This is a genomic window from Streptomyces sp. NPDC090045 (genome assembly GCF_044747975.1).
In the GTDB taxonomy this organism is placed as follows: domain Bacteria; phylum Actinomycetota; class Actinomycetes; order Streptomycetales; family Streptomycetaceae; genus Streptomyces.
On sequence record NZ_JBIVFA010000003.1, the window covers coordinates 168,121 to 280,560 of the forward strand.

The window sequence follows — 112,440 nt, forward strand, 5'->3', positions numbered from 1 at the left end:
GCCAGGGGGAGCCACATGGCGGTGAACACCGTCTGGAACAGCACGGGGAACCCGGTCCACATGAGGACGAGGACGAAGATCAGCCAGACGTTGTTGACCTCCCACACGGGCGCCATCGCGTGGTCGATCAGCCAGCGGGGGCGCTTGCCGCGCTCGGCTCCGCCGGCCGTCAGGTCCCAGAAGCCCGCGCCGTAGTCGGTCCCGCCGCCGCAGGCGTACGCGGCCACGGCCAGCAGCAGCACGAAGGCGACGAGGTCGGCCATCACGCTCCACCTCCCCCGGACGCGGTGGAGCCGCCGTCTCCCGAGGACGGGGCGTCGCCGGCCGGGACCGGCGGGCGCGGACCGTAGGGGGTGATCGCCTCCGGTGCCTCCGCCGTCCCTCCGTCCGCCTGTTCGTCGGCCAGGCGCCATCGGTCGCGCATCTTCAGCAGGATGGTGAGGAACGCCCCGAAGATGAACACGTACACCACGATCACCAGACCGAACATGATCCAGAGGGTGGTGGAGCGGGTCGAGGTCACGGCCTCCGCGACGCGCATGTTCTGGTAGACGATCCAGGGCTGGCGGCCCACCTCGGTCGCGATCCAGCCGCATTCGACGGTGACGACGGCGGCGACGCCGGCGCAGGCGGCGCTGCGGAAGAACCACTTGGAGGCGGGCAGCCGGCGGCGGCGCCACCAGATCAGGCCGTACCAGAGGGCGAGGAGCAGGAGCAGGCTGCCGAGCACGACCATGGTGTCGAAGGCCCAGTGGGCGATCGTGGCCTGAGTGGCGTTCGGCCGGTCGTCCGCCGGTACGGAGGACAGCCCCGTCACCACGGTGTCCGGGCTGAACCCGGCCAGGATGGAGTCCAGCTGGGGGAACTTGATGCCGCCGGAGATCGATCCGTCCGGGTGGAGCCGGCCGTAGAGGTACTCCGGAACGTGGCTGTCGGTGTCCCAGACGATCTCCAGGGCGGCGAACTTCACGGGCTGCTTCTGGAACACCTGCCGGGTGATCGAGTCTCCCAGGACGAACTGCACCGGAGTGGCCACCGCGGCGAGGGTGAAGGGGACGGTGAAGCCGAGCCGGTGGTAGCGGTCCCGGCGGCCGCGCAGCCATCCGACGGCGTAGACGCCCGCCACGACGTAGCCCGCCGTCAGCAGCATCGCCACCACGAAGTGCCAGTACTGCGGCCCGAACATCGGGGTGAAGATGGCCTTCCAGACGTCCACGTCGACCGGCTTGCCCTGGGAGTCGAGGGTGAACCCCTGCGGGGTGTTCATCCACGCGTTGGCCGCCAGGATGCCGAAGGCCCCCAGCAGCGCGACGGCCGGCAGCGGCAGCCCGAGCAGGAAGTGGGTGCGCGGCTTCAGCCTGCGCCAGCCGTACAGGTAGATGGCGATGAGCACGGCTTCGAGGAAGAACGCCCAGGCCTCGACACCGAAACCGACCCCGAAGACATCGCCCCACTTGCCCATCAGCCCCGGCCAGAGCAGACCGAACTCGAACGACAGTACGGTGCCGGTGACGACGCCGATCGCGAACTGCACGGCCATCACCGCCGACCAGCGCCGGGCCAGCAGCAGGGCCGTCGCGTCGTTCTTGCGCAGGCCGATGTAGTGCATGATCAGGGTGATGAGCGGCAGCGCCACACCCATCGGCACGAGGATGATGTGGGAGGCGAGGGTGAAGGCCATGAGCTCCCGGGCCGGGAGCAGTTGGGCGGGGGCGTCTGCCGCCAGCAGGTGGAGCGTGGTGTGCATGCGTTCCTTTGCCGCTCGGGATGACGGGCCGGACGAGGGTCAGCCGCCGGTGGCGAAGCCGGGGAAGAGGGTCATGCCGCCGTCCACGTAGAGCGTGGTGCCCACGACGTAGTCCATGAGGTCGGAGGCGAGGGCCACGGCCGAGTAGGCGATGTCCTCGGGGTCGCCGATGCGCACGTACGGGATCAGCCGGAGCAGGTCCTCCAGGGCCTCGGGCGTCTCCCACGCGTCCCGGTTGATCGGCGTCTTGATGGCTCCGGGAGCGATCGCGTTCACGCGGATCTTCTTGGGCGCGAGTTCCTGGGCCAGGGTCGTCATCAGCATGTGCACGCCGCCCTTGGAGGAGGCGTAGTTCGCGTGCCCCGCCCAGGGGATGATCTGGTGGACGGAGCTCATGCAGATGATCTTTCCGGCCGAGCGGGACACCTCGGGGACGACGCCGCGCCGCAGGAACTCCTTCGTCGCTTCCCGCGCGCAGAGGAACTGGCCCGTCAGGTTGACGTCCAGGACCTTCTGCCACTGGGCGAGCGTCATCTCCTCGAACGGGGCGTCGCGCTGCAGTCCGGCGTTGGCGACCAGGATGTCGATCGTGCCGAACTCCCGGACCATCCGGTCCATCATGGCCACGACCTGGTCCTCCTGGGACACGTCCGCCTCGTACGCGGCGGCGCGTACGCCGAACGAGGCGATCTCCTCGACCACCTTCTCGGCCTCTTCCGCGCCGGCCACGTAGTTGACGACGACGTCGGCGCCGGCCCGGCCCAGGCCGATGGCCGTGGCCTTGCCGATTCCGCTGTTGGCGCCGGTGACCAGGGCCTTCTGGCCCTTGAGCAGGTGGGCGGGGAACACTCCCCGCGGTACTCCCTCGGTGGAACTCACGATCGACTGCCTCCTCGACTGCCCGATCCGGTCCGCCGGACCGCGGCCCGACAGGGTCCGAACGCCACCGAATCACCCTGTTCGGAGATCGGCGGCCCGGGCGAGGTGCTCTTGGGCCACGCGGCCGAGCATCACCCCCCGGTCGGAGGAGGCTCCGGGGTCATCCCAGCCGTTCCACGAGGTGGTCGCCCACCCGCAGGGCGTTCGCGATCGCCGTGAGGGACGGATTGACCGCCCCGATGCTCGGGAAGAAGCTCGTGTCGACCACGTACAGGTTGTCGAGATCGTGGGCCTTGCAGTTGACGTCCAGGGCGGACGAGGCCGGGTCGTCGCCGAACCGCACGGTGCCGGCCTGGTGCGCCGTGGCGCCGATCGGCATGCCCTTGTGGAGGTAGATGCTCCGCGACAGGAGCTGGTGCTCGTGCATCCCCAGATGGCTGAGCATGCCCTGGAGCTTGTGCCGCAGGCGCTTCAGCCCCTCGATGTTGTTCTTCTCGTCGAGCACGAGACGGATGGTGCCGTCGCCTTCGAGGGTGACCCGGTTGTCGGGGAGGGGAAGGTCCTCGCCGCACAGCCAGAAGTCGACGGCGTGGTGGGCCATGACCTCGAAGGGCATGTCGGGGGTCACGGCACCCGCCCAGCGGGGCGCCTCGCCGTGGATCTGGTCGGCGTCCGACTTGCCGAGCATCTGGATGCCGCCCAGCGGGTAGTCCCAGTCGTCGGCGCCGAGGTACCAGTCGTGCAGGGCCAGGGTCTTCTGGAACTTGGTGTCGTTGGGTTCCTTCGAAATAGCCATCAGCGCAAGGTTGTTGTGGCGCATGTAGTGGCGGCCGACCACGTCGGAGCTGTTCGCCAGCCCGCGGGGGTGGCGGTCGTCGGCCGAGGCCAGGAGGAGCGCCGCCGAGTTGACCGCCCCGCAGGCGACGACCACGATGTCCGCGGAGTAGGAGGCCTCGGCCCCGTCCTCGCCCCGGGTCACGACCGCGCTGACGCTCCGTCCGGTCGGGTCGGTCTCCAGCCGGACCACCCGCGCACGGGTGATCATTTCGACGTTCGGGTGCCGCAGGGCCGGCTCCACGCAGATCACCTGGGCGTCCGACTTGCCGCGCACCAGGCAGGGGAATCCGTCCACGCGGTCGCAGCGGATGCAGACGCTGGAACCGGTCGCCCGCCCGTGCTCGTCCTGCACCAGGTTGACGCCGATGGGCAGGTGGAAGGGGTGCAGCCCCCGCTTCTCCAGGTCGTCGCTCAACTGCTGGATCCGCGGCTCGTGTTCGACCGGCGGATAGGCGTACTGGGCACTGTACGGGCCCTCCCACGGGTCCTCCCCGTGGCGTCCGTGCACCAGGTACAGGTGCTCGGCCTGCGTGTAGTAGGGCTCCAGGTCCTCGTACCGGATCGGCCAGGCCGGCGACAGGCCGTCGTGGTGGCGGAGCTCCCCGAAGTCCTCGGGCCGCAGCCGGAAGAGGGCGGCGCCGTAGAACTTGGTGTTCCCCCCGACGTAGTAGTTGACCTCGGGCGGGAACTGGTCGCCGTGCTTGTCCAGCCAGAACTCCGGGGCACGGTACTTGCCCTTCACGAACACGGCGGTGGAGTCCCAGTTGTCGCGCTCGCGGGGGAGGTAGTCACCGCGTTCGAGGATGAGGACCCGTTTGCCGGACGGGGCGAGCCGGTGGGCGAGGGTGCCGCCGCCGGCGCCCGAACCGATGATGACGACGTCGTAGTGCGGGGATTCGCCCACGGCGACCACCGTCCTTGCGCTCGCGGGCCCGCCCTGTCACCGGCCCTCTCTCTGCGCGCTGCCGGGACGCGGCAGCCAGCCCACCTCTTCGAACGTATCCCTCCTTCCCGGGTGCGGCGACCGGACGACCCGGCCGTCACAGCACGGCGATCGGGTTCACGGGCGAGCCAGTGGCCGAAGGAAGCCTGAGCGGCGCGACCACGCACAGGAAGGACCACCGGTCCTCGCGGGCGCACGCCCGGGTCAGCTCCTCGAACTGCAGGTAGTCCATCAGGTGCAGCCCCATGGCGTGCACCGCCAGCACGTGCACGGGAAAGCCGACCCCGTCCACCGCGCTGGGGGCGGTGTCGTTGTTGCCGTCCGAGCCCAGCGCGGCGACCTGCCGGTCGGCCAGGAACCGTACGGCCGCGGGATGCAGGCCGGCCCGGGCCCGCGCCGCGTCCCACGCCCCGCGCTCCTGGCGCCGGGGCCGATGCCCCACCCGTACGAACAGCAGGTCGCCCGGCAGGACCCGGACCCCTTGGGCCGCCTCCGCCGCCGTCAGGTCGGCGGCGGTCACGTGGTCCCCGGGCTCCAGCCAGGGCACGCCCCGCAGCCGCGGAACGTCCAGGAGCACGCCACGGCCGACGATGCCGTCCCGTACGAGCTCGACGGAGAGCGCCCCGGCCCCCTGGGACGTCACACTGCTCGCCGGCACGCCGTTGTAGAGCTCTCCGTCGAACAGCACGTGGCACAGCGCGTCGAGATGACTGTCCGCGTCCCCGTGCACGTTCATCGCGAAGCGGTCGCGCGCGAAGTGCAGCCCGTCGCCGCCGGTCTCACCGGTCTCACCGTCGGCGGGCGCGATCATCCGGTGGCGTGCCGGTTCGGGGTTGTCCGGGCCGGGCAGGGTTTCGATGGGCGCGGCGAGGGACACCGTACGTCCGGAGCGGACCTCGGCGGCGGCGGCCACGACGCGCTCGTGCGTCAAGTGGCCCAGCGCGCCGCGCCGGTCGTCCGGGGCACGCGGGCTCCGGTCGCGCAGCTCCTCGTACAACGCGCGAAAGGCGTCACCGGTCATGGGCCGCGGCGCCGACGGTCCGGTGTCCGGGGTCACCAGGACCCCCACGGGGCCAGTCCCCACCGGAAGACGTGGCTGTCGCCCGGCTGCAGGACGGTGAGCGCCGTGCCACTGCGGAAGGCGTCGGCCGGGCAGGACATCGGCTCGATGGCGACGCCGCGCCGGCGCCGCCCATGCTCCGACAGCGTGTCCCCGGTGTAGACCTGCACGTACCGGATGCCCTCGACGAGCCGTACGTCGATGCCGTGCCGCCCCGAGGGGTGGGCCAGCCGTACCGTGCAGTGGCCGGCGGGGTCCCGGTCGAGTCCCGTGTACGCGGTGTCCAGGTGCTCCTCGCCGATGGGCCGGGCGGTGCGGAAGTCGTACGCCGTGCCCTCGACCGGCTCCTCACCGGTCGGCAGGCCGTGTTCGTCGGTACGGAGCCGGTGGCGCGCCGGCACGGTCAGCAGCGCGGTGTCCACCAGGTCGGTGCCCACGGTCAGATAGGGGTGCTGGCCCACGCCGTAGGGCGCGGCGGCGTCCCCCACGTTGGTGGTGGTGACCGTGGTGTCGAGCCCCTCCGGGCCCAGCCGGTACGCGGCCGCGACCTCCAGCCGGTACGGGTACCCCGGCTGCGGGAAGAGGGTGGTGCCCACCGTGACCGCGTCCTCGCCGCGGGCCTGCAGCCGCCACGGCACCCACCTCAGGAGCCCGTGGATCGCGTTGCCGTTCTCCGGTTCGGTCAGCGGGAGTCGCAGCTCCTCGCCGCCGAAGCGGTAGCTCCCGCCGGCCACCCGGTTCGGCCAGGGCACGAGGAGCTGCCCGCGACCGCCGGTGATCCGCTCGCCGGCGGCGAACCCGTCGAGGAGCGGCCGTCCGTCCACCGCGTAGTGGCGCAGGGCGCCGCCCAGCTCGACCACCACCGCCTCGTGGGCGCCGTGGCGCAGCCGCCACTGTTCTCCTGATGCCGTGGGGGGCATGTGCGGCTCCTCGGTCGGTACGGCGCTGAGCTGGGCGACGATGGCCGCGACAACGGCCTCCGGGGGCCGGTCGACGTCCACCACGCAGGCGCGCTCGTCGGGTTCCGGCTCCTGGAGGTCGGCGAACTGGCTGTCCAGCAGCTGCGCGGGGAAGAAGTGGCCGTGCCTGGCCACCAGCCGGGACCGGATGAGTTGCCGCGAACCGTGCAGGTGGACCAGCCGCACCTCAGGCCGCCCTCCGGCCAGTTGGTCGCGGTAGGCGCGCTTGAGCGCGGAGCAGGCGATGACCACGGGTTCCCGCGCCGCGATCCGCCGGCCGATCCAGGCCGCGACGGCAGCCAGCCACGGGCGTCTGTCCTCGTCGGTCAGGGCCTCGCCGGCCGCCATCCTGGCCCGGTTCACCGGCGTGTGGAAGTCGTCGGCGTCCTGGTAGGCCCAGCCGAGCCGGTGGGCCAGCAGCAGGGCCACCGTGGACTTTCCCGCCCCCGCCACGCCCGTCACGACCACCACGGTCGCGGGAATCCCACCGGTCCGGACTCCGCGCGGCGGTGCCCGCGTGGGCCCGTGCACGTGGCCCCGCACGTGGTCACGCGCCATGCGGCCTCCTTCGCGCAGTACGGCCGGCCCCGTCCGGCCGCCGGAGGGGTACTTCCACTCTCGGCGCACGCGGGCCGCAGTGCACTTCGGCGGGGCGACCGTGCGACGCAAGTACGGCGGAGAGCTCAGACGGAGCCGCGCGGCAGCAACTGGGTCGTCACGAAGGCCACGACGGCGGCGAGGACCACCACCGGGGTCATGGCGACGCTGTCGAGCACCAGGACGACGAGCACGATGCTGCTGACCGGCAGCCGCAGGGCACTGGCGGTCGCGGCCGCCATGCCCGCGGCCATGGCCGGTACGACACCCAGGCCCGGCAGCGGCGCGAGCAGCACACCCGCCGCAGCGCCCAGGAACAGCGACGGGAACACGGGGCCGCCCCGCAGACTGCCCAGGCACAGGGAGTACGCGACGCTGGTGCACAGCAGCACGGCGATCAGGGCCCCGACCCCCCAGGCGTGCGGATCGGCGGCCAACTGGCCCAGTGTCCCCTGGCCGGAGGACGCGACGTTCGCGGGCGACCGGCCGGTCGTGAGCGCGTACACGGCGGCGCAGACGCCGGCCGCCAGGGCGCACAGGGTGGTGTGGACGACGGGACGCTTGGCGACGAACCGTGCGGTCAGCCGCCCCCCTCGCATGATCGTGTGCACGAGGGCGCCGATGGCCACGGCCATCACCACCGCCCAGATGACGTCCCCGGCGTCGAGGTGCGGAACGGGCACGCCCACCTTCACGGAGAGGCTGGGCGCATCGAAACCGGTCCAGCGGCCGAAGCCGGTGAACACGAGTGCGCCCACCCCGCTCGACAGCAGCGCGGGCAGCATGACCGCGAACAGCTGCGGCCCGCCCACTCCGGCCACCTCGATGAGGATCACCGCCGCGATCAGCGGGCTCCCGAAGATCACCGCGACCGCCGCGGCCGATCCCGCGGCGCCCAGGAGCGCCGTGCTCTGGGGGGTCGCCGGCGCCCGCGCCAGATCCCTGAAGAGCAGGGCCAGACCGCCGCCCAGGGCGATCAACGGGGCCTCCGGTCCGAGCGTGGCGCCGAGGGGAAGGCTGAGCAGGGCGGCGAGGACCACGCCGGGCAGGGCGCCGGGTGAGATGCCGCCCGTATGGAGTCCCGCGGCGGGGATGTGGCCGCCCCCGCCCGGGAGGCGGGTGACGACGAGCCCGACGGTCGTGCCGGCCACGAGCAGCAGCGGCAACGGCCACCACCACGGCGGGAGGTCCCACCCCAGAGCCTCCGGCAGGTCCTCCCACATCAGGTGTTCCAGCTCGTGGAGTGCGACCAGGAACCAGAACGCGATGAGCGACACCGGGACGCCGATGAGGGCGCAGAACACGAGCGCCTTGAGATAGCCGGGACTGCGGAGCAGTTCACCCAGCCGGTCCGCCTCTTCGGGCTGTGTCACTTCGGGCGGTGTCACTGCGGAAGGCCCTGCAGGGCGTGGATCCGACGCCGTCATGGGGTGTGTCCCGTCTCGGTTCCGGACGTCCGTTTCAAGCGAGGGGTGTGGCCTTCTCGGCCGTGAACTCCTCCTCGGTCAGCAGACCTTGGGTCTGCGAGCCGCCCAACTGCTCGAGCTGCTCGGTCTTGGTGGCGACGGACAGTCCGCCACAGCCATTGCAACATCCACCCGTCGGCTTCGCACGTTCGAGGGCGGGCCCGCATCTCCGCTATTCCGTCTTGCTAAGTACTGGTAGTCAGCGTTACGGTGTACCGGTACTCAACAGCACTGAATAGCTCAGGGAGGAGGTGTTCCATGGCCAAGCTGGTGACGGAGATGCTCAAGGGCACGCTGGAGGGCATCGTCCTCGCGATCCTGTCCGGCCGGCCCGCGTACGGCTACGAGATCACGGCGTGGCTGAGGGAGCAGGGTTTCTCCGACATCGCCGAAGGGACCATCTACGCGCTGCTCATCAGGATCGAGAAGCGCGGTCTCGTCGACGTGGAGAAGGTCCCGTCCGAGAAGGGGCCGCCGCGCAAGGTGTACTCCCTCAACGCGCGGGGACGGGAGTACCTCGATGAGTTCTGGGGGACGTGGAGCTTCCTCGCGGAACGACTGGAACAGCTCCGTGAAGGGGGTAGGTAATCATGTCCGATGTCGAAAAGGGCGGCTTCATCTCGAAGGTGATCGGGCCCAAGAAGCGCTGGAGGGCGTACAAGGCGCGCGTCAAGGAGCTTCCCGAGAACCAGCGCACGGCGGTCGAGGCGATCGAGCGGTACCTGATGCACTTCGTGCCGACCGACGCCGACAGCAATGCGTCGATGTTCGAGGACCTCGCCGACCTGTTCGAGCAGGCGGCGGTGAACGGAACGCCGATCCGCGAGATCGTCGGGGAGGACCCGGTGGAGTTCGCCGAGGCGTTCGTCCAGAACTACGCGGAGGGCGGCTACGTCCCCGCCCGTGCGCGGAAGCAGCTGACCGACGCCATCGCGCACGTCGAGGAAGCCGAAGGCGACGTGCAGGGCTGAGCGCGTCCGCGCTCAAGCGGTAGTTCGACGAGTCGACGTCCGTGTCGACGATCCCGGCGCCGCGTGCAGATGTTCTGCGAGGGACATCGCCGCGGCGCCGGGCCTGGTGCGTCGGCCTGATCGCGCTCGGCCACCGCTGGTCGACGGCGCGGTTCAACCGCGACGCGGAATGAGCGAGCGGGTCACTGCAGACCGGAGACCTTGAAGACCGTGTGGGCCGTCTCGCGGTCGATGCGCTGCGCCAGCTCGTGCAGGGCGGTCGCGCCGTGCACGAGAGTGCCGCGCTGGATCGACGTCCGGGTGTCGGCGTCGAGGCGGCCCCACAGGGCGGGAGTGCGGATCAGGACGGTCGGGTCGATCTCGACCCGGCTGCCCTCCGTGTCACGGAGGACCAACCGCTGGGCGACCCCGTCGGACCACCGGACCGAGGCGAGGGAGTCGGTGCGGACCGTGTCGGTCATGAGCAGTCCGCGGGTGCTCAGCAGACCGGGACCCACGCAGACCAGCGTCGGGTGCAGGATCACGAAGACGAGGCCGGCCCGACCGGTCCAGATGACGCCCCGGGCCATGTCGAGGCCGCCGAAGCCGGCATCCATCGCGAAGAGGGCCGTGAACAGGAGGAACGCGACACCGATCGCCGAGCGTCGCTCACCGGCCCAGTGGATGTCCTGCGCGCAGGATCCGGGAGGCGCCGCTTCGTCGCCGTGGGTGCCGGTCGCGGCCCGAGTGAAACGTCGTTCCATGGGGACGACGTTAGGGCGAAGAGGGGACTTGGTGCCGAACCCTGATGCACCGCTGATGTGATGGCTACGCGATGTTGACGGGGTTCCCGCGCGGCGGGAACCCCGTCGGCTTCAGCGGCTCGGCGGGCTGGTGCTCGGCGGCAGCGGGGGCCACGGTGTGGGGCTGCCCGACGGGGACGGCCGGGAGTATTCGTACGCCGGCGGGTTCCACGGAGTGGGGGCGGGCGCGGGCTTGAAGGGCCCGGCCCGGTTGGCCATGAGGATCATCATCGTGCCTCCGAAGAGCAGGGTGATGACGATGAGGGCGAGCCCGACGGGGTTCCTGGGGTTGTAGTAGTAGCGGTTGGTTCCCCACTTGCTCCGCTTGAAGACCGGTTCGTCGTCGTGCTGCACAGGCTGCGTCCTAGGTCGGAAGTGGTCGGAACTGGTCGGGGACCCGCATCGCCCCACCGGGCCGGGGCTTCCGGTCACGAGGTGCACCCTGCCGCCTCCTGGGCGGCCGGGAGGTACGCCGCGATGAACCGGGCGAGGTCCTCGCGGCGTTCGTCGACGTCGGTCGGCGGGGTCCGCACCCACACCTCCACCACGTACCGGCGCGGCTCGCCCTTGTACGTGCACGCGCCGTACGCCATGGCCGCGCTGTCCGCGATCCGGGCGTCGCTGCCGATGTCGGCCCTGCGGGGGTTTCCGGCGCGCAGCAGACTGTCGCTCTTGACCTGGAGCGGGTCCACATCGGCGGTCACCAGACTTGCCTGGAAGGTCAGTTCGCGGCGCTTGTCGACCTCCATCCCGCAGCCGGTGATGTCTCCGCCGGCTTCCCGGGTCTCGCCCTGCTCGAAGGATTCGCCGGGCGGCAGCAGGGGCTTGAGCAGAGCGGGCCGCACCGTGACGCCGCAGACGTCGCCGGGTGCCGCGTACTCCCGGCCCTGCGCGCACCCTGCCGTACCGGCCAGGAGGAGTGCGGCCAGGACGGTGGCGCGGCGGCGGCTCACTGGGCGCCCGCCAGGCCCTGGGCGTTCTGCGTGTAGTCCAGGTGGTTGGAGATGTGGGCGCAGGCGTCCAGCAGCGTGCCCAGCTGGTCGTGCCACTTGTCCGCGACCGTGGAGAGGGCCGCACCCAGGGCGAAGTCCTTCTTCATCGAGCCTGCCGCCTCCTGCGTACTGGCCTTGGCGTGGTCCCCGTCGGTGCCCAGCCTCTGCCGGAGCTTGCGGCCCCGGTCCGCCGCCCCCTCCGGGTTCGAGCTGATTGAGCCGCATGGCGGTCTGCTTCTCGGCGGCGGCCGTCCTGAGCCGTGCCAAAATGACTTTCATACTGACCAGGACATGCAGGTCAGAGCTGTCCTGTGGCCGCATCGGCGGCTACGGGCAGGGACAGGACCATGGTCAGGCCGCCGCCGGGGGTGTCCTCCGGGGTGAGCGTGCCGTCCATCGCCTCGGTGAGCCCCCGGGCCAGCGCCAGGCCGAGGCCGAGGCCGGCGGTGTTGCCGCGGTCTCCGAGGCGCTGGAAGGGCTCGAAGGCACGCTCGCGGTCGTCGGCGGCGATCCCGGGACCTCTGTCGGCGATCCTGACCTCGACCCGGCCGGCCAGGGCGCTGGCCGTCACCAGCACCGGACGGTCACCGGGAGCGTGGCGGACCGCGTTGCCGACCAGGTTCGCCAGGACCCGTTCGAGCAGCGGCGGGTCGGCCCGCAGCGCCGGTACCGTCTCCAGGTTCTGTACCTCGATGCCGGGCCCGTCCGTCGACAGCAGTTCCAGTGACTCCACGGCGGCCGGCAGGACTTCCTCGAGGGCGGTGGCCCGCAGTTCGAGGGTGAGGGCGCCGGCTTGCAGGCGGCTGAGGTCGAGCAGGTTCTCCACCAGCCGGTTCAGCCGGTTCAGGGACATCTCGGCGGATTCCAGGAGCTCCGCCCGGTCCTCCGGCGAGAAGTCCACGTCCGGAGTGCGCAGCGAGCTGACCGCGGCCAGCGCCCCGGCCAACGGGGTCCGCAGGTCGTGGCTGACGGCCCGGAGCAGGGCGGTGCGCAGGCGGTCGGCTGCCTTGATGGGTTCGATTTCGGCGGCGGCCTCGGCCAGGCGGGCCCGCTCGACCGCGGCGCCGACGTGCGCGGCGAAGGCGGCCAGCACGCGGCGCTCGGAGGAGGGCAGCGTACGGCCGCGCAGGACGAGGTAGGCCCCGGGTCCGGCCGCGACCACCTGGGCGGAGTCCGGACCGCCGTGGAGGCGGCGACCGCGCTCGGTCCCCGTCCCGGTGACGGAACCGGCGTCGGGGGCTTTCGGAGCCAGCTCGACGGTGTCCATGCCGAAGGTCTCCCGGGTGCGTTCCAGGAGCGCCGGGATCGTCTGGTCGCCGCGGACGATGCTGCCGGCGAGGGAGGACATCGTCTCCGCCTCGGCCGTGGCCCGGGCGGCGCGGCGCGAGAGCCGCAGGGACCTGTCCGCCGCGGCGGCCACCGTGGCGGCGACGACGGCGAAGACCACCAGGGCCAGCACGCTGTCCGGGTCGCTCATGGTGAACTCGCCTATGGGCGGCATGAACCAGTAGTTCAGGAGCAGGGCGGCGGTCAGTGCCGCGATCAGTGCGGAGGCGACCCCGCCGATGCAGGCCACGCCCACGACCGCCACCAGGAACAGCAGTGCCTCGCTCGTGAGGTTCAGCGTGCCGCGCGTCCGGTCGAGGGCGAGGGTGAGCAGGACCGGGATCACCACACCGGCCACGGGACCGGCGATGAGCCGGGAGGTGGGGAGGGTGCGGCGGCGGGACGGCAGCAGCCGTCCGTGGCCCGCCCGCTCGTGCGTGACCATGTGGACGTCGATCTCCTCGGAGAGCCCCACGACGGTCTCGCCGATTCCCCTGCCGGTGAGGAAACGTTCCAGCCTGCGGCGGCGGCTCGTACCGAGGACGAGCTGGGTGGCGTTCTCCGCCATGGCGAAGTCCACCAGCGCGGTGGGTACTTCGTCACCCACGACGGAGTGGTAGCTGCCGCCCAGGTCCTCGACGAGGGCGCGCTGCGCGGCGAGCGCCGCGTGCGAGACCCCGGCGGCGAGTCCGTCGCTGCGCGCGATGTGCACGGCGAGCAGCTCGCCGCCGGCGGACCGGCCTGCGATGCGGGCGGCGCGCCGGATCAGGGTCTCGCCCTCGGGTCCGCCGGTGAGCGCCACCACCACCCGCTCCCGGGTCTCCCAGACGCCCCCGATGCCGTGCTCGATCCGGTACTTGTGGAGGGCCTCGTCCACCCGTCCGGCCAGCCACAGGAGGGCGAGTTCCCGCAGCGCGATGAGGTTGCCGGGGCGGAAGTAGTTGGCGAGGGAGGCGTCGATCCGTTCCGGAGGGTAGATGTTGCCGTGCGCCATCCGGCGTCGAAGTCCCTCGGGGGGAATGTCGACCAGCTCGATCTCGTCGGCGCGGCGTACGAAGTCGTCGGGGACCGTCTCGTGCTGCGGTACTCCGGTGATCTTCTCCACGACGTCGCTCAGCGACTCCAGGTGCTGGATGTTGAGCGTCGTGACGACGTCGATTCCGGCGGCGAGGATGTCCTCCACGTCCTGCCAGCGCTTCGGGTGCGGGCCGCTCCCCGGCACGTTGGTGTGGGCGAGCTCGTCGATCAGCACCAGCTGCGGGCGCCGGGACAGCAGCGCTTCCCGGTCCAGCTCGGCGTACCGGCCGCCACGGTAGTCGTGGGCGGCCAGGGGAAGGGTCTCCAGGCCGTCGAGCTTCGCCTCGGTGTGCCGGCGCCGGTGGCACTCCACGAAACCGGCCACCACGTCCGTGCCGCGCGCCGTCCGGCGGTGTGCCTCGTCGAGCATCCGGTACGTCTTGCCGACGCCGGGAGCCGCGCCCAGGAAGACCTTGAGCCGTCCGGGCCGGGCGGCCGGCCGCCGCGCCCCTGCGTCCGGGCCGGCCCCGTCTGTGGTCGTCACGCTCAGAACTTCTCGGGGAAGAAGAACGCGAGGATCAGATACCCGGCCAGACAGACCGCGATGATGATGCCGACGACACTCTCCGTACTCACGCGTACCCGACTCCTCCGCACGTCCTGAACCTCACCAGCGAACATCAGCGAGGTTGCGAACGAAACGGCCCTGACAGACTCCTAACGGGTCTCGGGTGGGACTTTGACGGTGTATTGACGGCCGTCGCGTCGATCGGGTCACGGGCGTACGTCTCCCGGCGGGTCCCGGCAGGTCGCGGTAGGTCGCGGCGGGTCCCGGCGCGACCCGGCCGTCCGGTGTCAGCCGGCCCCGTGCCGTCTGGCGGCGAGACGGATCTCCTGCACCGCGCCCGGCTGCTCCAGCAGCATGGCGCCGACCTCGTCGCCCTGATGGTGGACGCGCAGCCGCGGGCCGTCGGCGATGACGCGCAGCTCCGGCCACGGGTGCCGCCACAGCAGGACGGAACGCTCCCACATCTGTATCCCGTGGGTGGTCAGCAGGAGTTGGTACTGCGGGCCCTCGTGCGCCGCAGGCGGGGTGTGCGCGGCGTACGGGGGCCGGACGGTGTAGGTGCCGAGCACCTTCTCGCCGGGCTCCAAGGCCTCATTGCGGACCCCCTGCCGGCGGCCGATCTGCGCCCCGGCCCAGCCGGCGAGCGCCGCCGTCACCAGGGCCACGGCCACCACCGCCCACCACGGCAGGCCGGCCTCCACCCCCAGGCCGACGACCGCCACCACCGCGAGCAGCGCCGTCACCGCGGCGCCGGCCAGCCCCGCGCGCCGAACGCGCCCGTTCCGGCCGCCTTCGCCGGCTTCCCGTCCCTCGTCCACGTCCCGGATCCCCCTCGTCATGCTCCCGGCTCCACCTCGTGAGGCGGCCTTCTCCGTGCCGGCGCGATGCCTCCGGCCAACATACGCGGGGCCCGGTCGGGTACCGGTTCAGGCCACGGGCCGGCGAGGCCGGGGGAAGGGGATCGGGGTCGCCGGGGCCTTGCGCTCCAGGGCCCGGCCGGTGACGTGGTGGACGTACTCGCGGGTCAGCCGGAAGCCGGCCGTCCAGGCGAGGAGCCGGTCGGGCCTGTTGTCGCGCGAGCAGCACCAGCTCGCGGTGCGTCCCCGCGCCCGGACGTCGGCCGTCAGGCCGGCCACGCAGGCCAGAGTGAGACGTTCGCCGCGGCGATCGGGCACGGCGGCGACCGCGATGTCCTCGTAGGCGCTGCCGAGGAAGTAGGTGCAGGCGACGGAGAGGAGCCGGCCCCTGGCGAACGCCCCCCAGGCGTGGCCGGAGCCGGCGAGCCCGGCGGGCCCGCCCCAACTGGCTTGGATCCAGGCGTACTCGGCAGGCAGATCGGCCAGCGCCGCAACGTCCTCGGCCGTCAGCCGCCGTACCGTCACGCCGCGCGGCGTACGGGGGAGGAAGACCGGAGCCTGAGGCTGGTGGACGTACGTCATCCGCTCCCAGGGGACGATCCGCTCGAAGGCGGAGCCGAGGGCGGGCCAGAACCGCGCGGGCGTCTCGACGTACTGGTCGGCGAACCGGGTCACGGCATCCGGGGCGAGCGCGCCGGGGTCGCCGCGCAGCAGCACGTGATCCGCGCAGGTGACGGCGAGGACGCGGGGCCGGTCGGGACGGTCGGCCCACCAGTGACCGGCGCCCGTGGTCAGCACGTGTTCGGCGAGCGCGCCGAGACCGGGGGAGCCGGTGGGAAACCACCGGCTCAGGGCGGGGAGCTGCTGCGGGGTGATCTCGATCATGAATGGCCTCCAGGTCCCGGTGGTCCGGTCGCAGAGCCGTACGGCAGGGGCCGCGCCGTTCGCGGGCGAGTGGGGTCCGGTGCCGGCCCGGGGCGGGGCAGGCACCGGACGGAAGCGGCCGCCCGCGAATGGGCGGGAGGAGCGGGCGGCCGCGGAATCGGACGGTGCGTCAGCGCACCGGCGGGTGAGCAGCGCGCGGGGCCGGGCGCACCGTATGCGGTGGCCGGTCTTCGTGGCGCAGACCGCTGTTCACATCGGCCATCCAACTGCCTGGCGGGGCAGGGCTCAAGGAGGTGGGCCAGTCCTTGACACAGCTCTGATACGGGCGTGACGGCGGTCCTGCCGCCCTGCGCTCCGGGCGGCCCGGTCCTACCGCTCGGCGCTCCGGGTGGCCCGGTTCTGCCGCCACTGTTCCATGACGTTGTGGAGCGCTTCGTTCAGGAGGAGCAGGAAGGCTCCGGAGGACTCGAAGCGGGCGCCGGCCGGGGTGGCGGCCCCGAGCACCTCGGTCGCGCGCTGCGACGCGGCCGCCAGGACGTCGTTCATCTGCAGGGCAGCAAGGGTGGACCGGATCCAGACCTCGTCGTCGACGGCGTAGCGGACGCGGCGCCCGCCCGGAACCCGTTCCCGTCCGATCATTCCCTGCTGTTCGAGGAAGGTGACGGCGTGCGAGACGGACGCCGGGCTGACGCGAAGCCGCTGGACCAGGTCGGCGGCGGTGAGGGTGCCGGAGTCGGTGACGAGCAGGCAGGCCAGCACCCGCGCCATCATCCGGGGCAGCCCCTGGTGTTCGAGCAGCTCGGTGAAGGACTCCGTGAAGTCCCGGACCGCTTCGGGGTCACGTCCATGGCCGGTGTCGGGGACCGGCGGCGCCGGCGGCCGAGCCTGCTTGGGGCGGCGCGCCCGGTGCCGAGCGGCCTCATGGGCGCGGTCCGCCCCGTAACCGTCCGGTCCGCCGTTGCGGGCGACCTCGCGCATGACGGTCGAGGCGGGCCGCCCCAGGCGCAGGCCGATCTCCGTGTATCCGAGCCCCTCGGCCAGACCCGCGGCGATGTGCTGACGATCCTCACTGGTGAGCCTGCCTCCGGGCATCGCTGCTCGTCTCCCGTCCGTCGACCTGTGCGGAGTCCGGCGCCCGCACACCCGCTGCGCAGTATGCGTTCACTCCGGGCCCATTGCAATGCAGGCCCTGATCGTCCCTTGCGTTCGGTGTCACAGTCATTGCAATTACGGGCCGCATATCGCTGCTGAAAGGGGGAGTTGATGGTCCATCGACGTTGACTGGATCGTGAACGCAATGTAGCTTCGCAAGCGTTCAGTGATTTCCGAACGAACACTCACGCAAGGAGATTCATGATGGGAACGGGCGACGGAGGCTTCCCCAAGGCGGGGCTGCACCGCGTGCGCGACGTGCTGGCACGGCACGTCGAGTCCGGGAGGATTCCCGGACTCGTCGCGCTCATCAGCCGGGGTGATCAGACGCACGTCGAAGCGGTCGGGACGATGCGCCACGAGGGCGGCGCGCCGATGCGCCGGGACACGATCTTCCGGATGGCGTCCACGTCCAAGCCGGTCGCGATGGCGCCGGTGATGGTCCTGCTCGACGAGTGCAGGCTCCGGCTCGACGACCCGGTCCAGCAGTGGCTGCCCGAACTCGCCGACCGCCGGGTGCTGAAGCGGATCGACGGCCCGCTGGACGACACCGTCCCCGCACGGCGGCCGATCACCGTACGGGACCTGCTGACCTCCACGTTCGGGCTCGGCATCGACCTGACGGCGCTGGGTTCTCCGATCATGAACGCGGTCTTCGAGAGCGGCGTCTTCAGCCAGGGCGCGGTGCCGCTGCCCGAGCCGGACGAGTGGATGCGCCGCCTCGGCACGCTGCCGCTGATGCGCCAGCCCGGCGAGCACTGGCAGTACCACCTCAGCCACGACGTCCTCGGCGTGCTCGTCGCGAGGGTCACGGGCCGGCCGTTCGAGACGTTCCTGCGCGAGCGCGTCCTCGATCCGCTGGGGATGAAGGACACCGGTTTCCACGTGCCCGCCGACAAGATCGACCGGCTGCCGCCCAGCTACGCCCCCAACCCGCAGACCGGCGAGTTCACCGTGTGGGACGAGGCGGTGGGCGGCCAGTACAGCGCCCCTCCGCCGTTCCAGGCGGGCGGCGGCGGGCTGGTCTCCACCGCCGACGACTACCACGCCTACTTCCGGATGCTGCTGAACCAGGGGATGCACGGGACCGAACGGATCCTGTCCCGGCCCGCCGTCCAGCTGATGACGACCAACTGCCTCACGCCCGAGCAGGAGAGCACCCGATCCGCTCTGGCGCGCAACGCCGTCCACGTGTCGTTCGGCCAAGGGCAGCAGGGCGGCTGGGGCTTCGGGATGGCGGTGCGCACGTACCGCGGCGACTACGCGCCCCTCGGCCAGTTCGGCTGGGACGGCGGCACCGGCACCTCGACGTACGCCGACCCGGAGAACCGGCTCACCGGAATCCTGCTCACCCAGGTCGGACTGACCACACCGGACCCCGCGCGGCTCATCCACGACTTCTGGACCACGCTCTACCAGGCGATCGACGACTGATCCCGATCCGCCGGGGCCGGGCCGTATGAAGGGCGTGAAGGTCCGGTCCGCAACCGTATGGACGTCGTCAACGCCCGCCGAGCCGGTCGAAAACCGCTGTTTCCTCTAGTCAGCCGTCCCGTATCACAGGACGTACGACAGGAAGGCGGCACACCGATGACCCGGGTGCTGGTGGTGGACGACGAACCGCGGATCGCGCGGTTGCTGGTCATCAATCTGAAGGCGCGGAAGTACGAAGTGGACTGCGCGCAGGACGGGGGCACGGCCCTGGAGGCGGTGGCGGCCCGCAGTCCGGACGTGGTCCTGCTGGACCTGGGGCTGCCCGACATGGACGGGACCGACGTGATCAGGCAGCTGCGCGGCTGGTCGCAGGCGCCCGTCCTCGTGGTCTCCGCCCGGCACGGCTCGGAAGAGAAGATCCGGGCCCTGGACGCGGGCGCCGACGACTACATCACCAAGCCCTTCAGCATGGACGAATTGCTGGCCAGGCTGGGAGCCGTCGCCCGCCGGGCGCTGCCGCACGGCCCGTCCGCCGCGGACGAAGCCGTCGTGGAGACCGAGGAGTTCACCGTCGACCTGCTCGCCAAGAAGGCCAGGCGCGGCGGGAAGAGCGTCCGGCTGACGCCGACGGAATGGCATCTGCTGGAGGTCCTGATCCGCAACCGGGGCCGGCTCGTCAGCCAGCGGCGTCTCCTCCAGGAGGTGTGGGGGTCCTCCTACGGAACGCAGACCAACTACCTGCGGGTGTACATGGCCCACCTGCGGCGCAAGCTGGAAGCGGATCCGTCGCACCCGCGCCACCTGATCACCGCCCCCGGCATGGGATACCGCTTCGAGGCGTGAGCGGGGCGAAGCCGGCAAGAGAAGTGGGGCGGACCTGTAGGAGGTCCGCCCCACGGGATGGGCTGACGGCTAGCAGCAGGGCTTGCTGCCGTGGTTGGAGCCCTTCTTGCGGCGGGCCCTCTTCTTGCGTGCGCGCTTGGACATGTCGTGTGATCCCTTCAGGCGGTGTGGCCGACGAGGAGGTCGGCGAGCTTGTTGAGGCGCTTGATGGTGCGGTCCTCGGTGGCGGCGGCAGCCGGGGCGACGCGCTCGTCGCGGTCGTAGTAGGCGCCGTTGACGACCTCCGTGGCCGGGTCGCAGAGCCGTACGACGTGCTGGGCGCCCTCGGCGGCCGGCGCGCCCTCGTGCCCGTACAGCGGCAGGAGACCGGTCCGGCACACGCCGGGGTTGACGGAGACGGCGGTGGCGCGCGGGTCGGCGGCGAAGACGGTCAGCGCGAGCTGCGACTGGGCGTACGCGGCGAGCCGGGAGTAGCGCCGCACGCGCTGCGGGTCGTTCCACTGGATGGCGCCGGAGCGGTGGAGGGCGGAGGAGACGTTGACGACCCGGCCCCCGGGGTCGCTGGTGAGGGCCGCCTCCAGGAGGTTGGTGAGCAGGTAGTGGGCCAGGAAGTTGACCTGGAAGGCGATCTCGTTGCCGTCGGCGGTGAGGGTGTGGCGCTCGGGTGCGGCGATGGCCGCGTTGTTGACGAGCACGTCGAGGCGCGGGTGGTCGCGGACGACGGCGTGGGCCAGGTTCTCGACCTCCTCCAGGCGGGCGAAGTCGGCCGCGAGCGGGCGCAGGAGGGCGCCGTCGATGCCGGCGGAGGCGATCAGCCCGTCGGTGGCGGCCTGGGCCTCTTCGGCAGTGCGGCCGTGGACGAGGACGGTCGCGCCGCGTTCGGCGAGCTGGCGGGCGGTCTCGTAGCCGATGCCGGAGGTGGCGCCGGTGACGAGGACGGTACGTCCGGACAGGGATGAGGACATGTGAGCTTCCTGGAAGAAGGCATGCCGACGCCCCGGCGCCCCGGCAGGAAGCAGGGGCGTGGGCTCAGGTCATGCGGTGATGGTGGTGAACACGTGGATGCGTACGGAGCCCCGGTCAGCGCCCTTCAGGGGCTGGCGGCAGGTACGCGGAGGACGCGCGGCCGTGGTCAGAGGGCCGGGCGGACAGCAGGCGCCGTCGGCTGCACCGGATTCGGTGGCCGATCGTCGTAGCGCGGACCGCTGTTCATGCCGATATCCCAGCGCATCGGGGATGCGGAGGCAAGTCCGGAACGGCTCCTTGACGGCCTTCTGACGTCCGCCATCAGGGCCGCGTCAAAGATCGACTTCCGCACGGAAGGAACCCGTCAAGGAGTGCTGACGGGCCCGTCGGCCGGGCGCAGACTGATGGGGCGACGGAGCCGGACGACGGGCCGGCGGCACGCGACTGCGGTGGGCGGTGACCTGAAAACCGCCCGGCGCAGCGCACGGTCCCACCGTGGGGGTACGGGCCGATGCGACCGGGTGCCGGTCACCCGTCGCACAACACATGAGCCGTCCGGCTCTCCGGGGTGGGGATTCCGGGGCCCGACGGCTCGCGTGTTTCGTGGTTGACGGTGGTTCGGAACTCGGAACCCCGAACGCGGAATCAGAACCCGGAACTCAGAACTTCTCGGGCCTGATCAGTGCGGTCACGAGATAGCCCAGCAGAGCGAGGGCGACGAGCAGTCCGACCACGTTCTCAGCATCCATCCGGAACTCCCTTTTGCCGCTGTCGGGTGCCGGTGGCACCCCGCACAAGCCTGCCCGCCATCGGGCGCGGAGCCATGCATTTGACGAGGCCCTGACGCACCTCGTACGGCTCCGCCGACACACATTGACGCGTCTTTGACGACGGCTTGACGCGACTCGTGCGCCGCCGTCAAGAAGGTGGCAATTCCCCGGCCCGGATGGCGGTTACCTCCGGAACGGGCAGTAGTTTCCTGCCTGTTGCGCCGCCGGGGACATCGAATCCACATGACGGCCGAGGGGGTCGAAGGAGACAGTCCCCGGCGGCGACACCCCTCCATCGCACCGCTCAGCCCACCCGCTCTTCGGCCGACCTCGCCGGCACGGGGGTGTCCAGCCGAACTCACCAGAAGGTCGCTTCATGTCTCCCGCCGCCGCGCAGCACGTCCCCCCGGGTCTCGGGACCCCTCCGCGGGCCCCGGTCAACCGACCCTCCCGGAAACGCTCCGGACAGGTGAACGTGCTGGAGCCGGAGCTCCTCGCGGCCTCGGCCCGGGAGGCCGTGGCCAAGCTCCACCCGCGTGAGCTGGTGAAGAAGCCGGTGCTGTTCGTCGTCGCCGTCGGCTCCGTGCTGACCACGCTGTCGGCGCTCATCCACCCGTCCGTCTTCACCTGGGTGATCAGCGGCTGGCTCTGGCTGACGGTCCTGTTCGCCAACCTCGCCGAGGCGGTCGCCGAGGGCCGGGGCCGCGCCCAGGCGGCGTCGCTGCGCAAGGCGCGGACCGACACGGTCGCCGTCCGCCTCAACCACTGGACGTACGGGGCGAACCTGCGCCGCGCCGAGACCGAAATGGTGACGCCGGCCGACCTGCAGCCCTTCGACTTCGTACTCGTCGAGGCGGGGGAACTGGTCCCGGCCGACGGCGACGTGGTCGACGGGGCGGCGATGGTCGACGAGTCCGCCGTCACCGGTGAATCGGCGCCCGTGCTGCGCGAGTCGGGAGGCGACCGGTCCGGGGTCACGGGCGGTACGACCGTCCTGTCCGACTCGATCGTCGTACGGGTCACCTCGCGCCCCGGCAACAGCTTCATCGACCGGATGATCGCCCTGGTCGAAGGGGCGTCCCGGCAGAAGACACCGAACGAGATCGCCCTGAACATCCTGCTGGCCGCCCTCACCGCGATCTTCATCCTGATCGTGGTCAGTCTGCAGCCGATGGCGGCGTACGCCGGAGCCGCCCAGTCGACGACCGTCCTCGTGGCCCTCCTCGTCACGCTCATTCCGACCACCATCGGCGCCCTGCTCTCGGCGATCGGCATCGCCGGCATGGACCGCCTCGTCCAGCGCAACGTCATCGCGATGAGCGGACGCGCCGTCGAGGCGGCCGGAGACGTCAACACGCTGCTCCTCGACAAGACCGGAACCATCACCCACGGCAACCGGGAGGCCGCGGCCTTCATCCCACTCCCCGCCATCGACCACATCAAGCTCGCGGACGCCGCCCAGCTGTCGTCGCTGGCCGACGAGACCCCGGAAGGCCGGTCCGTGGTCGCCCTGGCCCAGCAGTACGGGCTTCAGCCGGTCGACCGGGAGGACCTCAGCAACCCCCACTTCACGGAGTTCAGCGCCCGCACCCGCATGAGCGGCATCAACCTGAGCTGGGAGAACGGCGCCGGCTGCGCCATCCGCAAGGGCGCGGTGACGCAGGTCTGCGACTGGGTGGTGGCCCGCGGCGGGACGGTACCGGCCGAGACCGCCGACTGGTCGGCCGCCGTGTCCCAGTCCGGCGGCACCCCTCTGCTGGTCGCGGTGCACGACTGGGACGGGCCCCGGGTGCTCGGGATCATCCACCTGAAGGACGTCGTCAAGGAGGGCATCCGGGAGCGGTTCGAGGAGCTGCGCCGGATGGGGATCCGTACGGTCATGGTGACCGGCGACAACGAGTTGACGGCCCGGGCCATCGCCCAGGAGGCCGGCGTCGACGAGTACCTCGCCGAGGCCACCCCCGAGGACAAGATGGCCCTCATCAAGCGGGAGCAGGCCGGCGGCAAGCTCGTCGCGATGACGGGAGACGGCACCAACGACGCCCCGGCGCTGGCCCAGGCCGACGTCGGCGTCGCGATGAACACGGGCACCTCGGCCGCCAAGGAGGCCGGGAACATGGTGGACCTGGACTCCAACCCCACCAAGCTCATCGACATCGTCGAGATCGGCAAGCAACTCCTCATCACCCGAGGCGCCCTGACCACCTTCTCGATCACGAACGACGTCGCCAAGTACTTCGCGATCATCCCGGCCATGTTCGCCGCGGCCTACCCGGGCCTGGAAGCGCTCAACATCATGGGGCTGAGCAGCCCGACCTCCGCCATCACCTCGGCGATCATCTTCAACGCCCTGATCATCATCGCGCTGATCCCGCTCGCCCTGCGCGGCGTCCGCTACAAGCCGGCCTCCGCACACGACCTCCTGCGCCGCAACCTCGGCGTCTACGGCCTCGGCGGCCTGATCCTGCCCTTCGTCGGCATCAAGCTCATCGACCTGGTGGTGTCCACCATCCCCGGCCTCGGGTGAGGTCCGCGGTCATCGGACGACACGGACCACCGGTGCGGCCGCCGGTGGTCCGCCGGCCGGTCCGCTCCTCACTCCCGACGCCCGTCGGACGGTGCCCTCAGCAGCCGGTCCAGCTCGTTCCCGGCCTCGTCGTACCCGGCGTCCGAGATCCGCTGCAGCTCGCGCAGGTCGCCGGCGGCGACCGCGCGGCGGGTCAGCAGGAACCCGGCGTGCAAGGACCCCTCGTCCAGGAGCTCGCTCAGCAGGTCGACCTCGTCCTCCGCGTCGGCCAGGTCGGCCAGCCGGTCCAGGGCGGCCTCGTTGCCCGCATCGGCCAGCTCGCGCAGGGTCTCACGATCACCATTCATGTGTGTCATGGCTCCATGCTGCAACCCTGCCCCAGGGGCAGGGTCAAGTGGGACGATGGTGGGATGATCACCATCGGGCAGCTGGCCGGCTACGTCGGCGTGTCGGTCAAGACCATCCGCGTCTATCACGACAAGGGGCTGCTTCCCGAGCCCGAACGTGACGCGTCCGGCTACCGGCGGTACGGCGCGCAGGACGCCATCGACCTCATCAAGATCCGGACGCTCGCCGAATCCGGCGTCCCCCTGGCCCGCATCCGGGACCTGCGCACCGCGACGACCGAAGAGTTCCAGCAGGCGCTGCGCGAGATCGACGACGAGCTGACCGTACGCATCCGCGGCCTGCGGGCCACGCAGGGGCGCCTGCGCCGGCTCGCCACCGGGGATCTCGCCCCCCTGCCCTCCGGCGTCGCCACCCATCTGGAGCACCTGGCCTCGTGGGGTTTCACTCCTCGCTGGGTGGACCTGCAACGCGACCTGTGGATCCTGGTGTTCGCCACCCATCCGGAGCGCGCGGACGCACTCTTCCGCGACCAGGCCGAAACCCTGGCCGATCCGGCGCTACGGAAACTCCACCTCGACTACGACCGTGCGTACGACCTGGCCGCCGACGATCCCCGGATCGGGGACCTCGCCCACCGAATCGTCTCGGCCACCCGGGAACGCTACGGACCCGGCGAACTGCCCGGGCTGGACACGGCGTCCGACATCCCCGCCCTCGTCCAGGGCACGGTCAACGACTCCTCCCCGGCATGGCAGCGGCTCGACGCGCTCATCCGCGTCGAACTGGGCGTGTGACGCCAGGTCCGGGGCGGCGCGGTACCGGCATCCGCGTTAAGGACACGTCAGGATTCGTTCAACCACAGGCATAACGGATCGGCCTGCGTACGCTTGCTCAGCCATCGACGTCGATGGCTGATTCTTTGCCGTACGACAGGAGCTTCCCACGATGGCCACCCCTGCCCGCTCCTCGCGCCTGCGCGCGTGGATGCTGGAAGGCTTGACCGCCCAGACGAGTTCGCCGGCCGCCAAGGAGGCGGCGGCCCAGCCCCACGGCCGCCCGTGGTGGCGGGTCATGTGCCTGACCGGTCTGGACTACTTCTCGACCCTCGGCTACCAGCCCGGCATCGCATTCCTCGCGGCCGGCCTGCTGTCGCCGCTGGCGACCATCGTGCTCGTGCTGCTGACCCTGTTCGGCGCGCTGCCCGTCTACCGGCGGGTGGCCGAGGAGAGCCCGCACGGCGAGGGTTCCATCGCCATGCTGGAACGTCTGCTCACGTTCTGGAAGGGGAAGCTGTTCGTCCTGACCCTGCTCGGGTTCGCGGCGACCGACTTCCTCATCACCATCACCCTTTCGGCCGCGGACGCCACCGCGCACCTGGTGGAGAACCCGCACCTCACCAGCACCCTGCACGGCCACGAGGTGCTGATCACCCTCATCATGATCGCGCTCCTCGGGGGCGTCTTCCTCAAGGGGTTCAGCGAGGCCATCGGTGTGGCAGTGGTCCTGGTCTTCACGTATCTCGGCCTGAACGTGGTCGTGGTGGTGGTCGGGTTGTGGCACGTGTTCACCGCACCACAGGTCATCACCGACTGGACGACTGCGCTGACCACCGAGCACGGCAACTTCTTCATGATGATCGCCATCGCGCTCGTCGTGTTCCCGAAGCTCGCGCTGGGTCTGTCGGGATTCGAGACGGGCGTGGCGGTCATGCCGCACGTCAAGGGCGATCCCGACGACACCGACGAGAAGCCCGCCGGCCGGATCCGCGGCGCCAAGAAGCTGCTGACCACGGCCGCCGTGATCATGAGCATCTTCCTGATCTGCTCCAGCCTGATCACGACCCTGCTGATTCCGGCCGCCCAGTTCGAGCCGGGCGGCGAGGCCAACGGCCGCGCGCTCGCCTACCTCGCCCACGAGTACCTCGGCTCCGCCTTCGGCACGGTCTACGACATCTCCACGATCCTGATCCTGTGGTTCGCCGGCTCCTCCGCGATGGCGGGCCTGCTGAACCTGATGCCGCGTTACCTGCCCCGCTACGGCATGGCCCCGCACTGGGCCCGCGCCTTGCGCCCCATGGTCATCGTGTTCACCCTGATCGCGTTCCTCGTCACCTGGATCTTCGACGCCGACGTCGACGCCCAGGGCGGCGCGTACGCCACCGGTGTCCTCGTCCTGATCACCTCGGCCGCGGTCGCCGTGACCATCGCCGCCCGCCGGGCGGGGGAACGCGGCTGGACCGTCGGCTTCGGCATCATCTCCGCCGTCTTCATCTACACGACCGCCGTCAACATCGTCGAACGCCCCGACGGCGTGAAGATCGGCGCCTGCTTCATCGCCGGCATCATTGCCCTCTCCCTCCTCTCCCGCCTCGCCCGCGTCTTCGAGCTGCGCGTCACGCACATCGAGTTCGACGACATGGCCCAGCGATTCATCCGCGACACCGCCAACCGCACGATCCGCTTCATCGCCAACGAACCCGACAACCGTGACCGCGAGGAATACCGGCAGAAGAAGGAACAGATCCGCGCGGACAACGACATCCCCGCCGGGGACGACGTCATGTTCGTCGAGGTCACCGTCCTGGACGCCTCCGAGTTCGAATCCGGCATGCGCGTGCGCGGCGAAGTCCTCCACGACCGCTACCGCGTCCTGACCCTGGAGAGCTCCAGCATCCCCAACGCCCTCGCGGCCCTGCTGCTCCACGTCCGTGACGAGACCGGCCAGCGCCCGCACATCTACTTCGAATGGACCGAGGGCAACCCGATGGCCAACTTCCTGCGGTTCTTCCTCTTCGGCCAGGGCGAGGTCGCCCCGGTCACCCGCGAGGTCATCCGCGAGGCCGAGCCGGACCGGAACCGCCGTCCCCACGTCCACGCCGGCTGACCCAGCCGCGTCAAGACACCGACAGGAATCCCGCCGGACCCTCGCCAAGGAAAGGGTCCGGCGGGATTCTCACCATGTGACCAGTGACTGGCTTCCCGACCGGGGCATCCGCCGGACCGTTCTCGCCCTCGGGGCGGCCGGCCTGACCGTCATCGCCACCGGCGCCGTCCTCGAAGCCCTGTGGCTGCTCGGCATCGGCGTCTGGGTCGTCATGGCCGCAATGGGGATCGAGCTCGTCTACCGGCCCTGACGCTCCGAGGAGACCGAGACACGCCCTACGCGCCGATGTCCCGGCTGCGGAAGTCCTCCAGGGTCTCGCGCCGGACCAGCACCCGGGCCGAGCCCTCGTGGACCGCGATGACCGCGGGCCGGCCGACCAGGTTGTATCCGGAGGACATGGACAGCTGGTAGGCGCCGGCCACCGGTACGGCGAGCAGGTCGCCGGGGTGGATGTCGCCGGGCAGTTCCACATCGGCCGCGAGGATGTCGCCGGCCTCGCAGTGCCGGCCGACGACCGTGGCCGTACGGGGGTCCGCGGTGGAGCGGCGGCCGATCAGGCGGGGCGCGTAGCGCACCCCGTACAGGGCGGGCCGCGGGTTGTCGCTCATGCCGCCGTCCACGGCGACGAACACCTTCTCGCCGGTGTGCTTGACGGCGAGCACCCGGTAGAGGGCGACTCCGGCCGGCCCGACCACGGCCCGTCCGGGCTCGATGGTGAGCCGCGGGACGGTCAGCCGGGCGGCGGCGCAGCCCTCGATGAGCTCGGCGCGCAACCGCCGGGCGAGGGCGGTGAGGTCGAGGGCGGGCTCGCCGGGCCGGTAGGCGATGCCGTGGCCGCCGCCCATGTCCAGCTCGGGCAGGACGACGCCGTGCGCGTCGCGGATGCGGGCCATCAGCCCGACCATGCGGCGCAGGGCCACCAGATAGGGCTTCACGTCGGTGATCTGGGAGCCGATGTGGCAGTGCAGGCCGGTCAGTTCGAGCTGCGGCTGGCTGAGGATGCGCGTGATGGCGTGCTGCGCGCCCCCGTCGGCGAGGGACAGGCCGAACTTCTGGTCGTCCGTACCGGTACGGATCTTGTCGTGACCGCCGGCCGACACGCCCGGCACCACCCGCACCATGACCTTCTGGTGCCCGTGGGGGCCGACGGCGGCCGCGATCCGGGCGATCTCCGAGGGACCGTCGATGACGATCCGCCCCACGCCGAGCCGCAGCGCCGCCTCCAGGTCGCGCGGCGACTTCGCGTTGCCGTGCAGCACGATCCGCTCGGGCGGGAACCCGGCGGTGACGGCGAGCTCCAGCTCCCCGGCCGAGCACACGTCCAGGCCCAGCCCCTCCTCCTGTACCCAGCGCACCATGGCCCGCGACAGGAACGCCTTGGCGGCGTACAGCACATCGGCTTCGGGGAAGGCGTCCTGGTACGTCCGGCAGCGCCCGCGCACCTCCCCTTCGTCCAGGACGTAGGCCGGTGTGTCGAACCGGTCGGCCACCTCCGCCAGCGACACCCCGCCGACGGCCAGGCCGCCGTGCGGGAGCGGCTGCGTCGACGCGGGCCAGATGGACAGGTCCTCCGCGCCGGCGGCGACCTCGGAGAGAACGGCAATGGCCATCGGGACTTCCCTCTCAGAGAGCGCGGACCGCTACCCGGGCCGGCCGCGCCGGCACCGGGGTGACGGACGGGGCGGTGAAGGTCGGATCGATCGTCAGCAGGCGCGCGCCGAGCGGCGAGGCCAGCGCGCGCAGCGCGGACTCGGACAGCCGGATCCACGGCTGCCGTGGGCCGAGCGTCGTGGCCAGCAGGTCGGCGCGGGTGAATGCGACGGCGGTGCGGTCGCCCAGAGGGGTGCGGAACATCCGGAGCACCACCTCCGCGGTTCCCGGCCGGACGGGCACGTAGAAAGGTCCGGCCGGGATCGGTTCTTCAGGCTCGGGGTCGTCGTCGTACTGGAACAAACACATGGGGCCCTCCCAGAGGAACCACGAGTGGCAGGTGGGGCCCCGGATGCGGGGAGGCAGCCCGGGGCGCGACAACGAAGCTATCCCCGCCCTCCCCCTCCCGGGGCGGCTCCGTAACGGGGCTCTTACGGATACCGGCCAAGTCCATACGGATCGCTGACGGCGGTTCCCGGGCGGCGTCAGGAATCCGTCATGGTCGTGGACCCCGGCGTGAGAGAACCGTCAACAGCCGTACCGAATCCCCGCGCGGAGCCCTTTCATGGGGAACCGGCGGACGAGGAAGAAGGGGAGAGCAGCCGTGCGGAAAGTCGTGGTCGGTGTGACGGGTAGCCCGGGGAGTCTGACGGCGCTGCACCGAGCGGCGGCGGAAGCCCGTGTGCGCGGTGCGGAACTGCGGGTCGTCCTCGCCTGGCAGGCGCCGGGCGGTGAACTCGGCAGCCGCAACGGCCTCGGGCCCTGCGCCCTGGCGGAATGCCGCGCCGCGGCCGTCGAACGGCTGCGGGACGCCCTCGACACGGCCTTCGGGGCGGGCGTGCCCGGAGTCACCCTCGCGGGCTTCACGGTGCGCGGCACCGCGGGCGCGGCCCTCGTGGACACCGCACGCGATCCGGAAGACCTCCTGGTGGTCGGCACCGGATCCCGCACCGCGCTGCGCCGCCTCGTGCGCCCCTCGGTGGCCCGCTACTGCCTCGCGCACGCGGCCTGCCCCGTGCTGGTGGTGCCCCCGTCCCCGCTCCAGGCCGAACTCGACGCGGCGCACCGCCGCAACTTCTGGCGCATCCCGCTGGACCCCCGCGAGCTCGCCCGCTGAGCCCGGCCGGCCCGGGCTCCGCTCGGACGGCGCCGGTCCGGCCGGGTTTTTGAGTTCAGGATTTCCTGGATTCAGGAATCAATGTACTCTCGAAGAGTGCTGACCGTTGCCTCCGACATCGAGGTGCTGGCCCGTTTCGGCCGCGCGCTCGCCGACCCCATCCGCTGCCGGGTCCTTCTCGCCCTGCGCCGCGCGCCCGCCTTCCCGGCCGACCTGGCGGACGCCCTCGACATCTCCCGGACCCGGCTGTCGAACCACCTCGCCTGCCTGCGCGACTGCGGCTTCGTCGTCACCGTGCCCGACGGCCGCCGCACGCGGTACGAGCTCGCCGACGAACGTCTGGGGCACGCGCTCGACCACCTGCTCGCGACCGTCCTCGCGGTCGAGACGGACCCGACCTGCACCGAAGCCGCCACGAAGGGTTGCTGCTGACGTGACCGCGATATCCCTCGGGCCCTCCCCGGCCCGCCGCGACGCACTCACCCGCCGCATACGCCTCCTGGTCGCCGCGACCATCACGTACAACGTCATAGAGGCGATCGTCGCCCTCATCGCCGGCACCCTGGCCTCCTCCACCGCCCTGATCGGCTTCGGCCTCGACTCCGTCATCGAGGTCTCCTCCGCCGCCGCGGTCGCCTGGCAGTTCTCCGCCCGGGACCACGCCGGGCGGGAAGCGCGCGAGAAGACCACCCTGCGGATCATCGCCGTCTCCTTCTTCGTCCTCGCCGCGTACGTCTCCATCGACGCCGTCCGCGCGCTGACCGGCACCGGCGAGGCCGACCGCTCGATCCCCGGCATCGTCATCGCGGCCCTCTCCCTCGCGATCATGCCGTTCCTCTCCGCCGCCCAGCGCAGGGCCGGGAAGGAACTCGGCTCCGCCTCCGCGGTCGCGGACTCCAAGCAGACCCTCCTCTGCACCTACCTCTCCGCCGTCCTCCTCGCCGGCCTCGTCCTCAACGCCACCCTCGGCTGGTCCTGGGCCGACCCGATCGCCGCCCTCGTCATCGCCGCCGTTGCCGTCAAGGAGGGCCGCGACGCCTGGCGCAGCGAGGGCTGCTGCGCCGCCCCGCCCGCGGCGTCGGCGCCGGACGCGGACGGTCACGCGAGGGGCAGGTGCTGTTCGGACCAGACGGTCTTGCCCCCCGCGGTGTAGCGGCTGCCCCAGCGGTGTGAGAGCTGGGCGACGATGTACAGGCCGCGACCCCCTTCCTCGGAGCTCCTCGCCCGCCGCATCCTCGGCTGCGTGTTGCTGGAGTCCGACACCTCGCACGTCAGGGTGTCCGCCCGGATCAGCCGGAGCCGGACCGGGCCGCCCGCGTGGCGAATGGCGTTGGTGACCAGCTCACTGACGATGAGCTCGGTGCTGAAGGCGAGCTCATCGAGGTCCCAGGTGGTCAGCTGATCGAGGACGAGATGGCGCGCGTCGCCGACGATCGCCGGGTCGGGATCGAGCTGCCATGTCGCGAGCGAGCCGGCGTCCACGGCCCGGGTACGGGCCAGCAGGAGGGTGACGTCGTCCCGCAGCCTGCCCGGCGGCAGCCCTTCCACGATGTCGTGCCGGGCCTGACGCAGCGGTCGGCCGAGTACGTCCGCGCGCAGCAGCCGGTCGGCCAGGTTGCGCATGCCCTCGTCGACGTCCCCCTCGCCGCGTTCGATCAGGCCGTCGCTGTAGAGGGCGAGGACGCTGCCCGGCAGCAGATCGCGTTCGACCGGCTCGAAGGGCCAGCCCCCGACGCCCAGGGGCGGGCCGGGGCTCAGGTCCACGTACTCCACGGTCCCGTCCGGGCCGACCACCGCCGGGGGCGGGTGTCCGGCGCTCGCCATGACGCAGCTCCGGGTGACCGGGTCGTACACGGCGTACAGGCAGGTGGCCCCCGCCGGTCCGCTGGGCGCCAGCGCGCCCGCGTCGGCGTCTTCCGGATCCTCGATCTCGGCCTCGGCGACGACCTGCAGGACCATGTCGTCCACGTGCGCCAGCAGTTCCTCCGGCTCCAGTTCCAAGTCAGCCATCGCGCGTACGGCGCTGCGCAGGCGGCCCATCATGGCCGTGGCGTACAGCCCGTGACCGGCGACGTCCCCGACCACCAGGGCGACACGGGCCGACGACAGGGGGATGACGTCGAACCAGTCGCCGCCCACACCGCTGTCGGAGTCGGCCGGCAGGTAGACGCTGGCGGCTTCCAGCGCGGGCGTTTCCGCGGTGGCCGGCGGCAGAAGGCTGCGCTGCAGGCCCACGGCGGTACGGCGTTCCTTGGTGTACCGCCGCGCGTTGTCCACGGCGACGGCCGCACGGGCGGCGATCTCCTCCAGAAGCGCCAGGTCGTCCTCCTCCAGCGGGGGAGCGTCCCCCGTGCGCCAGAGCGTGAGCCTTCCGAAGGCGATGCCCCGGGCGCACAGCGGCGCCGTCATCGCCGAATGCGCACCCGGGACGGACGTGGCCCACTCCGGGGCCGCGTCGTTCCCGGGCGCCGCTGGCCGGGCTCCCAGGCCGGTGACCAGCTCTCCCCGGCCCTCCCGCGCCCCGGAGGCAGCCGCTTCGGGGACGGCCGCGGGCAGCGGAGCCGTGAACCGGGCCGTACCCGTACGCAGCACGTCCGCTTCCGCTCCGGCGACGGCCATCCGGATCAGGGGCAGCGTGAGATGCCCGTCGGCGGGTGGTTCACCGCCGGTCAGCACCGTCTCCGCCAGGTCCGCCGCGGCGCAGTCGCCGAACGCCGGCGCCAGGACCTTGACCAGGTCCTCCACGGTGCGCAGGACGGACAGCGAACCGCCCAGCGCTCCGGTCGCCCGGTACAGCAGGTCCAGGCGCCCGCGCGAGCGCTCGTGGTCGGTGACGTCGGTGAACACCGTCGCCACGCCCATCGGATGTCCGTCGGATTCCTGCAGCCGGAACGCCTGGACCGTCACGACCCGGCCGCCCCTCGGGTCGTCCAAGGTGCGCACGGTCGTGTTGAAACCGATCAGGGGGATCCCGCTGCGCATGACCTCCCGCAGCCGGTCGTCGATGATCCGCGCGTCCTCGGCCCACAGGAAGTCGGCCAGGCGCCGGCCGTTCAGGTCGACCGGCACCCCGGTGTACGGCAACAGGTGCGAGTTCGTCCGCAGCAGGCGCAGCTCCGCGTCGAAGACGGCCAGGCCCACCCGGCCCTGCAGGAACAGTTCCTGCGTGAAGGCGTGGTCCTGCCGCCACCGGGCGACCAGCTCCATGGGTGCGCCCAGGACGAGGCAGCGGGCCGCGTCCCCCCGCGCGCCGTCGTCCAGGGGGATGACGCGGAAGCCGATCTCCAGCTCGCGTCCCGAACCGTGCCGCAGCGTGGCCCGGCCCTCCCAGCCCTGCTGCGCCCCCTGCCCGCCCCGGGACAGAACCGCCTCCCAGCTGCCCGCGTCCGCGAGCAGGTCCCGTGCCGGCCGGCCGCACACGTCCGCGGACCGCCGCTCCAGCAGGGCCTCGGCCGCCGGTGTCCAGGAGACGACCGTCCCGGCGCCGTCCAGCAGTGCCGCGGCCGTGTTCGTGACAGCGAAGGGATAGTCCTGGTTGCTCTCTGTGGCGCGCATGCGTGCCCATCTCGTCCGCGGGTCCCGCTGTCCCCATGCTGGTCGATGTCCGGAACGAGAGCCAGGGGCGTTGCGCCATCCGGACCGCTTCAGGCGCCGGTCACGGGGCCCGGTGGTCTTCCTGTTCGAAGGTCCGGAGCAGGTCCGCCGCCACGCTCACCGCGATCGTGGCGGGTTCCTTGCCGGTGATCCCGGCCACCCCGATCGGGGTCTTGATCCGGTCGATGGCGGCGTCGTCGTGTCCGCCCTCGGTGGCCAGGCGCCGGCGGAACCGCGCCCATTTGGCGGCCGAGCCGATCAGTCCGATCGAGCCGAGACCGGCCGTGCGCAGGGCGGTGTCGCACAGCGCGGCGTCCTCGGCGTGATCGTGGGTCATGATCAGGACGTGGGCGCCGGGCGGCAGCTCCCCGAGCACTTCCTCCGGCAGCAGCGGGGTGTGGTGCACGTGGACGTGCGCCACCGCATCCGCGAGCACGCCGAGCCGTTCGTCGGTGAGCATGTCGGGGCGGGTGTCGATCAGGTGCAGATCGAGCTCGTGGCGGGCCAGGATGCGCGCCAGTTCCAGTCCGACGTGACCGACCCCGAAGACCGCCACCGCCTGGACCACCGGGAGCGGTTCGAGCAGCACCGTGACGGCTCCGCCGCAGCACTGCACCCCGTGCCGGCCGGTGACCTTGTCGTTGAGGGCGAACTCCATCAGCTCCGGCTCCGGATCGGCCGCGCCGTTCAGCTCGCGCGCCCGGTCGATGGCGACGGCCTCGATGTTGCCGCCGCCGATCGAACCCCACGTCTCGGTCCGTCCCACGACGAGTTTGGCACCGGCCCGGCGGGGCGCGTGGCCGCGCACGGTCGCGACGGTCACGAGCACGCCGGGTTCCCGGCGTGCCCGCAACCGTGCGACCGCGGCCACCCAGCTCATGTCAGGCATGGCTCAAAGCGCTTGCGTCGGCGGGGACCTCGCTGCCGCCCGGGGCGTGACCGCCCTGCCGCACCCCGCCCGCGCGAGCCGCCTCGACCGCCCAGTACACCGCCTCGGGTGTCGCCGGGGAGGCGAGCTCCACGCTCACTCCGGCGGGCCCGAACTCCCCGGCCGCCTGCCTCAGCGCTTCCCGCACCGAGAACGCCAGCATCAGCGGAGGCTCGCCCACCGCCTTGGACCCGTAGACCGCGCCCTCCTCGGTGGCGTTCTCCAGCAGCCTGACGTGGAACTCCTCGGGCATCTCCGAGAAGCTCGGCAGCTTGTAGGTGCTCGCCGCCTGGGTCAGCAGCCGACCGCGGTTCGGTCCGTCGCCGGCGTCCCAGCGCAGGTCCTCGAGCGTCAGCCAGCCCGCGCCCTGCACGAAACCGCCCTCGACCTGACCGATGTCGATCATCGGGGAGAGGCTGTCGCCGACGTCGTGCACGATGTCCACCCGCCGGATCCGGTACGCGCCGGTGAAGCCGTCCACCTCCACCTCGGCCGCGGCGGCGCCGTAGGAGAAGTACTTGAACGGGGAGCCGTGGAAGGCCTTCGCGTCCCAGTGCAGCCCCTCGGTCCGGTAGAAGCCCGCCGCCGACAGCTGGACCCGCTGGAAGTACGCGGTGCGCACCAGGTCGTCCCAGGCGAGCTCCTTGTCGTTGCCGAGGACGCGCGCGACGCCCTCGACGATGCGCACGTCCGAGGCGTTCGCACCCAGCTGGGTGCCGGCCACCTGCAGCAGCCGCTCGCGGATCTGCTCGCAGGCGTTCTTCACCGCCGCGCCGTTGAGGTCCGCCCCGGCGCTGGCGGCGGTGGCGGAGGTGTTGGGCACCTTGTCCGTGCGGGTCGGGGCGAGCCGCACCTTGTGCAGCGGAATGCCCAGCGTGGTCGCGGCCACCTGCAGCATCTTGGTGTGCAGGCCCTGACCCATCTCGGTGCCGCCGTGGTTGATCAGGACCGAGCCGTCCTTGTAGACCAGCACCAGCGCGCCGGCCTGGTTGAAGGCGGTGAGGTTGAACGAGATGCCGAACTTGATGCCGGTGATCGCGAGCGCCCGCTTGGTGTGCGGGTGCGCGGCGTTGAAGGCCGCGATCTCGCGCTTGCGCTCGGCGACGGCGGCGTCGTCCCGGACCTGCTGCCAGACGACGGAGATCCGTTCGGGGTGGGCGACCGGCTGTCCGTACGGCGTCGCATGGCCCCGCCGGTAGAAATTGCGCTCGCGCAGCTCCATCGGGTCCAGGCCGAGCAACGGAGCGCACCGGCCCATGATGTCCTCGATCACCAGCATGCCCTGCGGTCCGCCGAAGCCGCGGAAGGCGGTGTTGGAGACCTTGTTGGTCTTGGCGATGCGACCGGTGACACGGGCGTTGGGGAGCCAGTAGGTGTTGTCGATGTGGCACAGTGCGCGCGCCACCACCGGCTCGGACAGGTCCAGGCTCCAGCCGCCGTCCGCGGTCAGGGTGGCGTCCAGGGCCTGGATGCGGCCCTCGGCGTCGAAGCCGATCTTCCACGCGGCATGGAAGCCGTGGCGCTTGCCGGACATGGTGAGGTCCTGGGTCCGGTTGAGCCGCACCCGCACCGGCCGGCCGGTCAGCCTGGCGCCGAGCGCGGCGATGGCCGCGAACCCGTGCGGCTGCATCTCCTTGCCGCCGAAGCCGCCCCCCATCCGCAGGCACTGCACGGTCACCTCGTGGCTGTGCAGGCCGAGCACGTGCGCGACGATCTCCTGCGTCTCCGAGGGGTGCTGGGTGCTGCTCTGGACGAACATCTGCCCGTTCTCGTCGACGTGGGCCAGCGCCGCGTGCGTCTCGAGGTAGAAGTGTTCCTGATCGGAGAACTGGAACTCGCCGGTGAACACGTGCGCGGAGTCGTCGAAACCGGCGTCCACGTCGCCGGTCAGCATCACGGGCCGGGCGCCGTGAAAACTCTCCGCCGCGATGGCCTCCTGCAGCGTGATCACGGAGGGCCGCTCGTCGAGTTCCACCTCGACGGCCGCCGCACCGAGCCGGGCCGCCTCCAGGGTCTCGGCGAGCACCCAGGCGACGGCGTGGCCGTGGAACATGACCTCGTCGGGGAAGAGCGGTTCGTCGTGCTTCATTCCGGCGTCGTTGACGCCGGGCACGTCGGCGACGGTCAGCACGCGGACCACGCCGGGCACGGCGAGCGCGGGCCCGGTGCGCAGCGCGGTGATCCTGCCGTGGGCCTTCATGACCTGGACCGGGTAGGCGTGCAGGACGTCCTTGGTGCGGTGGACCAGGTCGTCGGTGTAGAGCGCGGCACCGGTGACGTGCAGGTTGGCGCTCTCGTGCGGCATGGAAACCCCGACGACGGGCTTCTCGGGACGCTCGGACAAATGGCTCATGACGACACCGCCTCGGTGGTTCGCGCGTACAGCTTCAGCAGGCTCTGGCCGAGCATCGCGGTGCGGTAGCCGGCACTGGCGCGGTGATCGTCCATCGGCGTGCCCTGGGACCGCAGCACCCGGGCCGCGGCCGCGACGGTCTCGGCCGTCCACGGCTTGCCCTCCAGGGCCGCCTCGGTGGCGTGGGCGCGGATCGGGGTGGCGGCCACGCCGCCCAGGCCTATGCGTGCCTTGCGTACGGTCCCGCCCTCGATGTCGAGCGCGAAGGCGACCGCCACGCTGGAGATGTCGTCGAACCGCCGTTTGGCGATCTTGTGGAAGGCCGTGACGGGCGACAGCGGCAGCGGGATGCGCACCGCGCGGATCAGCTCCCCGGGACGGCGCACGCTCTGCCGGTAGCCGGTGAAGTAGTCGCAGAGGGGGACCTCGCGCTCGCCGTCGGCGTCGGCGAGCACCACCGACGCCTCCAGTGCGAGCAGCACCGGCGGGCTGTCACCGATGGGGGACCCGGTACCGAGGTTGCCGCCGAGGGTGGCGCTGTTGCGGATGAGCCGGGACGCGAACTGCGGGAAGAGCTCCGCCAGCAGCGGGACGCTGCCGTCGAGGCGGCGTTCGATCTCCGTGAGCGTCTGCGCCGCCCCGATCGTGATGCTGTCCGACTCGACGCGCAGTTCGCGCAGTTCGGGCAGCCGGTCGACCGCGACCACGCAATTCGCCCGGCGGGAGCGGATGTTCACCTCCACACCCCAGTCGGTGCTGCCGGCGACGACCACCGCGTCGGGCCGCTCGCGCAGCAGCCGCAGCGCGTCGGCGAGGCTGCTCGGCCGCAGGAACGCGCTGTCGTCCTGGGTGTATTCGGTGGCGACCGGTTCCGGCGGGGACTGCTCGCGGCGCTGCGCCAGGGGGTCGTCCTCGGTGGGCGTGCCGACGGCGAACGCGGCGTCGCGGATCGGGCGGTAGCCGGTGCAGCGGCACAGGTTGCCGCTCAGCGCGTGCAGATCGAATCCGTTCGGACCGTGCTCGGAGTCGGAGTCGGAGTCGGAGCGGGAGTCCGATCCGTCGGCCGGGCCCGGGTGCGCGCAGCGGTCGGGCCGGTAGTACTCGGAGGCCATGCTGCAGATGAATCCCGGTGTGCAGTAACCGCATTGGGAGCCGCCGCGGACGGCCATCTCCTCCTGTACGGGGTGCAGCACGGCCTGCGTGCCGGGTTCGCCGGCGGTGGCGAGGCCCTCGGAGGTGATGACCTCCTGACCGTCGAGCGCCGCGACCGGGACCAGGCAGGCGTTGACCGCCACCCAGTCCGTGGGCTTGTTCACCCCGGGACGGGCCACCAGGACCGAACAGGCGCCGCATTCCCCTTCGGCACAGCCCTCCTTGGTACCGGTGAGGCCGCGCTCGCGAAGATAATCCAGCACCGTGGTGTGGGGTGCGGCCGGGGAAATCGGTGCTTCTTTTCCGTTGACCGTGATCCGCGCCGCTACCATGGCACGTCCTCATTTCGGCGTGCGGTGGTTCTGACTGTCCTAATCGCCATTTCAGGAGCTTTCTCTTTCAGTGGCGCAGCTCGAAACCCGGAGCGCGGCACATCGGCACGCGACGGCGTGCCGTAAACGGTGAGAGAGAGGGAAAGGTGTCGGGGCCGCGAACGGGCACGCCGACAAGGGGCTGCTCAGCAGCCGTGTGCTACACGACCCGGAGCCCAGGCGATCTGGTGAGCGAGGCGAAGCAGTTCGGAGATGGTCGACATCCGGCTTCGCCTCCTTCCAGCAGCTCATGGGTGGGTGCGGTCGAAGTTACGTGGCCGCACGTTGATCGGTCAAGCGGATGTCGGTGGATTCCACGAAAGCCCGCCACTTCCTGCGGCGGGTATTCGTATGCGGAACCAGGCCGGCGCTATCGGTCGGGGAGCGGGGCCCGGGCGGTGAGGGCGAGGCCGGGCAGGGCCCGGGTGAGGGCGCCGAGGGCCTGGCCGGCGACCAGGCGGGTGTACTGGGCGCCGGGGCAGCGGACGCCGTGGGCTTCGTCGCGGGCGGCGGAGTGCATGAGGAGCAGCAGGCGGGCGCCTGCGGGAGGTCGGTGCCGGCGAGGGTGTTCGCGCCGCAGGTGCGCGTAGGTGTCGTGGAGGTCTCCGGCGGCGTGGCGGGCGATCGCGCCGGGGGAGTGGGCCGGCCATCCGGCGTGTGTGGTCGGGGTCGTCGTGGTCACGGGTTCCTCGGTGGTGGGGGAGAGCGGGCGGCCGGGTTGACCGGGTCAGGGCCGGCCGGCGGCGGGGTCGCGCAGCAGGCAGGCGAGGTAGTGGTGTCCTTCGCGTCGGCGTAAGCGGCGCCGAACTTCTCCGCGATCAGGCCGCGGTTGTCCTGGTAGATCCGGCCGTACGCAGCGCAGGTGGGGGCGATGTGCCCGGTCAGGTCGTGCACCTGCTCGAGGTCCAGCCCCGCGGCCCGGATCTGGTCCGGGACCTGCTCGTACGTCGGCAGGGGACAGAAGGCGAACGCCTCCCGGCACATGGCCAGCTCGGCGTCACCCTCGGCCAGCTCCCGGCCCTGCTGGCCCTCTACGAGCAGGACGGACTGACCCAGAGCGAGCTGGCCCGCCGTACCGGCGTCGAACAGCCGACCATGGCGGTCAACCTGCGCCGGATGGAACGCGACGGGCTCATCGCCCGCACTCCCGACCCCGGCGACGCCCGACGTGCCCTGGTCGGCCTCACACCCAAGGCGAAGTCGATCCGCGAACCCGTCCGGCAGCTGCGCGCGGGCATCGACGAGGACTCCCTGACCGGCTTCACCCCAGCCGAGCACGTCCAACTCCGCGACTTCCTCGCCCGCATCACCGGCAACCTCGACACCATGCTCAACGCCCGGCCGAAGGCCGACCCCACGGGAGGCTGACGCGTCCGAGGGCTTACGCGCTGCGGAACAGCGGCTTGCCCTCATGCAGTCGGCGGCAGACGCGCCGGTAGCTCGGTCGGCGGAGCTTGGGCGGCAGGCCCTTCCGGGCGCGCTTCGCGCCGCCGTCGTACACCTGCGGTACGAAGACGTCGCGGGCGGCCCGGAGCTGCGCCTTCGGCGGCTGGTAGGACTCCACCTCCACCTCCAGCTCACCCGTCGTGTAGGAGGCGGACGTGTCGTACAGCACCAGCGCCCGGGCGTGTACCGCGCCCTCCACCTCGAAGGTGTAGTCGTTGTAGTAGCCGTAGACGATGCCCTCCGCGCGCAGATCGCCCCCGACGTACACCGAACCCCAGGACACCAGGTCGCGCACCACCAGGTCGCCGAGCACCACCAGCATGCCGATGTCGTGGACGTAGTCGTCCACGAATCCGTGCACGATCAGGTCGCCGTCGACGACCAGGGCGATGTCGAGGGCCACGTCCTCCGGGACCACCAGGTCGCCCGCGTGGTACTGCCACGCGATGCCGGTGTCCCGGAGGTAGTCGGCCATGTTCGCCTGGGAGCCCAGCCGTTCGACCACCGCGGAGGTGTCGGCGAGCCGGTCGAACCGGGCCCGCCAAGAGGACATGATCAGCACGGGGTCTCCGTTCCGGCCCGGAGCGCCCGGACCTCCAGCAGCCAGCGGGCCTGCGCGGCGTCCGAGGGGTCCGCGCCCGCCGCGATGGCGGCGAGCACGGGCTCGGGAAGGGCGGGGTTCTTCAGCATGTCGTAGTGGCGCACGCCCGCCTCGGCCCAGGCCAGCAGGATCTCGACCGGGGTCGCCGGGTTCTTGGCGATGTCGTCGAGGAGGCCGCTGTCCTCGGCGCTGGCGGGGTCGAGGGCGAATGCGGCGAGCGCCTCCGGCGGGGTGTGCCGGTTGGCGACGGCGCGGCGCAGGTAGTAGATCGGGCTGCGGACCATGGCGGCGAGCACGTCTTCCGGGGGCTCGGTCTCCCGGGCCTCGTCGATCGCCGCGAAGCTCTCGATTTCCGCCGTGCCCGACACGGTGCCCGCGCAGTACGTCAGCCCGAACTCGACCATCAGGTCCGCCGGCCAGTTCGGCTGGTGCATCGCGTTCCCGTGGTGGAAGTACGGCCACAGTTCCCGTGCGTGCAGTGCGCGCAGTGACTCGGGCGGGGTGGCGGGGTGTTCCAGTGCCGCGTACGCGAGGCGCTGGACTTCCTCCTCCTGCCCGGGGGCGAGGCTCCGGCCGTCACCGAACGAGTGCGTGAGCGTGTCGACGAGCCGGGCCAGCGTCTCGGGCGGCGCCGTCTCGTTCTGGCTGATCGCGACGAGCACGGGCAGGCTCGGGTCGCCGGCCAGTTCGTTGAGCTGCGGGACGGGGGTGAAGGGGTTGCCCGCGGCTGCGGCCCGGACGCCCGGTTCGGGATCGGCCGCGAGCCGGGCCAGTACGGCCGGGGTGTGGTTGTGGTACTGCTGGGCGGTCAGCTCCCGGACGCGGGTGTCCGGGTCCCGCGCCAAGGCGTCGAGCCACGGCGCGAGTTCCTGTGCCGCGCGCTTGCCGACGGCGGTACGGCGCACCGCCGGGTCCGGATCGGTGAGGTCCGCGTCGCCGGCGTGGCCGAGCACGGCCACCACCCGGCGCACGCGCGCGTCAGGGTCGGTGGCCAGGGCCCGCAGGTGTTCCGGCCGGGCGTCGACCCGCCGGACCAGGGCCAGGCGGACCTCGTCGGAGGGGTCGGCGACCAGCGATGCGGCCAGCTTGCGCGGAAGACGCTCGCGTCCGGCCAGGGCCCGGCGCACCGCCGGCGATCCGTCCCGGGCCAGCGCCTTCAGCGCCGCCTTGGGCGTGGCACGGTGCACCGCCGCCACCCGGCGCACGGACTCCTCCGGGTGGGCGGCGAACCAGGCCAGCCGCTCGGCCGAGGTGGCCGGATGGGCGGCGAGCGCACGCAGCACCCCGAACCAGTCCGGTCCGCCCGCGACCGCCCGGACGGCCACCTCCTCGGCCAGCTCGGCCGGCAGTCCTCTGCGGGACGCCACGATCCGGGCGGTCCCGGGACCCTGCGCCGCCAGCTCCCGCAGCCGCGACGGCGGTGTGGCCGGGCGCCACGCCTCGGCGACGTCGTCGATGTCCATGCGCACCCCTCCTCGACGCGCCGCCCCGGGTGGGGCGGCCGGGCCGGGCACCGTACTGCCCCGGGCGCGACCGGGAGCCGCATCCGGGGACGGTGACGAGGTGACCGGCCTGGGGTGATCCTGGCACGGGGCTCTGACAGTGCCCCGCCCGGCGGTACTGCCGCTGCTGCCGGCCCGGCAGCAGCGGCGCAGCGCCGTGTCAGCCCTCGGTGTCGGGGATCCAGGAGCCGTGGAGTCCGGCGGTCACCCGGTGGGGCAGGTGGACGGTGGCGACCCGTTCCAGGCCCGAGGCGTCGAGGACCAGCAGCTGCGAGGCGTCCTGCTTGAGGTCGGACACCACGGTCAGGAGGTAGCCGTCGTCCTCGTTGGCGGCCCCGGCCGCGGGGACGAAGACCGCTTCGCCGGGCATCCGGGCGTCGCCGACCTTGTGGATGCGGCGGGCCCCGGTGGTGCGGTCGTACTTGACGACGCCGTAGCCTCCGAAGCCGTTCTCGTCGGGGAAGGCGATGGCGTACTGGTAGCGGTTCTCGGCGCCCAGGTACTCCTCGTTGAGGGTGGGGAACTCCACCGCGAGGTCGTCGATGATCTGCTCGTCGACGGTACCGGAGACCATGTCGACCACCCAGCGGCGCGTGTAGGAGCGGGAGACGGGCTCGGTACCCCGCCCGGGAGCGCCGATCCACCAGTTCCAGGACAGCCGGAAGCCCTCGCGGTCCACGGTGGGGCCCTCCAGGACGATGCGGCCCTGGCTGTCCTCGTAGGCGTTGGAGACGTGGAGCATGTTGCCCGGCTCGATGGAGAACCAGCGGACGCGGCCGGCGCCGTCGTTGCCGCGCGGCATCACGCCGATGCGCGAGAGCTGCTGGTCGCTCCAGCTGTACGGGATGCCGGAGTGCTCGGCCGGGTCGAAGGTGACGTTGCCCTCGACGAAGACCACGTGGTTCCGGGTGAGGGCGAAGTCGTGCTTGAGGGAGGCGGTCGCTCCCGGGACCTCGGCGCTGTCGACGATCTCGCCCTTGGCGTCGGCGACGTAGTACGTCAGGAACGGCGGGAACGGCGAGGACCCGAAGAAGTGCAGCTCCCCCGTGACCGGGTCCTCCTTGGGGTGCGCGGTCATCGCGGTGCGCAGCTTGCCGCGGAAGTCGTGGGCTCCGATCGTCTCCAGCTCCGGGGTGAGTTCGAAGGGGAGGTTCGCCTCGCACAGGGCGAGGAGCCGTCCGGCGTGCTCGATGATGTGGGTGCCGGCGGCGCTGGCCGTCAGGTCGGGGCCCTTCTCCGTCATGTACGGGGCCCCGTCCAGAGCGGGGGTCCGCACCCAGCGGTTGCGGTACCACTCGGCGCGGCCGTCACGCAGCTGGATGCCGTGGACCATGCCACTGCCCTTGAACCAGTGGGTCGGGGTGACGCCGGGCTTGGGGTTGTGGCTGTTGCGGAGCAGCCGGCCGGTCAGCTCGGCGGGCAGGGTGCCCTCCACGGTGAGGTCGGTCGCGGTGACCTCCTCGGCGATGGGCGTGAAGTGGCCGCTCAGGTAGGGCTTGTCTGCAGTCATGGCTGGAAACCTCTTTCGGTGGATGTGATGAAGGGTCAGGCGGGGTGTTCGGCACGCGACTTGAGGTGGGAGAGCCAGTTCTCCAGGGAGTCGTGGAGTGCCTTCGTGAGCTGGTCGGCTGCGGCCTCCACGGGGGCGCCGCTCCAGGACTCCTCGGTGCGGACGGTGACGTGGTCGCCGCTCTGCTCGAAGGTCCATACGTGGATGCCGGTGATGCCGTCGGCCGGGCCGCCCCACACGATCCGCTCGCCGGGCACCAGTTCGTGCACGGTGGAGGTGATGTCCAGGCCGTGGGTCCGCCAGCCGAAGGAACGGCCGGGCAGCAGCGGGCCGTCGAGCTCGGCCTGGTCGATGTCCGGGTTCCAGGTGGGCCAGGCCGCGATGTCGGTGTGCAGGGCCCACACCGTGGTGAGCGGAGCGTCGATCGTGGTGCTCAAACGGACGATGGCGGGGGCGGTTTCGTCGATGGTGACCATGGCTGTGCTTCCTGTCGTGATGCGGAGGTGGCGGTGCTGCGGCCGATCCGTCGGATCAGCCGACGTGAGAGGGACGGGCGGAGGTCTGCGGGTCCGGGGCCGGGCGGGTGGAGGGGGTCGCGGTGTCCGGGCCGGCGCGGCGGGCGAGGAAGAGGGCGAGCAGCGCGGTGGCGGCCATGACCGAGGCCGAGACCGCGAAGGCGGTGCGGTAGCCGGCGGTGAGCGCCTCCAGTCGCGGCTGGTGGACGGCGGCGTGTGCGGTGACGGAACCGGCCAGGGTCGCCAGGGCGGCGAGGCCGATCGCACCTCCGACCTGCCGGGTGGTGTTCACCAGGCCGCCCGCCAGCCCCGCGTCCTGGGGCGGGACACCCTCCACGGAGAGCGAAGTGAGCTGGACGAAGGCGATGCTCAGGCCCAGGCCGACCAGGATGCTCGGACCGAGCACGTCCGTGGCGTAGCCGCCGTGGGCGCTGATCCGGGACAGCCACAGCAGGCCGGCGGCCTCGGTGAACAGGGCCGCGGTCAGTGTCGTGGTGGCGCCGATGCGCCGGGAGATCCGGGGTGCCAGCGCCGCGCCGAGCATGTTGGCCGCGGCGAGGGGGAGCTGGCCGGCTCCGGTGGCCAGCGGGCTGGAGCCGAGGACCTGTTGCTGGTAGAGCGGCAGGAAGAAGAACAGCGCGATCCACACGGATCCCAGCAGTGCCATCAGCAGGTTGCCGGCGGCGACCCGGCCGGTCGTGAACAGGCGCGGCGGCAGCAGTGCGTCCGGCCGCCGGAGCTCGATCACGGCGAAGGCCGCGAGCAGTACGGCGGCGCCGGCGAGCGAGCCGAGCACCCGGGCGTCCGTCCAGCCGGCGCCGCGTGCCGTGGTCAGTCCCCAGACCAGGCAGGTCAGGGCCACGGTGACGACGACGGTACCCAGCAGGTCGAACCGTCCGGCCACCCGCCCGGCCGTCCGAGGCACGAGCACCACCACGGCGAGCGCGACCAGTGCCGTCCCGAGCGCCACGGAATGGAAGATCCAGGGCCAGCCCCACGCCTGGGTCAGCACACCGCCCAGCAGGACGCCGCCCGCCCCTCCCGCACCGGAGACCGCGCCCCACACGCCCAGGACCCTGCCCCGCCCGGGGCCGGGCGGGAACAGGCCCATCGCCAGGGCGAGCGCGGCCGGGGCGATGGCCGCGGCCCCCAGGCCCTGAACGGCACGCGCCGCGATCAGCACGCTCGCGGAGCCGGCCAGTCCCGCCGTCAGCGAGGCCGCGGCGAACACCGCGAGACCGAGGACCAGCACCCTGCGGCGCCCGAGGAGATCGGCCGCCCGGCCGCCCGCCAGGAGCAGAGCCCCGAACGCCAGGCCGTAGGCGTTGACCACCCAGGTGGTGCCGCCGTCCGACAGACCCACACCGGCGCCGATCTGCGGAAGCGCCACGTTCACGATCGACGTGGCGAGCATGACCGTGAACTGGGCTGCGGCGAGGGCCGCGAGCGCGGCTCCCGCCCGAGGTGCGGGAGGCGCCGGGGCCGTCCGTGTGCGGGGGAGGTTCATGCCGCACAGACTCGTGCGGGCCGGTGTCCACTTTCCAGGCCGGGAGCAGGCGGGGACTGTCCAGTCCTGTCCGCACCTGCCCAACTGCCCGAGCAGCCGTGCGGGTTCCGGCTACGGAGCCTTGCCCGGGCCGTCGAGTTCCCACTGCCACAGGGCCTCGCACAGCAGGTCGAGGCCCTGGCGCAGGTGGCGCCGGTAGGTGCCGTACGGAAGCCCGAGACGGCGGGCCGCGGCTTCCTGCGTGGGCGCACCGGAGAAGTAGCCCGCCGTCAGGGCGTCGCGGGCCCGCACTCCGCGCGGGTCCTGGGCGAGGTCGTCGACGGCCCCGCGTACGAGGGTGCGCAACTCCTCGACGGGTTCGGCGAGGTCGGCCGCGAGGCGGGAGCGCATCAGCGCACCGGCGGCGAAGGAACCCGGGTCGCGCCAGTGCGTCAGAGCCTCCCGCACGGCCTGGTCGAACGCGGCGCGCGACACGGGCGGCGGCCCCGCCCGGACCGGCACCTCGGTGGCCGATATGAAGCGGCGGAGCCAGGCCTCCACGGACTCCTGGCGCCAGTCGACGCAGAACAGCCCGTAGGTGTGCGCACCGACCCGCGGTCGCGCCCCCGTGTCGCCGAGCGTGCCCTGGACGCGCTCGGCCCAGGTCTCGGCGTCCTGGAAGACGGCGAAGCCGTAGGCGCGGCCGCGGGCACGGGCCGATTCCGCCTGGGCGCGGGAACTGCTCAGGTCGATGACGCGCGAGGGGACCTGGTAGCGCTCCGGGTAGATCGAGAAGCGGCTGATGCCGATGTGTTCGCCGGGGCTCACCGGAGCGGTGCCGTCGGTGTGCGCCCACGCCGCGGCGACGACGGGATCGGTGGCCAGGTCCTCGGGATCGGGAGGGGCCGGCAGGGCGAGCCGGGCCGTGAAAGCCACGATGCGGCCCGTGCTCACGAGGCGGTAGACACTGAAGGCCTGCGGCTGGCGCTGCGCCCAGTAGCGGACCAGTTCCGCGGAGGCCGCCCCCTCGGTCTCCGCCGCCATGCGCAGGACGACGGCCATGTCGCCCGGGTGCAGCGGGCGGTCGTGCACCTCCTCCTCGCGGGACCAGGTGCGCAGCCGCGCCAGGGTCTCGCCCTCCCGGAAGAGGTAGAAGAGCTCGTCGGTGACGGTCCACACCCGCTCCTCGGGTGCCTCGCGCAGGACGCGCAGGTACTCCTCCGCCATGCGCCGGCGCATCGTCGCGAAGGCGGTGGGTGCCCGCCAGCGCAGGTCGGCGGCCAGGGTCTCGCGCGCTGCGTCGTGGGGGTGGAGCCCACGGTGCGTGGACTCCATGAACGGCAGGTCCCGCAGCCAGGAGAAGAGGAGGTGGGCGTCCTCCTCGGGCAGCACCGCGGAGAGGAGCTCCTCGGAGGTCGCGTACGCCTGTGCCGCCACCTCCAGGGCGCGGCGGTGAGCGGCCGTGGGCACCTCGCCGATCAGCCCCGCCAGCAGGGTGCGCAGAACGTCCGCCGAGGGGGCCCAGATCGCCTCCCCTCCGAAGCCCGTCGATCCTGCGGCCGCCGCCAGCGACAGGGCCAGGGGGTTGCCTCCGGCGAAGCGGAGCACCCGGTCGGCCAGCTCCGGCCGCAGCTGCGCCGCGGTCAGCAGGTTCCGTGCCTGGTCCTCGGAGAACGGTTCCAGCTCGGTCACGTGCAGGAGGCCGGCCCAGGCGGGGTCGGCGGTCCACTGCGGCTGCGGGGCGAGCCGACCGGCCAGGACGACCAGGGTGCTGTCCGCGGCGCGGGGCAGGAAGTGGTGCCACAGCCAGCTCTCCAGCCACTGGCAGTGCTCGAAGGAGTCCACGACCAGGACCGTGCCCGGAACGTCGAGGAAGGGGCCGGCCGCGCGCTCGAAATCGGCCGGGTCCCGGCTGACGAAGCGGCCGTCGAGCTCGACGAGCAGCCGGCCCGCCGTCCGGGCGTGGTCCGCCAGGCGACGCAGCAGCGTCGACTTCCCGATGCCGCCCGGCCCGTACACGTAGAACGCGAACGGCGCCTGCGGATCACCGGCCAAAGCCTCCCCGAATCGTACGAGTTGCTCGTCCCGGCCGATGAAGGCCCGGACGCGGGCGGTGCTCAGTCTCTCTCCCACGGACACCATGACGGCTCCCTCTCCTCCTTGTCCCCGAGCCGGCCCGTTCCGGCCGGTCTGTCTCACGCCGCCCGGTGTCACCGGACGAGTCCCAGGTCCTCGTCCTCGGAGTGGCCGGTGATCAGGAGAGTGGTCTCCTCCACGCACTGGAAGCGGCCGTCGGCGGCGAATCGGGCGAAGAGGTACACCTCGGTGCGGGAAGTACGGCCGTTGTGCTGGGTGAGGGTGACGGTGTGGCGATCGGCGTAGCGCAGGCCGTCGCGGAGTTCGTCGTGGACCTCGACGTGCCCGCTGCGGATCAGGGAGCGGAGCCGCGTCATGTGCTGGACGAAGCCGTCCCGGTCGCTCCAGACACCGTTGGTGCGCTGGCGGTAGTCGGGGGCGAAGTGCCGGTCGACGGCTTCGTCGAGGCCGAGGCCCGGGGTGAACAGCAGGTCGTTGATGGCTCGGGTGATGTCGGTCGGTGTCATCGCTGTCTTCTTCGTGTGAGGGGTGGGGGATCCTGACGGGGGCGCGAGTCAGCCGCGGCCGGTGCCGCCTTCGCGGACGGGGGTGAAGTCCAGGGACAGGGCCGCGGGACCGCGGGTGTACAGGCCCGTTTCCCGGTAGTGGAAGCCGGGGCTGTAGCGGACCTGGTCCAGCAGGGGCAGCAGCATCGCCGCGACCGTTTCGAGCTCGGCGCGCGCGAAGGCGGCGCCGACGCACTGGTGCAGGCCGGTGCCGAAGGCGAGGTGCTGGGCGGCGGCGGTGAAGGAGCGGGCGGTGCCCAGGTCGGGGCGGTCGATGTCGAAGGTGTCGGGTGCGGTGAAGGCCTCGGGATCGCGGTTGGCCGGGCCGATCATGCAGAAGACGGTGGCGCCGGCCGGGACGGTGGTACCGGCGAACACGGCTTCCCGCTGCGCGAGTCGGGGGATGAGCTGGACGGGCGGGGTGTAGCGCAGGGTCTCGGCGATCGCGGCGGGCAGCAGCGCCGGGTCCCGGCGCACCCGGGCCATCTGCTCCGGGTGGTCGATCAGGTGCTTGAAGAGGAGGGCGAGCGTCTTGTCCGCGGGCTCGGTCGCGGCGACGAGAACGTTGACGATGAGCGCGGTGACCTCGCCGTTGCTCATGGTGGTGCCGTCGAACTCGGCCGTGCACAGCTTCGACACCAGGTCCTCGCCCGGGTGGCGGCGCCGATGCTCGATGACCGGGACGAGGTAGGCCTCCAACTGCTCGGCGCAGTCCAGGCAGTGCCGGCGGCGCTCGGGAGTGAGGGCGATGCCGGTGATGAACTCGGCGACCCCGCTGTGCCATTCGGCCACCTGCCGCCAGTCCTCCTTGTCCAGACCGAGGACGTCGAGCGTCATCTGTACGGCGAAGGGCTTGCCGAAGTCGTTGACGAGGTCCACCCGCCCCCGGGCGAGGAAGGGGGCGATGAGGTCGGCGGCGTTGGCGTGGACGGCGCGCGTGTGGTCCTGCAGGGCCGCTCCCGTGAAGGCGCGGACGAAGGTCTTGCGCTTGGCGGTGTGCTCGGCGCCGGTCATCTGGGCGAGGACCGGACCGCGCATCACCGGCTGGGCGCGCACCTGGAGCGTCTCGGTGGTGAACGCCTCGTGGTTGGTGAGCACCCGCTTCACGTCCTGGAAGCGGGAGAGGAAGTAGCTGTCGATCGACGGCTCGTAGTGCACCGGGGCGTGCTCCCTCAGCCATGCGAAGGAGCGGTGGGGGGCGGCGGCGAAGTCCTCGGACAGGATGCTGAAGCCGGAGCCGACCATGGGCATGACACAGAACCTCTCGAACTGGGGGAAAGGGCCAGCGACGGGGAGCAGGGGGCGGGTGTGACGTCAGTGGCGAACGGGAGCTGGCCCATCAGAAGTTCAAGACGAGAGAGCGCTCTCATCGGTTGTCTCGGAAGGAGCGCGACTCGGACCGGATTCAGGACACCGGCCTACGGGGTCTGCGCCGGGGCGAGCTGCGTGAGGACCAGCAGGGTGTCGACGAGGTCCTCGGCGGGGGCGCCGGTGGCCAGGCGGCGCAGCTGCTGGCCGAAGACCAGGGCGACGGCCGCGCCCGCCAGGCGGGCGGGGTCCGGTACGCCGAGGTGGGTGAGGACCCGCGTGGCCAGCAGGTCGTAGGCGGCGAAGCACTCGGCCGCCGCGGCGCGCAGCCGTTCGTCGCGGCCCGCCTGGACGTACAGCTCGAAGGGTGCGATGTGGCGGCTGTCGAAGGCGTTGCCGCCCGCGACCTGCGCCACCACCTCGGCCGCCTGACCGATGTCGAAGCGCTCGTCGGAGCACGCGTCGGCGAGCTCCGTGAAGTGCCGGGTCTCCTCGGCCACGAAGTGCAGCAGGCTCTCGCGCAGCAACGCGTGCTGGGTGGCGAAGTGGTAGGTGACGGAACCGAGGGAGACCCCGGCCTCCTTGGCGATCCGCCGGTTGGTGACGGCGGCGATGCCGTCCTGCCCGATGATCCGCAGTACGGCGTCGATGATGCTCTGGCGGGTGTCGGAGGCATGGGGCATGTCGACATTCTGCCCCATCGGGCGGCACGACGGCCCGGCCGGGCAAGGGGAGTTGGGGCATCCGGGGTGTGGACAGGGCGCGGGCCGATCCCTACTGTTCGTTCGAACGAACAGTCAAAGGTCGCCGTACGGGAGTCGTCGTGGACATATCCGGATCGAACGTTCTGCTCACCGGGGCCAACGGAGGCATCGGCTCCGCCCTGGCCGGGCGCCTGACCGCACAGGGGGCCCGGCTCACGGTCACCGGCCGGCGGGAGGAAGCCCTCAAGGCCACCGCGGACGCCTGCGGCGCCCGTACCGTGGTCGCCGATCTGGCCGTCCGCTCCGACGTGGTCCGGCTCGCCGAGACCTGCGCCGAGGCGGACATCCTCGTCGCGAACGCCGCACTCCCCGCCAGCGGCGACCTCCTGGACTACACCGAGGACCAGCTCGACCGCGCCCTCGACGTCAACCTCCGCGCGCCCGTCCTGCTGTCCCGCCTGCTCGCGGAGCGCATGGTGGCCCGCCGCCGCGGCCACATCGTGCTGGTCGGCTCCATTTCCGGCAAGGCCGCGACCAAGTCGACCTCCCTCTACAACGCGACGAAGTTCGGACTGCGCGGATTCGCCCTCGCCCTGCGCCAGGAACTCCGGGGTACGGGGGTGGGCGTCTCCCTCGTCCAGCCCGGCTTCGTCCGCGACGCCGGGATGTTCGCGGCCACCGGCGCCACCCCGCCGAACGGCATCAGGACCGTGACGCCCGGCCAGGTCGCCGACGGCGTCGTACGAGCCGTACGCCGCGACCGGTGCGAGGTCAACGTGGCGCCGCTGGAGCTGCGGCTGCTGAGCGCCATCGCCGGGCAGTTCCCCGGATTCGCCGAACGGGTCCAGGCCCGGGCGGACGTCGACGGCTCCGTACGCCAGATCGTCGACGCCCAGCGCTCGCGCCGCTAGCAACGCCCCGACCAGGAGCGCTCAGCTGTCGGGCAGCGCGTACAAGTCGCTCACGAGGGCGCCGCGCAGGCGCTTCGCGCGGATCGCCCTCATCCCCGCGTGCAAGGCCGACGTGCCCTCCCGGTAGCCGTCCTCGATCGGCAGGTAGTAGGCGACGTTGAAGTACGCGAAGGGGGCCGGGCACGACGGGTCGGTGCCCACGGCCCGCAGCCAGGTGGTGGCGCCGAAGTGGTAGTACAGCCCGAACGCGACCATCCGGTGGCCGTCGTAGGCGGCGGTCACCCGGGCCCGGTCGCCCATGGCCCCGGCCTGGCGTTCCAGCAGGCCGGTCATCAGGGCCGCGCTGTCGGACGCGTGCCCGTGGGACTGCTGGAGGCCGGCCAGCAGCCGTCCCGCGTCCCGGAAGCAGTCGCCCAGCGGCAGCTGCCGCACGCGCAGGCCGGCGGAGTGGAACTCCAGGCGTTCGCGGCGGACCGCGAGCCGCCGCTTCTTCGGCAGAGAGGCCAGGTAGTCGTCGAATCCCGTACCCGGCAGCGGGATCAGCGCGTCCTCCTCCACCGGCCGGGGCGCCGCGGCGTACAGCGGTGCGAGCAGCGCGGCGGCCGGCTCCGTCAGGTACGGCCACCAGTGGGTGGTGCCGTGTTCCGCCGCGTACCCACGGGCCGCGTCGCGCAGCAGGGCCAGGCAGGCGGCCCGGCGGTCCGCGGGCAGGGACGGGTCCTATCCGCCGCGCTCCACCTACCGCCCCCTGGAGGAAGGCGTCTGGAACACGCGGGACATCTGGGCCAGGGACCTCGAGGCGTACCAGGTCCCCGAACTCAATCTCTACCTCCACGTGCCCTTCTGTCGCTACAAATGCGGCTTCTGCAACCTCTACACCGTCATCTCCACCGACGAGGACCTCTACGACGCCTACACCGCGGCCCTCTGCACCCAGATCCGCGACCACGCCGAGGTCATCCAGGCGCGCCGGCTGCGCACCATCTACATCGGCGGCGGCACCCCGGCCCTGCTGTCGACGCGTCACTTCGAGCAGATCTTCCGGACCATCGGCGAGGTCTACCCCAACTGGCGGTCCACGGTCGAGGAGGTCGCCGTCGAGGCCACCCCCGACTCGATCGTCGCCGACCCCGACGGCTTCAGCAGGCTCCTCGACCTCGGCCTGACCCGCGCCAACATCGGCATCCAGTCGCTGGAGCCCAAGGAGATCCGCGAGGCCGGCCGCGGACAGGCCGGCGAGGACGTCATCAGGCAGGCCATCGCCATCGTCCAGGAACGCGGACTGCCCGACCTCTCCACCGACCTGATCATGGGCTTCGCCGGGCAGACCCCGGAGACCTGGCGCCGCTCCGTCGACGAACTGGCCCGCCTCGGCCCCACCACCATCTCCACCTACTTCCTGACCGTCCGCCCCGACGCCTGGTTCTCCCGGACCGGCGCCTACCAGTACATGTGGAAGCCGGAGCTGTACGAGCGCTACGACTACGCCCGGCAGGTGTTCACCGACCACGGCTACGTCCAGGAAGGATCCGTCCGCTACAAGAAGCCCGGCCGCGGCGGCTACGTCCAGAAGGTCCTCACCTTTCACGGCGTGCCCCTGCTCGGCCTCGGCGTCGGTGCCCGTTCCTACACCTCCGTACTCGACTACATGACCGGCAGCGTCAAGCCGTCCCTGTCCGAGGTCTCCGACTACATCACCAAGGCCCGGGAGCACCGGCTGACGCCCACCACGGGCTTCGTGCTCACCCCGGAGGAGATCGTCCGCAAGCGGCTGGTCCTCGACACCTTCGACCTGGACCTCTCCGAGCTGGACCGCTTCGGCCTCGACGCCATCGCCGGCGAGGTGGACGCGGTGCTCGACGCCGCCGAGTCCAACGGACTGATCCACCGGGTCGGGCCGCGCCGCGTCCAGCTCACCCCCAAGGGCTTCAAGTACCGCGACGTCCTCTCCTGGATGTTCTACTCCGACCACGTCAAGGGGCTGGACCGCGAGTACTACGAAGGCCTCCACCACGCCAACGCGCGCGCCCGCAAGAACATGGGCACCCCGGTCCGCATCACCGGCGTCACGACCGCCCGGGAGAGCGCGTGACGGACCGCACCGCGGACCCGAACGACGGCGTTGATCTGTACCTCGCGGCGGGCGGCGGCGGAGACCCGGTCGGCACGACGATCACGGCATCGGCCCTCACCGGGGCCGCCGCCGGCGCCCCCGGTACGGCCGGCGCCCGCCCCCTGGTCGCCACCTACGCCTGGGAGCGCCCGGAGGTCGACCCGACCCCCGGCCCCCTGGGCGCGGCCGACTTCACCGGCCCGGCCCCGCAGGGCCCACCGTACGGCGGCACCCTCCTGCTGACCCCGGCGTCGCGGCCCGTCCCGCCCGCCGGATCCACCCTGCCGCGCCTGGCCGGGGACCTCCCCGCCCGGCTGCTGCTGCTGGACCCCTGCCGGGGCCTGGCGGCGATGGCCGCGCAGATCCGCCGGCTGGCCGACACCGTCGGCGCACGGCACGTCCGGATCGTCGACATGGGCGGTGACGTCCTCGCGCACGGAGACGAGGAGACCCTGTGCAGCCCCCTGGTGGACGCGCTGGCGGTGGCCGCGTGCACGATGGCCGGCGTCGACGCCTCGGTGTACGTCGCCGGCCCGGGCACCGACGGGGAGATCCCCCAGCAGGTGCTCCTGGACCGGCTCGCGGGCGCCCACCACCTCACCCCGACCGCGGAGGACGCCGACACCGCCGCCAGGGCGCTGGCCTGGCACCCCTCGGAGGCGTCGGCGCTCTTCGCCGCCGCCGTGCACGGCGTACGCGGCACGGTGCGCACGGTGGGACGGCTGATCCCGCTCACCGACGCCTCCGCCCGCGTCTACCGGCTGGGCCTGGACGAGGCACTGGCCCTCAACACGGTGGCCCGCCACCTCCTCGACGCCCGCCCGGACACCCTGGACGAGGCGGCCGACCTGGCGGCCCGGCTGACCGGCATCCACGAACTGGAACGCGAGCGCAACCCACCCGCCGAGCCCCCGCGGCCCCCCGTCGCGGCGCCCGGCCCGCACCGCACCGCCGGCGAGACGATGGCCCTGATCCGCGAGCGGGCCCCGGAGGCCACCCACGCCACGTACCGGTTCGCCGCCCGCGCCCTGGGCCTCGACTGGCACCACATCCCCGCCCTGCGCACCCTGCTCGGTGCGGACACCCCGCTGCTCACCCTCCGCTGACCGGGCGGCCGAGGGGCACCTCGCCTTCCGGGGGTGTCCCTTCGGCCGCGGGTGTGCGGGGTGCGAAGCGGACCGGGGCCTGGAAGCGGGCCTTTCGGGCGGCGCGGCGGAAGACCGTGAGGACGGCCGGGCCGGCCAGGCAGATGCAGACGAAGTTGGTGACGGCCCGGCCGGTGTCCCAGCCGAGGGAGGTGGCCAGGTCGAAGGCGAGGTAGCGCTGGAACTGCTCGGTGAAGGGGAGGCCGGGCAGGTAGGCGAGGGAACTGTTCGGGTCGAGGGAGAACGGCCAGAAGGAGAGGTTGAGGAGGAAGCCGAAGAGGTAGCCGGAGACCGAGCCGTAGACGGCGAGGAGGGCGACCTCGCGGCGGCCCGCGGCCTTCGGGAGGAAACCGGCGAGCATGCCGACGAAGGCGCAGCCGAACATCTGGTACGGCATCCAGGGGCCGACTCCGCCCGTGATGAGGGCGGAGGCGAAGAGCGAGGTGCAGCCGAGAGTGAAGCCGAAGCCCGGGCCGTAGACCCGGCCGGCCAGGACGAGGATGAAGAAGACCGTCTCGATGCCGGCGGTGCCCGCGCCCAGCGGGCGGATGGCGGCGTTGACGGCCGACAGGACGCCCAGCATCGCCAGGGCCTTGGAGTTGATGCCGCCTTCCGCGATCTCGGAGATCACCACGCACAGGACGATGACGAGGAGGACGCCGAAGATCAGCGGTGGCGCGTAGTTCGAGCCGAACTTGCCGGGAGCGACGAGGAACGGCCAGAAGAACGCGACGACCCCGAGGAACGCGGCCATGCCGATGACGATCCCGGCCCGGGCGCGGATCCGGATGGCCGTGGTGGTGTACGTGCTCACGCGTCCGGGTCCGTTCCGTCGGCGGGCAGTACGGCGGCCAGCTGGTCCACGGTGAGGAAGGGCAGCGGGGCGAGGATCTTCGCCGTCTGGGGGGCGAAGACGGGAGAGGCGACGATGACCTCGGCGGTGGGGCCGTCGGCGACGACGTCGCCCTCGGCCATGACCACGACGCGGTCGGCGGCCCGCGCGACGAACTCCACGTCGTGCGTGGAGATCACCACGGCGCGGCCCTCTGCGGCCAGGCCGTCGACGATGCGGATCAGTTCGCCCTTGGCGCGGTAGTCGAGCCCGCGGGTGGGCTCGTCCAGCAGCAGCACCCGGGGGGCGGCGGTCAGCTGGATCGCGAGGACGAGGGCGAGCTTCTGGCCCTCGGACAGGTCGCGGGGGTGGGTGGTGCCGGGGATGCCGGGCGCCAGCCGGTCCAGGATGGTACGGGCCCGGATCCCGTCCGCACCGACACCGGACTCGGCGTCGGCCTGGTCGAGTTCCTGCTTGACGGATTCGAGGTAGAGCAGGTCGGTGGGGGTCTGCGGGACGAGGCCGACCAGCTGCCGGGCCTCGGAGGCGGAGAGCTTCTGCGGATCCCGCGGCTTCGGGGCGCCGGGGGCCCCGACCGCCACGGAGCCGGCCTTGCGCGGGCCGGAGCCCTGCAGCGCCCACAGGAGGGAGGACTTGCCGGACCCGTTGCGGCCCATCAGCGCGGTGATCTCGCCGCCGTGCAGGGAGAGGCCGACCTCGCGGACGGCCGGCACGCCGTGGTAGGTGACGGTGACGCCGCGCGCGGTGAGGAGCTCCGTACGGTCGGCGGCGGGAGCGGGCCGTACCGGCGGGGGAGTGGTGCCCGCCAGCCGGGTGCGGAGGGGGGCTGCGGCCCGGCGGGCGTCGCGGATCGAGAGGGGCAGCGGGGTCCAGCCCGCGGCCCGGCCCAGTTCCACGATGGGCGGCGCGATGGACGAGGTACGGAAGATCTCGGCGGGCGTACCGGAGACGACGCGGCCGTCGCCCGGGAGGTGGATGACGCGGTCGGCGTACTGGACCACGCGCTCCAGGCGGTGTTCGGCGAGCAGGACCGTGACGCCGAGGTCGTGGACCAGGCGGGTGACGGCGGCCAGGACCTCCTCGGCGGCCGTCGGGTCCAGGGCCGAGGTCGGCTCGTCCAGGACGAGCACCCGCGGATGCGCGGTGAGCACGGAGCCGATGGCGACGCGCTGCTGCTGGCCGCCGGAGAGCTCGTGCAGGGCGCGGTGGCGCAGGTCGGCCAGACCGAGCAGGTCGAGGGTCTCCTCCACCCGCTTGCGCATGGTGGCCGGCGGAACCGCCAACTGCTCCATCGCGTAGGCGAGTTCCTCCTCGACGGTGTCGGTGACGAACCCGTCGAGCGGGTCCTGGCCCACCACGCCCACCACGTCGGCGAGTTCACGGGGCGGATGGGCGGCCGTGTCACGGCCGTCCACGAGGACATGACCGGAGAGGGTGCCGCCGGTGAAGTGCGGCACCAGGCCGTTCACCGCACCGAGCAAGGTGGACTTGCCGACGCCGGTGTGGCCGACCACCAGGCAGAGCTCGCCCTCCTCCACGGTCAGGTCCACGTCGCTCAGGACCGGTTCGGCCGTGTCCTCGTACTGGACGGTGACCTGGTCGAAGGTGATCACTTGGGTTCCTCGGTGCGCTGGGCGGGGACGGCCGGCTTGACGGGTGGGGCGGGGGGCGGGGCCAGGAAGCCGGCCGCGCCCGCCAGCAGGATCGCGGCGGCGGGAACGAGCGGCAGCGTCGGCCAACTGAGCGGATAGATCGAGGGGTTGAGCTCGGCCGCGTTGAAGCCGACATGGGTGAAGAGCAGGACGGCGGACAGGACGCCGCAGCCGGCGACGGCCCATTCGGCGAACTGCCAGGGGTCGGGCCGGTAGGTGGTCCGGGTGATGCGGCGGCCGCCGAGCCGCAGGCCCGCGAAGCACAGCAGGGCGCCCGCGCCCATGGCCGGCAGCCCGAGCAGCTTCGGCGCGGTGGCGTCGAGGAGCCCGTACGCCCCGGCGCACAGCCCGCACATGCCGAGCAGCATCAGGGCGCCGGTCAGGCGGCGGGAGCGGCGGGTGGCGGTGCCGGCCCGGCCGTAGCCGCGCGAGTCCATGGCGGCGGCCAGCCGCAGTGAGCGCTCGAGGGCGTCCTCGAGCACGGGGACGACGATCCCGCGCAGGGCACGGAGCCCCTTCGAGCGGCCGGCCCGCAGCCGCCTGGCCCGGTGCACGCGCTGCACGCTCTGGACGAGCTGCGGGGCCACGCTGATGGAGACGGTGACGGCGACGCCCAGTTCGTAGAGGGCGCCGGGCAGGACCCGCAGGGCCCGTTTGGGGTTGGCCAGGGTGTTGGCCGCGCCGATGCAGCACAGCATGCAGGCCAGCCGCAGCCCGTCGGTGGCGGCGGACAGCAGCGCCTCCAGGGAGACGGGACCGCCGAGCTGGATGCCCGCGTACCAGTCGGGGGTGGGGATGTGGGGGAGGGAGAAGAGGAAGTGGTCCCGCGGGGTGATGCCCGTGGCGAAGACGGCGCGGAAGACCACGCGGATCGCCACCACGCTCAACGCCAGGTACAGGTAGTACTTGAAGCCCCGCGCCCAGGGCGCCTCGGTGCGCCGCATGGTGATCACGTAGCCGAGCACGGCCAGGACGAGGAACAGCAGCAGCGGGTTGTTGGTGCGGCTCACCGCCGTGGCCAGGGCCAGGGCCCAGATCCACCAGGCGACCGGGTGCAGGGTGCGGGGCAGACGGCGGCCGCCCGCGTCAGGCGCGAGGCCGGACGCGGGCGGCCTGGCCGCGGCCGTGGTGGTGCGTGACACGCCGCTACTCCGTACGGCGGCGGCGCTTGGCCGCGAACACGGCGGCGGTGCCGATCAGCAGCACCAGCGCTCCGGTGACGACGGCGGGCAGGTACGAGCCCGCGTCGTGGGCGGCGTCGGCGGCGGGCGCCGCCTCGACCACCTCGGGACCGGGGGCGGGCGCGGCCACCGGACCGCCGGACGACGCCGACGCGGAAGGCGTCGGGGAGGCGCTCTCGGTGGGGCTCGCCGACGCCGAGGCCGAGGGGCTGGGCGGCGGCGCCGTCGTCGCGGGAGGCGTCGAGCCGGCCGGGGCCGGATTCTCCGGCCTGGGACCGGTGTTGACGTTCGGCGGCAGCGGCGCCGCCGTACGGGTGTCCTTGGGCGCGGGCCCGCCCGTCGGCTGCGCGTTCTTGGCGCGCAGCTGGTCCGGGGTGACGCTCGGCTTGCCCTCGGTGCCCTCGATGTTCGTGCCGCCGAAGATCCACAGGTCGACGCTGCCCGGCTTGGGCTTGTAGAGCATGGCGCCGAGCTGGCTGTACTCCCACGTGTTCTGGCCCGGATTGGCATGCCAGTACGACCAGTACGCGGAGGCCGGCGGGGTCAGGACGCAGTCGTCCTGCTGCGGCGTCGGGAACTGCTTGCCGCCCTGGAAACCGCTGTAGCCGATGCGGCAGATGAACGCCGGGCCGTCGTGGCCGGTGCCGGTCGTGGCCCAGCCGCCCTGGTTGAGCAGCTCGTAGCCGGTGGTGGGGGTCGTACCGCAGGAGCGGTAGACCGGACCGCCCCAGCGGCTGAAGTCCACGGCGAGGACGACGCCCGAGGAGGTGGTGCACTGGCCCATGGGCTGCGGGGCGGCCCCGGCCGGGGCCGCCGTGGCGGCGAACGCCGCCACCGTCAGCCCCAGCGCGGCAGCGGTACGGGCGAGGGCCCGCAGTGCGCGGTTGAAGCTCATGCTCCACTTCCCGTCCGGCGACGGCGCTTCGCGGCGCGGGTGATGCCCCAGCCGCCGACGGTCAACACCAGTGCGGCGGCGGCGAGCGTGCCGACTTGGGCGCCCGTGGAGGCGAGGGGACCGCTGCCCGCGCCGGAGCCGCCGGCAGAACCCGTGCCGCCGGCGGAACCCGCGCCGCCGTCGCTCTCGCCCGGCGTCACGATGACGGGCGAGCCGTTGCCGCCGGAGGTCCCTCCGGAGGTACCTCCGGACGTGCTGGGGACGGGCTCGGGGGTGGTGCCGCTGAGGTCGCGGGCCAGGAGGCCGAAGGAGATGCCGGTGGCGCCGCCGACCGCCTGGGTGGACGCGCGGAGGTCGGAACCGGGCTGGCCGCCCTTGGCGACGTTGAAGCCGCCGTCGCCGTTCTGCTGGCTCGCCAGGAACTTACGGGCCTTGGCGATCTGGGCGCCGTACTTGGGCGCGTCCAGCGAGAGCCCCTGGACGGCGAGGGCGGCGGAGTTGACGGAGTTCCCGGAGGCGCCCTGGAATCCGCCGTCCTCCTTCTGCTGCGCCGCGAGCCAGGCCAGCGCCTTGTCCACGGAAGCCTGCGAGGCGGCGTCGGGCAGCAGGTCGATGGTCATGGCCGCCATGGCGGTGGAGTCGACCTCGGTCGTGCTGGGCTCGCCGATCAGGCTGACCCAGCCGCCGGAGGGGTCCTGGAGGCTCTTGAGGTACGCGATCGGCTCGGCTGCGGCGGCCGTCTCGCCGGCGCGGACCTGCGCCATGACGCCGAGCGACTGCTTGAAGACGGAGGTGGCGTAGGCGTAGTTGCCCTTGGCCGCGCACTCCTGGCGGGTCGAGGTCTTGGCCTGACAGGTGATCTTGGCGAGTGCGGCGATCAGGTCCTGTCCCCCGAAGTTGCGGGGGTCGCGGCCCACGGCCTCGGCGAGCACGGCGGTCTTGCCGATGGAGCCGCCGCTCGCGTACTTCGTGCCGATGAGGGTCCAGTCGTGGATGCCGCGCTTCTGGCCGTCCTTGCCGCCCTTGTCCATGAAGTCGACGATGTTGCGCAGGGCGGTGTTGTTCCCGCCGGTGGCGGCGAGGGCGTACGCGCCGTCGATGGTCAGGCCGTAGTCGGCGAAGCCCGAGCCGGGCTGGCTCTCGTAGAAACGGCCCTGGACCAGCCGGGACGGGGCGGTCAGGTACGCGATGCCCTTCTTCGTGTCGGGCCCCTCACCGGCCGGCGGCGTGGTCGGGGTCGGGGGTTCGGCCGGCTTGGCGGTCAGGGTGACGAGATCGCTGCCGGCGCCCGCGATCGCGGCGGTCGCGGTGGGGTACAGCCTTGGTTCGGTGTCGTCCTCCGCGAAGCCGAATCCGCCCTTCGGGAGCTGGCGCTTGGAGAGCCAGGAGACGCCGGCGTCGGCGAACGCCTCGTCGCCGAGGGCACGCAGTGCCTGCGCGGCCCAGGCGGTGGCAGCCGGGTTGCCGGTGGTCTCGTAGGAGACGGCGGGCCACGCACCGGCCGCCAGCTGGGACCTCTTCAGGTAGCCGCGCGCCTTCTGGAGCACCGGTTCGTGTCCGCCGGCCCGTTCCAGGGCCAGGGCGATCAGGCCGGTGGCGCCGGCCTCGCTCTCGCACCCACCCTCGGTTCCGGGCCGGATGAGGACGCTGGTGAATCCGCCGTCCTCGCACTGGAGGACGGTCAGCCGGGCCACGGAGCCGGCCGGGGGCGTCACACCGGCATTGACCAGGGCGATGACGGCCATGGCCTGGGCGTCGGCCTGTCCCGTCGTACGGAAGTCGCCCTTGGTGAGGCAGCCTTCGATCGTCTCGCCGTCGCCGATGTCGCGCGGGCAGGCGTACTTGACGAGGTCGCCGAGCAGGTCGTGCCCACCGAACGCGCGCGGGTCCTTGCCGGTGGCCTCGGCGACCAGCGCGAGCCGGGCCGCGGCGGTGGCGTCCGGGATGCCGTCCTTGCCGGCCGGGTAGGCGTAGGCGTCGGTCTGTGCGGGCGTGGCGAGGAAGTCGGCGATCTTCTTCGCCACCGGGCTCTTGCGGTCGGCCGCCGTGAGGGCGAACACGGCCTCCGTGCTGAGGAAATGGTTCGGGGTGGTGGAGCCTTCGTCGACGACGCGGTCCCCCTCCGCCAGTATCCCGGTGACCCAGCGGGTGGCCGCGGGTACGTCGACCGAACCGGCGGGCACCTTGGGCGGGGCCGTCGGCACGGTCGGGTCGGGGGTGGTGAACCCCCGGACGTCGTCGGGGGTGAAGGACGGCTTGCCCTTGGTGCCGGCGATGTCGGTACCGCCGTAGACCCAGGCCTCCACATCGCCGGCCTTCGGCGTCCGGGCCATGGCACCCAGCTCGCTGTAGGACCACTTCCGCTGCCCGGGCGAAGCGGTCCAGTACGACCAGTAGGCCGTGGCCTGCGGCGTGAGGACGCAGTTCTCCTTGTCCGGCGTGGGGTACTGCGTACCGGTGCCCTTGCCTATGCGGCAGATGAAGGCCGGGCCGTCGTGGACGGTGCCCTCCGTCGTGAAGCCGCCGGTCTGCAGCAGCTCGTAGCCGGTCGTCGGCGTGGTGTCGCAGCCGCGTTCGACCTTGCCGCCGAAGGGACCGAAGTCGACCACGACGATGGCACCCTTGGTGGCCGTGCACTGCTCGATCGGGTCGGCATGGGCGGACGGGGGAACCGTGAGGAAGGCCGCTCCCGCACCGAGCGTCAGGAAGGCCGCGGTCACGAGGGAAAGCGAGCGCCGCCTCGTCCCCGACTGCCGTTTCGCCTGTTGTTCGGTCCCCACCGCGGCCCCTCGTCTCTGCCGGGCGGCTGCGTACGTGGCGATGCACCCCCGCACGGCCCTGTGGCCATGGAGAGGCTGCGACGACCACACCGCAATCCGCGACGGCGCTCTTCGTACTGTGACCCAGCCCCAGGCATTCCGGCTCACCCGGACGAACCGGGCCTACGGTTGCGGGTCAGCGCCGGAATTCGACCGGCTTCCCCTGGTACTGAGCAGTTATCAGCCGGAGTGCAACACGGATCCCGACGACGCGTCAAGGTGGCATGGGTCTCAGCGGACCGACCCGGACGGATGCGGTCGGCATCACGCACCGGGTGGCTGGCGGTCCCTTGATCACTCGGGTAGCGTCCAGGGCTGCCACATGGGGGAATCCGGTGCGATGCCGGAGCTGACGCGCAGCGGTGTGGGGGCGGCGGGGGCCGTTTCCGAGCCCGAATGCCCAAACGGCGATGCAGCACAGCAGCCGTACCACGCGTTCCGGACGGCGGCCCCCGGCATGCCCGGCCGTGCGTCCGTACGGCGATCGCGTGGTGCCCGGGACGGCCGGCGTCCGCCGATTCCAGGAGCAGGCCATGTCCCGTCCCCGTACGTCCCGCCGCCTCGCGCTCGCGGTGCCCGCCGCGCTCGGCGCCTTCGCCCTCACCGCGCTGCCCGCCTTCGCGACCTCGTCGCCGGCGCAGATCGCCACGTCCAAGACGAACGGCGTCGCCTACCTCAAGTCGCTGCAGGCGGCCGACGGTTCGTACGCCGGCGCCGGCCTGTCCAACGAGTGGGCGTTCAGCACCTTCGCCGCCGCCGGCACCGCGGTCGTCGACGTCGCCCCGGGCGGGGACACGACGAAGAACGCCCGCACCGTCTACCGGAACCTGCTGTCCACGGCGGGCTGGCCCTCGGCCTCCCCGGTGGTCACCGACTTCGAGCGCGGCACCCTCAACGCGTACGCCGCCGGCATCGACCCGGCCCGCGTGTCGGCCTCGCGCAACCTCATCGCGCACGTCTACTCCTACTGGCAGACCGCCGAGGCGGGCTACTTCGGCCCCTCCGGAAACTTCAACGGCACCGTCTTCGCGGCCCTTTCGCTGGGCGGCGCCAAGACCCAGGCCGGCGGCGCCCGCGTTCCGCAGGCGCTCACGGACGCGATGGTCACCCGCATCCGCGCCAACCAGCACGTCGACGGCGGCTGGACCTACAACAAGGCCGAGGGCAACCCCACCGTCCTCAACTCCGCGAGCGACGTCGACATGACCGGCGCCGCGATGGCCGCCCTGTGCGTCTCCGGCGTCCCCAACACCGACGCCGACGTCGTCCAGGCCAAGAACTTCCTCAAGAGCAAGCTCGTCGCCAACACCGGGGCCTTCAACTCCCTGTACGGGGTCAACACCAGCTCCAACGGCTGGGGCGTCGCCGGCCTCAACGCCTGTGGCATCAACCCGCAGACGGGCGACTTCCTCACCGCCAACGGCAAGACCCCGATCGACTTCCTGATCGCCAACCAGTACAACCCGGCGGGCGGTTTCAAGTACAAGCCGGCCGACACCGCCCCGACCGCGTACGCCTCCATCGACGCGCTGCGCGCCGTGGCCGGCGGCGGCTTCACCACGGCCCCGCCCGTCCCGGTCACCCCCGGCGCCCCGCAGTGGGTCGCCCAGTCCACCTTCACCGCCGGCACCGCCACCAGGCTGGCCCTGACCGTCGACGACGGCGCGGGCAGCCTCAAGGTCTGCTCGGTGGCCTTCACGCCGACCGGTACGACCACCACCCTCGGCGACGTCCTGAACGCGGCCACCAGCGGTGCCACCCCGGCGGGCTGCGTCACGAGCGTCACCCCGTCGTCCGGCACCGGCACCCTCACGAACGTCAACGGCAAGGCCAACAGCGGTGGCAACACCTGGAAGGTCAGCGTCGACGGCTCCGCCTTCGCCGGCGCCCTCCGCGAGAAGGTGATCAACGTGGGCGACACGATCGCCCTGCGCTGGGGCGCCTGATCCCCTCCGGGGGCGGGGACCCGCGTACGGGCCCCGGCCCCCGGAGGTCCGCGTACGGGCCCCCGCACCCGGAGGTCCGCGTACGGGCCCCCGCACCCGGAGGTCCGCGTACGGGCCCCCGCGCCCGGTGTCAGAACGCCCGGGACAGCGGCCGCTGCGGCGGACCGGTGTAGACGCCGAGCGGGCGGATCAGCGCGTTGTGCGCACCGGGCCGAATTCGCCGTCGCCCTGGGCTGCGAGCTGCGTCATGCCGGCCGTCTCGTCTACGCCGAGGGGCTCGCCGTGGCGGATCCGGGGGCCGCGACCACGATCGGGCTCGGGTGCCGGATCTGTGAGCGCCGTGACTGCGTCCAACGGGCCCGGCCGCCGGCCGGAGGGCGCCTCGCGGTGGACCCCGACCGGCAGACGTACGTCCCGTACCCGGTGTTCGGGAGCGGGTGACCGACCGTGTCCGGCCTCGCGGTGCGGGGCGGCACCCCGAGGCCGGGGCCGGTGCTATCCGAGCGCCTCGAAGGAGGCGACGAGGTCGGTGGGGGAGGGGAGCGCGGTGATGTCGGCCTGGATGGCGGCGGCGCCCTTGCGGAGGTCCTCGTCGGTGAGGAGGCGGCCGAGCAGGGCGGCGTCCACGCCCTCGCCGCTCGCGCGGACGGCGAAGCCCAGGCCCGTCGCGGCATCCACGTTGATGAAGTGGTCGGCGCCCTGCGGGAGGATCAGCTGGGGAACACCGCGGGCCGCGGCGGTGAGCATGGTGCCGGAGCCGCCGTGGTGCACGACCGCGTCGGCGGTGTCCAGCAGCTGGGCCAGGGGCACCCAGGGCAGGGGGCGGACATTGGGGGGAAGGGTGCCGAGCGGGCTCAGGTCGGTGTCGCCGACGGCGAGCAGGAACTCGGCGTCGACGGAGGCGGCCTCGGCGATCACCCGGGCGACGGGGTTGACGCCCGCGAAAGCGGTCACCACCGTTCCGAGCGTGACGGCGATCCGGGGCCGGGAGCCGCGGGCTATGAGATCGCCGGGGACCGTACCGCCGCCGTTGTACGGCACGTAGCGGACCCGCAAGCCGGTGCCGTCCCCGCCGAGGGAGGCGGGGACGACGTCGAGGACGGTACGGGTGGCCGGGCCTTCGACCCCGCGGGTCCGGTACTCCTCCGCCAGGACGTCGGCGAGCACGCGGACCATGCCGGCCCCGGACATCACGCCGAAGTTGTGGACGACGGCGGGTATGCCGAGTGCCGCCGAGACCAGGGGCGCGGCGGCCTGGAACGCGGCGTGGACGATGAGGTCCGGCCGCCAGGCGGTGGCGACCGCGAGCAGGCCGTCTATGGTGACCCGGCTGTGCTCGGCGAAACCGGCCGCGGCCAGCCGCTGGGTCTCCTCCTCGCTCTTGTCGTTCGTGACGAACTGCGGTTCGGTGCCCTCCGAGGCGCGCCGGAAGGCATCCATCAGCGTCGAGCCGTCGCCGATCTCGACGGTGGGCACGCCGGCCTGCCGCATCTGGTCGAGGGGGGCCGAGCCGGCGAACAACACCTTGTGCCCGGCGGCCTGGAGTGCCTGGGCGGTCGGGACCATCGGGAACAGGTGGCCTGCCGCGGCGGGGCCGGTGAACAGTACGCGCACTGCGTTACTCCTCGGGTGGAGCTCCTTCATTCCTCTGACGGATTGTTGAACGTATGTACCGCTGCGTCAGTTTCCTTCGAAGTGGTCGAATTCCGGCCGTTCCTGACGAGCGGTCGAGTCGCCGTCCTGGCAGGATGGCGGCATGGAACGCGTGGTGGGAGTCGGTGGGTACTTCATGCGGGCGGCCGATCCGGCGGCCCTGGGCGTGTGGTACCGCGACTGCCTGGGCCTGGACACCGACAAGTACGGCCTGTGGCGTCAGGAGGCCGGGCCGACGGTGTTCGCGACGTTCGAGTCAGAGACCGACTACTTCGGGTCCCGCGCCCAGCAGACCATGCTCAACTTCCGGGTCCGCGATCTGGACGCGATGCTCGCGCAGCTGCGCGCCAAGGGCGCGGACGTGGCCGGGGAAACGCAGGACATGGACGGGGTCGGCCGCTTCGGCTGGGTCACCGACCCCGAGGGCAACCGGATCGAGCTGTGGCAGCCTGCCTGACCGCGCACCGCACACCGTCTGGCCGAGCCGCTCAGGCGAACAGCTCGCCGAGCAGCTCGGGGCCGATGACGATGGGGGCCGGACGGTAGGCGGGCGGCCGCGTGCCCATCAGCTCGCGCACCAGGAAGTCCCAGCAGCGCGTGCGGACGTAGGCCAGGCAGTCGATGAACGTGTGCTCCGCCCCGGGCGCGAGGAGCAGCTCGAAGTCCTTGCCGGCGGCGATGAGCCGGTCCGCCAGCCGCAGGGTGTGGTCCGGGTGGACCTGGTCGTCCATTTCACCGTGGACGAGCAGGAGCCTGCCCGCCAGCCGGTCCGCGAGGCCCACGTTCGACGTACGGGCCCAGGCCTCCGGGGCGTCCGCGCCGTCGTAGGTCTCCACGAAGCCCGGGTTGAAGTGGCGGGCGTCGTGCGAGCCGGAGAGGGCGACCCCGGCCTTGTACACCTCGGGGAAGTCCAGCATCGCCCGCGCCGCGGCGAACCCGCCGCCGGAGTGGCCGAACGCGCCCACCCGGTCCAGGTCCATCCACGGCCGCGTCCGGGCCAGCTGCCGCAGCGCCGCGACATGGTCGGCCAGGCAGCCCGCGTCGGCCAGGCGGCCGTAGGAGGCGTCGTGGAAGGACTTGCTCCGCCCCGGGGTGCCGCGCCCGTCCAGCGCCACGACCACGAAGCCCAGCGCCGCGACGGGTTCCGCGTCGAGGCCCATGCCGCCGGGGTCGAAGCACGGGGCGACCCGGTTGACCTGCGGGCCGGGGTAGAGGTTGTCCACCACCGGGTAGCGCCGGGCGGGGTCGAACCCCCGCGGCCGGTACGTTGCCCGTGCTGTCCGGGCCCGACCCGTACTGGTGGTCGGGCGCGCCGTCGGTGGTCAGCGCCCACTCGCGGCCGTCGGACAGCGAGCGCGCCCACAGGTCGTGTCCCCGGCGGGACACCGCGAGCTTCCCGTCGGGTGACCGCACCTCCAGCGGATTGCCCGGCGGGGTGAACTCGGCCCGCTCACACACGTAGTCGTCCAGTCGGCAGCGCCAGTACGCGCCGAACGCGCCGAATTCCACGGCGCTGCCGGTCGGTTCGATGGCCATGAACGGCAGGGCCTCGGGGTCGACCCGCTCCCCGGACGCAGCGGCCAGCGCGGCGGCGAGCCGGGCGTGGTCGAAGGCCGGCTCGCGGGTGCCCGCCCCCGGGTCGACCAGCACGAACCGCCTGCCGACGCCATCGCTCACCGCGTACCAGAAGCGGGTGCCTCCGTCGATCCACTGCGGCCTGACCTTGTCGCCGACGACGAGCTCGCCGGGGCGGGCGACACGGCGCAGAAGCTGCTCGGCGGCCTGGTAGTCCTGAATGCTGCTCATTCTTCGTGTCCTCTGTCGGTTTCGGACTCGGGCAGGTGGGGTGCTTCTTCAGATGCTGCGGGCGGTGATGTCGCCGTAGGCGGTGGTGGCGTGGATGGTCAGGGCGGCGGTGGCGCCGTCGTTGTTCTGCAGGGAGTTGTGGATCCGGCCGTAACCGGTACCGGCGTCCAGGGAGGCGGAGACTCCGCGGGCCGCGCCGACCGTCACGTCACCGGCCTGGGTCGACAGCTCGACCGCACCCTGCGCGGCCTCGGCGACCTGGATGTCGCCCTTCTGCGTGCTGATCCGGGCCGGACCACCCAGCCGCCCGACCGACACATCACCCGCCATCAGCGTCAGCCGCGCACCGGCGGTCTCGTCGAGCTTGACCGTGCCCTGCGCCCCCTCGAAAGTGACCTCACCGAGCCGGCCGACCCCACGGAGCTCCGCACTGGCCGCCTTCGCCTCCACAGACGAGCCCGCCGGCAGCTGGACCGTCACCTCGACCGACCCCGAAGCCCCCAGGAGCTGACTCTTCGCCTCCGGCGTCGAGATCCGCAAAACCCCGTCCGCATACGTGACGGTGGTCCCCTCCGCCGCCTTCACATCGCGCCCCTTCGACGCGTTCACCGGCAGGACCTCCACCCGGGTGTCCGCGCGGTCCGCGGCGATGAACCGGACACGACCCGCGGCGATGTCCACAACGGCCGAGACCGGAGCGGGAGTGGCGAACTTCTGCATGATGCTTCTCCTTCTTCAGCGGCGGGCACCTCGTCGGCCCGCCGTTTCTGATGAACGAAAAGCTACGTTGCATTCACGAACTCGGCAACAGACTCGTTGCGCACGAAACGCATCACTGCAGCTCAAACCCAGTAATTCATTGCAATGGATCTGATTTCAACGCAACAGCTATCCTTGTTATGTTGCAATGGATGGAAAGTGAACGCTCCGTGCGGCTGACGGCAGGGAGAGGTCGACATGACGCAGCGCACCACGGTCCGCGATCTGCTCGACGAGCACGGGCGGACCCATGCAGAGGAAGCGGGCATCCGCCTGCGGAGCACCCCCGCTCCGCTCTACCAGCTCCTGGCCCTCTGCGTGCTCTTCTCGGTGCGCATCCAGGCCGGCATCGCGGTCGCCGCGGCGCGCGAGCTCTTCGCGGCGGGGATGCGCACCCCCCGGGCGATGGCCGCCGCGTCCTGGCAGGACCGGGTGGACGCCCTCGGCCGTGCCCACTACCGCCGCTACGACGAGAGCACCGCCACCGCACTGGGGGAGGGGGCGGAACTCCTCCTCGACCGCTATCGCGGAGACCTGCGCGGGCTGCGTGACGCCGCCGGCGGGGATCCTGGCCGGATCCGTGGACTCCTCCAGGAGTTCCCGCGGATCGGACCGGTCGGAGCGGACATCTTCTGCCGCGAGGTCCAGGGGGCGTGGCCCGAACTGCGGCCCGCGTTCGACAGTCGCGCCCTCCAGGCGGCCGCCGCGCTCGGGCTGCCGACGACGCCCGCCGGCCTTGCCGGCCTCGTCGCCACCGAGGACCTGCCGAGGCTCGCCGCCGCCCTCGTCCGGGCCGCACTCTCCTGAGCGGCCGGACGGGCGGCGGGGTCAGGCCTCGGGGGCGCCGCGGTCCGGCGGTGCGGTCACCACTCGGGATGCACGTCGTGGCTGTCGTAGCGGACGCCGGAGGGGGTGACCCACGGGCGGAAGCGGCCGGGGCCGGTGCCGTAGTGGGCGTACGCGACCGGTTCGAGGGTCTCGTCGGTGACGATCACGGCCCCGGCCTTCTGGGCGCTGCGCAGGGCGTGCGTCCAGTGCCGGCCGCGGTGGCCGGTGCGGTAGTCGGGGGTCTTGCACTGGGACATCGGGTCTCACCGCCTTGATACGGCCCGGTCCGGCTGGTTCCGGGAAGGCCATATACCCAGAAATGCCCCACTCGAACGCTTGGCCGTCCGCATATCGGTCGCCGGCGAAGCGTATGAGTGGCGTATGTGTGGCATAGGGGTGGGGTGTGAGCGGGGTGTGAGCGGGCAGGAGATTCCTTGTGGGTGTTGGACCTCCACACCGTACGTTCCCCGACGCGAGGCTCCGGAGCCGATTCCATGCCTCTTCCTCTGATCCCCCCTGTGTCCCCCAAGTCCCCGATCCTGCACCTGGAGCTGAACGGCGGGGAGGCCCCGGCCTACGCCCGGCGCGCGGCACACGACTTCCTGGAGCGCCCCGTGCAGGGGGCGCCCGCGTTCCCGCCCGTCGCGGTCGACGCCGCCCTGCTGGTGATCAGCGAGCTCGTCACCAACGCCGTACGCCACACGTCCGGAGGCTGCGTGCTGGACCTCCACCGGACGGCCGGCGGCGTGGACGTCGCGGTCACCGACACCAGCAGCGCGGAGCCGCGGCCCCGACAGCCCGGTCACCAGGGTGAAGGCGGATGGGGCTGGCACCTGGTCAACCGGCTCGCGACCGGAGTCGAGATCCGTCACCGCGGCGGGCGGGACGGCAAGACCATCCACGTCCACGTCCCCCGCTGACGCCCGTCGGCGCCCCCTGTACCGCCTGTGGGGCGGAACGCGCGATTCATTGACAGAAGTTGAACACAACCGGATGCTGAGAGCGCTCTCAGACTTCAATGAATCCATGCATCTACGTCATGCATGCCCGTGTCCGTCCCTCCAGCCGTGAGGCTCCCCCAGGGAGGAAGAACGTGTTCCGCTTATCGAAACTGCTCGTGTCCGGAGCCGCGGCGCTGGTCGTCGCCGCAGGTCTGTTGGTCGCCGGTCCACCGACGTCCGCCGAGGCCGTACCGGCGACCATCCCGCTCACGATCAAGAACAGCTCGGGACGCAGCGAGCCGGTCTACGTCTACAACCTGGGCACCCTGCTCGCCACGGGCCAGCAGGGCTGGGCCGACGCCAACGGGGCCTTCCACCCGTGGCCCGTGGGTGGCAATCCCCCCACCCCCGCGCCCGACGCGTCGATCGCGGGTCCGGCCACCGGGCAGACCAAGACGATCCGGATGCCCAAGTTCTCCGGGCGCGTCTACTTCTCCATCGGCCAGAAGATCGTCTTCAAGCTCAGCCCCGGCGGCCTGGTGCAACCGGCCGTGCAGAACCCCTCCGACCCCAACCGCAACATCCTGTTCAACTGGTCCGAGTACACGCTGAACGACGCCGGCCTGTGGATCAACAGCACCCAGGTCGACATGTTCTCGGCCCCGTACGCGGTGGGAGTGAAGGCGGCAGGCGGCGCGGTCACCAGCACCGGCCGGCTCAAGCCGGGCGGCTACGACGCCGTCTTCGGCCAGCTGCGCGCGGCCGGCTGGGGCGGACTGATCCAGAACCGCCCCGACGGCACCCCGCTCCGGGCGCTCGCACCCGGGCACGGCATCGAGGCGGGCGGAATCCCGGCCGGCGTCATGAACGACTACGTCAACCGGGTCTGGAGCAAGTACAGCTCGTCCACGCTCACCGTGACGCCGTTCGCGAACCAGCCGAACACCAAGTACCACGGCCGGGTCTCGGGCAACGTCATGAACTTCACCGACGGCTCGGGAGCCGTGGTCACCAGCTTCCAGAAGCCGGACTCCGACAGCATCTTCGGCTGCTACAAGCTCCTGGACGCACCCAACGACCTCGTCCGCGGCCCGATCTCCCGCACCCTGTGCGCCGGCTTCAACCGGTCGACGCTCCTGACCAACCCCGCCCAACCCGACGCGAACGGCGCCGGCTTCTACCGCGACGCCGTCACCAACCACTACTCCCGCATCATCCACGGACAGATGGCCGACGGTAAGGCGTACGGCTTCGCCTTCGACGACGTGGGCGCCCACGAGTCGCTGGTGCACGACGGCAACCCGCAAGAGGCCTTCATGACGCTGGAACCGTTCCACTAGGTCCCGGGCCCAGGGGTGGTGGCCCCCGGCTCAGTGGCTGTGGCGCGCGCCGTGCTCCAGCGACTGGGCCGGGTCCACGCCGGCACCCCGGCCGATGAGGAGCGGGGGCGCGTGTTCGCCCGGCCCGGTTGCGGTGAGGGGAATGCCGAGGCTCTGGCACATCCGCTGGGCGCGGGCCAGTGCGCTGAAGGTCATGGGGGAGGGGGCGTCGGTCGGCAGCTCGATCGTGACCTGGGAGGGGCGGTGCGCCTGGACGAGCGACTCGATCTGCAGGGCCGCCGCGGACCGGTTGGTGACGTTCAGCTCCTGCCGGATCTTCACGTGCAGGGTGTCTGCGGCGATGTGGTGACTGATGACCATGCTGCGCCCTCCCGCACACCGGGATCCGGACGGCACCGGCGGTGTGCGGTGCCCGGGTACCAGTGTCGCCCAGGAGCGGCCGCGCGGACGAGTCCGGAGCCCGGTCAGGCCTTGAGGGCGCGCCCCGCCACGGTCAGGGCGAGGCGGCGGGGGGCCAGGGCGGAGGCCGTCGCGGAGAGCCGGTTGCCGAGGCCGACGACGATGCTGGCCGGGGTCCTGCCGCGGTCCAGTGCGCGGCGCGCCGCGGTGACGACCTGCTCCGGAGTGGCCATCCGGCCCACGGCGGCGTCCCGGCTGCCGACGACGTCGAAGAACTCGGTGCGGACCGGCCCCGGCGAGACGGCGAGCACCCGCAGGGGCGAGGTGCGCGTCTCGTAGGCGACGGCCTCGGTGAAGTTCAGGACGAAGGCCTTGGTGGCGCCGTAGACGGCCATCGCCGGGGTCGGCTGATACGCGGCCGCGCTGGCGACGGTGACGAGGGCGCCCCGGCCGTCGGCCGTCAAGGCGGGCAGGAACTCCCTCGTCAGTTCCGTGACCGCGAGCACGTTGAGCTGGATCATCTCGCTGATCCGGGCGGGGTCCTCGGCGGCGAAGGGGCCGTGGCTGCCGAAGCCCGCGTTGTTGATCAGGGTGTGGACCGGTATGCCGAGTGCGTCGAGCTCCGCGCGCAGCGCCGCCGCGGCACCGGGCCGGGCGAGGTCCGCGGCGATCGGGCGGGCCTTGACCCCGTACCGGCGCTCCAGGTCGGCCGCCAGCTCCTCCAGCCGGTCGACGCGCCGCGCGACGAGGACGACGTCCGCCCCGCGCTCCGCCCACTGCCGGGCGAACTCGACGCCGAGGCCTGCGCTGGCCCCGGTGATCAGGGCTGTGGTTCCGCGGTATGTCATAGACATGGGTCGGTGCTCCGTTCCGGGACTCCGGCTGATGACCGAAGATGGTCGCTACCTGAATGTAGGCAGAGCAAACATTGTTGTCAATGACAACATCGGAGGAGGAGACCGCCTTGGCCGACGCCGATGCGCCCTATCACCACGGCAACCTCAGAGAGGCCCTGCTGGCACGTGCGGAAGCCGTGCTCGCGGCTTCGGGGGCGGACAGCCTCTCCCTGCGCGCCCTCGCGCGGGACCTCGGCGTCAGCCACGCGGCGCCGGGCCGCCACTTCCGCGACCGGCAGGCGCTGCTGGACGCGCTCGCCGTCAACGGCTTCACCCGGCTCAACGCGCGCCTGCGGGCCGCCGTGGGCGAGCCCGGCCCCGTCGTCGCCCGGCTCGCCTGCATGGGCCGCGCGTACGTGGACTTCGCCGTCGCGCACGCCCCGCTGCTGAGCCTGATGTTCACGGCCAAGCACGCCGACCACTCCAGCGCCGAACTCCGCGAGCTCGGCCACCAGAGCCTGGAGATCGCCGCCGAACTGATCGCCCTCGCCCAGCAGGAGGGAGTCGTACGGGCGGGAGACCCGGCCCGGCTCGCCCAGGTCGCCTTCTCCGTGGTGCACGGCCTCGCGGCCCTGGCCGTCGGGTCCCTCCTCGAGGACACCCCGCTGGACGAGGCGACCGACCTGGCCCTCGACGTCCTGCTCACCGGCCTCCGCGCAGCCGATCCCGTGCCGCACTCCTAGCGCATTTCCCTCCGGGACGCCACCACGGAAGAAAGCGGTGCGGCCGGAACCGATCGGAATGCGCGGGCGGATTCCCGTGCGGCGAGCGGTGCCGGCGCGCCTCCCACCTCCCGCTTCGCCGCCTCTCGCGGTGGGCGGGCCCTTTTCCTTGCCGGAATTCGGCGTCGCTTGTGGCGCATAACGGTTCCTCCGGTCCGATGAACTCCAACGAAAGGCCGCGTGCGGGAAGTTGGGCGTAGTTATGCTCCCGCCCACCGGTCAGAAGGTCCCCCCTTTTCGATAGTTCGAGGACGCCGATGGAGCAAAGAGACATTCCCCCCGAAAGTGCACACGTGGAGGGCAGAGCAAGCCGGCTGCTGCCCGCGATCGCGCTCGTGGCCGCCGCCTGCCTGGCCGGGGCGCTCGCTTCCTCCTCGGCGCCGCTCGGCACCGCCGTGATCGCCGTCGGCGCCCTGTGCACCGTGGCGGTCTTCGTCGAAGCGCTGCGGCGCGGCCGCGCGCTCGCCGCCGGGCGCGCCCAGGTCGCGGCTCTCCAGCACGTCCTGGCCCGGCAGGAAGCCGAGGCGGCCCGGCTGTCCGAGGTGGTGCTGCCCGAGGCCATCGAGCGACTGCGCAAGGGCGAGCTGGCCGAGGAGGTGCTGACCGCCCTGGGAGGGCGCGGCGGCCACGGCAACCGCTGGGGCAACGACGAGGCCCTGACCCCGCGCTTCAGGGCCGCCCTGCAGGCCGTGCTCTCCCACGTCATCGACGCGGTCGACAACGAGGAGAGCCTGCGCGACTCGGCGCAGCGCGCCTTCGTGAACGTCGCCCGCCGCGTGCAGGCGATCGTCCATCAGCAGGCCCACGAGATGCGCGAGATGGAGGACCGGCACGGCAGCAACCCGGACGTGTTCGGCGACCTCCTGCGGCTCGACCACGGCACCGCCCTGATCGGCCGGCTCGCCGACTCCATCTCGGTCCTCGGCGGTGCGCGCCCCGGCCGCCAGTGGAGCCGGGCCGTCACCCTGTACAGCGTGATGCGCGGCGCGATGTCGAGGATCATCGACTACCAGCGCGTGGAGCTCCACTCGGTCTCCGAGGTCGCCGTCGTCGGCCCGGTCGTCGAGCCGCTGATCCACACCCTGGCGGAACTGCTGGACAACGCCACCCGGTACTCGCCGCCGCACACCCGGGTCCACCTCACGGCCGTCGAGGTGCAGTCGGGCATCGCCGTGGAGATCGAGGACGGCGGCCTGAGCATGAGCGAGGAGGCCCGCGGACGGGCCGAGAAGATGCTCGCGCAGGCGCAGTCCGGCATCGACCTCAACGACCTGGGCGAAACGCCGAGGCTGGGCCTCGCGGTGGTCGGCCGGCTGGCGCAGGCGTACGGGTTCCAGGTGTCCCTGCGCTCGTCCGCGTACGGCGGCGTCCGCGCCGTGGTCATCGTTCCGCAGCACCTGATCACCACGGCGTCCTCCGCGACCGGTCTGGCCCACGGCATCGGCTCCTCCTCGGGGCCCAGGGCCGTGGCCGCCACACCGCGCGAGCACCCCTTCGACCGCTCGCCGGCGGGCACGTCCGTGCCCCGGCCGGCACCGGCTCCGGCTCCGGCGCCCAGGCCGGCGCCCGTCAGCGCCGGGCAGCCGGCCACCGAGCGCACCGCGACCGGCCTGCCGCAGCGACGCCGGAAGGACCGTGCCGCCACGTTCGACGTCCGGCCGGCCGCGGAGCCGCAGCCGGCGGACGACCAGGGCCCCGGAATGTGGCTGGAGGCCTTCCACAGCGGACTGTCCGGCGCGCCCGGCCACGACGCGCCGGGCGCCGAAGGCGCGTCGGGTTCAGCGACCAAGGGGGCGTAAGCAGTGATGACTCAGCGAATCAGCAGCATGGACTGGATGCTCAAGGACCTGGCCGCCGGAGTGCCGCAGACGCGGCACGTGATCGTACTGTCCGCGGACGGGCTCTGCGTGGCGCAGTACGGGGCCGAGACCGACACGGCCGACCGCCTGGCAGCGGCCTGCGCGGGCCTGCAGAGCCTCGCCGGGGCGGTGGCCGCGGAACTGCCCCGCTCGGAGGGCAGGATGCGCCTGGTCGTGATCGAGATGGACGGCGGGTTCTTCTACCTCATGGCCGCCGGCGACGGCTCCTATCTCGCGGTCCTCGCCGACGAGGGCGTGGACGCGGGCCTGATGGGGGCGCAGATGCGCAACCTGGTGACCCGAATGGGGGACCACCTGAGCAGCCCGCCCCGACATGACGGGCAGCCCGCGTGAATGAGCCGCCCACAAGCTGGGAGGAGGGCAGCCCCGAACGGCTCTACGTCATCACCGGCGGACGCAGTGGACCCTCCACCGCCGTCCATCTGGACCTCGTGACCTTAGTCGTGGCCAAAGGGGCCGCCCGGCCGGAGATGCAGCCCGAGCAGGCGGCCATCCTGCGGATGTGCCAGTCACCGCTGTCGGTGGCCGAGATCGCCGCGTACGCAGGCCTGCCCGTGAGCGTCGTCACCGTGCTGGTCGGAGACCTGATGGCCGCTCAGCGCGTGTACGTCCGCCCGCCCGTTCCCGCCGCGCAGCTACCCGACCTTGCTCTGATCGAGGCAGTGATCGATGGACTTCAGAAGCTCTGACACGCCGGCCGGGCCGCGCCAGGCGGACATACTGCCGCAGACGGCCGCGGCCGCCGTGAAAGTCGTCATCGTCGGCGGCTTCGGCGTGGGCAAGACGACGATGGTCGGTGCCGTCAGCGAGATCAAGCCGCTGACGACCGAGGAGACGATGACCAGGGCCGGCGTCGGCGTCGACGACACCTGGGGCGTGGCCCGCAAGATCACCACCACCGTGGCCATGGACTTCGGCCGCATCAGCATCAACGACGAACTCGTCCTGTACCTCTTCGGAACACCGGGCCAGGAGCGCTTCTGGTTCCTGTGGCGCGGGCTCTTCGAGGGCGCGCTCGGAGCGGTCGTACTCCTCGACACCCGGCGGCTGGAGATCAGCTTCGACGTCATCGGACGGCTGGAGGAGCGGGGCGTCCCCTTCGTCGTGGCCGTCAACTCCTTCCCCGGCGCGCCCGAGCATCCGATGGAGGAACTGCGCCAAGCCCTCGACCTGCCCCCCACCGTCCCGATCCTCGTCTGCGATGCCAGACGGCGGGACTCGTCCCGCGACGTCCTGCTGACCCTCATGCGCTACCTCCACTCCCAGGCAGCCACCCAGGAGGCAATGTGAGCACCACCCCCACCCCACCGCCCGAGTGCCCCGCCCACGCGGCGGCGGCCACGGCGGGCGGCCTGTACCGCCTCCACGGAGCGGAGGCCCAGGCCGATCCCCTCGCGCTGTACGAGAAGCTGCGGGCCGAACACGGCGCGGTGGCCCCCGTACTGGTGAGCGGGGACCTTCCGGCCTGGCTGGTCCTCGGCCACCGGGAGAACCTGGACGTGGCACGCACGTCCTCGCGCTTCGCCCGCGACCCGCGGGGCTGGCGCGACATGAGAGAGGGCCGGGTGCCGGCCGACACCCCGCTCGGCCCCATGGTCTCCTGGGTGCCGGTGTGCAACTTCACCGACGGGCCCGTCCACGAGCGGCTGCGCTCGGCCGTGGTGGAGTCCCTGGAGCGCTTCGACAAGCGCGGCATCCGCCGCTACGTGACCCGCTTCGCCAACCAGCTCGTCGACCAGATCGCGGGCGAGGGGTACGCCGACCTGGTCTCCGGCTTCTCCGACCAGCTCCCCATGCTGGTCATGACGCAGCTCATCGGGGCCCCCGACGAACACGGACCCCTGCTGGTCAACGCGGCACGCGACATGCTCCAGGGGACCGAGACGGCCCTGCAGAGCGACCGCTACGTCACCGCCACGCTGGAACACCTGGTCGTGGAGCGCAAGGCCAGGCCGGCGCGCGACCTCGCCTCCTGGCTGATCGAGCACCCCGCGAACCTGAGCGACACCGAGGTGCTGATGCACCTGCGCGTGGTGCTGATCGCGGCCTACGAGACCACCGCCAACCTGATCGCCAACACGCTGCGCACCGTACTGACCGACCCGCGCTTCCGGGCCAGCCTCTCCGGAGGCCACATGACGCTTCCCGACGCGCTGGAGCAAGTCCTGTGGGACGACCCGCCGATCAACACGATCATCGGGCGCTGGGCCACCGGTGACACCCTGCTCGGCGGCCAGGAGGTGAAGGCGGGCGACATGATCCTGCTCGGGCTGGCCGCGGGCAACGCCGACCCGCAGATCCGGCCGGATCCCGCCGTCTCCGTCCACGGGAACCGTTCCCACCTGGCCTTCAGCAGCGGCCCGCACGAGTGCCCGGGCCAGGACATCGGGCGGGCCATCGCGGACACCGGCATCGAGGTCCTGCTGGACCGGCTGCCCGACCTGCAGCTGGCGGTCGACGCGAGCGAGCTGCAATGGCGCGGCACGCTCATGTCACGCCACCTGCTGTCCCTGCCGGTACGGTTCGCCCCGCGCACCGTGCCGAACGCGGAGCCCCTGGAGGAGCAGCCGGCCGGGCACCCCGAGCACGCGTTCGTCCCGCCGCAGCCGACGGCGGCGCCCGCGGTCGCCGGCCGCCGCCGTCGCGGCGTCAGCTGGTGGCGGCGGCTGCTGGGCCGCCGCTGATCCGGCTCTCCCTACCGAGGGCCCCGGCCGCACCGGCCGGGGCCCTCGGCGTTGCTCAGTCGCGTACCTGCCGCCACCAGGCGGCGAGGGCCGGCACATCCGGAGGCTCGGTTCCCGGGCAGCTGGGCGCATCGGCGAACCGGACCTCGAACCGGGCGTCCGGGAGCGGCAGTTCGTGCCGGTTGCGCGGGCTCGCGTATCGGGGTGCCCGGCTCTGCCACGCGATGGAGCCGGCCACGTAGTGACCCAAGGCCGCGAGGTGACGGCGCAGTTCCCCGTTCGGACCGTTTGGACCGTCCGGAGCGTTCTCCAACTGCGCCCGCAGCCGGGCGAAGAGGACCATCACCCGGTCACGCAGGGCCACCGCCAGTGGCACCGCCTCGGCGGGGGTGCAGTTCTCCTGGTGGGCGAGGACGTTGACGAGGTTCACCTCCCGCGGCTCCAGGTGGTCGTCCTTGTCGTAGGAGAACAGGTCGTTGTCCGCGCTGACGACGAAACCGGCCGCATCCGTCAGTGCCGTCAGAGCGGGGGAGCAGAGCACCTCGGCCGGCAGCCGGTCCCCGCGTGCGACGTCGGACCAGGTCAGCGAGAAGCGCGTGCCGTTCGCCAACGGCCCCATGGCCACGAAGTCGTTCAGCCCCGGCATGGTCCCGGCCTCGGCCTGGGCGGCCCGCCAGGCCGCCCCGAGCAGCCAGTCGCGCGTCCCCTCGGTGAACCTGCGCAACTCGTACGGCGTGAGCAGGGCATGGGTGCGGCCGACCAGGTCCAAGAGCGCGCGGGTCATCGGCCCGTCGGGCAGGACCGACGCCCCCGGGTCCTCGATGGTCCGCAGCAGACGTACGCCGTGTTCGACGACGGCGCCCGTCCCCACCTCGTCGGAACCCGAGTCCTGCCAGTCGTCGACGGCGTTGGCCCAGTAGTTCCACTGGGTGAACAGCAGGAGGGCCTCCACGTTCCCGTCGGGGATGATGCGGCAGGAGAAGTCGGCGCTGTGGGTGGCGAGACCCCATGCGCGCTCGACCGGGTCGGGGTAGACGCCGAAGGCGTCCAGCCACTCGACCGCCAGGGCCTCCACCTGCTTCGCCTCGGGATGGACGAGGTCGCGCTCCAGGGGGCAGTAGAAGGACGGCAGGCGCGTACCGAGCAGCGAGGGGCGCGGTGGCGGCGACGGGGTGGGTGCCGGTGCCGGTGCCGATGCGGGTGCGGGTGACGTCGTCATGGGCGGCCTCCGAGCCGGAAGCGCAGCAGCCGCGTCTGCACCGCGTGGTCGCGCCAGAGCCGGAAGAACCTGCTGTGCGCGAGCGTCGACTGTTCGAGCCGTTCGCCGGTCCAGGCACCGGGCCGCGCGTTGGCGTCCGCGCGGAGCCGGTCGAGTTCGGCGGTGTTCCACGCCATGGACTGCACCCAGAACTCCGCCACCGAGTCCGTCACGTCCTCCTCGTGCACGAGTTCGAAGCCGGCCGCCTCGGCCGCGACCAGATACTCCCCCAGCAGCCCCAGCCGGGTTCTGTAGTAGCCGTCGATGAACTCGCGCCACTGGGAGCGGCCCACGAAATGCTCCTGGATCCCGAACCATCCACCCGGCTCCAGTGCTCTCGCGACGACGTCGAAGAGCCGGGACCGGTCGGTGTAGCCGCTGCTCTCGTTGGCGTAGACGGCGTCGTACGCACAGGTCTCGTCCAGGTCGTGCACATCCGCCAGTACGGGCTTCACCCGCCCGGCGACCCCGGCGCGCCGGGCGAAGTGCCGGACGATCGGGACGTGTTCCTCCGCGACGGTGAGGCTGGTGACCGAGGCTCCGTGCTCCTGCGCCCAGTACAGCGAGGTCCCGCCCAGGCCGCAGCCGATGTCCAGCAGCCGCCGGGGAGGAGCCTCGTACGCGCCCCACGACCGGGCAGCGTGCTCGACGATCCGCTCCTGCGCGTTGATCAGGCGCTGCTTCAGCATGTTCTGCGAGACGGTGGTGTCCGGCGGGCCGTCCGGGTACAGCCCCACGTGGAAGTGGACGCGGGGGCCCGGACCGTACTTCTGCAGGATCTCCTGTGTCTTGTGGCTGTAATAGAGCCGTATGGGGTCGTCCGCCGCGGAACCCTGGTCGCTGCCTAAGGACGATACGAGGGGGGTGACGCGCATGGGGGTGTCCGCCCTTTCGTGGGGTAGGGCTGCCTCCGGGACACGCTGTCACTGCTCTCACCGCGTCCCGTACGGCACACTGTTGAAGCACGGATCATCGTGGCACCTCGATGGCCCCACGTCAGCCCACTGGAGCAACACGCAACCGCGTCCGAATCCCACCGGAAGCCTGCGTGGGACCTACTTCCACTCCACCCCCTTCGTCTTGACCTTTCCCTGCTCCGGCGACGGCGTCGGAGCGGCGGTCGCGTCCTGCGGCGGGGCTTCGGTGACGACCCGGGTGGCGACCACCGCCTTCCAGACGGAGCTCCGATCCGTCTCGCACCCCTCTTGCTCAGCACGGCAACGCCCCGGGGCGCCCTGCGCCGCCCGCGGAATCAGATACACCGGCCGTACGTACCGGACGGGCTCGTCCTTGGTCCCCTGCGCCTGGTGCAGACGCGCTTCGGCCCGGCTCTCCTCCAGCAGCCGGCCGCCTTCCACCCGGGCGATCGCCTCGGTGCCGCCGCTCTCATCGGCCGCGGCGGCATCCGTGGGGCCACCGGAAGGGCGGCCGGGGCCCCTATGGACAAGTTGGCGGCGTCGTCGGATGTCCTGGGTGCGGCCGGGGCGTGTTCAGAGGTCGCGCCGGTGGACGACCGCGGTGGCGACGGCTGCGGCAGCGAGTGGCCAGGCCGCGTACACGATCCACGCCCCGGTGATCGTCGCCGGGTAGAGCACCGGCACGGGCGAGTCGCCCACCTCGGTCAGCCGGTCCCAGGCGCCCCGGGGCAGGGCGTGGAGGAGGGCGGCCGACCATGCGTGGCGGTCGTTGATCAGGGTGGGCAGCAGCAGGAGGACGCCGGTGAGCGTGACGATGGTGGTCGCGGTGTGCCGGATGAGCGCGCCGAGGCCCATGCCGATGAGCGCGCACACCGGCGCGAGCAGGGCGGACGCCGCGGTGGCGCGGAGCGCGCCGGGGTAGTCGAGCGGGAGGCCGACGTGCCGGCCGGACAGGACGGCCTGCGTCACGCCGAAGGAAACGGCCGCGACGAACGCGCCGTAGACCAGCATGACGGCCGTCACGACGGCCATTTTGGCAGCGACCACCGAGCGGCGGGCGGGGACGGCGGCGAAGGTCGTTCGGATCTGTCCGGTGCCGTACTCGCTGACGAGTGTGAGTGCCCCGATACTCCCGGCGGCGAGCATGAGGACCATGCCGGCGCCGAGGGTGAAGGCGTCCCGCATCGCCCAGATCGGCACGAAGAGGTCCTTGGTGCCCTGGGGGTAGTTCGGATAGTTGGTGTAGTCGGCGAGGGCGGCGTTCACGTTGATGCCGATGACGACCAGCGCACTGATCCCGAAGGCCCAGGGTGTGGAGCGCAGCGACCACAGCTTGATCCATTCGGCGGCGAGGAGGTCGCGGAAGCGGGCCGGGGTCATCGGGGTTCTCCTGCGAGGTATTCGACGCGGTCGCCGGTGAGTTCCATGAAGGCCTCCTCCAGGGAGGAGGTGCGCGTGGCCAGTTCCTGCAGCACGATGCGGTGCCGGAGGGCGAGTTCGCCGACGCGGTCCGCGCTCAGGCCGGTCACCTTGAGCTCCTTCGCTCCGTCAGGGCCGTCGCACCGGACCGAGGCGCCGTCGGCGACCAGCACGGCCGTGAGCGCGGCGGGGTCCGGGGTGCGCACGGTGACGCTCTGGCGGGTGCCGCGGGCCGCGAACTCCTTCACGCTCTCCGCCGCGATCAGCTCGCCCCTGCCGATGACGACGAGGTGTTCGGCGGTGTGCTCCATCTCGCTCATCAGGTGGCTGGAGACGAACACGGTGCGTCCCTCGGCGGCCAGCCGCCGGAACAGGCCGCGCACCCACAACACACCCTCCGGGTCGAGGCCGTTGATCGGCTCGTCGAAGAGAAGTACGGGTGGGTCGCCGAGCAGTGCGCCGGCGATTCCGAGCCGCTGCTTCATGCCGAGGGAGAATCCGCCGATGCGGCGGCGGGCCGCACCGGCCAGCCCGACCTCCCGCAGGACCTCGTCCGCCCGGCTTCGCGGAATGCCGTTGCTTCGGGCCAGGGCCGACAGGTGCCCCACCGCGGTGCGGCCCCCGTGTACGTCGTGGGCGTCGAGGAGCGCGCCCACGTGGCGAAGCCCGCGCGGGCGGTCCCGGAAGGGGAGCCCGCCGATGGTGGCGGTGCCGCTGGTGGGCCGGTTCAAGCCGAGGAGCACCCGCAGGGTGGTGCTCTTTCCGGCGCCGTTGGGGCCGAGGAACCCGGTCACGTGGCCGGGACGGACCGTGAAGCTGAGACCGCTCACGGCCGTGGTCTTCCCGTATCGCTTGGTCAGTTCGTTGACTTCGATCACCCGGCCAACGGTGCCGCGGTCCGGCCCGCGGGTGCATCGGGCCACCGACCACACTCCCGGTGCTCGCCGGTAGCCCGCGGGCGTACGCCCACGGGCCAATACCCCGCCGGGCGCTACGACATCTACGATCACGGCATGCCCACCATCCCGCACCCACCGCTGCCGAGAGGCGCTCTACGCATCGCGGGGGAGGCCCTGGCCTGGTGCGGAGCCATCGCCTACCCCGTGGTTCTGCACGTCACGATGCGCGGCAGCTGGCAGGGCTTCTCCGCCCCGATGCTCCTGCTGGTCGTCCTCCTCACGGTGTTGACGGCCAGTCTGCTGCGCCGCAGGCCGTTGCCGGCCCTCGCGCTGCTGCTCGCCGGCTGGTTCGCCGCAGTATCGGCGAGGGGCATGCTGGAAGCCGGACTTCTGCAGGTGCTGATCAGCGACCTTGCCGTCGGCTACATCGCGGCCACACGCCCGCGCCGCACCTCGCTCACCGCCGCCGGCATGGCGCTCGGCGGGCAGGCGGCCTCCGCGTTCTACTTTCCGTCCGGGCAGGGCGCGTACGTCCAGACGCTCGCTTTCATCGCCGTGGCCCTCGCCGCCGCCTGGACGGCCGGCGATTCGGTCCGCGAACGCCGGGAACACGCCGAGGCGTTGTACGCCCAGGCGACGGCTCAGGCCGTCACCGCGGAACGGCTCCGGATCGCGCGCGAACTGCACGACATGATCGCGCACAGCGTCGGGGTCATCGCCATCCAGGCCGGCGTCGGCAGACGCGTCATCGACACGCGGCCGGACGACGCCCGCAACGCACTCGCCGCCATCGAGACCACCAGCAAGGAGACCCTGGCCGGTCTGGGGCGGACGTTGGGCGCGCTGCGCCGCGCCGATGCGGGCGCCGGTGCGGGGGCCGGTGCGGGCTCGGCGCCGCGTGGTCCGGCGCCGGTCCTGGACGATCTCGACCGCCTGGCCGCGTCGGCGGAGGACGCCGGAATCCGTGTCCACGTACGCTGGCTCGGCGAGCGGCGGCCGCTGCCCGCCGACATCGAACTGGCCGCCTACCGGATCGTCCAGGAGTCACTCACCAACGTCGCACGCCACGCCGGCACCCGCGACTGTCTCGTCACCGTCGACTACCGGGCCGACGAGCTGTCCGTCGAAGTCGAGAACGACGGCCGCACCGGCCCCGCCCCGGCTACCGGCGGCGCCGCCGGCTGGGGCATCGTCGGAATGCGCGAGCGCATCGCCCTGCTGCACGGCCAGTTCACGGCCGGCCCGCGCCCCGAAGGCGGCTTCCGTGTGGCGGCCCGTCTTCCCCTGCCCGAAGGAGTCCACCTTCCATGACGATCCGCGTCGTCCTCGCCGACGACCAGCCGCTGGTGCGTTCCGGCCTGAGCGTGCTCATGGCCGGCACCGACGACATCCATGTCGTCGGAGAGGTCGCGACGGGCGCCGAAGCAGTCCGGCTCGTCGGGGATGTCCGGCCCGACGTGGTGGTGATGGACATCCGCATGCCCGGAATGGACGGCATCGAGGCCACCCGGAAGATCACGGCGGATTCCACGGCGACACGGGTCCTGATCCTCACCACCTTCGAGGACGACGACTACGTGTACGCCGCCCTGCGCTCCGGTGCGAGCGGATTCCTCGTCAAGAACATGGACCTGGACGACATCCTCACCGCCATCCGCGTGGTCGCCGCGGGAGACGCCCTGATCGCTCCGAGCGTCACCCGCCGCCTGATCGAGGAGTTCGCCGCACGACCCGAACCCACTCCCCGGCCGCGACCGGTCGAGGGCATCACCGAGCGGGAGCGCGAGGTGCTGACGCTCATCGGACGCGGCATGTCCAACGGCGAGATCGCCGTCCAGCTCTGCATCACCGTGGCCACCGCCAAGGCCCACGTGGCACGGCTCCTGTCCAAACTCGGCGCCCGCGACCGCGTCCACCTCGTCATCCTCGCCTACGAAACAGGCCTGGTCACACTGTCGGGCTGACCAGCCGGCCGTTTCGCAGGTGAGGAAGGCGAAGCCCGGCGTGAGCGTGGGCGACTACGCGAGCCAGAGCGAGCTGCGCCGATGACGTGCCGGTGGTATGTCCACGGTGTCCGCGGCATCGAAATCGAGTTCGCCGGCGCGGGAACGCACCAGCCCGAGGAGAGCCCCTACTTGGGCTCGCAGCCGCGCTCGCGCCCGGCGTTCCTCCGCTGCGGACCACCTGGCGACGGAGCGGTCCTGCTGGTGTCGGGGGAACGAGTAGACGTCCACCGTGCGGCGGACCGTGCGAGGTTGGGGCCTTCTGGACTCTCGTGCCGCATCGGTGAAGGTGTGTGCGCTGTACCTCAGGTCGTAGAGGGCCACGGAACGCCAGGGTTTTCCTGACGAGCAGTCGCGTGCACTTCGGCTGCGCGAAGCGGAAATGTGGTGGGCGGTGCGTGTCACGGGACTCCGTTCAGAGCAACCGCCAGGTAGCTCCTGGCGGACTACCTGAAGCCCGTCGGCCCTGTCGCACGTGCGTTTTTCATGAGCGTCACCCTATCTCGCCTCTTCCGTCGGCTGCTTGAGGTGCCTGGAAACCCCGCTCCGACGCGGTCGGCACGGAAGGAAACCCGTGGACGTTGCCCCCACCGTCGTCGGTGCCGACGCGCGCGGCGCGCCGTGCCGCGGGGGTCCGGGCTGTGGTGGGAGGGGGTGGGGAGCGGCCGTTCGGGTGGCTTCACGCCTTCGCAGGCCGCAAGTGCCGTGGGAAGGGCGTCGCTCCGTGCTGTGCTGTGGCCACGGCCCGACGGGGGTCGTACGTGGGCCCGCCCGCTGTGTGCGGGGCAGGTCCGCCCAACAGCTGAGGAGGACTGATGTCGCTCCACCGGAAGGACCGGCGAAGCCGGAGCGTGATCGGCCAACTGCTGGCCTCCGCCGTCATGTTGACCGTGGCCCTGTTGGACGTTTCCGGAGCTCATGCCGCCGCTGTCCACTCCAAACCGAACCCTGACTGGAACGCCATCGCCCGGTGTGAATCCGGCGGGAACTGGCGGGCGAACACCGGCAACGGCCACTACGGCGGATTGCAGTTCACCCAGTCCAGCTGGAAGGCGGCGGGCGGCCGCAAGTACGCACCGCGCGCCGACCTCGCCACGAAGTCGGAGCAGATCGCGACGGCGCGCAGACTCGCCAAGATCCAGGGCATGGGGGCCTGGACCTGCGCACGCCGCCGCTGAAGGCCCAGGCCCCGACGTGAGGAGCGGCGCCGACGGGGATCAGGGGGCCGGGGGGCGCGGGGCGCTGGCCACCCCGGACTCCCGGCCGCTGAGCTCGGCGTCAAGGGTCTCCTGGGCGATGCGCATCGACTCGGCGTACCGCGGCTGGGACATCCGCTGCCAGGCCCGGTCCGGTGCGACCTCCTCGACCCGGCTCGTCACCCACCAGATGTTGCCGAACGGGTCGCGCACCCGGCCGCCCCGGTCCCCCCACGCACTGTCGATGGCCTCGGTGACCACCGTCGCCCCGTGCGCCACGGCGGCGGCCATGGCGGCGTCGGCATCGGGGACGTAGAGGCGCAGCAGCGCGGGCATCACGGGCCAGTCGGGCCTGCGGTCGAAGGCCAGGACGACCGTGTCGCCGACGCGGATCTCGCCGTGGCCGATGGTGCCGTCCTCGAGCGGCACCTGGGCGAGCTCCTCGCCGTCGAAGGCCGCGGTGATGAAGTCGAGCAGCGCGCCGGTGTCGTCGGTGACGACCCACGGTGCGACGCTGGTGTAGCCCTCGGGCGCGGTGTGCTTCATCGGGCCGTCCTCTCTGCCGGTACGTGCTGACGCGACGACAGTACGAGCGAACCAGGTCAGGTTCCGTCCTAGAAGCGCCGGCCGCACGGCTGCACGGCTGTCCGGGTCAGGCCGGCGGGTCCTGGGGTGCCACCACGGTGAAGAGCGCCCCGTCGGGATCGGCGAGGACGATCCACCGGCTCGTACTGGAGGTCTGTACGGGGGAGGCGGTCCTGCCGCCCTGCCGGGTGGCGGCCTCGACCGCGCTCTCGAGGTCCGGCACGCGGAAGTGGACGTGCCAACGGGGGCGCACCTCGGGATCGGGGGCCGCTTCGAGGGCGCCGCCGCTGATGCGGGCGACCGTGTCGTGGCCGTGGCGCAGGACGACGTGGGCGTGCTCGTAGGAGACCGTGCAGCAGGCCGGCCGTTCGCTGCCCCAGTCGAGGACCTCCCCGTAGAAGATGGCCGCGGCGAACGCGTCGCGGGTCCGCAGTTCCAGCCAGGCCGGAGCGCTCCCCCGGCCGACGGACCAGTCGGGGACGACCTCGCCCTGCCAGAAGCCGAAGACGGCCCCCGCGGGGTCCGCCGCCAGGGCGGCTCGTCCGGTGCCGAAGGCCAGGGGGCCGACGGCCATGGTGGCGCCGCGTTCGCGGATCCGTGCGGCGGTCACGTCGGCGTCGTCGACGGCGAAGTACGGCGTCCACACCACCGGCGCGCCGGCGCTCCCGCCCAGGGCGCCGACACCGGCGACGGGAGCCCCGTCGCGGAAGGCGACCATGATGCCGTGCCCCAGGTGCGTGGGACGGAATTCCCAGTCGAGCACGGCGCTGTAGAACCGCTGGGCGGAGCCGAGGTCCCGGGCCAGCAGGCTGACCCAGCACGGGGCACCGAAGATCTCGTGGCTCGACGTCGACACAGCTGCCCGCCTCATCTGCCGCTCAGGGGGACCGGGACCCTTCCACGGTAGACCCGGGCACGGCGCCGGGCCGTGAGCCGCCGTACGGACGGAGCCGGCAGGCGTGGCGCGCGCCGTACGCCATCCGGGACGGGCGGACGCGGTTCTTCGTCCGATCCTCTGAAGATCGACGTGCTTCCGGAGGCCGTCAGGTCTCGCGTCCGGGATGCTCTTCGGGGGGCAGCAGGTCCTTGGCCCTGCGCTCCATCAGGACGGGCAGGTAGGTGCGTACGCGTGCGTACCTGAGCTCTTCGTACGCCGTCTGTACCGAGCTGTGCACCAGCCCGGCGTCCAGTTGAGGGTGCTCCTTCATCAGCCGCTCGGCGACATGACGGATGGCAAGGGCATCCTCCGACTCCGTCATCGAGCACCTCACCCTATTTTCGTCGGGGACCGCTTCCCCCAGTCTCGCGGAGCGGCCCCCGGCCGGGAAGTCGATCTTCCGCCGCTCTGCGCGGCCGTCGGGGGCCCTCGGCGGCCGGAACCCGCCGCGCGGCCCCGGCACCGGGCCGGAGGGCGCCCCGGCCCACCCCGGCCCGCCCCGGTCGCCCCGCGGCGGGCCGGAGCGCAGGATGGAACAGGTGATGACGGTGTTGGTGGTCGGCGTGCCCGACGGCGAGCAGCTTGAGCTGCTGCGTTCGGGCATTCAGCGCAACCCGCACTTCCGCGTCGTGTCGCATGCCCACGATCCCGCAGTGGCGCTCGCGCACGCCCGCGTCCTGCTCCCCGACATCACGGTCATGTCCCTGCCCGCCGGGCTCGACCGGCTCGACGCGGACCCGGCCGTCCTCCGCGTCTTCCACGGGGTGCGCACCCTGGACCCGCCGAGCGGTGTGGTGCTGCGGACGGCCGCCGCCCGTGTGCCCCGTGCGGTATCCGGTCTCGAGGTCGAGGGAGCCGTCCACGTCGTGCGCGAGGGGGACGCCGACGCCCTGATGCGGGCCCTGCGCACGATCGGACTGCGCCGGGCCAGCTGCGACCCCGATCAGATGCCCTGACCCGACGGCGCCCGGGGGACCGGGCTCGAAGACCCCGTGCCGGCCGGGGACTTCACTGGCGGCTCACGGTGCGGGTCACGCCCGTGAGGATGGTGGTGGCCAGCACCCAGCCGGCGATGATCAGGGCGTACGACAGCCACTGGTGCCGGCCGACCGGGGCGAACGCCGTCTCCTGGCCGAAGCTGATGACCGGCAGGAGCAGATCGAGGGTGTAGAACACGGCGTTGAAGCGGGGGGCCTCGCCCGCCTTGATGGGAGCGGGCTGGTCCAGACCGTAGGCGAGCGAGCCGAGGGCCAGGAGGGACAGCAGCCAGACGGCCGCGCGCAACGGGCGGAAGCCGTAGCCGACGACGGCGTCCTGAACGTAGCCCCACAGCCGTCCGTACCACGGGAGCGTGGCGCGCCGGCGGCGCTGCTTGGCGAGCTGGACGAGCCGGGCCGCGTCATCGTCCCCGACGTGCCGGTACGCGGCCGTCAGCTGCTCGTAGAGGTGGGGCTCGTACGGGCCGCCGCCGCGTTCGAGCATCGGAAGACGGCGCCCGGCAGGCTCGTGCGGGGAGAGCACGGTGTACGTGAGACTGCCGAGGAGCACCTGGTCCGGGAGCACCTCCGGGGCGAGGCTCAGGATCTCTATCTGGGACCGCCGCAGATTCAGCGCGCCCTCGACGCGGTTGCCCTCGCCCAGCCAGAGCTCACCGATGACGCAACTGCTGGCCCGCAGAGCCGTGTCGCCCGGATGCGACAGGTCGGCGTGGAGCAGGTCGAGACGGCTCGTGATGCGCGAGCCACGGAGCTCGACCCGACCCCGCGCGCGCATGCGCCGTGCGCGTACGTGGGCTCCGACGTCGAGGTTCTGCGCGTCCAGCGCGGTGCCGCCGGGCGTGTTGAACTCCGCGTCCTGCAGGTTGATCCGTCCCGCGACGGACGCGCCGGTGAGCCGTACCTGTCCGTGCGCGCACATCTCCGGCGCCCAGATGTCCGCCCCGATCGCGGCCTGGTTGAGCTGCAGCACCGGCTCGGAGTCGTCCGCCGCCGTGAACCGCGCCCGCTCCAGGTGCAGCGCCCCGGAGATCTGCGCCCCGCTGAGCCGCACCGGCCCCCGCATGTGACAGTCCGTCATCCGCAGCGCGCTTTCGACGCGCAGGTTCGCCGAGGTGAGGCCCGGCAGGACGGACCCGCTCAGGTCGAGTTCGCGCAACTGGGCGCCGTACAGGTCGGGTACGTCGTCGAACCGGCAGTGGTCCAGCCGGACGGAAACGTCGATCGCGGCGTGCCTCAGGTCCAGTACGCCGACGACTCGCGCTCCCGTGACGACGAGCGCGGCGATCTCCCCCTCCTCCTGCGGGGCCGCGACCAGCAGCCTCCGCAGTACGGACGCCCGTACGGTCCGTTCGGGGCCCCAGGCGTCGCCGGCCGGCGGATCCTCGTCCCCCGCGGTGCGGAAGTCCACGGACTCGCCGCGCGGATAGGCCCGCCACACACGTGCCTCGGCCGGGGACAGGTTGTCGATCTCGCTCACGCGAGGACTCTGACCTGCCCTGTTCGGCCTGTCAACCGACCTCAGTCCTCCTGCGCGTGCTCGGTCCAGGTGCGGAGCTTTTCCGGGTTGCGGACGGCCCAGATGCGGGTGATGCGGTTGCCGGCCAGGCTGAACGCCGCCACGGTGACGGTGGTGCCGGAGTGCTGGGCGACCAGGCCGGGCCGGCCGTTGACCGTGCGTTCCAGGAGGGTCAGCCCGGGTGCCTTGTCGGAGATGTGGATCAGGTACTCGGCGATGCGCGCGCTGCCGACGACCGGGCGCAGGACGGTGCCGACCAGGCCGCCGCCGTCGGCGGTCATCGTGGCGTCGGGGTCGAGGAGGTCGACGAGTGCCTTGATGTCCTTGGCCTCCCACGCCTGCTTGAAGTCCCGTACCAGGACGGCCTGTCCGGCCGCGGGTACGACCGGAGTCCGCGCGGCGTGAACGCGCCGGCGGGCCGAGGAGGCGAGTTGGCGGCAGGCCGCGGGCGTCCGGCCGACGATCTCGGCGACTTCGGCGAAGGGGTAGCGGAAGACGTCGTGCAGGATGAACGCCACGCGTTCGGCCGGCGTCATCGACTCCAGTACGACGAGGAAGGCCATGTTCACCGACTCGTCCAGGGTGATCCGGTCGGCGGGATCGGCCGGTTCGGCGCTGCCGCCTGCCGACCGTCCGCTGAACCACTCGGTGCGGTCGGGCAGCGGCTCGGGTATCCATGCGCCGACGTAGCGTTCGCGCCGGGCCCGTGCCGAGCCGAGCACGTCCAGGCAGATGCGGCTGGCCACCGTCGTCAGCCAGGCGCCGGGCGACTCGATGGCCTCCTGCTGCTGCCGCGACATCGCGTACCAGCGGGTGTAGGTCTCCTGTACGGCGTCCTCGGCCTCGGCCAGGGAACCGAGCATCCGGTAGGCGAGGTTGATCAGCTGCCGCCGCTCGTCGACGACCGCGCTGAGACCCGGCTCGGACCGGTCGTGCCCTGCCTCGGATGGGGTGCTCATGGTTGCGACCGCTCCCTGGTTCTTCTCGTCCGCTTCGGCTCTCACACGTCGACGAAACACCGCGCCGGACAACGAGTTCCGCACCTCGCCTCACATTTCGCGGCCCTGTGTCGTCGGACTGACGAGACACTACCGATCCACCGCCGCGAGGCAGATGAGGGGGGCCGCGTCATGGCCACACAGACGACGGCAGTACAGGGCAGAATCACGTTCACGCAGGTTTCGATCGCCCTGCAGACCTTGGCGATCTTCTTCCAGGCGGCAACCGCCGGACTCCTGCTGTCCTCGTCGTTCGGCGCGACACTGCACGACGTCGGCTCACGCGTGATGTACGGCGCAACGATGCTGTACGTGCTCGCCGCGGTCCTCGCCTGGCGGCCGGGCGGCGGCTCGCCCCGCCCCATCCTGTACGCGTCCGGCTTCCTCGTCCTCGCATCGGTGCAGGTGGTGCTGGGCATCGCGCACATGCCGTCGCTCCATGTCCCCCTGGGCATCCTGATGTTCGGCCTGAGCATGCTGGACCTGGGCCGGGTGCTCTCCGCCCGCCTGCAGGAACGCGCCGGCGGGCGGGCGTAGCGGCCACGGACGCGCCGGCACCCTGCCCGCGGGGATCGGGCAGGGCGCCGGCGTACGGGGCGGGGACCGTCAGGTGCCCAGGGCGGAGCCGCGCCACTGCTGGTTGGTGTGGCTCGGGGCGCAGTCCCAGATGCCGAGGCGGGCGCCGTTGCCGGTGGCCCAGCCCAGGGCGTCGAGGCACTTGCCGGAGTGGACGCTGCGCAGCAGGCCGCCGGGCAGCTGCTCCCACTTCTGGTTGGTGCCCTGGTGGCAGCTGTTGAGGCCGAGGAGGGAGCCGTTCTCGGTCTTCGCGTACTGCACGTCGAGACACTTGCCGAGCGCGCGGACCGTGCCGTCGGCCTCCAGCTTCCACAGCTGCGCCGGGGTGCCGTTGCAGTCGTAGAGCTGGATCGGGGTGCCGTCGGCGGTCTTGGCGCCCTTCACGTCCATGCACTTGCCGGAGTGCACACCGACGATCTGCCCGGAGCCGGGGGGCGGCGGCGGGACGCAGTAGATCTCCAGACTCACCTGGTAGTAGCCGCCGTTGCCGACCGGGGCGGCCACGGGACCCGCCGAGCGGGAGCAGTTGCCCGCCGGGTAGCCCTCCTGCGTGGCCTGGGCGTACGCACTGTTCCAGGCGGCGTCGGTGGCGATGTTGAGCGGGCCGTAGCCGGCGCCCAGGAAGTACTTGGGTGCGGTGGGGGCCGACGCCGCGGCGGCGGTCGCGGCGGGGGCTGCCGTCGCCGAGGCGGCCGCCGGTCCGGCGACGAGCGTCGCGGCGGCCAGGAAGGTCGCGGCCGTGGTCGACAGCCATCGAGCCAACTTCACGAGGGGTCCTTTCACAAGGGGACGGAACGGGGGAACCGCCGGGCCCGCGGTGGTCACGACCCTAGCCACGGGACGCCGCCGCGAAGTCTCACCGAGGTATCAACTCCGGCCGCCGAACGTCCTGTTCCGGCCGTGACGCGAAGTGATCACCCTGGGTATCGTTCCGGGACCGTGGAGACCACCGATGATCTCGCCCGGCTGCGGGCCGCCGTGGACACGCACGCCCTGGTCAACCTGACCGGCGGGCTGGGCAGCGGGAAGAGCCGGCTGGCCCGGCGGCTGCCCGTCGCGGCGGCCGTCGACCTCGCCGCGGACGGCGGCCTCGCAGGGGTGCGGGAGCTCGCCGCGCAGCCGGGCGGTCTGCTGCTCGTCGACAGCGTGGACGGGCCCGGCCGGGCCGTGGCGGTCGCGGCGGCACTGGACCCGGCCGGCGGTGTACCCGGGCCGGCCCCGTCCGGTCTGCTCAGGCCCGTGCTCCTGGTGAGCAGGCTCCCGCTGCGGGCGGCCGCCGACTGGGGCGAGCGGGCCCCGGTGACCGTCGCGCTGGGCCCCCGGCCCGCGGCGGCCGTCGAGGCCCGGGCCCGGGCGGCGGGCGTCACCGACCCGGAGGCCGTGGCCCTCGTGGTCCGGCTGGCCGGCGGGGTACCTCTGCTCGCGGATCTCGCCTGCCGTGCCCTGCACCTGGGGATCGCCCCCGACGCGCCCGGGGCGGTCGCCGACCGGATGGCCGGCGAGGTGCTGGAGCGGCTCGGGCGCGAACGCCCCGGGCAGCGCTGGCGCCACGCGCTGCGCCTCCTGGCGACCGTACGGACCGGGGACGAGCGGCTGCTGGCCGGCGGGCCCCAGCTGTTCGAGACCCTGGCGGGGCTGAGCCTGGTACGCCGGGAGCGGCTCGGGCTGACCGTCCTGGAGCCGTACCGCAGCCTGTTCGAGACGGCGTACCGGTGGCGCCGCCCCCAGGCGTACGAGGAGGTGCGCACGCGTGCGGCGGGCTACCGGCGGGCGCTGCTCGCCGAGCGGCCGCCGGGTCCGCAGGAGCGGGCCGGACTGGTGGAGGAGGGGCTGTTCCTGACGGGGGACCCGTTGCTGCGGACCACCCTCTTCCCGCCGGCCGAGGAGTTCTCGCGGATCGGGCCCGCCCTGGCCGGCGAGGCCGACGACATCGGCCGGCTGATGCACCGGTGGGCGGTGCGGGGCGGCTTCGACGTGCGGCGCTCCGAGCGGATCGTGGAGCGCTGGCTCGACGACGGCCCCGCCGCGTTCCGGCTGGCCCGGGACCGGGAGGGCCGGCCGGTCGGGCTCGCCGCGCTGCTGCCGGTCGGCGCGGACACGGAGGCGGGGATCGAGCCCCTGCTCCAGCAGCACGCGGCGGACCTGCTCGGCGGCACCGGCTCCGGCGGGCTGTTCCTCGGGGCCGCGTACGGTGCGGATCCGGTGGTGCACGCGCAGATCCTGCGGGACATCCTCGGGCAGGCCGTACGGGCCGGGCACCTGGTGGTGTCCACCGCCAGCCCGGACTACCAGGCGCTGCTGCACACCCTGAGCTTCCGGCCGCACGGCGGCATCCGCGACGACGTCTACCGGTGCGGGCGCCGGCCCGAGGTCTACAGCCACGACTTCGGCGCGGCCGGACTGCCGGGGTGGATGGGCGCACTGACGCCGCCCGGGGCGGGCCGGCCGGCCGAGGGGCCCGGGGGACGGGAGACGTCCGGGCCGGACGCACCCGTGCACGACGTACCGGTGCTGGTGGCGCGGGCGCTGGCCCGCCTCGGCGATCCCGCGGAGCTGGCGCGCAGCCCGCTGCTGGACCGTCCCGGGATCGGGTCGCCCGCCGGGCTGCGGGTCTGGCTGCGGGACGCGGTGGCGGAGCTGGCCGCGGCCGAGGCCCCGGCCGACGCGGAGGCGGGGGCGATCCTCCAGGCGTACTACCTCGGCCGGTCCCGGACGCACCATCAGGTGGCCCGGCGACTGCACCTGAGCCGGGCCACCTACTTCCGCAGACTGCGGCGCGGGCTCGCTCTCGTGGCGGCCCGGCTGCCGGTCCGTACCGGATGACGAGACGCGTGGCCGGTCCCTGGGACGGGGGTGAGGACCGGCCATATCAGTGGCGGAATATGTACCTTAATTGGATCACGGCATCGTGCTTGGATGGCGCCGCCGCAGTAATTCGTTTACGGATGAACGGCTTTGGCGAACCGGCGGTAACTCCTCGAAGCGCCCAGGTTACGGAGAAGGGAGAAAAAGCCGACGGGTGCGAAATGGGCCATCCCGCGGCTCGACTTCCACAAGATCCGTTATGTAGTGTTCCACTTATTCACCGCCCAACGGGGGCGGACGGCAACTGAGGCCTTGGTCCGGACTATTTCCGGAGTGTGACGGGCCCCGGAGAACCGGCAGACCACCGCCCCCGCCGCGCTCCCTACAGGGGGAATGCGTGTCCCGACACGGGGGATCAATCATCCGGTTCCAGCTTTTGGGGCCTTTGAGCATTGCGCACGGCCCCGAAACCGTCGTTCTCAAACCGTCCAAGCCGACCAGTCTTCTCGCCGCACTTCTGCTGCATCCGGGCGTCGTCGTGTCGACCACCTACCTGCTGCGCGCCGTATGGGACGAAGAACCGCCCGCCACGGCCCGCGCCGCACTGCAGACATGTGTCCTCCGGCTGCGCCGGCTATTCGCCAAGTACGGGATATCCGCGACCACCATAGAGGCCGTTCCCGGCGGATACCGGATGCACAACGACACCGAGACCCTCGATCTCGTGCTGTTCCGCACGCTCACGGCCCAGGCCGCGTCGGCGGCCGGCCCGGGGGAGGAGCTCTACCGGCTCAGGGAGGCGCTGTCGCTCTGGCGCGGGCAGCCGCTCGCCAACGTGGCCTCGCGCATGCTCCAGCAGGACGCGGTGCCCGCGCTCGAACAGGAGCGGCTACGGGTCCTGGAACGGGTCTGCGACCTCGAACTGGCCGCCGGCAACTGCCACCAGGTCCTCGTCGACCTGTACGAGAGCGCACGCCGGCACCCGGTGCGCGAACGCTTCACCGAGCAGCTCGTCGAGGCCCTCTACCGCACCGGGCGGCAGGCCGAGGCGCTCGCCGAGTGCCGCACGGTGCGCGACCGGCTGCGCGACGAACTGGGCATCGACCCGGGCCCGGGGCTGCGGCGACTGGAACTCGCCATCCTGCGCGCCGAGGACCTGGCACCCGCCCCGCCGGAGCCCCCGCGCGCGGTGACCACGGCCGAGGCCCCCGCGCTGACCGCCGGAGCGGCAGCCACCGCACGGCCGGGCCCGGCGGTGCTCCCCGTACCGGCCTTCGCCGGGCGCGAGAGCGACCGTACGGCCATGGCCGCACGGCTCACCGCGGCCGACGGGCCACGCCTGGTCGTCGTCTCGGGGGCGCCCGGCATCGGCAAGTCGGCGCTGGCCCACCAGACCGCGTACGAGGTGCGGGAGGCCTTCCCCGGCGGGGTGTTCACCGTCCGGCTGGCCCGGCCGGACGGGACCGCGGTCGCCGTCGAGGAGGCGTCCCGCCTGCTGCCCGAGCCCGGCGCCGGGCGGCGGCTGATCGTCCTGGACGGTGCGGCCGGCGCCTGGCAGGTACTGCCCCTGTTGCCCGCGGCGGGGGACGCGTCCGTCCTCGTGACCAGCAGGCGCGGCCTCGCGGCGGTCGTCGCCACGCACGGCGGCGCGGTGCACCGGCTCGACGTGCTGCGGCCCGCCGAGGCGTACGGGCTCCTCGCCGGGCTCGTGGGCGCCGAGCGGATCGCGGCCGAGCCGGCCGCCGCCCGGCGACTGGCCACCGTGTGCGGGCACTTCCCGCTCGCCCTGCGCATCGCCGCGGGACGGCTGCTCACCCGGCCCGGCCTGTCGGTCGCGGACGGCGCGGCCTGGCTCGCGGAGGATCCCCCCGCGCGGCTGGCCCTCGCGGAGGACGCCCGGCTCTCGGTGCCCGAGGTGCTGGGGCAGGCGCTCGACGGGCTGGCCCCGGAGCTGCGGGAGGCGTTCCTCCGGCTGGGCGCACGCTCCGCGGACGACGACCCGTCGGCCGAGGAGAGCGAATCCGTACTCGAACAGCTCGTGGAGGCCGGGCTGTTGGAGGACGGACCGCCCGGCCCGTACCGCCTCCACGACTTCCTCCGCATCTACGCGCGTTGGCACGTCCGCATGCGCAAGTCGCCCGCCCCCGCGGCACCCACGGCCGCTGCCGTTGCCGCACCCCGCTGACCCGAACCCACCGGCCCCGCCCGCACCTCCCCTCTCCCCGCCTCACCCTCCCTCCCTCGACGATCCCGCCCAGACCGCACTCAGGGGTGCCCCCATGGCTCACGCCAGCTACCAAGCCGTTGCCGCGACCCGTCCCCGGATCCGCCGGGACGTGCTGTTCACCGAGACGCCGGACGGCGTGCTGTTCCACAACGCGGACGGCGGTTTCCGCCTCACGGCCAAGTCCGCGTACCGCTTCGCGACGCTGATCGTCCCCCACCTCACCGGCGAGCACTCGGTCGCCGACCTGTGCCGGGGCCTCGGCGAGGCGCAGCGGACGATGGTCGGCGACCTCGTGCGGACCCTGTACGAACGGGACTTCGCCCGGCCCGTCACCACCCCCGCCGCACCCGCGGCCGGGCAGGCGGTGCCCGCTCCGGACGTGGCCCGCCGGTACGCCCCGCAGATCGCCTACGCCGACCACTACGCCGACGACGCCGAGGCACGGTTCCTGCGCTTCCGGGAGACCCGGGTGGCCGTGCTCGGCGAGGACGACGTGGCCCGCTGGTGCGCGTCGAGCCTGATACGCAACGGCTGCGCGGCCGTCGGCGTCCTGCCGGGCCTCGACACCTCGGCGCTCGACGAGGAGGCCGCGGAAGCCGTCGCCGACGGCTGCCCGGTCGAGATCCGCACGCTGCTCCCGGCCGCCGGCCGGGAACCCACCTGGTCCGAACTGGCCGACTACGACCTCGTGGTGGTCACCGGCGGCCGGAGCGCCCCCGCCCGGCTGCTGCCGCTGCTGCGCGCCGGGATCCCGGCCGGCCGCACCCTCCTGCCGGCCTGGTCCTACGGCTCCGACGCCGTGATCGGCCCCCTCATGGCCTCCGGCACCCCCGGCTGCTGGACCTGCGCCGCGCTCCGGCTCGGCGCCGCCGCGGGCCGCGACACCGCCGCCGCGGCCGAGCTGTGGAGCGCACTGGCCCTGCCCGGCGGACCCGCGGCGGCCGGACCGGAGCCGGGGCGGCCGCTGGCCGCGATGATCGGCAACCTCCTGGGGTACGAGGTCTTCCGCACCACCTCGGGAGCCCTGCCCGCCGAGACCGCGGGCCAGGTGATCGTGCAGGACATGGCCTCGCTGGACGTCACGGCGGAGCCGCTCCTCGCCCACCCGCGGTGCCCGTTCTGCACGCCGGACGAGGAGGCGGCGCGCGCGGCCGTGGCGCCCGTGGACCTTTCCGCGGCAGGCACCACCGGCGCGCCCGCCCTGCCCACCCTGGAGACCGCGCGCGAAGCGGACGCCCTGGTCGAGGAGTTGAACCGGCGCTCCGCACTCGTCCGTCCGTGCACCGGCGTGTTCACGCGCTACGCGGACGAGCCGCTCACCCAGCTCCCCCTCAAGCTCAGCGTGGTGGAACTGGGCATCGGCCACGCCGGCCCCCGGTCGATCGCAGCCTTCGACGTCCACCACGTCGCCGGGGCGCGGATGCGCGCGCTGGACGCCGCGGCCGTGGTCTACGCCGAGCACGTCGTCCCCGCCCACGGTGTCGTGGCCCGGGCCGAAGGGGCGGTCGCGGAGGGCTCGCTGACCGTCGCCTCCGGTCTGCCCGGCACGGCCGGCGCCTGGCAGCAGGCCGTCTCGCTCGTCACGAAGGAGCCCGCGCTGGTTCCCGCGGGTGCGGTCCGCCCCTTCGGGCCGCACAACGGCGACCGGCTCTTCGAGCGCACCCGGGCCGGCGCCGGCGCCGGCCCCTCGCCCGCCGACGCGGCCGCCGCGGGCCTGCTGTCCGCCCTGGCCCACGACGCCCTGCTGCGGGCGGTGCGCGGGGCCGCGGCCGCGCCCGTACCGCTGACGGACGAGACGCCCGATGCCGAACTCGCCTTCCTCGTACGGTCGGCGGAGCGCCTGGGGCTGCCCATCGAGCTGCTGGACCTCGGCGAGGGCGGACGCTCCGGGGTGCAGGTGCTGCTCGCGCGGGCGGGGGAGCGCTGGGCCGTGGGCGCGCACCTGGACCGGCAGGCGGCCGTGGTGGCCGCGCTGCGGGAGCTGCTGGGCGCCGTGCAGTACGAGCGGGACGACGCCGCGCCCGGCGGACCGGCCGACACCGGCGATCCGCTGCTGCGGGACCTCGACGCGCGCACGCTCACGGTGTCCGCCGACGCCCGGCCCGTCGGCGGCGGGGAGGCCGCCGACTGGTCCGAGGTGCTGGACCGGCTGCGGGCGACGGGCCGTGACGCCTACGCCGTCCCCACCGGGGCCGCGGACCTGGCCTCGGCCGGACTGCACACCGCCAGAGTCCTGCTCACCACCGCCGCGCAGGAGCCGGGCGATGACCACTGATCCACTGACCACCGATCCGCCGACCACTGAACCACTGACCACCGATCCACTGACCGCCGGTCCGCTGGCCAGGGACCCGCTGACCGCCGATCCGCTGCACACGTCCCCGCGGGCCGCCGGCCGGCTGACCGTCGGTCCCGAGGTCGCCGACGCCCTCGGCCCGGACGCGGCGGCCCGCTTCACCGCGCTGCTGGAACGCGCCCTCGGCCTGCTCGACGGTCCGCGGGTGACGCTGGCCGCCCTCGGGTTCGGCGACGCCTTCACCCGGCCCGCCCCCGCGGCGGAGGACGACGCGGCCGTCCCCGTGCACCTGTACGGCCACCAGGCGGTCCTCGGGCAGCCCGGGGGCTGTGCCCGGTGTCTGGAACGCCGCTGGCAGGCGGTACGGTCCGTCGCGCTCCGCGACGCCCTGGAACTCGGCGGCGGCACGCGGGCCGCCGGAGACTCGCCGTACGCGCATCCCTTCGCCGCCGACGCGCTGGCCGCCCTGATCGCGGCGACCGCCGGGCCGCGGCCCGGACCCCCGACCCCGGGAGTCTTTCCCGAGGTCCGGCTGCTGGATCTGCGGACCGGCTGCGTCCGCAGGTACCCGCTGGTCCCCGACCCCGAGTGCCCGGCGTGCGCCGCGCCGGGGGAGGACACCGCCGAAGGGGCCGTGCCGGAGCTGGCGCCCGCGCCGAAGTACCGGCCCGGGGTCTTCCGTACCCGCCCCGTCGAGTCGTACGGCATCGACGTGGCGGCCTTCGCGAACCCGCTGTGCGGCGCGCTGGGACCCTCCCTCGTCCAGGACGTCTCCTCCACCTCCACCTCCGCGACCATCGGCTGCTTCTCGATGCGCTCGGGCGCGTACCTGCGCGAGACGTTCTGGGGCGGCCACACCGACTCCTTCGCGCGCAGCGCGCACGTGGGGGTGCTGGAGGGGCTGGAGCGCTACGCCGGGATGCGGGCGCGGGCGCGGACCACGAGCGTCACCGGCTCGCTGAACCGGTTCGGGGCCGACGCGGTCGACCCGCGGCAGGTGGGGCTGTACAGCGAGGCCTTCCACCGGGAGAACCCGCGCGTGCGGCCCTTCGACCCGGACCGGGAGATCGCCTGGGTGTGGGGCTGGTCGCTGCGCGACCGGGTGCCCCGCCTGGTGCCCGAGATCCTGACGTACTATCACGCGCCCGGCCTGGAGAACCGGTTCGTACAGGAGAGCTCCAACGGCTGCGCCTCCGGCGGCAGTACGGCCGAGGCCGTCTACTTCGGGCTGATGGAGGTCGTGGAACGCGACGCCTTCCTGCTCACCTGGTACGGGCAGCAGCCGCTCCCCGAGATCGACCCGGCGAGCAGCTCCCGGCCGTCGACCCGCGCGATGGTCGACCGGCTGGCGATGTACGGCTACCGGGCCCGGTTCTTCGACACCCGGATCACCTTCCCGATCCCCGTCGTGACGGCGGTGGCCGAGCGGTTCGACGGCGGCCCCGGCCGGATGTGCTTCGGGGCGGGAGCCGGTCTCGACCCCGAGTCCGCCCTGGACTCGGCGCTCTGCGAGATCGCCACGGACGCCGTCAACCTGCCCGGGCGCACCGAGCGCGACGAGGCCCGGCTGCGCGCCATGGCGGCCGACTTCGGCCTGGTCACGGCGCTGCACGACCATCCGCTCGTGTACGGGATCCCGGAGATGGGCCGGCACGCGGACTTCCTGCTGCGCCCGCCCGGCCGGGAGCAGGAGCGCCCGCGAACGGTGGCCGAGCTGCGGTGGCCCGACGCACGGGGCTCCGCCGCGTCCGAGGACGTGCGCACGGATCTGGAGCGGTGCGTGTCGGCGGTGACGGCCGAGGGCTTCGACGTCGTGGTCGTCGACCAGACGATGCCCGAGCAGCGGACCCTCGGCCTGCACACCGTGAGCGTGCTCGTCCCCGGGCTGCTCCCCATCGACTTCGGGTGGTCCCGGCAGCGGGCCCTCGGCATGCCGCGGATGCGGACGGCCCTGTTCACCGCCGGGCTGCGCGAGCGCGCGCTGGAGCCCGGCGACCTGAACCCGGCCCCCCACCCCTTCCCCTGACCCGGCCGCCGCCACCGGCGTCCCACCCGAACGTAGGAGGACCCATGGGCTACGCCCATGTCTACGCCCACGCGATCATGCACCGCGGCCGGGTACCGATGGAGCCCGCCGACTTCGTGCCCGACTGGGCCGACCGGCCCCGCAAGGCCAAGTTCCACCCGGACGCGGAAACGATCCCGCTGCCGACCGCGCTGCCGGACGCGGTGGCACAGGGGGCCCCGGAGGGCTTCACCCTGCCGCTGCTGTCCGGGCTGCTCAGGGACTCGTACGGGCTGACCGGACGGCGGCTCGCGGTCCAGGCCAACACCGACCTGGCCGCGCTGCCGCACTACACGCACGCCAACTGGTCGCGGGGCACCGCCTCGGGCGGCGGGCTCTACCCGGTGGGCATCCACTGGGCGGCCGGGCCGGGCGGGCCGCTGACCCCGGGGCTCTACCACTACGCGCCGCACCAGCATGGGCTGCGGCGGCTGCTGACGGGCGATGTCACCGGGCAGGTCAGGGAGGCCCTCGGCCCCGGGGCGGGGGCGGCCGCGGAGGCCACGCAGTACCTCGTCCTCAGCGTCAAGTACTGGCAGAACGCGTTCAAGTACAACAGCTTCTCCTTCCACGCCGTGAGCATGGACGTGGGCGCCCTGGTGCAGACCTGGCGGCTGTGGGCGGCGCAGTACGGGCTGCGGATCGACCCGGTGCTGTGGTTCGACGAGGAGCGGCTGGCCCGGCTGCTGGGCGTGGCGGCCGAGGAGGAGGGCGTCTTCGCGGTCGTGCCGTTGACGTGGGAGGGCGATGGCACCCCGCCGGCCGGGGGAGGCGGTGTCACGGCCGATGCGGCCGTCCGCCACCGGGACGTCGAACGCTCCCGGCGGGTCCTCGTGTTCGAGACGCTGCTGCGCATCCACGAGGCCACCGCCGGGCGGGCCGCCGACCGCCCGGCCGCTGGCCTGCTGGACCGGGCCGCCGCGTTCCCGCCGCGGGGCGCCGATCCGCTGCCGCTGCCGACGCCCCCCGCGGCGCCGGCCGACACCGGGCGGGCCCTGCGCGAACGCCGCAGCAGCTTCGGCCGCTTCGACGCCTCCCGGCCGGTCGCCGCCGGCCAGTTCGCCGCCGCACTGGCCGACTGCGCGGCCACCCGCTACGGCACGGAGGCCGAACGCCCGGACGGCCCCCCGCTCACCTCGCTGTACGCGTTCGTCAACCACGTCGAGGGCATCGCCCCCGGCGCGTACGCCTACGACCCCGCCGCGCACACCCTGCGCCTGGTGAAACCGGGCCCGCCGGGCCCCTTCCTCCAGCGCACCTACTTCCTCTCCAACTACAACCTGGAACAGGCCGGCGCGGTGCTCGTCCCGACGGTCCGCACCACGGCGGTCCTGGACACCGTGGGCGACCGCGGCTACCGCCTCGTCGGCGGCACCATCGGCGCCGTCGCGCAGACCTTCTACACCACCGCCGCGGCCCTCGGCCTCGGCGCCGGCGTCGCTCTCGGCTTCGACAACATCGCGTACATCGAGGAGTTGGGGCTGACCGGAACCGACGAGGCACCCCTGCTGATCATGCTGCTGGGCCACGAGCGCCCGCGGCCCGCCGACTTCCGCCACGAAATCGCCTGAAGGGAGCGGGACCATGAACTCCACCGAGTGGCACGCGGGCGACCGCTTCATGCTGCGGGTCGCGGGGCTGCCGCTGGCCGCGGTCGACGCCCTGCGCGCCTCGGACACCCGTCGCTGGGCCGAGGACGTCCTCACCGCCGAGGCGGCACTGAGCGAGGGCGCCGCGCGCCTCGGCGACGTGCTCCACGCGGCCGTCGGAGCCACCGACCCGGCTCCGGACGGCCCGGGCGCGCTCCGGCGCCGCGCACTGCTGCGGCTGCGCCGCCAGATCCACAACGGCCGGCTGCCGGCCCGTCCGGACGCCTCGACGGAGACGGCCGTGGAGGCCGTCGCGGCCGTGGACGAGGCCTCCGCCGAGCAGCTGGCCGGCTGGCTGCACCGGCGCCGCCTGCTCGACAAGCTGCTGGCCGAGGGCCCGCAGCTGCTCACCGCGGACCTGGCCCGCAACCGGGCCGCGCTGCGGGAGCTGGTGGCCGACGACCGGCTGCGGCTCGGCCTGCTGCTGGCCTCTCCGGTGCTCGAAGGCCAGCTGGACGGCTACGCGCGCACCGAGGGCGTGCCGACCGGGCGGGCCCGCAAGGCCGAGCGGTCGGTCCTGTCGTACGTGTACCGCACGGCCTGCAAGACCAGCCCCTTCAGCACCTTCACCGCGGTGGCGACCGGCCGCTTCACGGACGCGGCCGACGCGGGCAGTACAGCAGCAGCCGGCGGCGTGCGGGTGGCCGACGCATGGGCCAGCCACGTCCGCCTCAACGTCGTCGTCCTCGCCCGGCTCGCGGAGCTGATCCTGGCCGATCCCGTCCGCCGCCGGGACCTGCCGCTGCGCCCGGCCTCGGGCTGGGGCCGGGAGGAGGACCGGATCCGGTACGTGCGGCGCTCGGTCACCGCGGGCGACGACGCGGCCGCCGTCACCTTCGACGCGGTCAAGGACCGGCTGTTCTTCCTGCGCCGCAGCGGCACCCTCGACCGCCTCCTCGGCCTGTTCGCCGAGCGCCCCGAGCTGCGGTACCAGGAGCTGGCCGACTGGCTGGCCGCCGAGCACACCGCCGCCCCCACCGACTGCGAGGCGTACGTCCGCGCCCTCCTCCAGCTCGGCATGGTGCGCGTGCCCTGCCTGGACACCGAGGTGCACAGCGGCGACCCGCTGCGGTCCTTCCAGCAGTCGCTGACCTCGCTGGAGCGGCCCTGGGCCGACCGGCTCGCCGCCCTGCTCGAAGCACCCGCGGCAGCCCTGGCCGCCTACCCCACGGCCGGGCACGCGGAACGGGCCGGGCTGCTCCGGGTGCTGCGCACCGGGTTGCACCGGGTCCAGGAGGAGCTCGGCGCACCGGACGCGGCCCTGCCACAGACCCTGCTGTACGAGGACGTGAGCGCGGGCCGCGAGCTGCCCTGCCCGCCCCGGGACTGGGCGGCGCTGCGCGCGGTCGAGCGGATCCTGCCCGCCTTCGACCTCACGCTGGCCCAGCGGATCACCTTCGAGGGGTTCTTCACCGCGCGCTACGGCGCCGGGGGCCGCTGCGAGGACCTGCTGGGGTTGGTGCACGACTTCCACGAGGACTTCTTCGACCAGTACCTGTCGTTCACCGCGCGCCGCAAGCCGTTCGACGAGGACGGCGCGTACGTGCCGGAGGTGAACTGGCTGGGCCTGCCGGGCATCCGGGCCCTGGACGCGGCGCGCCGGGCGTTCACCGGCCGGATGCGGCAGGCCTGGGAGGCGTACGACGGCACGGGCGTCGTACGTCTCGGCGAGGCGGACCTGTCGGCGGTCGCGGACGAACTCGGCGCGGTGACACCGGACTTCGCGCCCCGCTGTCACCACCTCCAGCTCGCCCGCGATCCCGCCGACGGCTCCCCGCTGACCGTGCTGAACCGCTCGTACGGCGGACTGTCCTTCCCCTTCAGCCGGTTCACGCACGTACACGACGGGCCGGGCGGGACGGACGACGGTTTCTCCGCGGAACTGCGGGCCACGGCGGGCCGGATCACCCCGCCAGGCGCGGTGCTCGCCGAGGTCACCGGAGGCCCGGTCACCACCAACCTCAACCTCCACGGCCGGCTGACCGACCACGAGATCGTCTGCCCCGGCGAGAGCGGCACGCTCCCGCCCGAGCGCCGGCTCCACCTCGACGACCTGTACGCCGAGCACGTGCCGGCGACCGGGCGGGTGGTCCTGCGCTCGCGACGGCTGGGCTGCCAGGTGATCCCCGTGTACCTCGGCTACCTGGTGCCGCTCGCGCTGCCCGCGATCCCGCGCACGCTCCTGCTGCTGTCCCCGTCGTCGATGTCACCGCTCGACGTGTGGGCCGGCGTACCCGAGGGACCGGCGCGCGACCACGTGACCTCCCGGCCCCGGGTGGTGCACGGCGACGTGGTGCTCAGCCGCCGCAGCTGGACCACCACCGCGGGAGACCTGCCCGTCCAGGGGGCCGGGGAGGCCGCGCACCTCCTCGACTGGCAGCGCTGGCGCCGCGCCCACCGCCTGCCGGAGCAGGTGTTCGCGACCGTCTCGGCAGGCCCCTCGGCCGCCGGGGCCAAACCGCAGTACGTGGACTTCGCGAGCCTGCTCTCGCTCGCGGCCTTCGAGACGCTGCTGCGCGATCCGGCGCACCGGGTCGTCTTCCGCGAGATGCTCCCCGACCCCGACGGCCTGCACGTGCACTCGGCGCGCGGCGCCCACGTCGCCGAACTGGCCGTCGAGACCTTCACCACGACCATCCGAGACCAGGAAGGCGGCCCGCGATGTCCGAGCTGACCCCGTCCACACCCGACGCGGAAAACGTCGGAGCACACGCCGGGACCCGCGGCGCCTGGCAGGCCCTGCACATCTTCTACGCCGCCAACCCGCAGCCCCTGCTCGTGCAGTGCGTCCGGCCGCTGATCGCCGGGCTCACCGCCGACGGGCTGCTCGCCGGGCACTTCTTCATCAACTACTGGCTGGAGGGGCCGCACGTACGACTGAGACTGCGGCCCGCCACCCCCGAGGCCGGGCCCGAAGTGCGCCGGCGCGCCGAGGAGGCCGTCGCCGCGTTCCTCAAGGCCCGGCCGGCCCTGTACGAAGTCGACTCCGGATTCCTCAACGAGTTCTACAACACGCTGTTCGACATCGAGTTCCCGGAGGGCGACCGGGCCGCATTCATGGGCCCCGACGGCCGGATGAACCTGCGGCCGAACAATTCCTTCTCCCGGGAACCGTACGAGCCCGAATTCGGAAAGTACGGCGGCCCGGCCGGCGTCGAACTCGCCGAATGGCATTTCGCCCGCTCCAGCGATCTCGTCATCGACGCCCTGCACCGCATGAACCTGCACCTGAGGACCGTCCTGCTCGGCACCTCCGCCCAGCTGATGATGGTCATGGCGGGCGTCTTCCTGCCGGAGCGCGAGGAGCTCACGGGATATCTCGACCGCTACTACGAGTTCTGGCACCAGGCCTTTCCCGGCACCGGATTCATCGGCTCCGAGGAGTACGACCGGACCTACGGGCAGACCGCGCCCGGGCTCGGCCGCCGCTTCACCGCCGTGCGCGAGGCGCTCGCCTCCGGGGAGACCGGCAGGCTTCCGGCCTTCCTCGCCGGGTGGGCGGAGCACTGCCGGGAGCTGCGCGAGCGCGCCGAGGCGCTCGCCGTCGCCGGGGACCTGGTCTTCCGCTCGTGGGACGGGACCCGCGACGAGCAGGTGACGGATCCCGCCCTGGCCCTGCCGCTGCTGCTGTCCCCGTACATGCACATGACCAACAACCGGCTGCACGTCACCATCCGCGACGAGGCGTACCTGGCCCATCTGCTGGGCCGGGTACTGCGCGAGAGCGACGGCGACGGCGTCGGCGACAGCGCCGGCGAGGGCCGGACCGAGGGCGCGGCGGTCGCCCCGTGACCGGCCCCGCACCCACCCCCGCGCCGGGCCCGGCCGGACTGCTGGAACACCGGCCCGCGCTGCGGCCCGAAGTCCTGCTGTCCGCGCCCCTGCTCGACGGGCCGGCCACCGTCCACCTGGTCAAGGACCCGGTGTCCGGAGCCTCGTTCGAGATCGGCCCCAAGGAGTTCTTCCTCGTCTCGCGGCTGGACGGCTCCCGCACCCTGGCCGAGATCGGCACCGCGTACGGACACGCCTTCGGGCGGCGGCTCGGCGAGGGCAACTGGCAGCAGCTGCTGGCCCTGCTCGGCACCCGCCGACTGCTCGCGGGCGGCCCGCCGCCCACCGCACCCGCGCCGCCCGGCAAGCCACTGCAGGGCACGCTGCTCCGCGGGACGCTGCGCCTGGTCGCGGACGCCGACGCCACCACCGCCCGGCTGCACCGCGCCCTGCGCCCGCTGCTGCACCCCGTGGTGCTCGTCCCCCTGCTGCTGGGCTGCCTCGCCATGGAGGTCGTACTGGCGGCGTCCTTCGGTGAACTCGCCGACGCCTTCGGCTGGTTGCTGCGCCATCCGGCACCCCTGGCGGCAGTGGCCACCCTCATGTGGCTGAGCACGGCCCTGCACGAGTTCGCGCACGGCGTCGCGGCCCGCCATGTCGGCGGCACCGTGGGCGAGATCGGGCTGCGGTGGCGGCTGCCCGCCGCCATCATGTACTGCACCGTGGACAACTACCGCTTCCTGGAACGGCGTCGGCACCAGGTGGCGGTCGCCTCCGCGGGCGCCTTCGCCAACCTGCTGTTCCTGCTCCCGTTCTTCGGCTGGTGGGCGGCGCTGCCCGGGGGCGAGGACCCCACCCGGAGGGTGCTCTCCGCCCTCCTGCTCGCCGGCAGCGCGCAGGCACTCGTCAACCTGATCCCGCTGCCACCGCTGGACGGCTACACGATGCTCGGCCACGGCCTGCGCGTGACACGGCTGGCGCCCGCCAGTTCGGGGTACCTGCGACTGCGGATGCGCGACCGGGCGGCCGCCGCCGCGTACCCGCCGCGAGCCCGCCGGCTCTACCTCGGATACGGCATCGGTTCCGCCGTGCTCGTCCTGCTGCTGACGGCCGGCCTCACGGGAGCCGTCTGGTACGCCGTCACCACCTGACCCCAAGACCCCGACAGACCTGACAGACCCGACAGCCCCCGACCGACACAGAGGGACGCACGACCCATGACAACTGACAGCACCCAGCCGCCCGACGCCCCGGCCATAGCCGTCCAGGACGTACACAAACGCTACGGCGACCGGCAGGCGGTGGACGGGGTGTCCCTCGACGTGCGCCGCGGCGAGTTCTTCGGGCTGCTCGGCCCCAACGGGGCGGGCAAGACCACCCTCATAGAGATCATGGAGGGGTTGCGGCAGGCCGACGACGGCACGGTCCGAGTCCTCGGCCAGAGCCCCTGGCCCCGCAACACCGCCCTGCTGCCCCGGATGGGCGTACAGACCCAGGCCTCGGCCTTCTTCGTACGGCAGAGCGCGCGCGAACACCTCGTCACGGTCGCCGGCCTCTACCGCTGTGACCCCGCCGCCGCCGACCGCACGCTGGAGAGCGTCGGGCTCACCGAGCAGCGTGACGTCATGGTGGAGAACCTCTCCGGCGGCCAGCGCCAGCGCCTGGCCATCGCCTCCGCCCTCGTCCACAGCCCGGAGCTGATCTTCCTGGACGAGCCGACGGCCGCCCTGGACCCGCAGGCCCGCCGCGATCTGTGGGAGGTGCTGCGCGCCCTCAAGAGCGAGGGCCGCACCATCGTCTACACGACCCATCACCTCGACGAGGCCGAGGCGTTGTGCGACCGCGTCGCGATCCTCGTCGGCGGCCGGATCGCCGCCCTCGACTCACCGCACCGGCTGGTCTCCGCGGCCGGTGCGCCGTCGCGCCTCCTGCTGCCGGTGGGCCGGATCGGCGTCGACGAGGCCGCGGCCCTGCCCGGAGTGGACCGGGCCGTCCTCCAGGGCGGCTCCCTGGTGCTGGAGACCACGGCGCCGGGCAGGGTGCTCCAGGCCGTGGACGCACTCACCGGGCTGGACGGGGTGATGACCCGTACGGCGACGCTGGAGGACGTCTACCTCGAACTCACCGGCGCCGCAGCACACCCCGGCCCCCGGATCGGTCCCCAGGCGGGCCCCCACACGCAGACGGAGCACCAGGCATGAGCGCATACACGGTCCTGACCGCCGCCGGCTACCGGGCGCAGGTCCGGGACAAGGCCACCCTCTTCTTCACCTTCGCCTTCCCGCTGCTCTTCCTGGTCGTCTTCGGCCTGATCTTCAGCGGGCAGGACGTCGAGGAGACCGGCCGCCCCTACATCTCGTACATCGCCCCCGGGGTGATGTCGTGGGGCGTCGCCAACGCGGCCGTCTTCGGCATCGCGTTCACGCTGATGCAGTGGCGGCGCGACGACCTGCTGCGGCTGATCCGGCTGACGCCCACCCCGCTGACCACCGTGCTCGCCTCGCGGTACGTGCTGGCGCTGGCCGTGGGCGTGGTGCAGGCCGCGGTGTTCGTCGCCGTGGCGATGCTCCCCGGCTTCGGGCTGGTCCTGGACGGGCGCTGGCCGCTGGTCCTGCCCTCCCTGGTCCTCGGGATCACGGCGTTCCTCGCGATCGGCGTGATCGTCGGCACGTACGCGAACACCCCGGAGGCCGTGGCCGCCATCGCCAACTGCCTGATGGTGCCGATGGCCTTCCTGTCCGGCTCGTTCCTGCCGCTCGACATGATGCCGTCGTGGCTCCAGTCCGTCTCGCGCGTGCTGCCGCTGCGCTACCTCAACGACGCGGCGACCGGCGCGCTCACCGGCACCGGCTCCCTCACCGCCGTCTGGACCGGATGGGCGGCCCTGCTCGGCTTCGCCCTCCTCTTCGGTGCGATCGGGCTGAAGACCTTCCGCTGGAGCAACCGGACATGACGACGACTTCCGCACGTCCGCTCGCCCCCGACGGGACGCCCCTGGAGGCGGCGAGGCGGGACCTCGCCCGGGCGCTGGAGCCGCTCGGCGCCGTCGTGGTGACCCTGGGCGTCCACGACGCCCTGGGGCCGCGCGCCGCCGATCCGTTCGCGGCCGTCCGGCCCGGCGCGCGCGTGCACCTCACGGCGCGCGAGGTGCTCGTCGGCCCGTGGGGCGGTGACGGCACCGCACCGGCGTGCGGCCAGTGCCTGGCCATGCGCCGCCAGCGGCTGCGCAGCCGGAGCGAGCGCGACGCGCTGGAGACCGGCCTCGGACCGGGCACGCCGGCCGGCCCCGAGTGGCCGCGGCTGACCCCGTACGCACACGACGCGGTGTACGCGCTGCACGAGGCCGTCCACGGCGGCCGGGCCGGCGCACCCGCGGGGGAGGCCGCCGACCGGACCCTGCCCCAGGTGTCCCGGCTGGACCTGGAGACGCTGCGGATCCGCACGTACCCGCTGCTCGCCGACCCGCTGTGCCCGGACTGCGGTCCCCGGGGCACCGACGCACCCCGGCCCTTCGCGCCCGCCTCCCGGCCCAAGCCCGACCCGGGCGCGCAGCGGCTGCGGGCCGCGTCCTCGTACCCGATGCCGTACACCGCGCTGGCCAATCCGGTGACGGGGGTGCTCGGCGGCGGCACCTGGCTCAACGTCACCTCGCCGACCACCGCCCCGGTCGCGGGGAGCGTCTTCATGCGCGGGTACGCGGGACTGACGGACGTCACCTGGAGCGGCCAGGCCAACAGCTTCACCGCGAGCCGCGACCTCGCGTACCTGGAGGGACTGGAACGGTACGCCGGCACCCACCGCCGCACCGGGAACACCCTGCTCACCGCCTCGTACGCGGAGCTGGGCGAGCGTGCGCTCGATCCGGCCGAGTGCGGCTTCTACGCCCCCGGCACCTACCGCGACGACCCGCTCGTGTCCCCCTTCGACCCGCAGCGGCCGATCCCGTGGGTGTACGGGCACTCGCTGCGCGACGACCGGCCCGTCCTGGTCCCGGCCCGGCTGGTGCACTACAGCGCCGGGCTCGCCGCCGACAACTTCGTCTTCGAGTGCTCCAACGGCTGCGCCATCGGCAGCTGCCCGGAAGAGGCGCTGCTCGGCGCGCTGCTCGAACTCGTGGAACGGGACGCGTTCCTGATCGCCTGGTACGCCGGACTGCCGCTGGCCGAGATCGACCTGGCGACGGTGCCGGGAACGGCGGTGCGCACGATGGCCGACCGGGCGGCGCTCCAGGGCTACGACGTGCACGCCTTCGACAACCGCATCGACCTGGCCGTGCCCGTGGTGACCGGGCTCGCGGTGCGGCGCGACGGCGGCCCGGGGCTGTTCTCCTTCGGCGCCGGAGCCGCGCTCGATCCGGCGACGGCGGTGGAGGCGGCCCTGTCGGAGGTGCTCACCTACATTCCGCACCTGCCACGCCAGGTCGAGGAGCGGCGCGGCGAACTGGAGGCGATGGCGCAGGACTTCAGCCGGGTCCTGCACCTGAAGGACCACGCCCAGCTGTACGGGCTGCCGGCCATGGCGGAGCACGTGCGGCCCTACCGGGAGCCGGTGGCCGTGCGTGCGATGGACGACGCGTACCGGTCCTGGACGGAGCACGGCCGGCCGCGGACCGGCGATCTGCGCGACGATCTGCTGTGCGTCGTGGACGAGTTGGTCCGGGCGGGCCACGACGTGATCGTGGTCGACCAGACCACGCCGGAACAGCGGCGGACCGGGCTGCACACGGTCTGCGCGGTGGTGCCGGGGCTGCTGCCGATCGACTTCGGCTGGTCCCGGCAGCGGGCCCCGTACCTGCCGCGCCTGCGGAGCGCTCCGCGGCGCGCGGGGCTGCGGGCGGCCGACCTGACCGAGGCCGACATCCGCAGGGTCCCGCACCCCTTCCCGTAGCTCCCGCACACGGGCGGATGCCCCGGTCCTCGCACGGGCGAGGGGCCGGGGCATCCGGGTGTCCGCCGTCCGAAGGGTCAGGCGGAGCAGGAGGTGGTGCTGGTGGTCGAGGAACACGTCGAGGTGGAGCTGCAGCTCGTGGAACCGGCGAGCACGACCTCGCTGGCGTCCGAGTAGTCGGAGATCTCGAAGGTCTCGGACTCCAGCTCCAGGATCTCGTCCGCGAGCGAGGCGAGCGGCGACTTCTCCATGATGACTCCTTCTGTAGGGGGGCCGGCACCGGGCCGTACTGTGCCTGCCCCCATCAGAACGGGTGCCGCCTGCAGCGGACCCGTCGTGCCGCTGACACTCCGCTGTCACGAGGTGTCAGCGCCCTGCCGTACCCGCTCCCGCCCCGCCGTCCGATCATGGCGGGATGACCGGTCACGCACCCGCACCGCTCGCCCGACTCGACGCGCACCTGCGCGAGATGACGACGTTCTACCTGGAACTGCACCGGGATCCCGAGCTGTCCGGGGCGGAACGACGGACGGCGGACCGTTTCGCCGGGCGGCTGGAGGCGGCGGGCTACGCGACCACGCGCGGCATCGGCGGACACGGCGTCGCCGGGGTGCTGCGCAACGGCGACGGCCCCACGGTCCTGCTGCGGGCCGAACTCGACGCCCTGCCCGTACGGGAGACGAGCGGGCTGCCGTACGCGGCCGACGGCGGGGCGGCCCACGCCTGCGGGCACGATCTCCACCTGGCCGCGGCGGCGGGCACCGCCGCGCTGCTGGCCGCGGCGCCGCAGGCCTGGCGCGGCACCCTCCTGGTGGTGGGGCAGCCGGCCGAGGAGACCCTCGAAGGAGCCCGGGCGATGCTGGCCGACGGCCTCTACCGGCGGTGCGGCCGCCCGGACGAGGTACTGGCCCAGCACGCCGCGCCGCTGCCGGCCGGGATGGTCGCGCACGCGTACGGGCCGGTGACGGCCGGCAGCGTCGGCTTCCGGGTGGTCGTGCACGGCCGGGGCGGGCACGCGGGCGCCCCGCACCTCGCCGTGGACCCGGTGGTGGCGGCGGCCCACATCGTGACCCGGCTCCAGACGGTGGTGGCGCGGGAGGCCGCCCCGGCGGAGCAGGTGGCGGTGACCGTCGGCTCGTTCAGGGCCGGCGACCGGGCGAACGTCATCCCCGACCGGGCCGAACTGGCCCTCACCGTCAGGGCGGTGAGCGAGGCCTCGCTGGCCCGGGCCGCCGAGGCCGTCGAGCGGATCGTCCGCGCCGAGTGCGCGGCCGCGGCCTGCCCGCGGGAACCCGAGATCGTCCGGACCTCCGCCTCCCCGGTCACCCACCCCGATCCGGGGGTCACGGCGGCCCTGCGGGAGGCGCACGCGGGCGAGTTCGGGGCGGACCGGGTCACGATGTGGCCGCCCTCGCTCGCGACGGAGGACTTCGCCCTGTTCGGCGACGCGGGTCTGGACGTGCACGGTGAGCGCGGCATCCGGCTCGGCTACTGGATGCTCGGCACGGTCGGCCCGGCCGCATGGACCCGGGCCCCCGGCACGACGGCGGCAGAGAAGCTGGCCGCACTGCCGGCCAACCACGCACCGGACTTCGCCCCCGACGCCCGCACCGCCCTGCCGGCCGGCATCCGCGCGCTGACGAGCGCGACGCTGGCCCGGCTCGGCTCGCCCGGTGTTCTGTCCCGGGAGGTTGTGGACGGGTGAGCCAGGTCTCGGCTGAGGGATCTTGAAGGGGTGTGACCTGGATACGCCAGAAACCCGCCAGGACTTGATCTCGGCCTGCTGAGTGCCTGACGCTGTCGGGGATCTTGGCGATGACGGTCGGCCATGCCCTCGACATCTCGGTCTCCAAGATCCCCGACCTCGTCACCCGCGATCAGCTCTGCGTCTCCTCGCGGCGTCCAATAGCGGCCGCATCGGGTACGACGAGCAGCTTGCCGGTGGTACGCCGAGCCTCCAGATCGCTGTGGGCCTGGGCGGCCTCGGACAATGCGTAGCGGCCCGTTACGGTGACCTCAAGCGCCTTGGAGCGCACCCACTCGAACACATCGGCGGCCCGTCGGAGCAGTTCGGACCGATCGGCGATGAAGTGCCCGAGGCTGGGCCGGATCAGGGTCAGCGAACCGCCGTGGGCGAGCCGCATCGGATCAAACGGCGGCACGGCACCACTTGCCGCGCCGAAGAGCACGAGATGGCCGCGGGTTCGCAGGCTGGCGAGGCTCGCATCGAAGGTGTGCGCGCCGACGCCGTCGAAGACAACCGGCAGTCCGTGACCGCCGTTGAGCCGCCTCACCTCGGCTGCGAGATCGTCGACTGCGGAGTAAAG

General features: G+C 72.6%; 104 protein-coding genes, 1 pseudogene and 2 riboswitches (2 of these 107 cut by a window edge). Of the genes and pseudogenes, 44 read left to right on the top strand and 61 right to left on the bottom strand.

Features of this window, described 5'->3' with window-relative positions:
• From ACIPYQ_RS09720 to ACIPYQ_RS09750, 7 genes are all read right to left on the bottom strand, one after another.
• Window positions 1-263 carry the 5' end (the start) of a cytochrome d ubiquinol oxidase subunit II gene (locus ACIPYQ_RS09720; protein ID WP_401248105.1) on the bottom strand. It extends 790 nt beyond the left edge of the window, so only the first 263 of its 1,053 coding nucleotides appear in the window; its start codon is at window positions 261-263; the stop codon falls past the left edge of the window.
• Window positions 263-1,747 (bottom strand): cytochrome ubiquinol oxidase subunit I, encoded by a 1,485-nt coding sequence (locus ACIPYQ_RS09725; protein WP_401248107.1) that lies wholly within the window; start codon window positions 1,745-1,747, stop codon window positions 263-265. The genes ACIPYQ_RS09720 and ACIPYQ_RS09725 overlap by 1 nt, the downstream gene beginning before the upstream one ends.
• 39 nt (window positions 1,748-1,786) lie before the next feature.
• Window positions 1,787-2,581, bottom strand: coding sequence for an SDR family oxidoreductase (locus tag ACIPYQ_RS09730; protein WP_401249319.1), 795 nt, complete (start codon window positions 2,579-2,581; stop codon window positions 1,787-1,789).
• Window positions 2,582-2,786: 205 nt separating this feature from the next.
• Complete coding sequence (locus tag ACIPYQ_RS09735) at window positions 2,787-4,367, bottom strand: GMC oxidoreductase (protein ID WP_401248110.1); 1,581 nt, start codon at window positions 4,365-4,367, stop codon at window positions 2,787-2,789.
• A 136-nt stretch (window positions 4,368-4,503) separates the two neighbouring features.
• Entirely contained in the window at window positions 4,504-5,427 is a 924-nt protein-coding gene (locus ACIPYQ_RS09740) for a cyclase family protein (protein ID WP_401248112.1), read from the bottom strand.
• Between the two features lie 32 nt (window positions 5,428-5,459).
• Window positions 5,460-6,983 (bottom strand): gluconokinase, GntK/IdnK-type, encoded by a 1,524-nt coding sequence (locus ACIPYQ_RS09745; protein WP_401248115.1) that lies wholly within the window; start codon window positions 6,981-6,983, stop codon window positions 5,460-5,462.
• A gap of 125 nt (window positions 6,984-7,108) precedes the next feature.
• Window positions 7,109-8,449, bottom strand: a complete 1,341-nt coding sequence (locus tag ACIPYQ_RS09750; RefSeq protein ID WP_401248118.1) for a chloride channel protein — start codon at window positions 8,447-8,449, stop codon at window positions 7,109-7,111.
• Between the two features lie 297 nt (window positions 8,450-8,746).
• Between ACIPYQ_RS09750 and ACIPYQ_RS09755 the strand changes: the two genes are divergently transcribed.
• Together ACIPYQ_RS09755 and ACIPYQ_RS09760 are read left to right on the top strand one after the other, a co-directional pair.
• Window positions 8,747-9,076: a PadR family transcriptional regulator gene (locus ACIPYQ_RS09755; protein WP_361759604.1), complete on the top strand. Its 330-nt coding sequence runs from the start codon at window positions 8,747-8,749 to the stop codon at window positions 9,074-9,076.
• A 2-nt stretch (window positions 9,077-9,078) separates the two neighbouring features.
• Window positions 9,079-9,459 carry a DUF1048 domain-containing protein gene (locus ACIPYQ_RS09760; protein ID WP_401248122.1) on the top strand — a complete coding sequence of 127 codons (381 nt, stop codon included), beginning with the start codon at window positions 9,079-9,081 and terminating at the stop codon, window positions 9,457-9,459.
• A 182-nt stretch (window positions 9,460-9,641) separates the two neighbouring features.
• On the opposite strand, the gene ACIPYQ_RS09765 is transcribed toward ACIPYQ_RS09760, so the two are convergent.
• The 9 genes from ACIPYQ_RS09765 to ACIPYQ_RS09805 all read right to left on the bottom strand — a co-directional run bounded on the left by ACIPYQ_RS09765 (window position 9,642) and on the right by ACIPYQ_RS09805 (window position 16,978).
• Window positions 9,642-10,202 (bottom strand): hypothetical protein, encoded by a 561-nt coding sequence (locus ACIPYQ_RS09765; RefSeq protein WP_401248124.1) that lies wholly within the window; start codon window positions 10,200-10,202, stop codon window positions 9,642-9,644.
• Window positions 10,203-10,313: 111 nt separating this feature from the next.
• Window positions 10,314-10,595, bottom strand: a complete 282-nt coding sequence (locus ACIPYQ_RS09770) for a hypothetical protein (protein ID WP_401248127.1) — start codon at window positions 10,593-10,595, stop codon at window positions 10,314-10,316.
• A gap of 74 nt (window positions 10,596-10,669) precedes the next feature.
• Window positions 10,670-11,194 carry a hypothetical protein gene (locus ACIPYQ_RS09775; RefSeq protein ID WP_401248129.1) on the bottom strand — a complete coding sequence of 175 codons (525 nt, stop codon included), beginning with the start codon at window positions 11,192-11,194 and terminating at the stop codon, window positions 10,670-10,672.
• Entirely contained in the window at window positions 11,191-11,340 is a 150-nt protein-coding gene (locus tag ACIPYQ_RS09780) for a hypothetical protein (RefSeq protein WP_401248132.1), read from the bottom strand. The genes ACIPYQ_RS09775 and ACIPYQ_RS09780 overlap by 4 nt, the downstream gene beginning before the upstream one ends.
• 191 nt (window positions 11,341-11,531) lie before the next feature.
• Complete coding sequence (locus ACIPYQ_RS09785; protein ID WP_401249322.1) at window positions 11,532-14,006, bottom strand: ATP-binding protein; 2,475 nt, start codon at window positions 14,004-14,006, stop codon at window positions 11,532-11,534.
• A 116-nt stretch (window positions 14,007-14,122) separates the two neighbouring features.
• Complete coding sequence (gene kdpF, locus ACIPYQ_RS09790; protein WP_361768289.1) at window positions 14,123-14,212, bottom strand: K(+)-transporting ATPase subunit F; 90 nt, start codon at window positions 14,210-14,212, stop codon at window positions 14,123-14,125.
• Window positions 14,213-14,431: 219 nt separating this feature from the next.
• A complete protein-coding gene (locus ACIPYQ_RS09795) occupies window positions 14,432-14,983 on the bottom strand; it encodes a hypothetical protein (protein ID WP_401248135.1) in 552 nt (183 codons plus the stop codon).
• A gap of 87 nt (window positions 14,984-15,070) precedes the next feature.
• Window positions 15,071-15,886, bottom strand: a complete 816-nt coding sequence (locus tag ACIPYQ_RS09800; protein ID WP_401248138.1) for a GNAT family N-acetyltransferase — start codon at window positions 15,884-15,886, stop codon at window positions 15,071-15,073.
• A 369-nt stretch (window positions 15,887-16,255) separates the two neighbouring features.
• Window positions 16,256-16,978 (bottom strand): helix-turn-helix domain-containing protein, encoded by a 723-nt coding sequence (locus ACIPYQ_RS09805; protein ID WP_401248141.1) that lies wholly within the window; start codon window positions 16,976-16,978, stop codon window positions 16,256-16,258.
• Between the two features lie 264 nt (window positions 16,979-17,242).
• Here ACIPYQ_RS09805 and ACIPYQ_RS09810 point away from each other — a divergent pair, with 264 nt between their 5' ends.
• Window positions 17,243-18,472, top strand: coding sequence for a serine hydrolase domain-containing protein (locus ACIPYQ_RS09810; protein WP_401249324.1), 1,230 nt, complete (start codon window positions 17,243-17,245; stop codon window positions 18,470-18,472).
• A gap of 156 nt (window positions 18,473-18,628) precedes the next feature.
• Complete coding sequence (locus tag ACIPYQ_RS09815) at window positions 18,629-19,315, top strand: response regulator (RefSeq protein WP_401248144.1); 687 nt, start codon at window positions 18,629-18,631, stop codon at window positions 19,313-19,315.
• A gap of 158 nt (window positions 19,316-19,473) precedes the next feature.
• Here ACIPYQ_RS09815 and ACIPYQ_RS09820 read toward each other — a convergent pair whose 3' ends face one another.
• Entirely contained in the window at window positions 19,474-20,280 is an 807-nt protein-coding gene (locus ACIPYQ_RS09820; protein ID WP_401248147.1) for an SDR family NAD(P)-dependent oxidoreductase, read from the bottom strand.
• Between the two features lie 660 nt (window positions 20,281-20,940).
• On the bottom strand, window positions 20,941-21,030 hold the full coding sequence (kdpF, locus tag ACIPYQ_RS09825) for a K(+)-transporting ATPase subunit F (RefSeq protein ID WP_361768299.1): 90 nt from the start codon (window positions 21,028-21,030) through the stop codon (window positions 20,941-20,943).
• A gap of 397 nt (window positions 21,031-21,427) precedes the next feature.
• Here kdpF (ACIPYQ_RS09825) and kdpB point away from each other — a divergent pair, with 397 nt between their 5' ends.
• Window positions 21,428-23,578, top strand: a complete 2,151-nt coding sequence (gene kdpB / locus ACIPYQ_RS09830; RefSeq protein ID WP_401248151.1) for a potassium-transporting ATPase subunit KdpB — start codon at window positions 21,428-21,430, stop codon at window positions 23,576-23,578.
• Window positions 23,579-23,646: 68 nt separating this feature from the next.
• On the opposite strand, the gene ACIPYQ_RS09835 is transcribed toward kdpB, so the two are convergent.
• Window positions 23,647-23,934: a hypothetical protein gene (locus ACIPYQ_RS09835; RefSeq protein WP_362240274.1), complete on the bottom strand. Its 288-nt coding sequence runs from the start codon at window positions 23,932-23,934 to the stop codon at window positions 23,647-23,649.
• A gap of 54 nt (window positions 23,935-23,988) precedes the next feature.
• Here ACIPYQ_RS09835 and ACIPYQ_RS09840 point away from each other — a divergent pair, with 54 nt between their 5' ends.
• From ACIPYQ_RS09840 to ACIPYQ_RS09850, 3 genes are all read left to right on the top strand, one after another.
• Window positions 23,989-24,720 (top strand): MerR family transcriptional regulator, encoded by a 732-nt coding sequence (locus tag ACIPYQ_RS09840; RefSeq protein WP_401248154.1) that lies wholly within the window; start codon window positions 23,989-23,991, stop codon window positions 24,718-24,720.
• Window positions 24,721-24,871: 151 nt separating this feature from the next.
• Entirely contained in the window at window positions 24,872-26,809 is a 1,938-nt protein-coding gene (locus tag ACIPYQ_RS09845) for an amino acid transporter (protein ID WP_401248157.1), read from the top strand.
• A gap of 76 nt (window positions 26,810-26,885) precedes the next feature.
• Entirely contained in the window at window positions 26,886-27,059 is a 174-nt protein-coding gene (locus ACIPYQ_RS09850; protein ID WP_401248159.1) for a hypothetical protein, read from the top strand.
• A gap of 25 nt (window positions 27,060-27,084) precedes the next feature.
• Here the strand turns inward: ACIPYQ_RS09850 and lysA are convergent, their stop codons facing one another.
• Window positions 27,085-28,419, bottom strand: a complete 1,335-nt coding sequence (gene lysA / locus ACIPYQ_RS09855; RefSeq protein WP_401248161.1) for a diaminopimelate decarboxylase — start codon at window positions 28,417-28,419, stop codon at window positions 27,085-27,087.
• A gap of 13 nt (window positions 28,420-28,432) precedes the next feature.
• Window positions 28,433-28,768 carry an SAV_915 family protein gene (locus ACIPYQ_RS09860; RefSeq protein WP_401248164.1) on the bottom strand — a complete coding sequence of 112 codons (336 nt, stop codon included), beginning with the start codon at window positions 28,766-28,768 and terminating at the stop codon, window positions 28,433-28,435.
• A 256-nt stretch (window positions 28,769-29,024) separates the two neighbouring features.
• Between ACIPYQ_RS09860 and ACIPYQ_RS09865 the strand changes: the two genes are divergently transcribed.
• From ACIPYQ_RS09865 to ACIPYQ_RS09875, 3 genes are all read left to right on the top strand, one after another.
• The gene (locus tag ACIPYQ_RS09865) at window positions 29,025-29,576 is read left to right on the top strand and encodes a universal stress protein (protein WP_401248167.1); all 552 of its coding nucleotides are present in this window, start codon (window positions 29,025-29,027) and stop codon (window positions 29,574-29,576) included.
• Between the two features lie 96 nt (window positions 29,577-29,672).
• Window positions 29,673-30,008 carry an ArsR/SmtB family transcription factor gene (locus ACIPYQ_RS09870; protein ID WP_401248170.1) on the top strand — a complete coding sequence of 112 codons (336 nt, stop codon included), beginning with the start codon at window positions 29,673-29,675 and terminating at the stop codon, window positions 30,006-30,008.
• Window position 30,009: 1 nt separating this feature from the next.
• Window positions 30,010-30,729 (top strand): cation transporter, encoded by a 720-nt coding sequence (locus ACIPYQ_RS09875; protein WP_401248173.1) that lies wholly within the window; start codon window positions 30,010-30,012, stop codon window positions 30,727-30,729.
• On the opposite strand, the gene ACIPYQ_RS09880 is transcribed toward ACIPYQ_RS09875, so the two are convergent.
• The 6 genes from ACIPYQ_RS09880 to ACIPYQ_RS09905 all read right to left on the bottom strand — a co-directional run bounded on the left by ACIPYQ_RS09880 (window position 30,675) and on the right by ACIPYQ_RS09905 (window position 38,868).
• Entirely contained in the window at window positions 30,675-33,131 is a 2,457-nt protein-coding gene (locus ACIPYQ_RS09880) for a SpoIIE family protein phosphatase (protein WP_401248176.1), read from the bottom strand. The two genes, ACIPYQ_RS09875 and ACIPYQ_RS09880, sit on opposite strands and share 55 nt — an antisense overlap.
• A gap of 100 nt (window positions 33,132-33,231) precedes the next feature.
• Window positions 33,232-34,050, bottom strand: coding sequence for a xanthine dehydrogenase accessory protein XdhC (xdhC, locus tag ACIPYQ_RS09885; protein ID WP_401249327.1), 819 nt, complete (start codon window positions 34,048-34,050; stop codon window positions 33,232-33,234).
• A gap of 1 nt (window position 34,051) precedes the next feature.
• Window positions 34,052-36,451, bottom strand: coding sequence for a xanthine dehydrogenase molybdopterin binding subunit (gene xdhB / locus ACIPYQ_RS09890; RefSeq protein WP_401248179.1), 2,400 nt, complete (start codon window positions 36,449-36,451; stop codon window positions 34,052-34,054).
• Window positions 36,448-37,935: a xanthine dehydrogenase small subunit gene (locus ACIPYQ_RS09895; RefSeq protein ID WP_401248181.1), complete on the bottom strand. Its 1,488-nt coding sequence runs from the start codon at window positions 37,933-37,935 to the stop codon at window positions 36,448-36,450. Before ACIPYQ_RS09895 ends, xdhB begins: the two co-directional genes overlap by 4 nt.
• A gap of 409 nt (window positions 37,936-38,344) precedes the next feature.
• Window positions 38,345-38,656: a hypothetical protein gene (locus ACIPYQ_RS09900; RefSeq protein WP_401248184.1), complete on the bottom strand. Its 312-nt coding sequence runs from the start codon at window positions 38,654-38,656 to the stop codon at window positions 38,345-38,347.
• Window positions 38,653-38,868 carry a hypothetical protein gene (locus tag ACIPYQ_RS09905; protein ID WP_401248187.1) on the bottom strand — a complete coding sequence of 72 codons (216 nt, stop codon included), beginning with the start codon at window positions 38,866-38,868 and terminating at the stop codon, window positions 38,653-38,655. Before ACIPYQ_RS09905 ends, ACIPYQ_RS09900 begins: the two co-directional genes overlap by 4 nt.
• On the opposite strand from ACIPYQ_RS09905, the gene ACIPYQ_RS09910 reads away from it, so the two are divergent.
• Entirely contained in the window at window positions 38,863-39,342 is a 480-nt protein-coding gene (locus ACIPYQ_RS09910; protein ID WP_401248190.1) for a MarR family winged helix-turn-helix transcriptional regulator, read from the top strand. The genes ACIPYQ_RS09905 and ACIPYQ_RS09910 overlap by 6 nt on opposite strands.
• 13 nt (window positions 39,343-39,355) lie before the next feature.
• On the opposite strand, the gene ACIPYQ_RS09915 is transcribed toward ACIPYQ_RS09910, so the two are convergent.
• From ACIPYQ_RS09915 to ACIPYQ_RS09955, 9 genes are all read right to left on the bottom strand, one after another.
• The gene (locus ACIPYQ_RS09915; RefSeq protein ID WP_401248192.1) at window positions 39,356-39,973 is read right to left on the bottom strand and encodes a hypothetical protein; all 618 of its coding nucleotides are present in this window, start codon (window positions 39,971-39,973) and stop codon (window positions 39,356-39,358) included.
• Window positions 39,974-39,975: 2 nt separating this feature from the next.
• Entirely contained in the window at window positions 39,976-41,484 is a 1,509-nt protein-coding gene (locus tag ACIPYQ_RS09920) for a hypothetical protein (RefSeq protein WP_401248195.1), read from the bottom strand.
• A 199-nt stretch (window positions 41,485-41,683) separates the two neighbouring features.
• Window positions 41,684-43,033: a carotenoid oxygenase family protein gene (locus tag ACIPYQ_RS09925; protein WP_401248198.1), complete on the bottom strand. Its 1,350-nt coding sequence runs from the start codon at window positions 43,031-43,033 to the stop codon at window positions 41,684-41,686.
• A gap of 35 nt (window positions 43,034-43,068) precedes the next feature.
• The gene (locus ACIPYQ_RS09930) at window positions 43,069-43,509 is read right to left on the bottom strand and encodes an SRPBCC family protein (protein ID WP_401248201.1); all 441 of its coding nucleotides are present in this window, start codon (window positions 43,507-43,509) and stop codon (window positions 43,069-43,071) included.
• Between the two features lie 55 nt (window positions 43,510-43,564).
• Complete coding sequence (locus ACIPYQ_RS09935; RefSeq protein ID WP_401248204.1) at window positions 43,565-45,055, bottom strand: MFS transporter; 1,491 nt, start codon at window positions 45,053-45,055, stop codon at window positions 43,565-43,567.
• Window positions 45,056-45,166: 111 nt separating this feature from the next.
• Entirely contained in the window at window positions 45,167-47,176 is a 2,010-nt protein-coding gene (locus ACIPYQ_RS09940; RefSeq protein ID WP_401248207.1) for an ATP-binding protein, read from the bottom strand.
• A gap of 68 nt (window positions 47,177-47,244) precedes the next feature.
• Window positions 47,245-47,637 carry a nuclear transport factor 2 family protein gene (locus tag ACIPYQ_RS09945; protein WP_401248210.1) on the bottom strand — a complete coding sequence of 131 codons (393 nt, stop codon included), beginning with the start codon at window positions 47,635-47,637 and terminating at the stop codon, window positions 47,245-47,247.
• A 48-nt stretch (window positions 47,638-47,685) separates the two neighbouring features.
• Entirely contained in the window at window positions 47,686-48,927 is a 1,242-nt protein-coding gene (locus tag ACIPYQ_RS09950) for a cytochrome P450, cyclodipeptide synthase-associated (RefSeq protein ID WP_401248213.1), read from the bottom strand.
• Window positions 48,928-49,094: 167 nt separating this feature from the next.
• Window positions 49,095-49,667, bottom strand: coding sequence for a TetR/AcrR family transcriptional regulator (locus ACIPYQ_RS09955; RefSeq protein ID WP_401248216.1), 573 nt, complete (start codon window positions 49,665-49,667; stop codon window positions 49,095-49,097).
• Window positions 49,668-49,807: 140 nt separating this feature from the next.
• Here ACIPYQ_RS09955 and ACIPYQ_RS09960 point away from each other — a divergent pair, with 140 nt between their 5' ends.
• A complete protein-coding gene (locus tag ACIPYQ_RS09960; protein WP_401248219.1) occupies window positions 49,808-50,599 on the top strand; it encodes an SDR family NAD(P)-dependent oxidoreductase in 792 nt (263 codons plus the stop codon).
• A 21-nt stretch (window positions 50,600-50,620) separates the two neighbouring features.
• Here the strand turns inward: ACIPYQ_RS09960 and ACIPYQ_RS09965 are convergent, their stop codons facing one another.
• A complete protein-coding gene (locus ACIPYQ_RS09965; protein ID WP_401248221.1) occupies window positions 50,621-51,157 on the bottom strand; it encodes a peptidogalycan biosysnthesis protein in 537 nt (178 codons plus the stop codon).
• Window positions 51,158-51,233: 76 nt separating this feature from the next.
• Between ACIPYQ_RS09965 and ACIPYQ_RS09970 the strand changes: the two genes are divergently transcribed.
• Entirely contained in the window at window positions 51,234-52,691 is a 1,458-nt protein-coding gene (locus ACIPYQ_RS09970; protein WP_401248224.1) for a coproporphyrinogen-III oxidase family protein, read from the top strand.
• Window positions 52,688-53,818: a DUF1152 domain-containing protein gene (locus tag ACIPYQ_RS09975; protein WP_401248227.1), complete on the top strand. Its 1,131-nt coding sequence runs from the start codon at window positions 52,688-52,690 to the stop codon at window positions 53,816-53,818. The genes ACIPYQ_RS09970 and ACIPYQ_RS09975 overlap by 4 nt, the downstream gene beginning before the upstream one ends.
• Here ACIPYQ_RS09975 and ACIPYQ_RS09980 read toward each other — a convergent pair.
• From ACIPYQ_RS09980 to ACIPYQ_RS10000, 5 genes are read right to left on the bottom strand one after another with little or no spacing between them, the layout of a single operon-like run.
• Entirely contained in the window at window positions 53,805-54,611 is an 807-nt protein-coding gene (locus ACIPYQ_RS09980; RefSeq protein WP_401249330.1) for an ECF transporter S component, read from the bottom strand. The genes ACIPYQ_RS09975 and ACIPYQ_RS09980 overlap by 14 nt on opposite strands.
• Before the next feature lie 56 nt (window positions 54,612-54,667).
• Window positions 54,668-56,323 carry an ABC transporter ATP-binding protein gene (locus ACIPYQ_RS09985; RefSeq protein WP_401248230.1) on the bottom strand — a complete coding sequence of 552 codons (1,656 nt, stop codon included), beginning with the start codon at window positions 56,321-56,323 and terminating at the stop codon, window positions 54,668-54,670.
• Window positions 56,320-57,504 carry an energy-coupling factor transporter transmembrane component T gene (locus tag ACIPYQ_RS09990; RefSeq protein ID WP_401248233.1) on the bottom strand — a complete coding sequence of 395 codons (1,185 nt, stop codon included), beginning with the start codon at window positions 57,502-57,504 and terminating at the stop codon, window positions 56,320-56,322. Before ACIPYQ_RS09990 ends, ACIPYQ_RS09985 begins: the two co-directional genes overlap by 4 nt.
• Before the next feature lie 4 nt (window positions 57,505-57,508).
• Window positions 57,509-58,438 carry a hypothetical protein gene (locus ACIPYQ_RS09995; protein WP_401248236.1) on the bottom strand — a complete coding sequence of 310 codons (930 nt, stop codon included), beginning with the start codon at window positions 58,436-58,438 and terminating at the stop codon, window positions 57,509-57,511.
• Entirely contained in the window at window positions 58,435-61,218 is a 2,784-nt protein-coding gene (locus ACIPYQ_RS10000; RefSeq protein ID WP_401248239.1) for a prenyltransferase/squalene oxidase repeat-containing protein, read from the bottom strand. Before ACIPYQ_RS10000 ends, ACIPYQ_RS09995 begins: the two co-directional genes overlap by 4 nt.
• 110 nt (window positions 61,219-61,328) lie before the next feature.
• A riboswitch (cobalamin riboswitch) is annotated at window positions 61,329-61,466 on the bottom strand.
• Between the two features lie 116 nt (window positions 61,467-61,582).
• Window positions 61,583-61,659, top strand: a riboswitch (cobalamin riboswitch).
• Between the two features lie 131 nt (window positions 61,660-61,790).
• Here ACIPYQ_RS10000 and ACIPYQ_RS10005 point away from each other — a divergent pair.
• Window positions 61,791-63,203, top strand: coding sequence for a hypothetical protein (locus ACIPYQ_RS10005; RefSeq protein ID WP_401248242.1), 1,413 nt, complete (start codon window positions 61,791-61,793; stop codon window positions 63,201-63,203).
• 201 nt (window positions 63,204-63,404) lie between these two features.
• Window positions 63,405-63,644: pseudogene (locus tag ACIPYQ_RS10010) on the top strand (short-chain fatty acyl-CoA regulator family protein); the annotation flags it as partial.
• Window positions 63,645-63,698: 54 nt separating this feature from the next.
• Here the strand turns inward: ACIPYQ_RS10010 and ACIPYQ_RS10015 are convergent.
• Window positions 63,699-64,817: a nucleotide disphospho-sugar-binding domain-containing protein gene (locus ACIPYQ_RS10015; RefSeq protein WP_401248245.1), complete on the bottom strand. Its 1,119-nt coding sequence runs from the start codon at window positions 64,815-64,817 to the stop codon at window positions 63,699-63,701.
• Window positions 64,818-64,959: 142 nt separating this feature from the next.
• Between ACIPYQ_RS10015 and ACIPYQ_RS10020 the strand changes: the two genes are divergently transcribed.
• A complete protein-coding gene (locus ACIPYQ_RS10020) occupies window positions 64,960-65,313 on the top strand; it encodes a VOC family protein (RefSeq protein WP_401248248.1) in 354 nt (117 codons plus the stop codon).
• A gap of 31 nt (window positions 65,314-65,344) precedes the next feature.
• Here the strand turns inward: ACIPYQ_RS10020 and ACIPYQ_RS10025 are convergent, their stop codons facing one another.
• Window positions 65,345-66,082, bottom strand: coding sequence for an alpha/beta hydrolase family protein (locus tag ACIPYQ_RS10025; RefSeq protein ID WP_401248251.1), 738 nt, complete (start codon window positions 66,080-66,082; stop codon window positions 65,345-65,347).
• A 628-nt stretch (window positions 66,083-66,710) separates the two neighbouring features.
• A complete protein-coding gene (locus ACIPYQ_RS10030; protein WP_401248254.1) occupies window positions 66,711-67,382 on the bottom strand; it encodes a DUF4097 family beta strand repeat-containing protein in 672 nt (223 codons plus the stop codon).
• Window positions 67,383-67,619: 237 nt separating this feature from the next.
• On the opposite strand from ACIPYQ_RS10030, the gene ACIPYQ_RS10035 reads away from it, so the two are divergent.
• Entirely contained in the window at window positions 67,620-68,228 is a 609-nt protein-coding gene (locus tag ACIPYQ_RS10035; RefSeq protein ID WP_401248257.1) for an endonuclease, read from the top strand.
• A 56-nt stretch (window positions 68,229-68,284) separates the two neighbouring features.
• On the opposite strand, the gene ACIPYQ_RS10040 is transcribed toward ACIPYQ_RS10035, so the two are convergent.
• Window positions 68,285-68,506, bottom strand: coding sequence for a hypothetical protein (locus ACIPYQ_RS10040; protein WP_401248260.1), 222 nt, complete (start codon window positions 68,504-68,506; stop codon window positions 68,285-68,287).
• A gap of 261 nt (window positions 68,507-68,767) precedes the next feature.
• Here ACIPYQ_RS10040 and ACIPYQ_RS10045 point away from each other — a divergent pair, with 261 nt between their 5' ends.
• A complete protein-coding gene (locus ACIPYQ_RS10045; RefSeq protein WP_401248263.1) occupies window positions 68,768-69,169 on the top strand; it encodes an ATP-binding protein in 402 nt (133 codons plus the stop codon).
• Window positions 69,170-69,342: 173 nt separating this feature from the next.
• On the top strand, window positions 69,343-70,530 hold the full coding sequence (locus tag ACIPYQ_RS10050; RefSeq protein ID WP_401248265.1) for a glycoside hydrolase family 64 protein: 1,188 nt from the start codon (window positions 69,343-69,345) through the stop codon (window positions 70,528-70,530).
• Between the two features lie 30 nt (window positions 70,531-70,560).
• On the opposite strand, the gene ACIPYQ_RS10055 is transcribed toward ACIPYQ_RS10050, so the two are convergent.
• Window positions 70,561-70,890 carry a hypothetical protein gene (locus ACIPYQ_RS10055; RefSeq protein WP_401248268.1) on the bottom strand — a complete coding sequence of 110 codons (330 nt, stop codon included), beginning with the start codon at window positions 70,888-70,890 and terminating at the stop codon, window positions 70,561-70,563.
• 104 nt (window positions 70,891-70,994) lie between these two features.
• The gene (locus ACIPYQ_RS10060) at window positions 70,995-71,783 is read right to left on the bottom strand and encodes an SDR family NAD(P)-dependent oxidoreductase (protein WP_401248271.1); all 789 of its coding nucleotides are present in this window, start codon (window positions 71,781-71,783) and stop codon (window positions 70,995-70,997) included.
• Between the two features lie 83 nt (window positions 71,784-71,866).
• Between ACIPYQ_RS10060 and ACIPYQ_RS10065 the strand changes: the two genes are divergently transcribed.
• The 6 genes from ACIPYQ_RS10065 (at window position 71,867) to ACIPYQ_RS10090 (ending at window position 77,111) form a co-directional block, all read left to right on the top strand.
• The gene (locus tag ACIPYQ_RS10065; protein WP_401248274.1) at window positions 71,867-72,508 is read left to right on the top strand and encodes a TetR/AcrR family transcriptional regulator; all 642 of its coding nucleotides are present in this window, start codon (window positions 71,867-71,869) and stop codon (window positions 72,506-72,508) included.
• A gap of 296 nt (window positions 72,509-72,804) precedes the next feature.
• Window positions 72,805-74,346, top strand: a complete 1,542-nt coding sequence (locus tag ACIPYQ_RS10070) for a sensor histidine kinase (RefSeq protein WP_401248277.1) — start codon at window positions 72,805-72,807, stop codon at window positions 74,344-74,346.
• A 6-nt stretch (window positions 74,347-74,352) separates the two neighbouring features.
• The gene (locus ACIPYQ_RS10075) at window positions 74,353-74,760 is read left to right on the top strand and encodes a roadblock/LC7 domain-containing protein (protein WP_030713382.1); all 408 of its coding nucleotides are present in this window, start codon (window positions 74,353-74,355) and stop codon (window positions 74,758-74,760) included.
• Window positions 74,757-75,116, top strand: a complete 360-nt coding sequence (locus tag ACIPYQ_RS10080) for a DUF742 domain-containing protein (protein WP_401248282.1) — start codon at window positions 74,757-74,759, stop codon at window positions 75,114-75,116. The genes ACIPYQ_RS10075 and ACIPYQ_RS10080 overlap by 4 nt, the downstream gene beginning before the upstream one ends.
• Window positions 75,097-75,717: a GTP-binding protein gene (locus ACIPYQ_RS10085; protein ID WP_401248285.1), complete on the top strand. Its 621-nt coding sequence runs from the start codon at window positions 75,097-75,099 to the stop codon at window positions 75,715-75,717. The genes ACIPYQ_RS10080 and ACIPYQ_RS10085 overlap by 20 nt, the downstream gene beginning before the upstream one ends.
• On the top strand, window positions 75,714-77,111 hold the full coding sequence (locus ACIPYQ_RS10090; protein WP_401248287.1) for a cytochrome P450: 1,398 nt from the start codon (window positions 75,714-75,716) through the stop codon (window positions 77,109-77,111). The genes ACIPYQ_RS10085 and ACIPYQ_RS10090 overlap by 4 nt, the downstream gene beginning before the upstream one ends.
• Window positions 77,112-77,166: 55 nt before the next feature.
• On the opposite strand, the gene ACIPYQ_RS10095 is transcribed toward ACIPYQ_RS10090, so the two are convergent.
• The 5 genes from ACIPYQ_RS10095 to ACIPYQ_RS10115 form a co-directional block, all read right to left on the bottom strand.
• Window positions 77,167-78,330 carry a hypothetical protein gene (locus ACIPYQ_RS10095; protein ID WP_401248290.1) on the bottom strand — a complete coding sequence of 388 codons (1,164 nt, stop codon included), beginning with the start codon at window positions 78,328-78,330 and terminating at the stop codon, window positions 77,167-77,169.
• On the bottom strand, window positions 78,327-79,244 hold the full coding sequence (locus ACIPYQ_RS10100) for an SAM-dependent methyltransferase (protein ID WP_401248293.1): 918 nt from the start codon (window positions 79,242-79,244) through the stop codon (window positions 78,327-78,329). The genes ACIPYQ_RS10095 and ACIPYQ_RS10100 overlap by 4 nt, the downstream gene beginning before the upstream one ends.
• 180 nt (window positions 79,245-79,424) lie before the next feature.
• Window positions 79,425-79,727: a hypothetical protein gene (locus tag ACIPYQ_RS10105; RefSeq protein WP_401248296.1), complete on the bottom strand. Its 303-nt coding sequence runs from the start codon at window positions 79,725-79,727 to the stop codon at window positions 79,425-79,427.
• 132 nt (window positions 79,728-79,859) lie between these two features.
• Window positions 79,860-80,666 (bottom strand): ABC transporter permease subunit, encoded by an 807-nt coding sequence (locus tag ACIPYQ_RS10110; protein WP_401248299.1) that lies wholly within the window; start codon window positions 80,664-80,666, stop codon window positions 79,860-79,862.
• Complete coding sequence (locus tag ACIPYQ_RS10115) at window positions 80,663-81,583, bottom strand: ABC transporter ATP-binding protein (protein WP_401248301.1); 921 nt, start codon at window positions 81,581-81,583, stop codon at window positions 80,663-80,665. Before ACIPYQ_RS10115 ends, ACIPYQ_RS10110 begins: the two co-directional genes overlap by 4 nt.
• 135 nt (window positions 81,584-81,718) lie before the next feature.
• On the opposite strand from ACIPYQ_RS10115, the gene ACIPYQ_RS10120 reads away from it, so the two are divergent.
• The 3 genes from ACIPYQ_RS10120 (at window position 81,719) to ACIPYQ_RS10130 (ending at window position 84,785) form a co-directional block, all read left to right on the top strand.
• Window positions 81,719-82,915: a sensor histidine kinase gene (locus ACIPYQ_RS10120; protein ID WP_401248304.1), complete on the top strand. Its 1,197-nt coding sequence runs from the start codon at window positions 81,719-81,721 to the stop codon at window positions 82,913-82,915.
• Entirely contained in the window at window positions 82,912-83,568 is a 657-nt protein-coding gene (locus ACIPYQ_RS10125; RefSeq protein ID WP_401248307.1) for a response regulator, read from the top strand. Before ACIPYQ_RS10120 ends, ACIPYQ_RS10125 begins: the two co-directional genes overlap by 4 nt.
• An 854-nt stretch (window positions 83,569-84,422) precedes the next feature.
• Complete coding sequence (locus tag ACIPYQ_RS10130) at window positions 84,423-84,785, top strand: transglycosylase family protein (RefSeq protein ID WP_362240646.1); 363 nt, start codon at window positions 84,423-84,425, stop codon at window positions 84,783-84,785.
• Between the two features lie 39 nt (window positions 84,786-84,824).
• Here the strand turns inward: ACIPYQ_RS10130 and ACIPYQ_RS10135 are convergent, their stop codons facing one another.
• The 3 genes from ACIPYQ_RS10135 to ACIPYQ_RS10145 all read right to left on the bottom strand — a co-directional run bounded on the left by ACIPYQ_RS10135 (window position 84,825) and on the right by ACIPYQ_RS10145 (window position 86,647).
• Entirely contained in the window at window positions 84,825-85,349 is a 525-nt protein-coding gene (locus ACIPYQ_RS10135; RefSeq protein ID WP_401248310.1) for a VOC family protein, read from the bottom strand.
• Between the two features lie 106 nt (window positions 85,350-85,455).
• Entirely contained in the window at window positions 85,456-86,193 is a 738-nt protein-coding gene (locus ACIPYQ_RS10140) for a VOC family protein (protein WP_401249333.1), read from the bottom strand.
• Between the two features lie 238 nt (window positions 86,194-86,431).
• Window positions 86,432-86,647, bottom strand: coding sequence for a three-helix bundle dimerization domain-containing protein (locus ACIPYQ_RS10145; RefSeq protein WP_401248313.1), 216 nt, complete (start codon window positions 86,645-86,647; stop codon window positions 86,432-86,434).
• 220 nt (window positions 86,648-86,867) lie between these two features.
• Between ACIPYQ_RS10145 and ACIPYQ_RS10150 the strand changes: the two genes are divergently transcribed.
• The gene (locus ACIPYQ_RS10150) at window positions 86,868-87,281 is read left to right on the top strand and encodes a hypothetical protein (RefSeq protein ID WP_401248315.1); all 414 of its coding nucleotides are present in this window, start codon (window positions 86,868-86,870) and stop codon (window positions 87,279-87,281) included.
• Window positions 87,282-87,333: 52 nt separating this feature from the next.
• On the opposite strand, the gene ACIPYQ_RS10155 is transcribed toward ACIPYQ_RS10150, so the two are convergent.
• Both ACIPYQ_RS10155 and sigJ read right to left on the bottom strand, forming a co-directional pair.
• Entirely contained in the window at window positions 87,334-88,800 is a 1,467-nt protein-coding gene (locus tag ACIPYQ_RS10155; RefSeq protein ID WP_401248318.1) for a pentapeptide repeat-containing protein, read from the bottom strand.
• 41 nt (window positions 88,801-88,841) lie between these two features.
• Entirely contained in the window at window positions 88,842-89,798 is a 957-nt protein-coding gene (gene sigJ, locus ACIPYQ_RS10160; protein WP_401248321.1) for an RNA polymerase sigma factor SigJ, read from the bottom strand.
• Between the two features lie 171 nt (window positions 89,799-89,969).
• On the opposite strand from sigJ, the gene ACIPYQ_RS10165 reads away from it, so the two are divergent.
• A complete protein-coding gene (locus ACIPYQ_RS10165) occupies window positions 89,970-90,374 on the top strand; it encodes a hypothetical protein (protein ID WP_361762900.1) in 405 nt (134 codons plus the stop codon).
• A gap of 69 nt (window positions 90,375-90,443) precedes the next feature.
• On the opposite strand, the gene ACIPYQ_RS10170 is transcribed toward ACIPYQ_RS10165, so the two are convergent.
• Complete coding sequence (locus tag ACIPYQ_RS10170) at window positions 90,444-91,181, bottom strand: ricin-type beta-trefoil lectin domain protein (protein ID WP_401248324.1); 738 nt, start codon at window positions 91,179-91,181, stop codon at window positions 90,444-90,446.
• A gap of 171 nt (window positions 91,182-91,352) precedes the next feature.
• Here ACIPYQ_RS10170 and ACIPYQ_RS10175 point away from each other — a divergent pair, with 171 nt between their 5' ends.
• From ACIPYQ_RS10175 to ACIPYQ_RS10225, 11 genes are all read left to right on the top strand, one after another.
• The gene (locus tag ACIPYQ_RS10175; RefSeq protein ID WP_401248327.1) at window positions 91,353-93,236 is read left to right on the top strand and encodes a hypothetical protein; all 1,884 of its coding nucleotides are present in this window, start codon (window positions 91,353-91,355) and stop codon (window positions 93,234-93,236) included.
• A gap of 427 nt (window positions 93,237-93,663) precedes the next feature.
• The gene (locus ACIPYQ_RS10180) at window positions 93,664-95,403 is read left to right on the top strand and encodes a BTAD domain-containing putative transcriptional regulator (RefSeq protein WP_401248329.1); all 1,740 of its coding nucleotides are present in this window, start codon (window positions 93,664-93,666) and stop codon (window positions 95,401-95,403) included.
• Between the two features lie 94 nt (window positions 95,404-95,497).
• Window positions 95,498-97,720: a TOMM precursor leader peptide-binding protein gene (locus ACIPYQ_RS10185; RefSeq protein WP_401248332.1), complete on the top strand. Its 2,223-nt coding sequence runs from the start codon at window positions 95,498-95,500 to the stop codon at window positions 97,718-97,720.
• Window positions 97,721-97,799: 79 nt separating this feature from the next.
• A complete protein-coding gene (locus ACIPYQ_RS10190) occupies window positions 97,800-99,767 on the top strand; it encodes a TOMM precursor leader peptide-binding protein (RefSeq protein WP_401249336.1) in 1,968 nt (655 codons plus the stop codon).
• Between the two features lie 44 nt (window positions 99,768-99,811).
• On the top strand, window positions 99,812-101,377 hold the full coding sequence (locus ACIPYQ_RS10195; RefSeq protein ID WP_401248334.1) for a SagB family peptide dehydrogenase: 1,566 nt from the start codon (window positions 99,812-99,814) through the stop codon (window positions 101,375-101,377).
• A gap of 13 nt (window positions 101,378-101,390) precedes the next feature.
• Window positions 101,391-104,129 carry a lantibiotic dehydratase gene (locus ACIPYQ_RS10200; RefSeq protein WP_401248337.1) on the top strand — a complete coding sequence of 913 codons (2,739 nt, stop codon included), beginning with the start codon at window positions 101,391-101,393 and terminating at the stop codon, window positions 104,127-104,129.
• On the top strand, window positions 104,117-105,247 hold the full coding sequence (locus ACIPYQ_RS10205; RefSeq protein WP_401248340.1) for a lantibiotic dehydratase C-terminal domain-containing protein: 1,131 nt from the start codon (window positions 104,117-104,119) through the stop codon (window positions 105,245-105,247). The genes ACIPYQ_RS10200 and ACIPYQ_RS10205 overlap by 13 nt, the downstream gene beginning before the upstream one ends.
• Entirely contained in the window at window positions 105,244-106,377 is a 1,134-nt protein-coding gene (locus ACIPYQ_RS10210) for a peptidase M50 (RefSeq protein ID WP_401248343.1), read from the top strand. Before ACIPYQ_RS10205 ends, ACIPYQ_RS10210 begins: the two co-directional genes overlap by 4 nt.
• A gap of 66 nt (window positions 106,378-106,443) precedes the next feature.
• Window positions 106,444-107,427, top strand: coding sequence for an ABC transporter ATP-binding protein (locus tag ACIPYQ_RS10215; RefSeq protein WP_401248346.1), 984 nt, complete (start codon window positions 106,444-106,446; stop codon window positions 107,425-107,427).
• Entirely contained in the window at window positions 107,424-108,179 is a 756-nt protein-coding gene (locus tag ACIPYQ_RS10220; RefSeq protein WP_401248349.1) for an ABC transporter permease, read from the top strand. The genes ACIPYQ_RS10215 and ACIPYQ_RS10220 overlap by 4 nt, the downstream gene beginning before the upstream one ends.
• Window positions 108,176-110,113 carry a TOMM precursor leader peptide-binding protein gene (locus tag ACIPYQ_RS10225; RefSeq protein ID WP_401248352.1) on the top strand — a complete coding sequence of 646 codons (1,938 nt, stop codon included), beginning with the start codon at window positions 108,176-108,178 and terminating at the stop codon, window positions 110,111-110,113. Before ACIPYQ_RS10220 ends, ACIPYQ_RS10225 begins: the two co-directional genes overlap by 4 nt.
• 77 nt (window positions 110,114-110,190) lie before the next feature.
• Here the strand turns inward: ACIPYQ_RS10225 and ACIPYQ_RS10230 are convergent, their stop codons facing one another.
• Window positions 110,191-110,364 (bottom strand): thiazolylpeptide-type bacteriocin, encoded by a 174-nt coding sequence (locus ACIPYQ_RS10230; protein ID WP_007268044.1) that lies wholly within the window; start codon window positions 110,362-110,364, stop codon window positions 110,191-110,193.
• A gap of 164 nt (window positions 110,365-110,528) precedes the next feature.
• On the opposite strand from ACIPYQ_RS10230, the gene ACIPYQ_RS10235 reads away from it, so the two are divergent.
• Entirely contained in the window at window positions 110,529-111,818 is a 1,290-nt protein-coding gene (locus ACIPYQ_RS10235) for an amidohydrolase (RefSeq protein WP_401248356.1), read from the top strand.
• A 172-nt stretch (window positions 111,819-111,990) separates the two neighbouring features.
• Here the strand turns inward: ACIPYQ_RS10235 and ACIPYQ_RS10240 are convergent, their stop codons facing one another.
• Window positions 111,991-112,440, bottom strand: the final stretch of a protein-coding gene (locus tag ACIPYQ_RS10240) for a quinone oxidoreductase family protein (protein WP_401248359.1). 561 nt of this gene lie beyond the right edge of the window; the window shows 450 of its 1,011 coding nt (coding positions 562-1,011); its start codon lies beyond the right edge, outside the window; its stop codon occupies window positions 111,991-111,993.

Bases quoted from the DNA above. Each gene is read 5' to 3' on its own strand.
- ACIPYQ_RS09725 (WP_401248107.1), bottom strand. From the start codon at position 1,747: ATGCACACCACGCTCCACCTGCTGGCGGCAGACGCCCCCGCCCAACTG.
- ACIPYQ_RS09740 (WP_401248112.1), bottom strand. From the start codon at position 5,427: ATGACCGGTGACGCCTTTCGCGCGTTGTACGAGGAGCTGCGCGACCGG.
- ACIPYQ_RS09745 (WP_401248115.1), bottom strand. From the start codon at position 6,983: ATGGCGCGTGACCACGTGCGGGGCCACGTGCACGGGCCCACGCGGGCA.
- ACIPYQ_RS09750 (WP_401248118.1), bottom strand. From the start codon at position 8,449: ATGACGGCGTCGGATCCACGCCCTGCAGGGCCTTCCGCAGTGACACCG.
- ACIPYQ_RS09755 (WP_361759604.1), top strand. From the start codon at position 8,747: ATGGCCAAGCTGGTGACGGAGATGCTCAAGGGCACGCTGGAGGGCATC.
- ACIPYQ_RS09760 (WP_401248122.1), top strand. From the start codon at position 9,079: ATGTCCGATGTCGAAAAGGGCGGCTTCATCTCGAAGGTGATCGGGCCC.
- ACIPYQ_RS09765 (WP_401248124.1), bottom strand. From the start codon at position 10,202: ATGGAACGACGTTTCACTCGGGCCGCGACCGGCACCCACGGCGACGAA.
- ACIPYQ_RS09780 (WP_401248132.1), bottom strand. From the start codon at position 11,340: ATGAAGAAGGACTTCGCCCTGGGTGCGGCCCTCTCCACGGTCGCGGAC.
- ACIPYQ_RS09785 (WP_401249322.1), bottom strand. From the start codon at position 14,006: ATGCTCGACGAGGCACACCGCCGGACGGCGCGCGGCACGGACGTGGTG.
- ACIPYQ_RS09795 (WP_401248135.1), bottom strand. From the start codon at position 14,983: ATGACGAGGGGGATCCGGGACGTGGACGAGGGACGGGAAGCCGGCGAA.
- ACIPYQ_RS09800 (WP_401248138.1), bottom strand. From the start codon at position 15,886: ATGATCGAGATCACCCCGCAGCAGCTCCCCGCCCTGAGCCGGTGGTTT.
- ACIPYQ_RS09805 (WP_401248141.1), bottom strand. From the start codon at position 16,978: ATGCCCGGAGGCAGGCTCACCAGTGAGGATCGTCAGCACATCGCCGCG.
- ACIPYQ_RS09810 (WP_401249324.1), top strand. From the start codon at position 17,243: ATGGGAACGGGCGACGGAGGCTTCCCCAAGGCGGGGCTGCACCGCGTG.
- ACIPYQ_RS09815 (WP_401248144.1), top strand. From the start codon at position 18,629: ATGACCCGGGTGCTGGTGGTGGACGACGAACCGCGGATCGCGCGGTTG.
- ACIPYQ_RS09820 (WP_401248147.1), bottom strand. From the start codon at position 20,280: ATGTCCTCATCCCTGTCCGGACGTACCGTCCTCGTCACCGGCGCCACC.
- kdpF (WP_361768299.1), bottom strand. From the start codon at position 21,030: ATGGATGCTGAGAACGTGGTCGGACTGCTCGTCGCCCTCGCTCTGCTG.
- kdpB (WP_401248151.1), top strand. From the start codon at position 21,428: ATGTCTCCCGCCGCCGCGCAGCACGTCCCCCCGGGTCTCGGGACCCCT.
- ACIPYQ_RS09835 (WP_362240274.1), bottom strand. From the start codon at position 23,934: ATGACACACATGAATGGTGATCGTGAGACCCTGCGCGAGCTGGCCGAT.
- ACIPYQ_RS09840 (WP_401248154.1), top strand. From the start codon at position 23,989: ATGATCACCATCGGGCAGCTGGCCGGCTACGTCGGCGTGTCGGTCAAG.
- ACIPYQ_RS09845 (WP_401248157.1), top strand. From the start codon at position 24,872: ATGGCCACCCCTGCCCGCTCCTCGCGCCTGCGCGCGTGGATGCTGGAA.
- lysA (WP_401248161.1), bottom strand. From the start codon at position 28,419: ATGGCCATTGCCGTTCTCTCCGAGGTCGCCGCCGGCGCGGAGGACCTG.
- ACIPYQ_RS09860 (WP_401248164.1), bottom strand. From the start codon at position 28,768: ATGTGTTTGTTCCAGTACGACGACGACCCCGAGCCTGAAGAACCGATC.
- ACIPYQ_RS09865 (WP_401248167.1), top strand. From the start codon at position 29,025: ATGGGGAACCGGCGGACGAGGAAGAAGGGGAGAGCAGCCGTGCGGAAA.
- ACIPYQ_RS09880 (WP_401248176.1), bottom strand. From the start codon at position 33,131: ATGCGCGCCACAGAGAGCAACCAGGACTATCCCTTCGCTGTCACGAAC.
- xdhC (WP_401249327.1), bottom strand. From the start codon at position 34,050: ATGAGCTGGGTGGCCGCGGTCGCACGGTTGCGGGCACGCCGGGAACCC.
- xdhB (WP_401248179.1), bottom strand. From the start codon at position 36,451: ATGAGCCATTTGTCCGAGCGTCCCGAGAAGCCCGTCGTCGGGGTTTCC.
- ACIPYQ_RS09895 (WP_401248181.1), bottom strand. From the start codon at position 37,935: ATGGTAGCGGCGCGGATCACGGTCAACGGAAAAGAAGCACCGATTTCC.
- ACIPYQ_RS09915 (WP_401248192.1), bottom strand. From the start codon at position 39,973: ATGTCCTCTTGGCGGGCCCGGTTCGACCGGCTCGCCGACACCTCCGCG.
- ACIPYQ_RS09920 (WP_401248195.1), bottom strand. From the start codon at position 41,484: ATGGACATCGACGACGTCGCCGAGGCGTGGCGCCCGGCCACACCGCCG.
- ACIPYQ_RS09925 (WP_401248198.1), bottom strand. From the start codon at position 43,033: ATGACTGCAGACAAGCCCTACCTGAGCGGCCACTTCACGCCCATCGCC.
- ACIPYQ_RS09930 (WP_401248201.1), bottom strand. From the start codon at position 43,509: ATGGTCACCATCGACGAAACCGCCCCCGCCATCGTCCGTTTGAGCACC.
- ACIPYQ_RS09935 (WP_401248204.1), bottom strand. From the start codon at position 45,055: ATGAACCTCCCCCGCACACGGACGGCCCCGGCGCCTCCCGCACCTCGG.
- ACIPYQ_RS09940 (WP_401248207.1), bottom strand. From the start codon at position 47,176: ATGGTGTCCGTGGGAGAGAGACTGAGCACCGCCCGCGTCCGGGCCTTC.
- ACIPYQ_RS09945 (WP_401248210.1), bottom strand. From the start codon at position 47,637: ATGACACCGACCGACATCACCCGAGCCATCAACGACCTGCTGTTCACC.
- ACIPYQ_RS09950 (WP_401248213.1), bottom strand. From the start codon at position 48,927: ATGCCCATGGTCGGCTCCGGCTTCAGCATCCTGTCCGAGGACTTCGCC.
- ACIPYQ_RS09955 (WP_401248216.1), bottom strand. From the start codon at position 49,667: ATGCCCCATGCCTCCGACACCCGCCAGAGCATCATCGACGCCGTACTG.
- ACIPYQ_RS09980 (WP_401249330.1), bottom strand. From the start codon at position 54,611: ATGGCCGCGTTCCTCGGGGTCGTCGCGTTCTTCTGGCCGTTCCTCGTC.
- ACIPYQ_RS09995 (WP_401248236.1), bottom strand. From the start codon at position 58,438: ATGAGCTTCAACCGCGCACTGCGGGCCCTCGCCCGTACCGCTGCCGCG.
- ACIPYQ_RS10005 (WP_401248242.1), top strand. From the start codon at position 61,791: ATGTCCCGTCCCCGTACGTCCCGCCGCCTCGCGCTCGCGGTGCCCGCC.
- ACIPYQ_RS10020 (WP_401248248.1), top strand. From the start codon at position 64,960: ATGGAACGCGTGGTGGGAGTCGGTGGGTACTTCATGCGGGCGGCCGAT.
- ACIPYQ_RS10030 (WP_401248254.1), bottom strand. From the start codon at position 67,382: ATGCAGAAGTTCGCCACTCCCGCTCCGGTCTCGGCCGTTGTGGACATC.
- ACIPYQ_RS10035 (WP_401248257.1), top strand. From the start codon at position 67,620: ATGACGCAGCGCACCACGGTCCGCGATCTGCTCGACGAGCACGGGCGG.
- ACIPYQ_RS10040 (WP_401248260.1), bottom strand. From the start codon at position 68,506: ATGTCCCAGTGCAAGACCCCCGACTACCGCACCGGCCACCGCGGCCGG.
- ACIPYQ_RS10055 (WP_401248268.1), bottom strand. From the start codon at position 70,890: ATGGTCATCAGTCACCACATCGCCGCAGACACCCTGCACGTGAAGATC.
- ACIPYQ_RS10060 (WP_401248271.1), bottom strand. From the start codon at position 71,783: ATGTCTATGACATACCGCGGAACCACAGCCCTGATCACCGGGGCCAGC.
- ACIPYQ_RS10065 (WP_401248274.1), top strand. From the start codon at position 71,867: ATGACAACATCGGAGGAGGAGACCGCCTTGGCCGACGCCGATGCGCCC.
- ACIPYQ_RS10070 (WP_401248277.1), top strand. From the start codon at position 72,805: ATGGAGCAAAGAGACATTCCCCCCGAAAGTGCACACGTGGAGGGCAGA.
- ACIPYQ_RS10075 (WP_030713382.1), top strand. From the start codon at position 74,353: ATGACTCAGCGAATCAGCAGCATGGACTGGATGCTCAAGGACCTGGCC.
- ACIPYQ_RS10085 (WP_401248285.1), top strand. From the start codon at position 75,097: ATGGACTTCAGAAGCTCTGACACGCCGGCCGGGCCGCGCCAGGCGGAC.
- ACIPYQ_RS10095 (WP_401248290.1), bottom strand. From the start codon at position 78,330: ATGACGACGTCACCCGCACCCGCATCGGCACCGGCACCGGCACCCACC.
- ACIPYQ_RS10100 (WP_401248293.1), bottom strand. From the start codon at position 79,244: ATGCGCGTCACCCCCCTCGTATCGTCCTTAGGCAGCGACCAGGGTTCC.
- ACIPYQ_RS10110 (WP_401248299.1), bottom strand. From the start codon at position 80,666: ATGACCCCGGCCCGCTTCCGCGACCTCCTCGCCGCCGAATGGATCAAG.
- ACIPYQ_RS10120 (WP_401248304.1), top strand. From the start codon at position 81,719: ATGCCCACCATCCCGCACCCACCGCTGCCGAGAGGCGCTCTACGCATC.
- ACIPYQ_RS10125 (WP_401248307.1), top strand. From the start codon at position 82,912: ATGACGATCCGCGTCGTCCTCGCCGACGACCAGCCGCTGGTGCGTTCC.
- ACIPYQ_RS10130 (WP_362240646.1), top strand. From the start codon at position 84,423: ATGTCGCTCCACCGGAAGGACCGGCGAAGCCGGAGCGTGATCGGCCAA.
- ACIPYQ_RS10135 (WP_401248310.1), bottom strand. From the start codon at position 85,349: ATGAAGCACACCGCGCCCGAGGGCTACACCAGCGTCGCACCGTGGGTC.
- ACIPYQ_RS10145 (WP_401248313.1), bottom strand. From the start codon at position 86,647: ATGACGGAGTCGGAGGATGCCCTTGCCATCCGTCATGTCGCCGAGCGG.
- ACIPYQ_RS10150 (WP_401248315.1), top strand. From the start codon at position 86,868: ATGACGGTGTTGGTGGTCGGCGTGCCCGACGGCGAGCAGCTTGAGCTG.
- sigJ (WP_401248321.1), bottom strand. From the start codon at position 89,798: ATGAGCACCCCATCCGAGGCAGGGCACGACCGGTCCGAGCCGGGTCTC.
- ACIPYQ_RS10165 (WP_361762900.1), top strand. From the start codon at position 89,970: ATGGCCACACAGACGACGGCAGTACAGGGCAGAATCACGTTCACGCAG.
- ACIPYQ_RS10185 (WP_401248332.1), top strand. From the start codon at position 95,498: ATGGCTCACGCCAGCTACCAAGCCGTTGCCGCGACCCGTCCCCGGATC.
- ACIPYQ_RS10195 (WP_401248334.1), top strand. From the start codon at position 99,812: ATGGGCTACGCCCATGTCTACGCCCACGCGATCATGCACCGCGGCCGG.
- ACIPYQ_RS10200 (WP_401248337.1), top strand. From the start codon at position 101,391: ATGAACTCCACCGAGTGGCACGCGGGCGACCGCTTCATGCTGCGGGTC.
- ACIPYQ_RS10205 (WP_401248340.1), top strand. From the start codon at position 104,117: ATGTCCGAGCTGACCCCGTCCACACCCGACGCGGAAAACGTCGGAGCA.
- ACIPYQ_RS10215 (WP_401248346.1), top strand. From the start codon at position 106,444: ATGACAACTGACAGCACCCAGCCGCCCGACGCCCCGGCCATAGCCGTC.
- ACIPYQ_RS10220 (WP_401248349.1), top strand. From the start codon at position 107,424: ATGAGCGCATACACGGTCCTGACCGCCGCCGGCTACCGGGCGCAGGTC.
- ACIPYQ_RS10225 (WP_401248352.1), top strand. From the start codon at position 108,176: ATGACGACGACTTCCGCACGTCCGCTCGCCCCCGACGGGACGCCCCTG.
- ACIPYQ_RS10230 (WP_007268044.1), bottom strand. From the start codon at position 110,364: ATGGAGAAGTCGCCGCTCGCCTCGCTCGCGGACGAGATCCTGGAGCTG.
- ACIPYQ_RS10235 (WP_401248356.1), top strand. From the start codon at position 110,529: ATGACCGGTCACGCACCCGCACCGCTCGCCCGACTCGACGCGCACCTG.